At 68.3% G+C, this 111,132-nt stretch carries 107 protein-coding genes (2 of these 107 cut by a window edge); 59 read left to right on the plus strand and 48 right to left on the minus strand.

Going from position 1 to position 111,132, the window contains the following annotated elements; translation table 11 throughout:
* The 8 genes from ACSFBC_RS18885 to ACSFBC_RS18920 form a co-directional block, all read right to left on the minus strand.
* On the minus strand, positions 1-146 hold the start of the coding sequence (locus tag ACSFBC_RS18885; RefSeq protein WP_435511885.1) for a TetR family transcriptional regulator C-terminal domain-containing protein. It extends 541 nt beyond the left edge of the window; only the first 146 of its 687 coding nucleotides appear in the window; it begins with the start codon at positions 144-146; its stop codon lies off the left edge, out of view.
* Positions 147-195: 49 nt separating this feature from the next.
* Positions 196-1,158, minus strand: coding sequence for a PDR/VanB family oxidoreductase (locus ACSFBC_RS18890; protein WP_435511886.1), 963 nt, complete (start codon positions 1,156-1,158; stop codon positions 196-198).
* A 2-nt stretch (positions 1,159-1,160) separates the two neighbouring features.
* Positions 1,161-2,180 (minus strand): ABC transporter substrate-binding protein, encoded by a 1,020-nt coding sequence (locus ACSFBC_RS18895; RefSeq protein WP_435511887.1) that lies wholly within the window; start codon positions 2,178-2,180, stop codon positions 1,161-1,163.
* Positions 2,181-2,222: 42 nt separating this feature from the next.
* A complete protein-coding gene (locus ACSFBC_RS18900) occupies positions 2,223-3,593 on the minus strand; it encodes an FAD-binding oxidoreductase (protein WP_435511888.1) in 1,371 nt (456 codons plus the stop codon).
* The gene (locus ACSFBC_RS18905; protein WP_435511889.1) at positions 3,590-4,471 is read right to left on the minus strand and encodes an ABC transporter permease; all 882 of its coding nucleotides are present in this window, start codon (positions 4,469-4,471) and stop codon (positions 3,590-3,592) included. The genes ACSFBC_RS18900 and ACSFBC_RS18905 overlap by 4 nt, the downstream gene beginning before the upstream one ends.
* Entirely contained in the window at positions 4,449-5,264 is an 816-nt protein-coding gene (locus tag ACSFBC_RS18910) for an ABC transporter ATP-binding protein (protein WP_435511890.1), read from the minus strand. The genes ACSFBC_RS18905 and ACSFBC_RS18910 overlap by 23 nt, the downstream gene beginning before the upstream one ends.
* A 2-nt stretch (positions 5,265-5,266) precedes the next feature.
* On the minus strand, positions 5,267-6,085 hold the full coding sequence (locus tag ACSFBC_RS18915; RefSeq protein ID WP_435511891.1) for a creatininase family protein: 819 nt from the start codon (positions 6,083-6,085) through the stop codon (positions 5,267-5,269).
* Positions 6,086-6,421: 336 nt separating this feature from the next.
* A complete protein-coding gene (locus ACSFBC_RS18920; protein WP_435511892.1) occupies positions 6,422-8,044 on the minus strand; it encodes an MFS transporter in 1,623 nt (540 codons plus the stop codon).
* A gap of 74 nt (positions 8,045-8,118) precedes the next feature.
* Here ACSFBC_RS18920 and ACSFBC_RS18925 point away from each other — a divergent pair, with 74 nt between their 5' ends.
* The gene (locus tag ACSFBC_RS18925; protein ID WP_435511893.1) at positions 8,119-9,609 is read left to right on the plus strand and encodes an RNA-binding domain-containing protein; all 1,491 of its coding nucleotides are present in this window, start codon (positions 8,119-8,121) and stop codon (positions 9,607-9,609) included.
* Between the two features lie 112 nt (positions 9,610-9,721).
* Here the strand turns inward: ACSFBC_RS18925 and ACSFBC_RS18930 are convergent, their stop codons facing one another.
* A complete protein-coding gene (locus ACSFBC_RS18930) occupies positions 9,722-10,204 on the minus strand; it encodes an Lrp/AsnC family transcriptional regulator (RefSeq protein WP_435511894.1) in 483 nt (160 codons plus the stop codon).
* A 173-nt stretch (positions 10,205-10,377) separates the two neighbouring features.
* Here ACSFBC_RS18930 and ACSFBC_RS18935 point away from each other — a divergent pair, with 173 nt between their 5' ends.
* Positions 10,378-13,983: an indolepyruvate ferredoxin oxidoreductase family protein gene (locus ACSFBC_RS18935; protein ID WP_435511895.1), complete on the plus strand. Its 3,606-nt coding sequence runs from the start codon at positions 10,378-10,380 to the stop codon at positions 13,981-13,983.
* Positions 13,984-14,062: 79 nt separating this feature from the next.
* Here ACSFBC_RS18935 and ACSFBC_RS18940 read toward each other — a convergent pair whose 3' ends face one another.
* Positions 14,063-14,674, minus strand: coding sequence for a glutathione S-transferase N-terminal domain-containing protein (locus tag ACSFBC_RS18940; RefSeq protein WP_435511896.1), 612 nt, complete (start codon positions 14,672-14,674; stop codon positions 14,063-14,065).
* A 153-nt stretch (positions 14,675-14,827) separates the two neighbouring features.
* Here ACSFBC_RS18940 and ACSFBC_RS18945 point away from each other — a divergent pair, with 153 nt between their 5' ends.
* The 4 genes from ACSFBC_RS18945 to ACSFBC_RS18960 are packed head-to-tail and all read left to right on the plus strand — an operon-like array spanning position 14,828 to position 19,069.
* On the plus strand, positions 14,828-15,982 hold the full coding sequence (locus tag ACSFBC_RS18945) for a YjgN family protein (protein WP_435511897.1): 1,155 nt from the start codon (positions 14,828-14,830) through the stop codon (positions 15,980-15,982).
* Positions 15,983-15,987: 5 nt separating this feature from the next.
* Positions 15,988-17,046: a M48 family metallopeptidase gene (locus ACSFBC_RS18950; RefSeq protein WP_435511898.1), complete on the plus strand. Its 1,059-nt coding sequence runs from the start codon at positions 15,988-15,990 to the stop codon at positions 17,044-17,046.
* Positions 17,047-17,077: 31 nt separating this feature from the next.
* Complete coding sequence (gene purB, locus ACSFBC_RS18955) at positions 17,078-18,457, plus strand: adenylosuccinate lyase (RefSeq protein ID WP_435511899.1); 1,380 nt, start codon at positions 17,078-17,080, stop codon at positions 18,455-18,457.
* 51 nt (positions 18,458-18,508) lie between these two features.
* Entirely contained in the window at positions 18,509-19,069 is a 561-nt protein-coding gene (locus ACSFBC_RS18960; protein WP_435511900.1) for a YaeQ family protein, read from the plus strand.
* Positions 19,070-19,072: 3 nt separating this feature from the next.
* Here ACSFBC_RS18960 and ACSFBC_RS18965 read toward each other — a convergent pair whose 3' ends face one another.
* Genes ACSFBC_RS18965 through ACSFBC_RS18975 form a run of 3 tightly spaced genes read right to left on the minus strand, consistent with a single transcriptional unit; the run spans position 19,073 to position 20,578 of the window.
* Positions 19,073-19,807 carry a sulfite exporter TauE/SafE family protein gene (locus ACSFBC_RS18965; RefSeq protein WP_435511901.1) on the minus strand — a complete coding sequence of 245 codons (735 nt, stop codon included), beginning with the start codon at positions 19,805-19,807 and terminating at the stop codon, positions 19,073-19,075.
* Entirely contained in the window at positions 19,804-20,115 is a 312-nt protein-coding gene (locus tag ACSFBC_RS18970; protein ID WP_435511902.1) for a DUF2007 domain-containing protein, read from the minus strand. Before ACSFBC_RS18970 ends, ACSFBC_RS18965 begins: the two co-directional genes overlap by 4 nt.
* Positions 20,116-20,122: 7 nt before the next feature.
* Complete coding sequence (locus ACSFBC_RS18975) at positions 20,123-20,578, minus strand: DUF3717 domain-containing protein (RefSeq protein WP_435511903.1); 456 nt, start codon at positions 20,576-20,578, stop codon at positions 20,123-20,125.
* A gap of 417 nt (positions 20,579-20,995) precedes the next feature.
* On the opposite strand from ACSFBC_RS18975, the gene ACSFBC_RS18980 reads away from it, so the two are divergent.
* The 3 genes from ACSFBC_RS18980 (at position 20,996) to ACSFBC_RS18990 (ending at position 22,699) form a co-directional block, all read left to right on the plus strand.
* A complete protein-coding gene (locus tag ACSFBC_RS18980) occupies positions 20,996-21,733 on the plus strand; it encodes a TerC family protein (protein WP_435511904.1) in 738 nt (245 codons plus the stop codon).
* A gap of 48 nt (positions 21,734-21,781) precedes the next feature.
* On the plus strand, positions 21,782-22,246 hold the full coding sequence (locus ACSFBC_RS18985) for a hypothetical protein (RefSeq protein WP_435511905.1): 465 nt from the start codon (positions 21,782-21,784) through the stop codon (positions 22,244-22,246).
* A gap of 102 nt (positions 22,247-22,348) precedes the next feature.
* Entirely contained in the window at positions 22,349-22,699 is a 351-nt protein-coding gene (locus ACSFBC_RS18990; protein ID WP_435511906.1) for a phage holin family protein, read from the plus strand.
* On the opposite strand, the gene ACSFBC_RS18995 is transcribed toward ACSFBC_RS18990, so the two are convergent.
* Both ACSFBC_RS18995 and ACSFBC_RS19000 read right to left on the minus strand, forming a co-directional pair.
* Positions 22,686-27,884 carry an amino acid adenylation domain-containing protein gene (locus ACSFBC_RS18995; RefSeq protein ID WP_435511907.1) on the minus strand — a complete coding sequence of 1,733 codons (5,199 nt, stop codon included), beginning with the start codon at positions 27,882-27,884 and terminating at the stop codon, positions 22,686-22,688. The genes ACSFBC_RS18990 and ACSFBC_RS18995 overlap by 14 nt on opposite strands.
* Before the next feature lie 92 nt (positions 27,885-27,976).
* Positions 27,977-29,572, minus strand: coding sequence for a M48 family metalloprotease (locus ACSFBC_RS19000; RefSeq protein WP_435511908.1), 1,596 nt, complete (start codon positions 29,570-29,572; stop codon positions 27,977-27,979).
* Positions 29,573-29,628: 56 nt separating this feature from the next.
* On the opposite strand from ACSFBC_RS19000, the gene moaC reads away from it, so the two are divergent.
* Both moaC and ACSFBC_RS19010 read left to right on the plus strand, forming a co-directional pair.
* The gene (gene moaC, locus ACSFBC_RS19005; RefSeq protein WP_435511909.1) at positions 29,629-30,108 is read left to right on the plus strand and encodes a cyclic pyranopterin monophosphate synthase MoaC; all 480 of its coding nucleotides are present in this window, start codon (positions 29,629-29,631) and stop codon (positions 30,106-30,108) included.
* A gap of 100 nt (positions 30,109-30,208) precedes the next feature.
* Positions 30,209-31,024 (plus strand): hypothetical protein, encoded by an 816-nt coding sequence (locus ACSFBC_RS19010; RefSeq protein WP_435511910.1) that lies wholly within the window; start codon positions 30,209-30,211, stop codon positions 31,022-31,024.
* Here ACSFBC_RS19010 and asnB read toward each other — a convergent pair.
* The 4 genes from asnB to ACSFBC_RS19030 are packed head-to-tail and all read right to left on the minus strand — an operon-like array spanning position 31,021 to position 36,886.
* Positions 31,021-32,910 carry an asparagine synthase (glutamine-hydrolyzing) gene (gene asnB / locus ACSFBC_RS19015; RefSeq protein WP_435511911.1) on the minus strand — a complete coding sequence of 630 codons (1,890 nt, stop codon included), beginning with the start codon at positions 32,908-32,910 and terminating at the stop codon, positions 31,021-31,023. The genes ACSFBC_RS19010 and asnB overlap by 4 nt on opposite strands.
* 37 nt (positions 32,911-32,947) lie before the next feature.
* On the minus strand, positions 32,948-34,126 hold the full coding sequence (locus ACSFBC_RS19020) for a glycosyltransferase family 4 protein (protein WP_435511912.1): 1,179 nt from the start codon (positions 34,124-34,126) through the stop codon (positions 32,948-32,950).
* Positions 34,123-35,304 (minus strand): glycosyltransferase, encoded by a 1,182-nt coding sequence (locus ACSFBC_RS19025; RefSeq protein ID WP_435511913.1) that lies wholly within the window; start codon positions 35,302-35,304, stop codon positions 34,123-34,125. Before ACSFBC_RS19025 ends, ACSFBC_RS19020 begins: the two co-directional genes overlap by 4 nt.
* Positions 35,305-35,341: 37 nt before the next feature.
* Entirely contained in the window at positions 35,342-36,886 is a 1,545-nt protein-coding gene (locus ACSFBC_RS19030; RefSeq protein WP_435511914.1) for a PglL family O-oligosaccharyltransferase, read from the minus strand.
* A gap of 351 nt (positions 36,887-37,237) precedes the next feature.
* Between ACSFBC_RS19030 and ACSFBC_RS19035 the strand changes: the two genes are divergently transcribed.
* Genes ACSFBC_RS19035 through ACSFBC_RS19060 form a run of 6 tightly spaced genes read left to right on the plus strand, consistent with a single transcriptional unit; the run spans position 37,238 to position 43,631 of the window.
* Complete coding sequence (locus tag ACSFBC_RS19035; RefSeq protein WP_435511915.1) at positions 37,238-37,846, plus strand: GspH/FimT family pseudopilin; 609 nt, start codon at positions 37,238-37,240, stop codon at positions 37,844-37,846.
* Entirely contained in the window at positions 37,843-38,406 is a 564-nt protein-coding gene (gene pilV, locus ACSFBC_RS19040) for a type IV pilus modification protein PilV (RefSeq protein WP_435511916.1), read from the plus strand. The genes ACSFBC_RS19035 and pilV overlap by 4 nt, the downstream gene beginning before the upstream one ends.
* Positions 38,403-39,179 (plus strand): PilW family protein, encoded by a 777-nt coding sequence (locus ACSFBC_RS19045; protein WP_435511917.1) that lies wholly within the window; start codon positions 38,403-38,405, stop codon positions 39,177-39,179. The genes pilV and ACSFBC_RS19045 overlap by 4 nt, the downstream gene beginning before the upstream one ends.
* Positions 39,176-39,760, plus strand: a complete 585-nt coding sequence (locus tag ACSFBC_RS19050) for a pilus assembly PilX family protein (protein ID WP_435511918.1) — start codon at positions 39,176-39,178, stop codon at positions 39,758-39,760. The genes ACSFBC_RS19045 and ACSFBC_RS19050 overlap by 4 nt, the downstream gene beginning before the upstream one ends.
* The gene (locus tag ACSFBC_RS19055) at positions 39,760-43,116 is read left to right on the plus strand and encodes a pilus assembly protein (protein ID WP_435512242.1); all 3,357 of its coding nucleotides are present in this window, start codon (positions 39,760-39,762) and stop codon (positions 43,114-43,116) included. Before ACSFBC_RS19050 ends, ACSFBC_RS19055 begins: the two co-directional genes overlap by 1 nt.
* A 26-nt stretch (positions 43,117-43,142) precedes the next feature.
* Positions 43,143-43,631 (plus strand): type IV pilin protein, encoded by a 489-nt coding sequence (locus tag ACSFBC_RS19060; protein WP_435511919.1) that lies wholly within the window; start codon positions 43,143-43,145, stop codon positions 43,629-43,631.
* Positions 43,632-43,717: 86 nt separating this feature from the next.
* Here ACSFBC_RS19060 and ACSFBC_RS19065 read toward each other — a convergent pair whose 3' ends face one another.
* From ACSFBC_RS19065 to sucC, 9 genes are all read right to left on the minus strand, one after another.
* Positions 43,718-45,448, minus strand: coding sequence for a PglL family O-oligosaccharyltransferase (locus ACSFBC_RS19065; protein ID WP_435511920.1), 1,731 nt, complete (start codon positions 45,446-45,448; stop codon positions 43,718-43,720).
* A gap of 41 nt (positions 45,449-45,489) precedes the next feature.
* Positions 45,490-45,948, minus strand: a complete 459-nt coding sequence (locus tag ACSFBC_RS19070; RefSeq protein WP_435511921.1) for a pilin — start codon at positions 45,946-45,948, stop codon at positions 45,490-45,492.
* 221 nt (positions 45,949-46,169) lie between these two features.
* On the minus strand, positions 46,170-46,976 hold the full coding sequence (locus ACSFBC_RS19075; protein ID WP_435511922.1) for a 3',5'-cyclic-nucleotide phosphodiesterase: 807 nt from the start codon (positions 46,974-46,976) through the stop codon (positions 46,170-46,172).
* 12 nt (positions 46,977-46,988) lie between these two features.
* Complete coding sequence (locus ACSFBC_RS19080) at positions 46,989-49,259, minus strand: CHASE2 domain-containing protein (RefSeq protein ID WP_435511923.1); 2,271 nt, start codon at positions 49,257-49,259, stop codon at positions 46,989-46,991.
* Between the two features lie 36 nt (positions 49,260-49,295).
* Positions 49,296-49,952 (minus strand): FHA domain-containing protein, encoded by a 657-nt coding sequence (locus ACSFBC_RS19085; RefSeq protein ID WP_435511924.1) that lies wholly within the window; start codon positions 49,950-49,952, stop codon positions 49,296-49,298.
* A 68-nt stretch (positions 49,953-50,020) separates the two neighbouring features.
* Positions 50,021-50,827, minus strand: a complete 807-nt coding sequence (locus ACSFBC_RS19090) for a Stp1/IreP family PP2C-type Ser/Thr phosphatase (RefSeq protein ID WP_435511925.1) — start codon at positions 50,825-50,827, stop codon at positions 50,021-50,023.
* Between the two features lie 16 nt (positions 50,828-50,843).
* Positions 50,844-51,530 (minus strand): TerC family protein, encoded by a 687-nt coding sequence (locus tag ACSFBC_RS19095; protein WP_435511926.1) that lies wholly within the window; start codon positions 51,528-51,530, stop codon positions 50,844-50,846.
* A 90-nt stretch (positions 51,531-51,620) separates the two neighbouring features.
* Positions 51,621-52,514: a succinate--CoA ligase subunit alpha gene (gene sucD, locus ACSFBC_RS19100; protein WP_435511927.1), complete on the minus strand. Its 894-nt coding sequence runs from the start codon at positions 52,512-52,514 to the stop codon at positions 51,621-51,623.
* A 10-nt stretch (positions 52,515-52,524) separates the two neighbouring features.
* A complete protein-coding gene (gene sucC, locus ACSFBC_RS19105; protein ID WP_435511928.1) occupies positions 52,525-53,688 on the minus strand; it encodes an ADP-forming succinate--CoA ligase subunit beta in 1,164 nt (387 codons plus the stop codon).
* A gap of 176 nt (positions 53,689-53,864) precedes the next feature.
* Here sucC and argC point away from each other — a divergent pair, with 176 nt between their 5' ends.
* Positions 53,865-54,788 carry an N-acetyl-gamma-glutamyl-phosphate reductase gene (gene argC, locus ACSFBC_RS19110; protein WP_435511929.1) on the plus strand — a complete coding sequence of 308 codons (924 nt, stop codon included), beginning with the start codon at positions 53,865-53,867 and terminating at the stop codon, positions 54,786-54,788.
* A gap of 143 nt (positions 54,789-54,931) precedes the next feature.
* Positions 54,932-55,369 carry an inner membrane protein YiaA gene (gene yiaA / locus ACSFBC_RS19115; protein WP_435511930.1) on the plus strand — a complete coding sequence of 146 codons (438 nt, stop codon included), beginning with the start codon at positions 54,932-54,934 and terminating at the stop codon, positions 55,367-55,369.
* A gap of 167 nt (positions 55,370-55,536) precedes the next feature.
* Here yiaA and ACSFBC_RS19120 read toward each other — a convergent pair whose 3' ends face one another.
* The 3 genes from ACSFBC_RS19120 to recA all read right to left on the minus strand — a co-directional run bounded on the left by ACSFBC_RS19120 (position 55,537) and on the right by recA (position 57,957).
* Positions 55,537-56,265, minus strand: a complete 729-nt coding sequence (locus ACSFBC_RS19120) for a hypothetical protein (RefSeq protein ID WP_435511931.1) — start codon at positions 56,263-56,265, stop codon at positions 55,537-55,539.
* Positions 56,266-56,318: 53 nt separating this feature from the next.
* Positions 56,319-56,771 carry a recombination regulator RecX gene (gene recX, locus ACSFBC_RS19125; RefSeq protein ID WP_435511932.1) on the minus strand — a complete coding sequence of 151 codons (453 nt, stop codon included), beginning with the start codon at positions 56,769-56,771 and terminating at the stop codon, positions 56,319-56,321.
* A 61-nt stretch (positions 56,772-56,832) separates the two neighbouring features.
* Positions 56,833-57,957 (minus strand): recombinase RecA, encoded by a 1,125-nt coding sequence (gene recA, locus ACSFBC_RS19130; RefSeq protein ID WP_435511933.1) that lies wholly within the window; start codon positions 57,955-57,957, stop codon positions 56,833-56,835.
* Positions 57,958-58,100: 143 nt separating this feature from the next.
* Between recA and ACSFBC_RS19135 the strand changes: the two genes are divergently transcribed.
* Together ACSFBC_RS19135 and ACSFBC_RS19140 are read left to right on the plus strand one after the other, a co-directional pair.
* Positions 58,101-58,583: a MarR family winged helix-turn-helix transcriptional regulator gene (locus tag ACSFBC_RS19135; RefSeq protein WP_435511934.1), complete on the plus strand. Its 483-nt coding sequence runs from the start codon at positions 58,101-58,103 to the stop codon at positions 58,581-58,583.
* Positions 58,584-58,694: 111 nt separating this feature from the next.
* Positions 58,695-59,369, plus strand: a complete 675-nt coding sequence (locus ACSFBC_RS19140) for a response regulator (RefSeq protein ID WP_435511935.1) — start codon at positions 58,695-58,697, stop codon at positions 59,367-59,369.
* 3 nt (positions 59,370-59,372) lie between these two features.
* Here the strand turns inward: ACSFBC_RS19140 and ACSFBC_RS19145 are convergent, their stop codons facing one another.
* On the minus strand, positions 59,373-60,110 hold the full coding sequence (locus tag ACSFBC_RS19145) for a hypothetical protein (protein ID WP_435511936.1): 738 nt from the start codon (positions 60,108-60,110) through the stop codon (positions 59,373-59,375).
* A 372-nt stretch (positions 60,111-60,482) separates the two neighbouring features.
* On the opposite strand from ACSFBC_RS19145, the gene ACSFBC_RS19150 reads away from it, so the two are divergent.
* Together ACSFBC_RS19150 and ACSFBC_RS19155 are read left to right on the plus strand one after the other, a co-directional pair.
* Positions 60,483-61,922 (plus strand): sensor histidine kinase, encoded by a 1,440-nt coding sequence (locus ACSFBC_RS19150; RefSeq protein ID WP_435511937.1) that lies wholly within the window; start codon positions 60,483-60,485, stop codon positions 61,920-61,922.
* A complete protein-coding gene (locus ACSFBC_RS19155) occupies positions 61,919-62,668 on the plus strand; it encodes a HEAT repeat domain-containing protein (protein WP_435511938.1) in 750 nt (249 codons plus the stop codon). The genes ACSFBC_RS19150 and ACSFBC_RS19155 overlap by 4 nt, the downstream gene beginning before the upstream one ends.
* Before the next feature lie 5 nt (positions 62,669-62,673).
* On the opposite strand, the gene ACSFBC_RS19160 is transcribed toward ACSFBC_RS19155, so the two are convergent.
* From ACSFBC_RS19160 to ACSFBC_RS19170, 3 genes are read right to left on the minus strand one after another with little or no spacing between them, the layout of a single operon-like run.
* Positions 62,674-62,907: a sporulation protein gene (locus ACSFBC_RS19160; RefSeq protein WP_435511939.1), complete on the minus strand. Its 234-nt coding sequence runs from the start codon at positions 62,905-62,907 to the stop codon at positions 62,674-62,676.
* A gap of 5 nt (positions 62,908-62,912) precedes the next feature.
* Entirely contained in the window at positions 62,913-63,737 is an 825-nt protein-coding gene (locus tag ACSFBC_RS19165) for a biotin--[acetyl-CoA-carboxylase] ligase (protein WP_435511940.1), read from the minus strand.
* 2 nt (positions 63,738-63,739) lie between these two features.
* Entirely contained in the window at positions 63,740-64,348 is a 609-nt protein-coding gene (locus ACSFBC_RS19170; RefSeq protein ID WP_435511941.1) for an SET domain-containing protein, read from the minus strand.
* Between the two features lie 179 nt (positions 64,349-64,527).
* Between ACSFBC_RS19170 and ACSFBC_RS19175 the strand changes: the two genes are divergently transcribed.
* Positions 64,528-67,482, plus strand: a complete 2,955-nt coding sequence (locus ACSFBC_RS19175; protein WP_435511942.1) for a DNA topoisomerase III — start codon at positions 64,528-64,530, stop codon at positions 67,480-67,482.
* A 3-nt stretch (positions 67,483-67,485) separates the two neighbouring features.
* Positions 67,486-68,469: a tripartite tricarboxylate transporter substrate binding protein gene (locus tag ACSFBC_RS19180; protein ID WP_435511943.1), complete on the plus strand. Its 984-nt coding sequence runs from the start codon at positions 67,486-67,488 to the stop codon at positions 68,467-68,469.
* A 4-nt stretch (positions 68,470-68,473) separates the two neighbouring features.
* On the opposite strand, the gene ACSFBC_RS19185 is transcribed toward ACSFBC_RS19180, so the two are convergent.
* Positions 68,474-69,406, minus strand: a complete 933-nt coding sequence (locus ACSFBC_RS19185; protein WP_435511944.1) for a LysR substrate-binding domain-containing protein — start codon at positions 69,404-69,406, stop codon at positions 68,474-68,476.
* Between the two features lie 102 nt (positions 69,407-69,508).
* Between ACSFBC_RS19185 and ACSFBC_RS19190 the strand changes: the two genes are divergently transcribed.
* The 3 genes from ACSFBC_RS19190 (at position 69,509) to ACSFBC_RS19200 (ending at position 71,744) form a co-directional block, all read left to right on the plus strand.
* Complete coding sequence (locus tag ACSFBC_RS19190) at positions 69,509-70,471, plus strand: tripartite tricarboxylate transporter substrate binding protein BugE (RefSeq protein ID WP_435511945.1); 963 nt, start codon at positions 69,509-69,511, stop codon at positions 70,469-70,471.
* A gap of 102 nt (positions 70,472-70,573) precedes the next feature.
* Complete coding sequence (locus tag ACSFBC_RS19195; RefSeq protein WP_435511946.1) at positions 70,574-71,446, plus strand: N-formylglutamate amidohydrolase; 873 nt, start codon at positions 70,574-70,576, stop codon at positions 71,444-71,446.
* Between the two features lie 124 nt (positions 71,447-71,570).
* The gene (locus ACSFBC_RS19200; RefSeq protein ID WP_435511947.1) at positions 71,571-71,744 is read left to right on the plus strand and encodes a hypothetical protein; all 174 of its coding nucleotides are present in this window, start codon (positions 71,571-71,573) and stop codon (positions 71,742-71,744) included.
* Positions 71,745-71,748: 4 nt separating this feature from the next.
* Here the strand turns inward: ACSFBC_RS19200 and ACSFBC_RS19205 are convergent, their stop codons facing one another.
* Positions 71,749-71,949: a hypothetical protein gene (locus ACSFBC_RS19205; RefSeq protein WP_435511948.1), complete on the minus strand. Its 201-nt coding sequence runs from the start codon at positions 71,947-71,949 to the stop codon at positions 71,749-71,751.
* 167 nt (positions 71,950-72,116) lie between these two features.
* Here ACSFBC_RS19205 and ACSFBC_RS19210 point away from each other — a divergent pair, with 167 nt between their 5' ends.
* The gene (locus ACSFBC_RS19210) at positions 72,117-73,766 is read left to right on the plus strand and encodes an acyl-CoA dehydrogenase family protein (protein ID WP_435511949.1); all 1,650 of its coding nucleotides are present in this window, start codon (positions 72,117-72,119) and stop codon (positions 73,764-73,766) included.
* Between the two features lie 71 nt (positions 73,767-73,837).
* Here ACSFBC_RS19210 and ACSFBC_RS19215 read toward each other — a convergent pair whose 3' ends face one another.
* The gene (locus ACSFBC_RS19215; protein WP_219214996.1) at positions 73,838-74,725 is read right to left on the minus strand and encodes a gamma-glutamyl-gamma-aminobutyrate hydrolase family protein; all 888 of its coding nucleotides are present in this window, start codon (positions 74,723-74,725) and stop codon (positions 73,838-73,840) included.
* A gap of 145 nt (positions 74,726-74,870) precedes the next feature.
* Here ACSFBC_RS19215 and ACSFBC_RS19220 point away from each other — a divergent pair, with 145 nt between their 5' ends.
* Positions 74,871-75,926 (plus strand): sugar phosphate isomerase/epimerase family protein, encoded by a 1,056-nt coding sequence (locus tag ACSFBC_RS19220; protein WP_435511950.1) that lies wholly within the window; start codon positions 74,871-74,873, stop codon positions 75,924-75,926.
* A gap of 10 nt (positions 75,927-75,936) precedes the next feature.
* On the opposite strand, the gene ACSFBC_RS19225 is transcribed toward ACSFBC_RS19220, so the two are convergent.
* Entirely contained in the window at positions 75,937-76,791 is an 855-nt protein-coding gene (locus tag ACSFBC_RS19225; protein WP_435511951.1) for a helix-turn-helix transcriptional regulator, read from the minus strand.
* A 236-nt stretch (positions 76,792-77,027) separates the two neighbouring features.
* On the opposite strand from ACSFBC_RS19225, the gene ACSFBC_RS19230 reads away from it, so the two are divergent.
* The 19 genes from ACSFBC_RS19230 to ACSFBC_RS19320 all read left to right on the plus strand — a co-directional run bounded on the left by ACSFBC_RS19230 (position 77,028) and on the right by ACSFBC_RS19320 (position 95,073).
* A complete protein-coding gene (locus ACSFBC_RS19230; protein WP_435511952.1) occupies positions 77,028-78,248 on the plus strand; it encodes an ABC transporter substrate-binding protein in 1,221 nt (406 codons plus the stop codon).
* A 19-nt stretch (positions 78,249-78,267) separates the two neighbouring features.
* Positions 78,268-79,059, plus strand: coding sequence for an ABC transporter ATP-binding protein (locus ACSFBC_RS19235; RefSeq protein WP_435511953.1), 792 nt, complete (start codon positions 78,268-78,270; stop codon positions 79,057-79,059).
* Positions 79,052-79,756: an ABC transporter ATP-binding protein gene (locus tag ACSFBC_RS19240; RefSeq protein ID WP_435511954.1), complete on the plus strand. Its 705-nt coding sequence runs from the start codon at positions 79,052-79,054 to the stop codon at positions 79,754-79,756. Before ACSFBC_RS19235 ends, ACSFBC_RS19240 begins: the two co-directional genes overlap by 8 nt.
* 69 nt (positions 79,757-79,825) lie before the next feature.
* The gene (locus ACSFBC_RS19245) at positions 79,826-80,719 is read left to right on the plus strand and encodes a branched-chain amino acid ABC transporter permease (protein WP_435511955.1); all 894 of its coding nucleotides are present in this window, start codon (positions 79,826-79,828) and stop codon (positions 80,717-80,719) included.
* Positions 80,716-81,693, plus strand: a complete 978-nt coding sequence (locus ACSFBC_RS19250; RefSeq protein WP_435511956.1) for a branched-chain amino acid ABC transporter permease — start codon at positions 80,716-80,718, stop codon at positions 81,691-81,693. The genes ACSFBC_RS19245 and ACSFBC_RS19250 overlap by 4 nt, the downstream gene beginning before the upstream one ends.
* 17 nt (positions 81,694-81,710) lie before the next feature.
* Entirely contained in the window at positions 81,711-82,541 is an 831-nt protein-coding gene (locus ACSFBC_RS19255) for a phosphoenolpyruvate hydrolase family protein (RefSeq protein WP_435511957.1), read from the plus strand.
* A gap of 47 nt (positions 82,542-82,588) precedes the next feature.
* Complete coding sequence (locus ACSFBC_RS19260; RefSeq protein ID WP_435511958.1) at positions 82,589-83,032, plus strand: SRPBCC family protein; 444 nt, start codon at positions 82,589-82,591, stop codon at positions 83,030-83,032.
* On the plus strand, positions 83,029-84,246 hold the full coding sequence (locus ACSFBC_RS19265; protein WP_435511959.1) for a Tm-1-like ATP-binding domain-containing protein: 1,218 nt from the start codon (positions 83,029-83,031) through the stop codon (positions 84,244-84,246). Before ACSFBC_RS19260 ends, ACSFBC_RS19265 begins: the two co-directional genes overlap by 4 nt.
* Before the next feature lie 309 nt (positions 84,247-84,555).
* Positions 84,556-84,813 carry a hypothetical protein gene (locus ACSFBC_RS19270; protein ID WP_435511960.1) on the plus strand — a complete coding sequence of 86 codons (258 nt, stop codon included), beginning with the start codon at positions 84,556-84,558 and terminating at the stop codon, positions 84,811-84,813.
* A gap of 52 nt (positions 84,814-84,865) precedes the next feature.
* Positions 84,866-85,129 carry a translation initiation factor IF-1 gene (gene infA, locus ACSFBC_RS19275; protein WP_219214990.1) on the plus strand — a complete coding sequence of 88 codons (264 nt, stop codon included), beginning with the start codon at positions 84,866-84,868 and terminating at the stop codon, positions 85,127-85,129.
* 22 nt (positions 85,130-85,151) lie between these two features.
* A complete protein-coding gene (gene dbpA, locus ACSFBC_RS19280) occupies positions 85,152-86,549 on the plus strand; it encodes an ATP-dependent RNA helicase DbpA (RefSeq protein ID WP_435511961.1) in 1,398 nt (465 codons plus the stop codon).
* 34 nt (positions 86,550-86,583) lie between these two features.
* On the plus strand, positions 86,584-86,754 hold the full coding sequence (locus tag ACSFBC_RS19285; RefSeq protein WP_435511962.1) for a hypothetical protein: 171 nt from the start codon (positions 86,584-86,586) through the stop codon (positions 86,752-86,754).
* Positions 86,755-86,973: 219 nt separating this feature from the next.
* On the plus strand, positions 86,974-87,843 hold the full coding sequence (locus ACSFBC_RS19290) for a branched-chain amino acid ABC transporter permease (protein ID WP_435511963.1): 870 nt from the start codon (positions 86,974-86,976) through the stop codon (positions 87,841-87,843).
* Positions 87,840-88,847 carry a branched-chain amino acid ABC transporter permease gene (locus ACSFBC_RS19295; protein WP_435511964.1) on the plus strand — a complete coding sequence of 336 codons (1,008 nt, stop codon included), beginning with the start codon at positions 87,840-87,842 and terminating at the stop codon, positions 88,845-88,847. Before ACSFBC_RS19290 ends, ACSFBC_RS19295 begins: the two co-directional genes overlap by 4 nt.
* Positions 88,840-89,604, plus strand: coding sequence for an ABC transporter ATP-binding protein (locus tag ACSFBC_RS19300; RefSeq protein ID WP_435511965.1), 765 nt, complete (start codon positions 88,840-88,842; stop codon positions 89,602-89,604). Before ACSFBC_RS19295 ends, ACSFBC_RS19300 begins: the two co-directional genes overlap by 8 nt.
* On the plus strand, positions 89,591-90,298 hold the full coding sequence (locus tag ACSFBC_RS19305; RefSeq protein ID WP_435511966.1) for an ABC transporter ATP-binding protein: 708 nt from the start codon (positions 89,591-89,593) through the stop codon (positions 90,296-90,298). Before ACSFBC_RS19300 ends, ACSFBC_RS19305 begins: the two co-directional genes overlap by 14 nt.
* 40 nt (positions 90,299-90,338) lie before the next feature.
* Positions 90,339-91,535, plus strand: a complete 1,197-nt coding sequence (locus ACSFBC_RS19310; protein ID WP_435511967.1) for an ABC transporter substrate-binding protein — start codon at positions 90,339-90,341, stop codon at positions 91,533-91,535.
* A gap of 221 nt (positions 91,536-91,756) precedes the next feature.
* Positions 91,757-94,195 carry a catalase gene (locus ACSFBC_RS19315; RefSeq protein ID WP_435511968.1) on the plus strand — a complete coding sequence of 813 codons (2,439 nt, stop codon included), beginning with the start codon at positions 91,757-91,759 and terminating at the stop codon, positions 94,193-94,195.
* Between the two features lie 83 nt (positions 94,196-94,278).
* The gene (locus ACSFBC_RS19320) at positions 94,279-95,073 is read left to right on the plus strand and encodes a transglutaminase-like domain-containing protein (RefSeq protein WP_435511969.1); all 795 of its coding nucleotides are present in this window, start codon (positions 94,279-94,281) and stop codon (positions 95,071-95,073) included.
* A gap of 22 nt (positions 95,074-95,095) precedes the next feature.
* On the opposite strand, the gene ACSFBC_RS19325 is transcribed toward ACSFBC_RS19320, so the two are convergent.
* Together ACSFBC_RS19325 and ACSFBC_RS19330 are read right to left on the minus strand one after the other, a co-directional pair.
* Positions 95,096-96,256 carry a YihY/virulence factor BrkB family protein gene (locus tag ACSFBC_RS19325; RefSeq protein WP_435511970.1) on the minus strand — a complete coding sequence of 387 codons (1,161 nt, stop codon included), beginning with the start codon at positions 96,254-96,256 and terminating at the stop codon, positions 95,096-95,098.
* 149 nt (positions 96,257-96,405) lie between these two features.
* Complete coding sequence (locus tag ACSFBC_RS19330; RefSeq protein ID WP_435511971.1) at positions 96,406-97,956, minus strand: CYTH and CHAD domain-containing protein; 1,551 nt, start codon at positions 97,954-97,956, stop codon at positions 96,406-96,408.
* 50 nt (positions 97,957-98,006) lie between these two features.
* Here ACSFBC_RS19330 and ACSFBC_RS19335 point away from each other — a divergent pair, with 50 nt between their 5' ends.
* The 3 genes from ACSFBC_RS19335 (at position 98,007) to ACSFBC_RS19345 (ending at position 100,230) form a co-directional block, all read left to right on the plus strand.
* A complete protein-coding gene (locus ACSFBC_RS19335) occupies positions 98,007-98,312 on the plus strand; it encodes a hypothetical protein (RefSeq protein WP_435511972.1) in 306 nt (101 codons plus the stop codon).
* A gap of 186 nt (positions 98,313-98,498) precedes the next feature.
* On the plus strand, positions 98,499-99,002 hold the full coding sequence (locus ACSFBC_RS19340) for a P-loop nucleotide/nucleoside kinase family protein (RefSeq protein ID WP_435511973.1): 504 nt from the start codon (positions 98,499-98,501) through the stop codon (positions 99,000-99,002).
* A 154-nt stretch (positions 99,003-99,156) separates the two neighbouring features.
* Positions 99,157-100,230 (plus strand): MerR family transcriptional regulator, encoded by a 1,074-nt coding sequence (locus ACSFBC_RS19345; RefSeq protein ID WP_435511974.1) that lies wholly within the window; start codon positions 99,157-99,159, stop codon positions 100,228-100,230.
* Here the strand turns inward: ACSFBC_RS19345 and ACSFBC_RS19350 are convergent.
* From ACSFBC_RS19350 to ACSFBC_RS19360, 3 genes are all read right to left on the minus strand, one after another.
* On the minus strand, positions 100,182-100,637 hold the full coding sequence (locus ACSFBC_RS19350) for an HIT family protein (protein ID WP_435511975.1): 456 nt from the start codon (positions 100,635-100,637) through the stop codon (positions 100,182-100,184). The two genes, ACSFBC_RS19345 and ACSFBC_RS19350, sit on opposite strands and share 49 nt — an antisense overlap.
* 79 nt (positions 100,638-100,716) lie before the next feature.
* Positions 100,717-101,679, minus strand: coding sequence for a DMT family transporter (locus ACSFBC_RS19355; protein WP_435511976.1), 963 nt, complete (start codon positions 101,677-101,679; stop codon positions 100,717-100,719).
* A gap of 53 nt (positions 101,680-101,732) precedes the next feature.
* A complete protein-coding gene (locus tag ACSFBC_RS19360) occupies positions 101,733-102,482 on the minus strand; it encodes a helix-turn-helix domain-containing protein (protein ID WP_435511977.1) in 750 nt (249 codons plus the stop codon).
* Between the two features lie 89 nt (positions 102,483-102,571).
* Here ACSFBC_RS19360 and ACSFBC_RS19365 point away from each other — a divergent pair, with 89 nt between their 5' ends.
* From ACSFBC_RS19365 to ACSFBC_RS19375, 3 genes are all read left to right on the plus strand, one after another.
* A complete protein-coding gene (locus ACSFBC_RS19365) occupies positions 102,572-102,973 on the plus strand; it encodes a DUF2845 domain-containing protein (RefSeq protein ID WP_435511978.1) in 402 nt (133 codons plus the stop codon).
* Between the two features lie 125 nt (positions 102,974-103,098).
* A complete protein-coding gene (glgX, locus tag ACSFBC_RS19370; protein ID WP_435511979.1) occupies positions 103,099-105,237 on the plus strand; it encodes a glycogen debranching protein GlgX in 2,139 nt (712 codons plus the stop codon).
* Between the two features lie 20 nt (positions 105,238-105,257).
* Positions 105,258-106,016: a RodZ family helix-turn-helix domain-containing protein gene (locus ACSFBC_RS19375; RefSeq protein ID WP_435511980.1), complete on the plus strand. Its 759-nt coding sequence runs from the start codon at positions 105,258-105,260 to the stop codon at positions 106,014-106,016.
* 16 nt (positions 106,017-106,032) lie between these two features.
* Here the strand turns inward: ACSFBC_RS19375 and ACSFBC_RS19380 are convergent, their stop codons facing one another.
* From ACSFBC_RS19380 to ACSFBC_RS19390, 3 genes are all read right to left on the minus strand, one after another.
* Positions 106,033-106,254 carry a DUF3606 domain-containing protein gene (locus ACSFBC_RS19380; protein ID WP_435511981.1) on the minus strand — a complete coding sequence of 74 codons (222 nt, stop codon included), beginning with the start codon at positions 106,252-106,254 and terminating at the stop codon, positions 106,033-106,035.
* Between the two features lie 139 nt (positions 106,255-106,393).
* The gene (locus ACSFBC_RS19385) at positions 106,394-107,518 is read right to left on the minus strand and encodes a Fic family protein (RefSeq protein WP_435511982.1); all 1,125 of its coding nucleotides are present in this window, start codon (positions 107,516-107,518) and stop codon (positions 106,394-106,396) included.
* A gap of 54 nt (positions 107,519-107,572) precedes the next feature.
* On the minus strand, positions 107,573-108,058 hold the full coding sequence (locus tag ACSFBC_RS19390) for a metallophosphoesterase family protein (protein ID WP_435511983.1): 486 nt from the start codon (positions 108,056-108,058) through the stop codon (positions 107,573-107,575).
* 246 nt (positions 108,059-108,304) lie between these two features.
* Between ACSFBC_RS19390 and ACSFBC_RS19395 the strand changes: the two genes are divergently transcribed.
* From ACSFBC_RS19395 to ACSFBC_RS19410, 4 genes are all read left to right on the plus strand, one after another.
* Entirely contained in the window at positions 108,305-109,054 is a 750-nt protein-coding gene (locus tag ACSFBC_RS19395) for a hypothetical protein (RefSeq protein ID WP_435511984.1), read from the plus strand.
* A gap of 115 nt (positions 109,055-109,169) precedes the next feature.
* Positions 109,170-109,646 carry an FKBP-type peptidyl-prolyl cis-trans isomerase gene (locus tag ACSFBC_RS19400; protein ID WP_435511985.1) on the plus strand — a complete coding sequence of 159 codons (477 nt, stop codon included), beginning with the start codon at positions 109,170-109,172 and terminating at the stop codon, positions 109,644-109,646.
* A 25-nt stretch (positions 109,647-109,671) separates the two neighbouring features.
* Entirely contained in the window at positions 109,672-109,926 is a 255-nt protein-coding gene (locus ACSFBC_RS19405; RefSeq protein ID WP_435511986.1) for a hypothetical protein, read from the plus strand.
* A gap of 25 nt (positions 109,927-109,951) precedes the next feature.
* The gene (locus tag ACSFBC_RS19410) at positions 109,952-110,431 is read left to right on the plus strand and encodes a GNAT family N-acetyltransferase (RefSeq protein ID WP_435511987.1); all 480 of its coding nucleotides are present in this window, start codon (positions 109,952-109,954) and stop codon (positions 110,429-110,431) included.
* Positions 110,432-110,446: 15 nt separating this feature from the next.
* Here ACSFBC_RS19410 and ACSFBC_RS19415 read toward each other — a convergent pair whose 3' ends face one another.
* Positions 110,447-111,132: the 3' portion of an amidase family protein gene (locus ACSFBC_RS19415; protein ID WP_435511988.1), read on the minus strand. Its footprint extends 709 nt past the window's final position; 686 of the gene's 1,395 nt are visible here — the last part of the coding sequence; its start codon lies off the right edge, out of view; it ends in the stop codon at positions 110,447-110,449.

Below are 111,132 nucleotides of genomic sequence, written 5' to 3' on the forward strand. Positions count from 1 at the left end.
CTCGCGAACACCTCGATCGCCGCCTGGTAAATGGTGCCGAGCACCTGCGTGTACTTGCGCGAACGTCCGCGCGTGGCGGGCGCCTCGGGCGCGACCGGTTCGTCGGAGGCCGCGGAAGCGGGGGCGGTGTCGGTCGGCGGGGTCATGTTCGAAACGAATGGTGCCAGAGACGGGCGCGCTCGCGCCTGTCGCGCGTCAAATGTCGAGCACCAGCGCCTCGCCCACCGCACGCGCGCAGCACAGCGCGATCTTGTGGCTGCGTTCGCTGCGCGTGAGGCAGAAGTCGCGGTGCTCGGCGCCCGCGCCTTCGCCCGGCACCACGCAGGTGCCGCACAGCCCCTGCTGGCACGAGACCGGGATGTCGATGCCCACCCCGTGCAGCGCATCGACCGCGGTCTGGTCGGCCGCGACCGGCACCGTGATGCCGCGCTGCGCGAGCCTGAGCACGAAGGGCTTGCCCGTCGCACCACCGGCATCGACCGGCGCCGCGAAGTACTCGGCGTGCAACGCGTCCTCGGGCCAGTGGGCCGCGGCCTGGCGCACCGCGTCCATGAAGCCCGCCGGGCCGCAGACGTAGAGGTGCGTGTCGGCCGCGGGCTCGGCCAGCAGCGCGCGCAGGTCGATCTTCTGGCTCGCGCCTTCGCGGTCGAGGTGCAGGCGCAGGTGCGGCGCAAGCGCGGGGTCGCGCAGCGCCGCGGCGAAGGCCAGGTGCTCCTCGCTGCGTGCGAACAGGCACAGCGTGAAGTCGGCGCCGCTGCGCGCGAGCGACTGCGCCATCGCCAGCAGCGGCGTCATGCCGATGCCGCCGGCCAGCAGCAGGTGCCGCCGCGCGGCGGCCTGCACCGGGAAGGTATTGCGCGGCGCGCTGATGGGCACCAGGTCGCCCTCGCGCACGCGCTCGTGCATCGCGGCCGAGCCGCCGCGGCTCGCGCCTTCGCGCTTGACGCCGATCAGGTACGACAGCGGTGCCGCATCGCCGCCGTCCTGCGCCAGCGAGTACTGGCGCATGAAACCGCCCGGCGTGTGCACGTCGATGTGCGCGCCGGCCTGATAGGCCGGCAGTGCGCGGCCCAGCGGATGCGTGAACTCGAAGGACAGGATCTCCGGCGTCTGGCGTGCGATGCGCGCGACGCGCACCGTCAGGATGCGTTCGAGCATGGTTACTTGACCAGCGCCTTGCGGATGTCCAGCCCGGTGCCCTTGTTGACGAACTGGGTGGTGTAGGCGTCCTTGTAGTTGAAGTCGGTCGGCTTGTAGAGGCCGGCCTCGACGGTCTTGTCGTAGAAGTCCTTCATGCGCGCATCGCTGATGGCGCCGATGCCCTTGGTCGGCGCATCGCCCACGTCCATGTGCGCGCGCAGCACGGGGATCGACTTCTCGACGTAGTCGTCGCTGATGTCCGGGTTGATCTTCTGGATCATCGCGTCGGCCGCCTTGCGGTCGCCGTAGAGGTAGTTGTAGTGGCCGATGTTGGTCGCCTCCACGAAGCGGCGCACCAGGTCCGGCTTGTTCTTGACCAGGTCCTGGCGCGTCTCGATCACCATGCCGTAGGTCGACCAGCCGGCGTCGGCCAGCGACAGCACCACCGGCTTGAAGCCGGCCTGCTTCTCGACCGCGAAGGGCTCCGAGGTGGCATAGGCCTGCTGCACCGACTGCTTGTCGGCGAGGAACTGCGACAGGCTGTAGTTGTAGGGGCGCACCTGCTCGTCGCGCATGCCGTAGGCCTTCTTCATCCACTGCCAGTAGCTGATCTGGCCGTCCTTGGCGAGCAGCACGGTCTTGGCCTTGGCCAGGTCGGCGAACTTCTCGAAGCCCTGGCCAGGGTGCGCAATGATGGCCTGCGGGTCCTTCTGGAAGTAGGCGGCGACCACCACGGTCGGCACCTTCTGCTTGATGTTGTCGAAGGCCATCAGCAGGTTGCCGGTCATGAGGAAGTCGACCTTGCCGGCGGGCAGCATCGGCCGGTTGTTGACCTGCGGGCCACCCTGCTGGATCTCGACGTCGAGGCCGAACTTCTTGTAGGTGCCGTCGGCCAGCGCCTGGTAGAAGCCGCCGTGGCCGGGTTGTGCGCGCCAGTTGGTGGCGAGCACCACCTTGTCCTGCGCGAGGGCGGCGAAGGCGGTGCCGGCGAGCAGCGTCGACAGCAGTGCGCGCGCGATGAAGGGGGCTTGGAATCGCATGGGAATGCCTTTTGTGGGTTTGTTTGGGAATGAAGAAAAAGCTCAGGCGTCGCGCGCCATTTCCGGGGTCCAGCCGCGGGTCTTGCCGGGGTTCATCAGCCCCATCGGGTCGCTGCGTTTCTTGAATTCGATCTGCCGGTCGTCGATGGCCTTCATGCCGCCGTCCTCGATGGTGTAGACGTGCGGGTTGAAGATCAGGCAGCCGCCCTGCGACTCGATCTCGCGCATCACCGCGTACTGGTGCGCCTCGTCCTTCCAGCGCACCAGCAGGATGCCGAAGGTGCCGTAGGCGCCACCGGCGCGCGCGAAGTCGTGGTGCTGCAGCACCTCGTCACCGAAAAGCGCGAGATGCCGGTCGACCACAGCCGGATCGAAGGGCTGCGCATAGGCCACCTGCAGGTAGGTCCAGCTGCGGTCGACCTTGAGCGCCTGCAGCGTCGTGTGGTTGAACGCGCACTCGTAGGCCGGCGGCAGGCCCCGTGCCACCAGTTCGGCCTCGGTGCCGGCCAGCGAGACGGTGCCGCCGTGTGCCGCGACCAGGGCACGGAAGCGGTCCATCGATTCGGGCGCCACCATGGTGAAGGCCGCATGCCGGTCGGGCGGGAACAGCGCGCCCATCTGCACGTAGTACGGCGAGAAGCGCGCCTCGACGGTCGACAGCAGGAACAGGTCGATCTCGGGCGTGCTCGCGGCCACGCTGAAGTCGAGCGCACCGCGGTAGGTCTCGAACAGCGCGGTGCAGTGCACCCATTCGATGGCCGGGCTCAGCGCGACCTCGACATCGAGAATCACGCCGTTGGTGCCGAAGGCATGCTGCACCTGCTGGATCTCGTCGCCCTGCAGTTCGATGACGCGTGGCTCGCGCTCCACCGTCATCACGCGCGCGCGCAGCATGTTGCCCGGATCGCGCAGGATGCCGTGGCGCACCGAGCCGATGCCGCCGAAGCCGCCCGAGATGAAGCCGCCGATCGAGGCCACGTGCCAGGTCGAGGGCCACATGCGCAGCGCCTGGCCGGTCTCGGCCACGGCCTGCTCGATGTCGTGCATGCGCGCGCCGGCCTGCACCCGCACCCGACCGTCGTCGATCGCGAGCACGCGGCACATCTGCGTGACGTCGATCACCAGCCCGTTGTGCAGCGGCACGCACTGGCCGTAGTTGCCGGTGCCGCCGCCGCGCACGGTCAGCGGCAGCTTCCACTTGGCGGCCACCGCGCAGACCTGGCGCACGTCGTCCTCGGTGCTGACCTTGACCACCAGGTCGGCCAGGCAGTCGGCGAGCTGCGCCGTGAGGATCGGGCTGTACCAGTAGAAGTCGCGCGAGAGCTGCCGGCGCTGGCCCGGCGCGTCGATGAGGTTCAGGCCGTGCAGGTCCGCGCGCACCGCGGCCCAGTCGATGGATGCCGTCGTGTTCATCGTTCCCTCCGCATCTCGCTCTCGTGCCAATGGCCGAGCACCATGCGCGACAGCGCGGCGAACACCAGAAAGATCGCGATGCCCAGCAGCGACACCAGCAGCAGCGCGGCGAACATCATCGGGATCTCGGTGCGGAAGCTCGACTCGAGGATGCGCGAGGCCAGCCCGGTCTCGCGGCCCGCGGTGCCGGCGGTGAACTCCGCCACCACCGCGCCGATCAGGCTCAGGCCGCCCGCGATCTTCAGGCCCGCCATGAAGTAGGGCAGTGCGCTGGGCGCGAGCAAATAGCGGAAGGTCTGCCAGGGCGAGGCCTTGTAGAGCTGGAACAGGTCGCGCAGGTTGCTGTCGGCGCTCTTCAAACCGATGACGGTGTTCGACAGGATCGGGAAGAAGGCCACGATCCAGGCGCACAGCAGCAGGGCCGCGGTGGTGCTCGAGACATAGATCAGGATCAGCGGCGCGATGGCGATGACCGGCGTGACCTGCAGGATCACCGCGATCGGGAACAGGCCGATCTCGACCCACTTGAACAGCGCGAAGGCGATCGCCAGCAGCACGCCGCCCACGATGGCCGCGAGCAGCGCCAGCAACGTGAGCTTGACCGTGAACCACAGCGCGCTCGACAGCGAGCCCCAGTTCTCGAACAGCGTGTTGAGGATCAGCGAAGGCGCGGGAATGATGTAGTGCGGCACGTTGTTGATGCGCACCAGCGCTTCCCACACCCCCAGCAGCAGCGCGACGACGGCGATGGGCACCACGATGCGCAGCGCGCGGTCGCGCCGGCGCAGGCGTTCGTCGCGCGCGCGCAATGCATCGGCGGAGGTGGCGTCGCCGTCCTGGAGGGCCACGCCGGGCTCAATGATCGATGTCGATGCCATGGAGGGCTCCGTGCAGGGATTGCGACACTGCGGTGCAGTGGGCGTTGTAGCGGCTCGAGGTGCGGAAGGCTTCCCCGCGCGGATAGGGCTCGTCGATGCGGATCTCGTCGATCACGCGGCCCGGGCGCGCGGCCATCACGACGATGCGGTTCGACAGGTAGACCGACTCGTAGACGCTGTGCGTGACGAAGATCACCGAGAAGCGGTGCTCGCGCCAGATGGCCAGCAGGTCGTTGTTGAGCTTGATGCGCGTCATCTCGTCGAGCGCGGCGAAGGGCTCGTCCATCAGCAGCAGGCGCGGATGCGTGACCAGCGCACGCGCGATCGACACGCGCATCTTCATGCCGCCCGAGAGCTCGCGCGGGTAGACGTCGGCGAAGCGCGACAGGCCCACCATCTCCAGCACCTGCTCGACCACCGGTGCGGCCGCGTCGCGGCTCCGGCCGGCCAGCTTGAGCGGCAGCCAGACGTTGTCGAAGACCTTGGCCCAGGGCATGAGCGTGGGCTCCTGGAACACGAAGCCCAGCTCGCGGTCGCTCTTGCTGCCACCGGTGTTCTCGCGCGACCAGACGAGCTCGCCCGAGCTGGCGCGCGTCAGGCCGGCGATCAGCCGCAGGGCCGTGCTCTTGCCGCAGCCCGAGGGGCCGAGGAAGCTGATGAAGTCGTGCTCGCCGCAGTCGAGCGTCATGCCCTGCAGCGCGAGCGTGCCGTTGGCGAAGCGCTTGCCGACGTTGCGCAGGCTGACCAGCGGCGGCGTGGCGGCGGCCGTGACGGGTGTGGAGGCGGTGTCCATGCTCAGCGCCATGCGGGAACGTTGTCCAGGCGCGAGAGCGGAAAGCGGTCGACCTCCTGCAGCAGTTCCACGAAGCGCCGGCCCACGTGGTCGAGCACGGCCGCGCCCTTCTCGGCGGTGGCGCGCGTGGCGTCGCCGGCCGCGCCCGCGGGGTTGATGTCGTGCATCTGCCAGCCGAGCTTGCCGGTGGGCGTGATCGACAGGAATTTGTTCTCGCGGGCCAGGTCTTCCGTCATCGAGTGGAAGTTCTGGAATTTGTCGGACTGCACGTCGTCGGGCGTGAGGTGCAGCATCACCGAACTCTCGAGGTCGCCGGCATGCACGCCGTGCTTGCCTTCGTGCGCGGTGAACAGGCCATCGGGCAGGCCCAGCGTGTACCAGTTGGCGGACACGACCATCATGTCGTGCGCCTCGCGCAGGTCGCGCCCCACGATGTCCATCACGCCCATCTGGCCGCCATGGCTGTTGTAGAGCACCAGCTTGCGCACGCCGGCCTTGGCCACGCAGGCGCCGATGTCCTTCCACAGTGCGATCAACGTGGCGGCCGACACGGTCAGCGTGCCCGGGTAGCGCGAATGCTCGTTGCTCTTGCCGTAGGCCACGGTCGGCAGGAACAGCACCGGCAGGTCGTCGGGCAGGTGGGGAATCGTCGCCCGCACCATGCCGTCGATGGTGGCGGTGTCGGTCGACATCGGCAGGTGCGGCCCATGCTGCTCGGTCGCGCCCACGGGCAGCACGGCGATCAGCCGTTCGCGGTCGAGGCGGGAAAACTCTTCGCTGGTCAGGTCGGACCAGTAGCGCGTGCGCAAGCGTGTCGTCATGGGCAGGTCTTCCTCTTGTGGTGGGGAATCAAAATTATCCGAGTGGTCAATAGTAATGGGGCTAGCGACTAACCCTGAGCAAAGGCCGTGCCGGGAGTTCAGGATTCTCCCAGGAAAAATTGGGATGCAAGCCGGGTATAGCGCCCCGAAGCGGGGCGCCGCCTGAGTCAATACTTGTACGACTGGTCAATTTTTAGGATGCAACCGCGCGTTGAGAACGCGTGCAGGGGCCGTCGCGAGCGCCCCGAGCCTGCGTCGAGGACCGGAGCCGCACTCCGGTGCGGTGAGGACCGCAGGTGCGGGATCGGGGGGCGCAGCAGGCCCCCGCCCGCGTTCTCAGCGGCGGACGACGTAGCGCTTCACCACCGGCGGCCCGTCGCCCAGGTGGAAGGCCAGCCGGCGCTCGCGCAGCGCCAGGTCGGCCGCGGTCGCGCGATGGAAGCGGCGCAGGTGGCCGGTCCAGGACTCGTCGACGATCTCCTCGACGTAGCGGCCCGGCTCGGCGATGTCGTGCAGCAGCTCCCAGCCGATCGCACCCTCGCTCAGGCGCGTGCGGCGCGTCTGCTGCATCACTTCCTGGAAGGCCGCGGCGCGCGCCGGATCGATCAGGTACTCGACCATGATCACCAGCCGCCCCTCGCCCGGCGGCGCATGCGGCGGCACGTCGGCCCAGCCCGGTGCGGCCGGGCTCACGTCGTCGTCGACGCCGCCGTCGACCACGTAGCGCAGCGCCGCGCCCATCATCAGCACGCCGGTCACGGCCGCGATCAGCAGGCTGGCCTGCAGCGAGCTCACGGTGGCGATCTGGCCCCAGAGCGCGGCCCCGAAGGCGCTGGCGCCCATGATCGACATCTGGAACATCGACATGCCGCGCGCGCGCACCCAGTCGGGCAGCGCGAGCTGCGCCGACACCGACAGCGAATTGGCCACCGTGATCCAGGCCGCGCCGCCGACGAACATGGCCGGCACCGCCACCCAGGTGTTGGGCGCGACCGCCATCACCGCGGTCGCGGCCGACTGCAGCAGCGCGCCGCGCAGCACGAGCTGGTCGCGCACGTAGGCCTGGCGCAGCCGCGGCATCACCAGCACCGCGCTGATCGCGCCCGAGCCCATGGCCGCGAGCAGCAGCGTGAAGGTGCCGGCACCGCCGCCTTCGAGGCCGCGCGCCAGCAGCGGCAGCAGCGCCAGCAGCGCGGTCGAGTGCAGGAAGAAGATCGAGATCCGCACCAGCACCGCGCGCATGCGCAGCGACTGGCGCACGAACTGCACGCCCACGCGCATCGCGCTCACCAGCTTCTCGCGGCCCAGCGGATTGGGCGTGTGCTCGCGCCGCCAGCGCAGCACGATGAAGCCCGAGGCCACCGACATCACGGCGTTGAGCATGAAGACCCACAAGGTGCCTGCGCTGGCGATCAGCGCGCCGGCCACCAGCGGGCCGACGATGCGCGAAGCGTTCATCGCGATGCCGTTGAGCCCGAGCGCGGCCGGCAGCTGGGGCCGCGGCACCAGCTCCGGCACGATGGCCGAGAACACCGGCCAGCGCAGCGCCAGCCCGATGCCGTTGGCGAAGGTCAGCGCCAGCAGCAGCGGCGCGCTCATCATGTCGAGCGCCACCGCGATGCACAGCACCACCGCCACGCCGGCCAGCCAGAACTGCGTGGCCATCAGCCAGCGCCGCCGGTCGAGGATGTCGGCCAGCGCACCGCTGGGCAGCCCCAGCAGGAACACCGGCAGCGTGGAGGCCGACTGCACCAGCGCGACCCAGATCGGCGTGGTGGTCAGCGTGGTCATCATCCACGCGGCCGCCACGTCGTTCATCCACATGCAGACGTTGGCCAGCAGCCAGGTGCTCCACAGCATGCGGAAGACCGGCAGCTTCAGCGGCTCGAAAGGCCCGACGCGCGCGGGCTTGGCGCGCGGCGGGGAGAGGGGTGTTTCTTCGGGGGAGATGGGGGGCATCGGTTGGGCTATTGTGGCCGGACAATGAGGGTGACCGGCCCGACCAACGAACCGCCAGACGAAAGAGCCCCGTCATGCATGACATGGAAGCGCACCTCGCCAGGATCTTGCTGGCGAGGGTACTGAGCCGTACGGAGACACAACAATGGGAGACCAAACGCGTCTCCGGCAAGATGGTGGGCAAGGCACTGGAGACCGTGTGCGCATTCGCCAACACACAAGGCGGCTGGCTGATTCTTGGCGTCGAGGATGCAGCCAAGGCCACAGGAATCGATCGGATCTACGGCATTGCCGAGAATCCGGAAGCTGTCGACGAACTCGCGCGAAAGCTGCAGTCGCACCTCTTGCCTCAGGTGCAGGACGTTCAACTCTGGCGGGTGCCTTGCACGCTGCGCAGTGGCGAAGCCGGTTCGCTGATCGCCGTCCATGTGCCACCGAGCGAAAAAGTGCACTCGATCCTCGATGCAGGAACCTGGACGCGCGGAGAGGCGAGCAATCGCGAGATGTCGGCCAGCGAGATCACGGAGTTGTCGTACCGCCGCGGCGTGCGCAGCGCCGAGTCAGAAGCGGTGGATGTGGATTTCGAGCTGATGGACACCGACACCTGGCGCTTGTTTCTTCGCGGCCGCGCGTTGGCAGCCACCGGCATTGCCGATCAGCTCTACCGAATCGGCCTGGCCAAGAAGGTCGGCGGCGAGCTCCGGCCGTCGCGCGCCGCGGTCCTGCTGTTCGCAGACCATCCAGGTGCCCTGCTGGCAGCCATGGGCACTCGTGCCGACGTGCGCGTCTTTCACTACAAGGGCAACACCATAGAGTCGGGCGAGGTACCCAATCTGAAGAAGGCACCCAAGACGCTCTCCGGCCCGATCTACAGACTGATCGAACAGACGCACACCTACGTGCTGGACGAACTCGCCGAAGGATTGACGCTGGCCACGTCGGGCTTCAAGACGATTCATCGCTATCCGGAAAGAGTGATCAAGGAAGCCCTCACCAACGCACTCATTCACCGCGACTACCGGCTGAACCGTGATGTGCAGGTCCGGATCTTCGACACGCGCATCGAGGTTGCGAGCCCAGGGCTGTTCCCAGGTCGCATCACTGCGGCCACGGTTCATCGCCTGGGATCGTTCGCACGCAATCCACTGCTCGCCAGCAACCTGCGCGAATTTCCGGAGCCGCCCAATGTCGATGCAGGCGAAGGGGTCCGCATGATGTTCAGCCTCATGAGAGCGAACAGTCTTTACCCCCCTCAGTACCGAGAGCATCGTGACCAGGCCCAGGAAGCCATCGTCGTGACGCTGCTGAATGAAGAGCGCCCGCCGATCTGGGAGCAGGTCAGCGACTGGATGGATCGAGAGGGCCCGATCGCCAACAGCGATCTCTGTCAGATCGCTGGCCTCGATACCCTGAAAGCATCCAAGATGCTCAAGCGCTGGGTTGACCAAGGCTTGTTGGTCGCAGATCCAAGCCGAGGCAAGCGGAACATGGTCTACAGCAAACCGGGGCGTCTGGCCAGCGGCGATTTATTAGCTGGCGGCACAGATAACAAACCGGCGAGATAAAGAATATTGTTTCAAGACAACCACTTACGTGGGCCTTTATTATCTTTCTCAAGCGTCAATGCCGTGTATCTCAACCCGCCGTTCGATGCGCGCAGACGGCACCAGAAGTGACTCACTTCTTCACCCCCAGGTGCCCCAGCGGCAACGCATGGCTCGCCTTGACCTCCCCCAGCGAGAAGCTGGTGTGCAGGTCTTTCACGTTCGGCAGGTTCATCAACTGCTGGCGCGCGAAGGCCGAGAAACCGTTGAGGTCCTGCGCCACCACCTGCAGCTCGAAGGTGCCGGTGCCGCTGATGTAGTGGCAGGCCACCACCTCGGGCATCTTGCGGATCGCGTCCTCCAGCTTGCGCGTGGCCTCGTGGGTCACGCGCTCGGTGTCGACGCGCACGAAAGCGAGCACGCCGAGCCCTATCTTGTGGCGGTCGATCTCGGCCCGGTAGCCCTTGATGAAGCCGGATTCCTCCAACGCCCGCACGCGGCGCCAGCACGGTGCGGCCGACAGGCCCACGCGCTGGGCCAGTTCGGCATTGGTGAGGCGGCCGTCGGCCTGCAGTTCTTGCAGGATGGCGAGATCAAACTTGTCGAGGCTTTCCATTTAGCTCGATTCTAAGAAAGAATCTTCCCCAAATCGTTGTTTGAAGGGCCCAGAAAGCAAACACCTGTCGGTAACGCAGGCATACACTTTGCGTGCACCATGGGCCCCATGCCCTACCCGGGCACAGACCCCATAGCCAGGCCCACGAGGCCATGCCACCAGGAGACAAGACGATGAACGCCCCCCTGCCCGAGCACATCCGCAAGGCACTTGAGACGGTAACGCTCGACGACAAATACAGCCTCGACTACGGCCGCGCCTTCATGAGCGGTGTGCAGGCCCTCGTGAAGCTGCCGATGCTGCAGCGCCTGCGGGACCAGCAGAACGGCAAGAACACCGCCGGCTTCATCAGCGGCTACCGCGGCTCCCCGCTGGGCGGCTACGACCAGGCGCTGTGGAAGGCCAGCAAGTACCTCAAGGCGCAGAACATCGTGTTCCAGCCGGGCGTGAACGAGGAGCTCGCGGCCACCGCGCTATGGGGCACGCAGCAGCTCGGCTTCTCGCCGCAGGGCACCAACAAGTTCGACGGCGTGTTCGGCATCTGGTACGGCAAGGGTCCGGGCGTGGACCGCTGCTCCGACGTCTTCAAGCACGCCAACATGGCGGGCACCACCGAGTTTGGCGGCGTGATCGCCGTGGCCGGTGACGACCACATCTCGAAGAGCAGCACGGCCGCGCACCAGAGCGACCACATCTTCAAGGCCTGCGGCACGCCGGTATTCTTTCCGACCGACGTCCAGGAAATCCTGGACCTGGGCATCCACGCCTTCGCGATGAGCCGCTTCTCGGGCGTGTGGTCGGGCATGAAGACGATCCAGGAAATCGTCGAGTCCAGCGCCACCGCGATGATCGACCCCGAGCGCGTGCAGATCGTCATCCCGACCGACTTCGAGATGCCGCCCGGCGGCCTGCACATCCGCTGGCCGGACCATGCGCTCGAGCAGGAAGCGCGGCTGATGCACTACAAGTGGTATGCCGCGCTGGCCTACATCCGCGCCAACAAGCTCAATCACAACGTGATCGAAGGCCCGAACGACCGCTTCGGCATCATGGCCAGCGGCAAGGCCTTCAACGACACGCGCCAGGCGCTGATCGACCTGGGCCTAGACGACGCGGCCTGCCGCCAGCTCGGCATCCGGCTGCACAAGGTCGGCGTGGTGTGGCCGCTCGAGGCCCAGCTCACGCGCGACTTCGCCACCGGCCTGCAGGAAATCCTGGTGGTCGAGGAGAAGCGCCAGGTCATCGAGTACCAGCTCAAGGAAGAGCTCTACAACTGGCGCTCCGACGTGCGGCCCAACGTGGTCGGCAAGTTCGACGAAGGCCTGGGCGCGAGCGCCGACGGCTACTCCGGCGGCGAATGGTCGATGCCCAACCCGACCGCGCACACGCTGCTGCGCGCCAACGCCGACCTGAACCCCGCGCTGATCGCCAAGGCCATCGTGCAGCGCCTCAAGAAGACCGGCCTGTTCGACCAGGCCGGCGCCGACATGCGCGCGCGCATCGACGCCCAGCTGGCGATCCTCGAGGCCAAGGAGCGCTCGATGGACGTGCTCAAGCTCGGCGGCGTGCAGGGCGCCGACCGCCTGCCCTGGTTCTGCTCGGGCTGCCCGCACAACACCAGCACCGTGGTGCCCGAAGGCTCGCGCGCCCTGGGCGGCATCGGCTGCCACTACATGGCGACCTGGATGGACCGCAGCACCATCGGCTTCACGCAGATGGGCGGCGAGGGCGTGCCATGGATGGGCCAGCAGCCCTTCACCACCGACCAGCACATCTTCGCCAACCTGGGCGACGGCACCTACTTCCACAGCGGCCTGCTCGCGATCCGCCAGAGCATCGCGGCCGGCGTGAACATCACCTACAAGATCCTCTACAACGACGCGGTCGCCATGACCGGTGGCCAGACCGTCGGTGAACGCCCCGAGGGTCACTCGGTGCTGCAGATCGCGCAGAGCCTGCAGGCCGAAGGCACGGCGAAGATCGTGATCGTCACCGACGAGCCCGAGAAGTACGAGGGCGTGAAGGTCGCGGGCGATCCCGAGATCAAGCACCGCGACCTGCTCGACGAGATCCAGCGCGAATTCCGGGAGATCAAGGGCACGACCGCGATCATCTACGACCAGACCTGCGCGACCGAGAAGCGCCGCCGCCGCAAGCGGGGCACGGCCGTCGACCCGGCCAAGCGCGTGGTGATCAACGAGCTGGTGTGCGAAGGCTGCGGCGACTGCAGCGTGCAGAGCAACTGCCTGTCGGTGGAACCGCTCGAGACCGAGTTCGGCCGCAAGCGCACCATCAACCAGAGCAGCTGCAACAAGGACATGAGCTGCCTCAAGGGCTTCTGCCCGAGCTTCGTCACGGTCGAGGGCGGCGCCCTCAAGAAGAAGGCCAAGAACAAGGCCAACTCGCCGTTCGAGCTGGGCCCGCTGCCCGAGCCGGCCGTGCCGCAACTCGCACGCGACCAGGTCTGGGGCGTCGTGGTCGCAGGCGTCGGCGGCACCGGCGTGATCACCATCGGCCAGCTGCTGGGCATGGCCTCGCACATTGAAGGCAAGGGCATCGTCACGCAGGACGCGGCCGGCCTCGCGCAGAAAGGTGGCGCCACCTGGAGCCACGTGCTGATCGGCGACTCGCAGGGCGCAATCCGCACCACGCGCGTGGGCACCGCGGCGGCCGACCTGATTCTCGCGGCCGACCCGCTGGTGGCGGTCAACGCCGAGACCCTGGCTCGCATGCTCGAAGGCCGCACGCACGTGGCGCTCAACAGCCACAGCACGCCGACGGCCGCCTTCGTGCGCAACCCCAACTGGCAGAACCCGCAGGACGACTGCGCCAACCAGATCGCCCGCATCGTGGGCCTGGACGGCCTGGGCAGCTTCGACGCCGACGCCGCCGCCGTCTCGCTGATGGGCGACAGCCTGTACGCCAACCCGATGCTGCTGGGCTACGCCTGGCAGAAGGGCTGGCTGCCGCTCGAGTACGCGTCGCTGATGCGCGCGATCGAGCTCAACAACGTCGCGATCGACAACAACAAGACGGCCTTCGAGTGGGGCCGCCGCGCGGCGTACAACCTGGCCTCGGTGCAGAAGCTGGTGTCGCCCGGCCAGGTGATCGAGTTCAAGAAGCGCGAGACGGTCGACGGCCTGGTGAAGCGCCGCGTCGAGTTCCTCACGGCCTACCAGAACGCCGCCTATGCCGAACAGTACCGGGCCTTCGTTGCCAAGGTGCAGCAGGCCGAGACGGCGGCCGTGGGCAAGACCACGGTGAGCGAATCGGTGGCGCGCTACCTGTTCAAGCTGATGGCCTACAAGGACGAGTACGAAGTCGCGCGGCTGCACACCGACCGCAGCTTCCTCGACCGCGTCAACGGCATGTTCGAAGGCGACTTCAAGCTCAACTACCACCTGGCGCCGCCGATCATCGCCAAGAAGAACGCCAAGGGCGAGCTGCAGAAGCAGAAGTTCGGCCCCACCATGCTGACCGGCTTCAAGCTGCTGGCCAGGCTCAAGGGCCTGCGTGGCACGGCCCTCGACATCTTCGGCCGCACCGAGGAACGCAAGACCGAACGCGCGCTGATCGGCGAGTACCGGGCGAGCATCGAGGAAGTGATCGTCGGCCTGACGGCGGCCAACCACGACGTGGCGCTGGAGATCGCGAAGCTGCCCGAGCAGATCCGCGGCTACGGCCACGTGAAGGACCGCAACCTGGCCGCCGCGCGCGTGCGCTGGACCGCGCTACTGGCCAAGTGGCGCAACCCGCAGGGCGAGCGCGCCGCGGCCTGAGATCGCTCGCCCCACGGGGCGATCACCCATGAAAAAAGCGCCTTGCGGCGCTTTTTTCATTTCCGGATGAGCGAGGGGCTCAGGGTTTGGTGTCGGCGAAGCTGGGGCGCAGCATCAGCTTGTCCTGCAGCTTCGCCAGGTTGGCGTACGAACCGCGCCAGTCGATCTCGGGGAAGCGGAACTCGACCCAGCCCAGCGCGCAGCCGACCGAGATGTCCGACAGGCTCAGGTGGATGCCGCTGCAGAAGGGCTTGTCGCCCAGGCCCTTGGCCATGGCGGCGATGCCGGCGATGACCTTGCCGCGCTGGCGGTCCATCCAGGCCTGGCTGCGCTCGCCGTCGGCGCGGTGTGGCCAGGTGGCTTCGAGACGCAGCAGCACGCCGGCGTCCATCACGCCATCGGCCAGCGCCTCCCAGGTCTTGACCTCGGCACGCTCGCGGCTTTGCTGCGGGATCAACTTGCCGACCGGCGACAGCGTGTCCAGGTACTCGACGATCACGCGCGAATCGAACATGGCCTCGCCGCCTTCCATCACCAAGCAGGGCACCTTGCCCAGCGGATTGGAACTGGCGATGGCGGTGTCCGCCGACCACACGTCTTCGATGGCGAACTGATAATCGAGCCGCTTTTCGGCCATGACCACACGCACCTTGCGAACGTAAGGACTGGCGGCAGATCCGATCAGTTTCATTGGGTTTCTCTCTCTTTCCCCCTCGGGGCATCCTCGTTCTGTAGCGCTTTGATTCTAGTGTGAGGCCACGCCGCGCCACACACCTTGGCGACCTCGGCCGCCGGCGCATGCAGAATCGTGGCGCATCACCAACGAGGGAGAGAGAGAAAAGCCATGGACATCGACGCAGCGGCCGCCACGGCGCCCGAACGCCACCCCGTGCGCTTCACGGCCAGCGGCAGCGAATACTTCCGGATCTGGATCGTGAACCTGCTGCTGACCGTGGTCACGCTGGGGCTCTACCTGCCCTGGGCCAAGGTCCGCAAGCTCAAGTACTTCTATGCCAACACCTGGGTCGGCGGCGATGCGCTCGACTTCCACGGCGACCCGACGCGGATGCTGCGCGGCACGCTGATCGCCGGGGTCTTCCTGATCGCCTACCTGGTGGCCGGCGCCTTCTCGGGCTGGGCGGAGTTGCTGGCCGCCGTGGCCTTCGTGGGCCTGTGGCCGGCGCTGTTCCACGCCTCCCTGCGCTTCCGGCTGGCCAACACGAGCTGGCGCGGATTGCGCTTCCACTTCGCGGGCGACCTGGCCGGTGCCTATGGTGCGATGCTGCCGCCGCTGATGCTGGCGGTGCTGCCGCTGGCCGTCGCCGGCCTGACGGTGGACGCCGGCAGCACAGAGCCCTCGCCCCTGGCGTCCGGCCTGATCGGGGTGAGCATGCTGGCCTTCGCGGCCTGCGTTCCCTTCTTCCTCTGGAAGCTGCGCCGCTACCAGCACGACCACTTCACGCTCGGCGGGCTGCAGACCCGCCTCACGGCCAAGGCCGGCAGCGTCTACGGCGTCTTCCTCCGGATGCTCGGGCTGGGCATCGTCGCCTTCGTGGGCATGGCGCTGGTCTTCGGGCTCTTCGCTTCCCTCGGCCTGATCGGCCGCAAGAGCGGCGCGAGCGGCGCCGTCCTCACCCTGCTGGGGATGTTCGCGATCGGCGGCGTGCTGCTGTTCAACATCCTGCCCCAGTCCTATTTGCAGGTGCGCCTGCAGAACCTGTTCTGGTCGGCCACCGGCAACCCGGTGCTGCGCTTCGACAGCCAGCTGAAGCTGGGCCCCTACATCGGCCTGCAGCTGAAGAACTTCCTGCTGATCTTCCTCACGCTGGGCCTCTACTGGCCCTTCGCCGTGGTCCGCACGCGGCGCGCCCGCCTCGAGGCCGTGACGCTGGAGACGCGCGGCTCGCTCGACGCCCTCACGCGCACCGCCGGCCAGGAGAACCCGGCGGCGGTCGGCGACATGGCGGCCGACCTGTTCGGCATGGACATCGGACTCTGAACGCCATGACCGAGGCGCTGGACGCGCGCTATTTCGACGGCCGCAGCAGCCGGCCGCACCTCGCACGCCTGCAGATCGCCGATGCGCGGCTGCAGGTCACGCCGCTCGGGGACGGCGCCGCCGCACCCTTCGCCGTGCCGCTGGCCGACTTGCGCTGGCCCGAGCGCACGCGCCACGGCGGCCGCCTGCTGGCGCTGCCCGACGGCGCCAGCGTGCAGGCACAGGACGTGGCGCAATGGGACGCCTGGGTCGCGCGCCAGGCGGGCGTGACCGAGAGCCACGTGGTGCGCGCGCAGCAGAGCTGGCGCGGCGTGGCCGTCGGGCTGGTGCTGCTGCTCGCCGCGGTGGCCGCGATGTACCAGTGGGGCCTGCCCTGGGCGGCGCGCGGCGTGACGGCCCTGGTGCCGCGGCAGGTCGACGTGCTGATCGGCGCCAAGGCCCTGGCCCAGCTCGACGACACGATGCTGCGCCCGAGCGCACTGCCCGTCGCCGATCAGGAGCGCCTGCGCCGGGCCTTCACCCGCATGGTCGAGGCCGCGCACCCCGAGGGCGCGCCACCCTGGAACCTGCAGTTCCGCCAGGGCCGCGACAAGGCGCTGGGCCCGAATGCGCTGGCGCTGCCGGGCGGCACGCTCGTGCTGACCGATGCGCTGGTGCAGCTGCTGCCGGGCGACGACGACGCGGTGCTGGGCGTGCTGGGCCACGAGTTCGGCCACGTGCGGCTGCGCCATGCGATGCGCCAGCTGGTCCAGGCCTCGGCTGTCGGCTTCGCGGTGTCGGTGGCCTTCGGCGATTTCGGCACGCTGATCGGCACCGCACCGGTGCTGCTGGCCACGCTGGGCTACTCGCGCGACGCCGAACGCGAGGCCGACGAGGAATCGGTGCGGCTGATGCGCGCAGCCGGCATCTCGCCGCGCGCCATGGCGGGCTTCTTCGAGGCCATCGAGCGCTGGCGCGGTACGCAGCAGCGCGGCGACGCGCAGGCCACATCGATCGGCCTGGCGTTCGCCACCCATCCGGCGACGGCCGAGCGCATCGCCTTCTTCAAAGCCGCGGCCGAGTAGCCCCGGCGGCGGCCCGCCTAAAATTGGGCCCATGAGCTTCTCCACCGTTTCCGCCCTTTCCCCCCTCGACGGCCGCTACGCCGCCAAGCTGGCCGCGCTACGCCCCCTGATGAGCGAACAGGGCTACATGCACCGGCGCGTGCAGGTCGAGGTGGCCTGGTTCATCGCCCTGTCGGACTGCGGCTTCGCCGAGTTCAAGCCGCTCACGCCGGGTGCCCGCAAGTACCTGATGGGCCTGGTCGCCAATTTCTCCGAGGCCGATGCGCTGGCCATCAAGGAGATCGAGAAGACCACCAACCATGACGTGAAGGCGGTCGAGTACTGGATCAAGTCGCGCTTCGAGGCCCGGCCCGAGCTGCTGAGCGCGGCCGAGTTCGTGCACTTCGCCTGCACCAGCGAGGACATCAACAACACCAGCCATGCGCTGCAGATCCAGGCCGCGCGCGAAAAGGTGCTGCTGCCCGCGCTCGACGGCCTGGTCGCCAAGCTGCGCGAGATGGCGCACCAGTTCGCCGACGTGTCGATGCTGGCCCGCACCCACGGCCAGACCGCCAGCCCGACCACCGTCGGCAAGGAGATCGCCAACGTCGCGGTGCGCCTGGCCAAGGCGCGCGACCAGATCGCCGGCGTGCAGCTGCTGGGCAAGATGAACGGCGCGGTCGGCAACTACAACGCCCACCTGGCCGCCTGGCCCGAATTCGACTGGGAAAGCTTCAGCCGCAAGGTCATCGAGACGCCGGCGCCGCTGGGCCTGGGCCTGAGCTTCCAGCCCTACAGCATCCAGATCGAGCCGCACGACTACATGGCCGAGTTGTTCGACGCCGTGGCCCGCGCCGACACCATCCTGATCGACTTCTCGCGCGACATCTGGGGCTACGTGAGCCTGGGCTACTTCAAGCAGCGGCTCAAGAAGGGCGAGATCGGTTCGTCGACCATGCCGCACAAGGTCAACCCGATCGACTTCGAGAACGCCGAAGGCAACCTGGGCCTGGCCAACGCGGTGCTCCGCCACCTGAGCGAGAAGCTGCCGATCAGCCGCTGGCAGCGCGACCTGACCGACAGCACGGTGCTGCGCAACATCGGCGTGGCCTTCGGCTACGCGACGCTGGCCTATGCGAGCCTGGCCACCGGCCTGGGCAAGCTCGAACTCAACGAGGAAGCGCTGGCCGACGACCTCGACGCGTCGTGGGAAGTGCTGGCCGAGCCGATCCAGACCGTGATGCGCCGCTTCGGCGTGCAGGGCGCCTACGAGCAGCTGAAGGAAGTCACGCGCGGCAAGACCGTGACCGCCGAGGCACTGCACGGGCTGATCCGCTCGCTCGGAATTCCCGAGGCCGAGAAGGAACGCCTGCTGGCGATGACGCCGGCAAGCTACACCGGCAAGGCCGCCGAACTCGCCCGCCGGATCTGAGCCTTCGCACGGCGGGGGGGTACGCGCCAGCGCGCATACACTCGCGCACCCATGGCGCTCAAATCAACCATCTTCAAGGCGAACCTCGCGGTCGCCGACATCGACCACGGCTACTACGCCGACCACGCCCTCACGCTCGCACGCCATCCGAGCGAAAACGACGAACGCATGATGGTCCGGCTCATCGCGCTGGCCCTGAACGCGCACAAGCTGCAGAGCGTGTGCGACGGCGACGGCGTGCTGGGCTTCGGCGCCGGCCTGTCGAACCCCGACGACCCCGACGTGTCCCTGCGCGACTTCACCGGCCGCACGCGCGTCTGGATCGAGGTCGGCCAGCCCGAGGAAAAGCCGTTGCTCAAGGCCTGCGGCAAGGCCGACGAGGTGCTGCTCTACTGCTTCAGCCATGCGGCCGGCATCTGGTGGAAGGGCATCGAGAACAAGCTCACGCGGCCCGACAACCTGCAGGTCTGGCGCATTCCCAGCGAAACCTCGCAGGCCGTGGCCGCGCTGGCGCAGCGCAGCATGCAGCTGCAGGCGACCATTCAGGAAAACACGCTGATGCTGGGCGACGGCAAGAACAGCATCGACATCGAGCTGCAGCGGCTGAGGTAGCCTTCAGCCGGCGTGCCTGAACGCGGCCGCCAGCAGCGCGATCCCAGAGCACAGCAGCAGGCCGTCGATCAGGTACTGGAAGGTGCGCGGCCCGAGCCGCAGCACCGCCACCTTGCCGACGAAGGTGCCGGCCATCAGCGACGCGCCCACGAGCAGGCCCTGCAACAGCACGGGCAGGGGCAAGGCACCCATGCCACCGAAGGCCAGCACCTTGCTCACGTACAGCGCCAGCGACGAAGCCGCCTCGGTCGAGAGGAAGGCGCCCTGCACCAACCCGTAGGCCGCGAACACCGGCACGCTGAGCGGGCCGGTCGAGAGCACCAGCCCGGTGAGGTAGCCGATGACCGCGCCCGCCACCGCGAGCTGCCACAGCCGCACCCGGAAGTCGTGCGCGCGCAGCCAGTGGCGCAGCGGCACCATGGCGAGGAAGAACAGGCCCAGGCACACCTCGATCACCGTGGGCGACAGGGCCAGCAGCGTGCGCGCACCCAGCGCCGCGGCCGGTGCGCCTGGCACCGCATAGGCGGCGAAGGCGCGCCAGTCGACCTCGCGCCACCAGGCGAGCACGCGTGCCAGGTTGGCCATCACAGCCGCGACGGCCATGATCGGCACCGCCTGCTTGGGGCCGAAGGCCCAGACCAGCACCGGCAGCAGCATCAGGGAGGAGCCGGTGCCGATCACGCCGCTGACGGCGCCGGCCAGCAAGCCCACGGCGAGGACGAAGAAGTAGGCGGTCAAGGCAGGGAAGCGGGCATCATGGTGCCGCACTGCCAGCATTGCTCGAAGCCGCCTTCGACCAGTTCGCCGCAACTGCAATGCCAGCGCCGCTGCGGCCGGTTCTGCAGGTCGTGCAGCGCGCGCAGGGCGGTGTCGAACTGGTCGTCGTCCTCGATCCAGACCTCGGGCAGGCACTGGTCGGGCGGCAGTTGGCCGACGACCGCGCCCAGGTACTCGCGTTGCACCGACACGTCCAGGCCTTCTTCGCGCAGCGCATGCGCCCAGAGCGTCGCGATCGCGAGGTTGGGGGCCTGGGCCAGTCGGCGCATGGGCGGTTCAGTCCTTGCCGTTCGCGTCGGGCGGGTCGGCCGCTTCGTCGGCGGGCGCGTTTTCGCGCGCCCGCTCGGCGTAGGTGTTGAAACGCCAGGCCTTGTCTTCCATCGTGATGCGGCGCCAGGTCTGGCGTTTCTCGGCCGGCGTCATGGCGGGCCAGTACTGCACCTCGTCGAAGCTGCGGCCGCAGCCCTTGCATTCGTCGTCGCCCTGGCTGGTGGAGCAGATCGCGATGCAGGGCGTGTCGATGGTGCTGTCGTACCAGGCGAGCCAGGCGGCCCATGCCTCGGCAGGGAAGCCGACTTCGTCGACCTCGTCCTCGTGGTAATAGACCATCAGCGCGTAGACCTTGGCCAGCGCGCGCAACTCGGGCGCGAGCGTGATGCCGTCGGGCGACGGTTTCTTCTCGCGCCAGTGGTTGATGGCAGCCTCGATGTCGGTGATGTGAATGGCGGCCATGGAAAGGAAAAAATGCAGGGACGGCATCATAGTTCGGCAAAGTCCTGGGTCACCCAAAGGATATGGGCTGCTCTCATTTTCAGAGCAACAAAGCGAGAGACGCCAACGATTTCAGGATGCTTTTTCTACAACGCTCGCGGCCACCGGTTGCCACACCGGCGCCGCGGATGCTCTAATCCGCGCCACGAAGGGGAGTAGCTCCCGCCTGCGGCTTGCGCCGCGGGTATCGCCAGGTCGTCAATACGAAGCACAACAACTTCCGGCCTGTCGGGCCGCGCCATGCGCGGCTGAGCAAGACCTTCGATTTGAACCTGCAAGGGTTGGATCGAAGCGATTGTGCGTTCCGGAAGATTCCGGTCTCGTTCCGCCGCGTCGATCCGATCCCTGCCGGTGAATCGAAACGAAAAGAGGAATCCAATGGAACAATTCATGGCCCCGGAGTTCTGGGTCGCGGTCGGTCAGATCATCATGATCGACATCCTTCTGGGCGGCGACAACGCGGTGGTGATCGCGCTCGCCTGCCGCAAGCTTCCCCCTGCACAGCGCACCAAGGGCATCCTGTGGGGCACCGCCGGTGCCATCGTGCTGCGCGTGATCCTGATCTTCTTCGCGCTCACGCTGCTCGCCATTCCGTTCCTCAAGGTCGTCGGCGCGCTGCTGCTGGTCTGGATCGGCATCAAGCTGCTGGCACCCGACCATGACGACGCGCACGGCAACATCGCCGGCAGCGACAAGCTGTGGGCCGCCGTCAAGACCGTGATCATTGCCGACCTGGTGATGAGCGTGGACAACGTGATCGCCATCGCCGGCGCCGCACAGGGTGCAGGCGAAGGCCACCAGATGCCGCTCGTGATCTTCGGCCTGCTGGTCAGCATTCCGATCATCGTCTGGGGCAGCCAGCTGGTCATCAAGCTGATGGACCGCTTCCCGATGATCATCACGCTGGGCGGCATGCTGCTGGGCTGGATCGCCGGCACGATGCTGATCTCCGACCCGGCCGTCGTCCGCCTGGACGCCTGGACCTGGGTGCCGAAGATCCCGCAGACCGACACCATCAAGTACGCCGCCGGCATCGCGGGTGCGCTGGTCGTGCTGGCCATCGGCAAGTGGGTTGCCTCGCGCCGTCCGAAGGCGCACGATACGGCCACGGTCTGAATCTGCGTCCCGGGCCTCTCTCACTCTAACTATCCAAAGGAGCGCATCGTGGAAAAGATCATTCTCTATGTCGATGACGCGGCCTACGCCCGCGAGTTTCTCGCCAAGGCGCCCGCCGATACCGTGGGCGCCGGTGCCAAGCACTGGGTGCTGGTGGCCTGCGCGCCGCGCATGACGCATCGCATCAGCAAGTGGGTGAGTCACAGCGCGCGCGAGAACTGGCGCGGCAAGTGGTTCGCCAAGACGCAGGAGCAGGTGCTGCCGCTGCTGCGCCGTCCCGGCGACGAAGTGACGCCGGTGCTGGCCCAGGGCTCGCTGACCGACCTGACGCAGCGCCTCAAGCTCGAGCACGGCGCGGCCCGCGTGATCGATGCGCGCCGCCCGAAGCTGGGCGTGGACATGGAGCCGGTGACGCCGGGCCAGAAGCCGGCCGGCCACACCGGCTGGGCGCTGCCGGGCGCGACCCTGGGACTTGGGGCCCTGCTGGTGCTGGCGAACGAACTCGCCGAGTAACGCTGTTCTCGCGCTTTTCGCGCATCCAGCCCGCAACGGCCGCCTTCGGGTGGCCGTTGTGCTTTGTGCGTCCGCAGCCGCCGGTGGGGTATCCTGCCCCGCATGCGATTACTCATCCAATGGCTTCTGAGCGCGCTGGCCCTGCTGGCGGTGACCTACATCTACCCTGGCGTGCAGGTGAGCAGCTTCACCTCGGCGCTGATCGCCGCGGCCGTGATCGGCTTGCTCAACATGGTGGTGCGGCCGGTGCTGGTGGTGCTCACGCTGCCGGTCACGATCGTCACGCTCGGCCTGTTCCTGTTCGTCATCAACGCGTTGATGTTCTGGGCCGCCTCGGGCCTGCTGAGCGGCTTCGTCGTGAACGGCTTCGTGGCCGCGCTGATCGGCTCGCTGATCTATTCGCTGCTGCGCCTGCTGATCGAAGCCGCGCTGGGCGGGTTCACGAAGCGCTGAGGTTCTCTTCGCGGGCCAGTTGGCCCAGCGTCTCGTAGACCATGCGCGGCGGCTGGACCTGCCAGCCGAGCCGTTCGCGGATCGCGACCACCGCGCGCATCGCCAGCAGCGAGTGGCCACCGAGGTCGAAGAAGTTGTCGTCCAGCGCAACCGCATCGATCCCCAGCAATTCGCACCAGATGGCCGCGATGGCCCGTTCCGACGGCGTCGTCGGCAGCGCGCTGCGGACCTTCGCCTTCTGCCGGACTTCGGCCTGCGGCGCCGGCAATGCGTTGCGGTCGATCTTTCCGTTGGGCAGCAGGGGCAGCGCCTCGAGCCACACCAGCTGCTGCGGCAGCATGTACTCGGGCAAGCGCGTGCGCAGGAAGGCACGCAGCATGGCCGCATCGGGCGGCGTGCCGCGCGGCACAGCGTAGGCCACCAGCTGCACATCCTCTTCGCGCCGCGCCTGGGTGACGACCACGCCCTCCGCGACGTCCGGATGGTCGAGCAGCGCCACCTCGATTTCGCCGAGTTCGATGCGCCGGCCGCGCAGCTTGACCTGCCGGTCCAGGCGCCCCAGGTGTTCGAGCTGACCGTCGTGGCGCCAGCGGCCCAGGTCGCCGGTGCGGTAGCAGCGGGCCTCCGGCGCCACGCTCTCGGCGTCGGGCGGGAAGCGGTCGGCCGTCAGCTCCTCGCGCTGGTGGTAGCCCAGCGTCACGCCGAGGCCGCCGATGCAGAGTTCACCGGGCACGCCGATCGGGCACAGCTGGCCGTTGACATCGCGCACCTGCACGTCGGTGTTGGCGATGGGCCGGCCGATGGCGATGCCCGCGCGCGGCGCCACGACGCGCCAGACCGTGGACCACACGGTGGTCTCGGTGGGTCCGTACATGTTCCACAACGTCACACCGCCGGCCAGCAGACGCTCGGCCAGCGCCAACGGCAGGGCCTCGCCACCGATCAGCGCCTGGAAGCGCGCGCTGCCGGAAGAACGGCGCCAGCCCGCATCGAGCAGCATGCGCCACAGCGTGGGCGTGGCCTGCAGAACCGTGATCGCCTGGTGCTCGCTCAGCGCGCCCAGCGCATAGGGATCGCGCACCTGCTCGGCATCGGCAATCACCACCCGCGCGCCCACCGCCAGCGGCAGCATCAGTTCGAGCACCGCGATGTCGAAGGACAGCGTGGTCACGGCCAGCAGCCGATCGTCGGCCGTGAGGCCCGGCTCGCGCGCCATGCTGGCCAGGAAGTTGACCACCGCGCGGTGCGGCACCACGACGCCTTTCGGCCGGCCGGTCGAACCCGAGGTGTAGATCATGTAGGCCGCATCGAGCGGCCCCGCATCATGTCGTGCATCGGGCGCCAGGGCCTCCCGCGCGTGGCCGGCGAGCAGCGCATCGCCGTCGAGGCTCAGCCGCGGCACGCTGCTGTGGGCCAGTCCGTCGGGCGCCACGCCGCGCGTCAGCAGGGCCGACAGGCCCGCGTCCGTGGCCATGAACTGCAGGCGCTCGGCGGGGAAATCCGGGTCGAGCGGCACATAGGCCGCGCCCGACTTGAGCACGCCCAGCAGCGCCACCAGCATGGTGGTGTCGCGTGCCACGCTCAGGCCGACGCGCTGGCCGCGCCCGATGCCGCGCGCGCGCAGCGCACGGGCCAGCGCATTCGAGCGCTCGGCGAGTTCGCCGTAGGTCAGCTGGGAGCCGGCCGAATCGACGGCCGCGACCGTGTGGGCCGACGCTGCAGCAGCGCTCGCCAGGTAGCGATGCACCGTCTGCTCGGCAGGCAGCGCCGCCTGCGTGGCGTTCCAGCCCTCGCGCAGCAAGGCGCGCTGGGCCGGCGCGACGATGGCCATCGCCGACAGCGGTGCCGCGGGCTGCGCCAGCAGCCGCTCGAGCAGGGCCAGGTAGTTCTCCAGCATGCGCTCGGCGGTGGCCGGTGCGTACAGGTCGCTCGCGTACTCGAGGTGGATGCGGTGGGTGAACTCGGTGTCGATGTGCACCGACAGGTCGAACTGCGCCGTGGTCCGCTCGAAGGGGAACTCCTCCACCTCGAGGCCCGCATGGTCGAGCCGTCCGAGCGGCGCATTGAGCACGTTGAACAGCACGCGCACCAGGCCTTCGGGATGCAGCGAACGGTCGTGACCCAGCGACTCGACGAGTTCGTCGAACGGGGCCTCCTGGTGCGCATAGGCCTGCAGCGCGGTCTCGCGCACGCGCCGCACCAGCCCGTCGAAACTCGGGTCGCCGGAGAGATCGGTGCGCATCACCAGCGTGTTGACCAGCGTGCCGACCAGGTGCTCGGCGGCGAAGCGATGCCGGTTGGCCACCGGCGTGCCGACCGCGATGTCGGTGCTGCGCGCCTGGCGCGTCAGCATCAGCTTGAAGGCCGCGAGCAGCACCACGAAGGGCGTGACCGACGCGCGCGCGCAGTAGGCGCGCACGGCCGAGCGCAGCCGCACGGGCAGTGCCGCCGAAACCCGTGCGCCGCGGAAGCTGGGCCGCTGCGGCCGGGCGAAGTCGGTCGGCAGGTCGAGCGGCGCCAAATGAGCCAGCCGCGCGCGCCAGTACGCGAGTTGCGGCTGGCGCTGCGCCACCGCGGCGGGGCTGCGCTGCCAGGCGGCGTAGTCGGCGTACTCGACCGGGATCGGGTCGAGCTGCGGCGTGCGGCCCGCCTGCCAGGCAGCGTAGGCGGCCAGCGCCTCGCGCATCAGCACCGCGAAGGACCAGTTGTCGGCGATCGCATGGTGCATGACCCACAGCAGCACATGGTCGCGGGCATCGAAGCGCAGCAGGCTCGCACGGTGCAGCGGTGCCTGCGCGAGATCGAAGGGCGCGGCCAGGCGCTCGCCCAGCAGCATGCGGGCGTGTGCCACGCGATCGGGCCGTGCGGACAGGTCGATCTGCTCGATCTGGAACGACGCCGACGGCGCGATGCGCTGCACCGGGCCGACACCGTCGAGGGTCAGGCGCGTGCGCAGGCTCTCATGGCGCGCGACCATCAGGTCGAAGGCCCGCTGCAGCAGCGCGACATCGAGCGCACCGCGCACGCGCAGCGAGACCGCCACGTTGTAGGCCGAGGAGGCAGGATCGAACTGCTGGATCACCCACATGCGCCGCTGCGACAGCGACACCGGCAGCGGGCCGTCGCGCGGCATCCGCACCGGCGCAGCGACCGGCGCCGACGCGCTGCCGTCGGCGGCCGCGAGCAGCCGGGTCACATGGTCGGCCAGCGCCGCGACGCTGGTGTGCTCGAACAGGTCGGCCAGCGGCAGCTCGATGCCCATCTGCTGGCTCACGCGCGTGGCCACCTGCGTCATCAGCAGCGAGGTGCCGCCGAGTTCGAAAAAACTCTCGTGCACGCCGAAGGCGGTGGTGTCGAGCACCTCGCGCCAGATGTCCCACACCGCCTGCTCGGGCGCATCGCGCGGCATCAGGTGCAGCGCGCGCGCCGGGGCGTCGGCGTCGGCCTGCGCGGCCGGGTCGCCGCTGGCGTCGCGCGCCACGAGCGCCTGCACGTCGAGCCGGTGCGCGAGGTAGTGCTGGCGGGTGCGTCGGCGCTGGATCTTGCCGCTGGAGCTGCGCGGCAGCGAGCCCGAACGCACCAGCACCACCGCTTCCACGGGCAGGCCGTGCGCGTCGCCGATGGCACGCCGCACCGCGGTCGCGACCGCTTCGGCATCGAGCACCGACGCGCGGCGCTCGGTCTCCAGCGCCAGCACCAGCACTTCGCCGTCCGGCGTGTCGACCGAGAAGGCGGCGCCGTAGCCGGCACGCAGCGCGGGGTGCGCGTGCTCGGCGGTCCATTCGAGGTCCTGGGGGTAGTGGTTGCCGCCATGGACGATCACCAGGTCCTTGAGCCGGCCGGTGACGAAGAGTTCGCCCTGGTGCAGAAATCCGAGGTCACCGGTGCGCAGGAAGGGCCCGCGCCCATCGGGCAGCCGGCCGCCGAAGGTCGCTTCGGACAGCGACGGCTGCCGCCAGTAGCCGTCGCCCACGCTGGGCGAGCGCACCCAGATCTCGCCCACCGCATCGGCCGCCGCCGTGGCGCCGGTCACGGCATCGACGATCTCCACGTCGGTGTCCGCCAGCGGCGGCCCGCAGCCGACCAGCCGGGTGGCGGGTGCCGTGGCGGGTGCGCCGTCGGCCAGCGGCACGACGCGGTCCTGCAGCAGGGCGCCCGCGTCGACCGCCAGCAGAAGGGGCGGCCGATCGGGTGGCGAACTGCTCACGCCGAGCACGGTCTCGGCCAGGCCGTAGGCCGGCAGCAAGGCTTCGGGCCGCAGGCCGGCCCGGCCGAACTCGGCCAGCACGCGCTCGAGCGTCTCGACACGGATCGGTTCGGCACCGCAGCTCAGGGCGACCAGCGACGAGAGGTCGCCGGCCGGCGCCGCGCCGTCGAGCGCGCGCAGGCAGGCCAGGTAGGCCGACGGCGGTGCGCCCGAGTGGGTGATGCGCAGCGCGGTGATCGCCTCCAGCCAGCGCAGCGGCCGGCGCAGGAAGGCCAGCGGCGACATCAGCCAGCTCGTGACGCCGGCGCAAAGGGGCGCGATCACGCCGAAGATCAGGCCGTAGTCGTGGAAATGCGGCAACCAGGTAAGGGCCCGGCTGCGGTCATCGACCCAGGTGGCCGCATGGAGCGCGCGCACATTGGCCAGCACCTGGGCATGGCTCACCCGCACCCCGCGCGGTGCCAGGGTCGAGCCGGAGGTGTATTGCAGATAGGCCAGCGCATCCGGCGCCGCGGGCGCCGGGAGAGGGGCCACGCCGGTCAGATCGTCGGCGGCGATCCAGCGCGCGGCGGTGAACATCCCGGGCTCGAAGACCTGACGCGCCGCCTCGCGCAGCGAGGCAGAGGTCCACACCCAGGCGGCGGCGGTGTCGTCCAGAATGCCGCGCAGGCGCGGCGCGCTGCGCAGCAGCCGCACGGGATCGGGGGCCGGCACGGGCACCGCGACACAGCCCGCCAGCATGCAGGCCCAGAAGGCACGCACGAAATCCAGCCCCGGCGGCAGGGCCAGCAGCACCCGGTCGCCCGGCCGTGCGATGGCCGCCAGGCCGCGCGCCAGTGCGCGCACCTCCGCCGACAGCGCGCCATGGCTCAGTTGCTCGGCGACCGACAGGTCGTCGCGCAAGAAGACATAGGCCAGACGCTCCGGGTGTGCGCTGCACTGGGCGTCGAAGACGTCGGACAGGGTTTTTGAAAACACAATAGCTACATTGTGTTTCACGTTTGACGGTTTCGAGTCAATCCTGCCGCGTTCCAACGGGCATTGCTCTGCAATCGACGCCGACTTCGGCGTCAACGCAACGGCGGGTCGGCCTGCTGCGCCTGCAGCAGCACGTCCACCGCCCGTGCGCGGGTGTCGATGATCGAGGCTTCGTAGTGGTCGCCGCCGCCGCGCGCCAGGTCCTGGGCGGCTTTGAAGCGGTCGCGCGCGCCGGCGTAGTCGAGCACGGCGACGTTGGCCTCGGCATCGGCACGCACGGCGCGCAAGGCGTCGTTCTGCGCACCGTAGAGGGTGGACAGCGCGTGCCAGGCGCCAGCGTCGCGCGGATGCAGCGCGACCCAGTCGCGCACGGGCGCGACCATCGGGCCCGGCTGTCGCATGGCCACGGCCGCCTGCGCGGCCAGCAGCAGCTCGGCGCGGGTGCGGGGGGCGGCACCGGGCTCGAGCAGGGCCGCGGCCTGCGGTGCCGCGCCGGCCGCCAGGTACAGCTCGGCACTCAGCAGCCGCGCCAGCCGGGCCGCGGCCGGATCGGCCGCCACGTGGGCCGTGAGCCGGTCGGCCAGGCGGCGGGCCGTGCGGGGGTCGTGCAGTTCGCTCGCGCCCAGCGCCCCGGCGTAGAGCAGACCGGCCTGCTGCGCGGGCGCGCGGCGCGCGAAATCGGTGCCGCCGGACGCTTCCACCCCCTGGCGCAGCACGTCGGCGCCGGGCCGCGACATCACGCGGGCGCGCGCGGCCATCATGGCGTGGTCCATCTGCAGCACGGGCTTGGGCGCCGCGCCCGCCACGGCCCCTGCCGCGGGCACGGCCGAGCCCTCGCCGCGGAACTGGAAGCGCGCCTGCATGTCGGCGATGCGCTCGCTGTTCAGCGGATGGCTGCGCAGGTAGGGATAGGAGCCGTTGTCGTTGAGGCGCGAGGCGTACTGCAGCTTCTCGAACATCGAGGCCGCGCCCTGCGGCGCGAAGCCGGCCTGCGTCATCACGCCGAAGCCGACGCGGTCGGCCTCGCGCTCCATGTCACGCGAGAAGTCGAGCTGGCTCTGCATGGCCAGCGCCTGGCTGCCCATCAGCACCGCTTGGCCCGCGTCGCCGTTGCGGCTCTTGCCGGCGGCGATCATGCCCAGCACCATCGCCGCCAGCAGCAGCGGCATCTGCCGGCTCTGCTTGGCCATGATGCGGGCGATGTGCCGCTGCGTCACGTGCGAGAGCTCGTGGCCCAGCACGGTGGCGAGCTCGTCGCGGCTGTCGGTCACGGCGATCAGCCCGAGGTGCACGCCCAGATAGCCGCCGGGCAGTGCGAAGGCGTTGATGCTGCGGTCGCGGCCCAGCAGCACGGCCCAGGCGAAGCGCTCGTCGAGTTCGGGCGTGAGCTCGCCGCGCACGCGGGCCGCGGCCATCAGCGGCTGCCAGACCGACTGCACGTAGTCGACCAGCACCGGGTCGTCGATGAAATCGGGATCGCGGTAGAGCTCGCGTGCGATCTGGTCGCCGAGCCGGCGTTCGGCCGCGGCCGTCATTTCGCCGCCGTCGCCCATGCCGGGCAGCAACTGGGCGTGGGCCAGCGGCGGCAGCAGGCATTGGCCGGCGATCAGCACGGCCACGCAGGCCCGGCGCCAGGCAGGGCGTACAGAGGAGGAAACGGCGGTCCAGTGCGGCATGGGTCGCGGCATCGCGGGTGACGGAACGGACTCGTATGATGCACAACCTCAGCGAACGTTCACCTCCCATGAGCACCCTCACCCATTTCGACGCCCAAGGCCAGGCCCACATGGTGGACGTGGCGGCCAAGCCTGCGACCCACCGGGTGGCCGTGGCCACCGGCCGCATCGAGATGCAGGCCCACACGCTGGCGCTGATCGAATCGGGCACCGCGAAGAAGGGCGACGTGCTGGGCATCGCGCGCATCGCCGGCATCCAGGCCGCCAAGAAGACCAGCGACCTGATCCCGCTGTGCCACCCGCTGGCCCTGACGCGCGTGGCCGTGGCCTTCGTGCTGACCGAGGGCGGCGTGCCGCAGGTGGTGTGCACCGCCACGGTCGAGACCGTGGGCCCCACCGGCGTCGAGATGGAAGCGCTGACCGCGGTGCAGGTCGCGCTGCTCACCATCTACGACATGTGCAAGGCGGTCGACCGCGGCATGACGATCACCGACGTGCGCGTGCTGGAGAAGCACGGCGGCAAGTCGGGGAGCTATGTGGCGGACTGAGCGAGATTTTCGATCGTCTTCGCGTCGGTGCGGCGCGCCGAATGGCCATTCGGCGGATGATAATAATGGTGTAAATAATTTACACCATTCAATCGCATCCATGACCAACGACACCACCCCTCCTCTTGACGACGCCGCATCGCCCAGCGACAGCACGGACGCGACTGCGGCGGCACCCGCTGCCCCGGCAGCCGCACCGGAAGCACCGACCGCATCGGCACCGTCGCTGCCCGCGAGCGCGCCGGCCGTGACCACAGCGCCCCGCAAGAAGGCCGCAACGGCCAAGCGCCCGGCCCCCCAGGCCGTGACCGCGAAGACGCGCACCAGGACGCCGCCGAAGCCCGCCCCGGCCAAGAAGCAGCCAAGCGCATCGGCCACGCCCCCGAAGGTCGTGACGGCGAAACGCCCGGCACCCCAGAAGACCGCAGCGGTGAAGACCGGCGCACGCAAGGCCACGGTCCAGGCCGCCGCCAAGAAGGCCGCAGCTCGCAAGGTCGAAGCCTCGAAGCCCGTGGCCGTGAAGCCGATCCCACCGGCGACGCCGGTGAAAGCCTCGCCGCGCCAGGCCGCGGTCAAGCCCGTCAAGGCAGTGAAAGCCGTCAAGCCGACGCCACCCACCGGCAAGAAGGCCAAGGGTGCGAAGTCGACCTCGAAGGCCGTGCCGAAGCCGCTGGCCGTCCAGAACGACGGCGCCAAGGCCAAGCTGGTGCGCGACAGCTTCACCATGCCGCAACCCGACTTCGCGCTGATCGCGGTGCTCAAGGATCGGACGCTGGGCTTCCAGCGGGCGACCAAGAAGAGCGAACTGCTGCGCGCCGGTCTGCATGCGCTGGCGCGCCTCGCCGACGCCGAGCTGCGCGCCGCGCTCGACACGCTGGCGCCGCTCAAGGCGGGCCGTCCGAAGAAGAAGGCTTAAGCGGGCTCGGCCACGGCGGCCGGCACTTCGGCCGCGCGCGCCGCCATCCACGACTGCAGCATCACCAGCGACCAGACGTGCGTCCAGTTGACGCGCCGGTCGTTGGCCAGGAAGCGCTGCCACAGGGATGCCACTTCGGCGCGCTCGAACAGGTCGGTGCGGCCCAGCTGGTCGAGCGACGCGGCGCAGAAATCCTTGAGGTCGTTGCGCAGCCAGCGGTCCCACGGAAACGAGAAGCCCTTCTTCGGGCGATGCACGATCTCCGGCGGCAGCAGTGAGCCCATGGCGTCGACCAGCGCCTTCTTGGGCGTCTTGAAGTCGCTCTTCATCGCGTCGGGCATGCGCAGCACGTACTCGATCAGCCGGTAGTCGAAGAAGGGTTCGCGGATCTCCAGGCCCCAGGCCATGCTCATCTGATCGGTGTCGCGCAACAGCACGTCGAGCGTGTAGCCCGACAGTTCGGCGATCGAGTACTGGCCCAGCAGCGGAAACGCCGACGCTTCGCCGAAGTTGACGTGTTCCCAGCCGCGTGCGTGCGCGTCGGCCGGGAAGGTCAGCAGCTTGTCGAGGTCGCCGCGCACGAACACGCTGCGGCTCGCGCCGTAGAAGGACGACAGGTCCAGGTTGCCGCCGCTCGTGAGGTCGTTGAGCTTGGACAGCGCCCGCGACTTGAGCACCGCGCTGGCCGCGCCCACGCCCTGACGGAACAGCGGATGGCCGAACAGCTTCTTGTGGCGCGACACCGTGAGCCAGCGCTCGAAGCCCGGATAGCCCGCGAACAGCTCGTCGCCGCCCAGGCCCGAGAGCGCGACCTTGATGCCGGTCTGCGCCACCAGCTTGGAGACGATGAAGGTGTTGATGCCGTCCAGCGTCGGATGGTCGGTGCGGCGGATGTAGTCGGGCAGTATGCGCACCACCTCCTGCGGATCGAGCAGCAGCTCGGTGTGCCGCGTGCCGTACTTTTTCGCGACGATCTGCGCGTACTCGCGCTCGTCGAATTCCTTGTCGTCGAACACGATGGAGAAGGTGTCGACCGGCTGGTCGTGGTGCTGCGCCATGAGCGCGACCACGGCCGAGGAATCGATGCCGCCCGAGAGGAAGGCGCCCACCGGCACGTCGGCCACCATGCGCATCTGGATCGAGGCGTCGAGCAGCTGGCGCAGGGTCGCGGTCACGCGGCCGTAGTCGGCGTAGGCGTCGGCGGCGATCGGCTGCGTCGGGGCGCCCGTCAGGTGCCAGTAGATGCGGCGCTCGAAGGCGTTCTCGGTCAGCGTCGCGCATTCGCCGGGCAGCAGCTGCTCGACGCCCTCGAGGATGGTGTGCGGCGTCTTCACCGACACGCCGCCCAGGTACTCGCGCAGCGACTGGCGGTCGATGCGCCCGTCGCTCGCGCCGGCCGCGATCAGGCCGCGGACTTCCGAGCAGAAGGTGAAGCGGCCGGGCTGCTGCACGAAGTAGAAGGGCTTCACGCCCATGCGGTCGCGCGCGATGAAGAGTTCGCGCTTGTGCTTGTCCCAGATCGCGATCGCGAACATGCCGTTCAGGCGCGACAGGCAGTCGGCGCCCCAGCGGATGAAGGCGGCCAGGATGACCTCGGTGTCGGAGTGCGTCTTCCACGCGTAGTCGAGCTGTGCGCGCACTTCCTTGTAGTTGTAGATCTCGCCGTTGAAGACCATCACATAGCGGCCGGTCGCTTCGGTGAAGGGCTGGTTGGCAGCGTCGCTGACGTCGATGATCGACAGCCGGCGCTGGCCCATCAGCACGCCGTCGGCTTCGTAGCGGCCCTCGGCATCGGGGCCGCGGTGCTGCATCGCCGTGTTCATGCGGTCGATGGCCGATGGGTCCGCGCTGTGGTCGAAACTGATGATTCCTGCGATTCCGCACATGGTGGAGGGGGCCGGTGGGCGTTGAAGGTTGAGGGGCTCAGGCAGGCTGCGCGTGCGAGGCCAGCGTCTGCGCGTAGATCGCCACGATGCGGTCGAGCGCGGCGTCGGAGTCGAAGCGCCGCACCTGCGAAAGGCCGTGCTCGATGGCCGAGCGGCGCGCGTCGTCGTCCAGGTCGACCACCTGCGCGAGCACGGCGGCGGCGGCGGCGGTCCAGGTGTCGTCGGCCGGTGCCGAGGCATCGGCCGGCGGCACGTAGAAGGCCGCGTCGCCCGCGACCTCGTTCATCGGCGCGGCGTCGGTCGTGATGACGGGACAGCCCGAGGCCATGGCTTCGGCGATCGGCCAGCCGAAGCCTTCGGCGATCGACGGGAACAGGAAGGCCGTGGCCGTGCCGTACAGGCCGACCAGCACGTCGTCGGCCACGCTGGACAGGAAATGCACCTCGTCGGGCGCCTGCATGCGCAGGCGCTGGGCGACGAGCGCGTCGGTCGGCGGTGGCCCGACCATCAGCAGCGGCAGGCCCTGCGGTGTGCCGCGGCGCCAGCGGTCGACCATCGCCAGCACGCCGCCGCGGTTCTTGTACCAGACGTCCACGCCCACGTGCAGCAGGAAGCCGCGCGACAGGTCGATGCCCAGTTTGCTGCCGAGTGCGATGCGCCCGGCCGCCACATCGGGCGCCGGATGGAACTGCGGGTTCACGCCGTTGTAGACCACCTCGCACACCGGCTTCGGGCCGATGAAGCCGCGCAGATCCTGCTCGGTCTTCTTCGAGATCGCGATGAAGCGGCGCCCCTGCGTGAAGCCGTTGCGGATATAGCGCTGGTAGAGCCGGCCCGTGAGGCCCGGCCGGTTCAGCGGCACGCGGCCCAGCGCCGAATGCTGCGCCAGCAGGTCGTGGCAATGGATCACATGGGGCTGCGAGGCCACCAGCGGCACCCACGGGCCGAGCGCGTGATCGCTGAATACGTACAGCGTGTCGGCGGGCTGCCTGGCCTTCTCGCGCCGCACCCAGCGCGGAAAGACGATGAACTGGTCGAGGTAGCCCATCCACTTCTTGAAGCGCTGGGGCACCGGCCAGGCATGGAACAAGGGCTGCGGCGCCCAGATGCGCACCGTGTGGCCGCGGCGCAGCAGGCCGTCGGCCAGCCAACGGGTGTAGCGCGGCATGCTGGCCGAGCCCAGGAAATCCGGATGGGCGAACAGCACGACGTTCATGCTTCGGCCTGCATCGTCTTCAACGCCGCGAGCAGGCGCCGGGCCGCTTCGTCGGCCTCGAAGTTCTGGCGGTAGACCGCGTACGCCGCGGCACCGCGCGCCGCGCGCTCGGCCGGTGACAGCGCGCGCCAGCGCGTGAGCAGGCGCAGCACGCCGGCTTCGTCGTCGTCTTCGACCAGGCCGCCCGCCTCGCATTCGCGCCAGATGTTGACCTCGTTGCTGATCAGCACCGGCCGGCCGCAGGCCATGGCCTCGACCACGGAGATGCCGAAGTTTTCCTGATGGCTGGGCAGCACGAAGGCCTCGCAGCCGTAGAGCGCGCCCCATTTCTCGTCGCCGCGCAGCATGCCGGGAAAGTGCACGTCGGGCTGGCCCGCGGCCATCGCCTGCAGCGCGCGCCCGTGCTCGCTGTCCAGGCCCGGACCGGCGATGACCAGCGCGGGCAGGTCGGCGCCTTCGCGGCGCAGCGCGAGGTAGGCGCCCAGCAGCAGGTCGGTGCCCTTCTTCTCGTGCACGCGGCTCAGGAACAGCAGGTACGGCTTGGTCCCGAGCGTCGGGCAGCGGGCCGCGAAGGCGGCCGCCATGCCGTCGTGCCGCGGCGGCGGCGCCTGGATGCCGTAGCCCACGTCCAGCTCGCGGCGCGGCTGGTAGGGCGAGAAGGGCTCGCGCGCCAGCAGCAGCTCCTGGGCGCAGGTGAACAGGATCGCATCGGCGCCGTGGATGGCCGCGCCCTCGAACAGGCGCCAGGCGATGGTGTTGCGCAACGCCTTCCAGCGGCGCTCCGGCGCGCGCTGGAAGTAGGGGTCGAGCATGCCGTGCGGCATGACGCAGAAGCGCGGGCCGGTCTGGCCGGTCTGCCGGCGGTACTGCTTGAGCGCGCCCCAGGTGCCGGCGTTGTTGTGCAGCCAGAGACCGTGCGCGATCACCACGTCGAAGCGCTCGAGGTTCTGCAACAGCCAGGGGCGCAGGGCCGGGCAGTAGGCGTAGGGCGTGCGGGCCGGGCCGATGGCGTGGATCGGAAACGGGTCCTGGCCCAGGAAGGCCGCATCGGGCGCGTCGAAGCTCAACACCTCGTTGTGCACGCCCAGCGCGGTCAGCGCCGGCACGATGTTGCGGATTCCCTGGCAGGGGCCCCCATGCACCGGGTCCATGCTGGAAATGACGCGCAAGATTCTCATGGGCCTCTCATGAACCGACAAAAGTAAGTTCAAAGTTTTAACAAAGGTCTCGATTGTCGCGATGCTGTGACATTTCGCAACCTCCATCCGCTTCTTTTTCGACCGGTTCGCCCCGCATCCAGCGGGCATATTCCTCCGAATAGGCGATCTTGAAGCGTGCCGCCCACGCGAGCGCCTGGTCGTCGCGCCCGATGAGCGTGGCGCTTTCGATCAGCTTGGCGACCACGCGCGGCTCGGGCGAGAAGTGCAGCGTACGCTGCGCCAGCGCGTTCACCTCGGCCGCATTGGCCCGGGTCACGGGCAGCAATGACAGTTCGGCAAAGCGCACCTGGCCCGCAAACAGCCACGAGCCCTGCAGCCTGGCCAGCGTGTCGTCGCGCCAGGGCGGCAGGCGCTCGGCGCGGACGGCGTAGATCTGGCTGATGCGCAGGTAGTCCCAACCTGTGTAGCCGACCACCGCGATCGCCAGCGCGGCCACGACGCCGCCGATGCGTGGCCCGTCGACCACCGTAGTCGCCCTCGCCGACGCGGCCGGCCAGAGCAGGCCCAGGCACAGGCCGAAGACCAGCTGGAAGGGCCCGTACCAGAGCGGGTACTCGAGCAGGCTGTGCAGCACGATCGCCCCAAGCACGCCCCAGGCCAGCAGCCGCTGCGGGTCGCGCTCGCGCCAGGGCCGGGCGGCCAGCACCAGCGCGGCGAAGCCCGTGCACAGCAGCACCGCGGCCGGGACACCCAGTTCCACCGCCAGGTGCAGCGGCAGGTTGTGGGCGTTGTCCAGGATCTCGATGAAGCGCGGCCCGTCGTACAGATGGCTGAAGTGCGCATAGCTCAGCTCGCCCCACCCCCAGCCCCGCCAGGGATGCACGGCGATCAGCTCGATCACGTTGCGCCACAACAGCATCCGGGCATTGCCTTCGGGCGCGCCATCGCGCAGCCGCTGCAGCATGCCTTCGACCTCCGCCCCGGCCAGCATCGGCAAGGCCCAGGCGGCAATGAAATACGCGGGGATCAGTGCCAGCAATAGCCCGGGATGAGGCAGGCGCAGGCGTGTGCCCGATGCACTGCGGCGCTCGCCCCAGGCCAGCGCCGCCGCCAGGATGCTGATCGCCGCCCATTGCAGCAGCCCGGTGCGCGACGTGGCCGCGGCGGCGGCCAGGGTCAGCAGCACCAGTCCTGCCAGCCAGCCCAGGCGAGCACGGCCGCCGAGCCCGGCGTAGAGCCACAGGGCGGCCACAAGCGCCATGCTGATCAGCGTGGCGAACTGGTTGCGCTGGCGCAGGTTGCCGTAGGCCTGGCCGAGTTCGGGTGCGGTGGTGAAGGGCGCGAGCGCCGCGGCAGCGCCGTAGTACTGAAACAGGCCCAGCACCGCGCTGACCAGGCCCGCCGCCAGCAGGCCCAGCGCGAAGGCGCGCGTTCCCGGGGCGTCGGGCGTCCGCGCGAAGCCCGCCCCCACGCAGGCCGCCATCGCTGCGACCGCGATCGCGACACAGGCGCCCAGGAACTGGCCCGTGTCCTGGCCCCGGCCCCCCACGATCGCCAAGGCCAGCGCGCCCAGCCACAGCAGCACCCCGCGCGACGGCATCGCCCGTGGGCCGAGCCACCAGAGCAGCGCTGCGCACAACCAGCTGACGAGCAGTTGCCAGACGTTCGCGGAGGGGCCGGCGACGAGGGGGGAGAGGAAGGGGGAGGCGAGGAGGAGGGCGTATCCGAGGCCGTTCGACGGCCAACGGCTTGCCTGGACGTTGAGATGCATGGACCCCCTAGGAGTGAAAAATTCACGGATCGGATTGCCCGACCGCTCCACTCGGCGCCCACCCAGGTCCGTTCGTCGCCGGGGGACGCCGAAGTACGGCGCCCAACGGTACAAATTGCTACATTTGAAAACTGTTCGCCATTCACCTACTTTGGCGTTCGGATTACGCCCTACTCATTCATGAAAAAACTTCCACGTCTGGCCTGCATGACGACAAGCCTCTCGGACGTGTTCTTTTGCGGAACCGTGCGCTCCGCCATACGGGGTTTTACCCTACTCGAGCTCATGGTGGTGCTGGCGATAGCAGCCATCCTGATGGCCGTTGCCGTGCCCTCTTTCGGGCTGCTGATCCAGAAGAACCGGCTGGCGACCCAGACCAATGCCTTCGTCGGCGACCTCCAATTCGCGCGCGCGGAAGCGATCAAGCAGGGGCAGCCTGTCACGATCTGCGCATCATCGGACGGCTCCACCTGCCTGGGCACCACCACCTGGGGCACAGGCTGGATCGTGTTCGCCGACCCCGACAACACCAAGACACGCGACACGACGAAGCCGTCCGAAGCGGTACTCCGAACGCAAGCGCGCTGGACCTCCTCGGACACGTTCACGGCGAGCAACAGCATCGCTGCCATCTCCTACAGCCGCGACGGCTTTGCGCTGGGGCTCTCGGGCACGATCACGTTGACGATGCGCACCAATCCGTCGAATGCACAGACCACCCGTTGCGTGACGCTGAGCCTCGTCGGTCGCCCGCAGGTCGTGTCGCCCAACGGAAGCAATTGCACATGAAGCGCCTGGTCCTGCCGTCGTCCGAACGCGGCTTCACTCTCATCGAAGTTCTCGTGGCCATCCTGCTGGTCTCGATCGGCATCTTCGGCTTCGCCAAGATGCAGGCCTTGGCGCTGTCGAGCACTCAGGTCTCCAGCGCACGCTCCATCGTGTCGATGCAGGCCAGCAGCCTCGCTGCAGCCATGCAAGGCAACAGGACCTACTGGGCATCCGGCGCGGCTCCCGCCAGTTTCAGCACGGCGCAGTCCACCGTGACCGATGCCACCGGCGTGCTCTCGGCAACCGTGGGCTCCTGCACAGCGGCCGCTAAACCTGCCACCCCTGTGTGCACGTCCGCGCAACTGGCCGCATGGGACGTGCAGCAATGGGCTCTCAACCTCGCAAACCTGCTGCCGACATCGAGTTCTAACGTCAGGTGCAGCACGTCGACCAGTGTCCCGGTCAGTTGCGTGCTGACGATCAGCTGGAAGGAGCGCTACGTCGCCTCCACCCGGGCCACCGCATCGGACAGCGCCGCCACCGGCGGTTCGCGCTCGTTCACCCTGTACATCGAACCATGACCACCTCCATGACAACGCGGCAGCCGCGCCGGCGCATACGGCAGACCGGCTTCGGCCTGATCGAACTCATGGTGGCGCTAGCGATCTCGCTCTTCGTGCTGGGAGCGGTACTCAGCATCTATCTCAACATGAAGAACACCTTCAACACGCAGGGCCAGCTCACCGATCTGCAAGACAGCCAGCGTCTGGTCCTGACCATGATGACCACGACGATCCAGTCCGCCGGCTACTTCGTGAACCCGCGCACAGACACACAAAGCGCTGCGCTCCCGGCGGCGACCGTGACCGGTGCCGACGGCAGCACGTCGGTCTTTGCAGCCGGACAGGCCATCGTCGGCACCGGCAGCGGCAGCGGCAGGGCTGCCGCCAGCGATGCCGTGACGGTCCGCTACCAGACCGCCAACAACGACGGACTGATGAACTGTCAGGGCGCCACCAACACCTCCGGCGCGACGACCATCTACTCGAACCGATTCGCCATCAATGCCAGCAATGAATTCACCTGTACGGTGGGCAGCGGCAGTCCGGTGGCTCTGGCGAGCAACGTCGACAAGATGAGCATCCTGTACGGCGTCGATACCGATGGCGACGTCAACAACGCCATCGACACCTACCTGCCCGCGTCGGCGATCACCGATGCCGGCCTGTGGGCCAATGTGTACACGGCCCAGATCAAGCTCGTCTTCCTGGACACGACGGCATCCAAGCCCGGTGCGCCTGTGACCATGCCCCAGCCTCTCGTCCAGACCATCAACCTGATGAACCGCCGGTGAACCAACTCATGCTCCCCCGTTCGCATTCGAGAGGCAGAGCAGCGCAGCAGGGCATTGCCCTGATAACAAGCCTGCTGATCCTGGTTATCGTCACCCTGGTTGCCGTGAGCATGTACAGAAGCTTCGGGCTTCAGGAAAAGATCACCGGCAACACCCTCGAGAAACAGCGCTCGCTGCTCGCCGCCGACAGTGCGCTGCGCTACGCGGAATGGTGGATCAATCAGGGCAACACCGGTACCGGCTCAGCCTGCGCCGGTGTCCAGGCGAACATGAAGATCTGCTCGAATGCCCTGGGCACGCCCGCTGTGCTGCCATGGACCAGCCGCTACGAATACAAGCCGCCCTCGATGACCGTCCTGGCCGGCGGCGGCCTCAATACGGCGACGAGCGGCGTGGTTGGCGACGTCAACTACGCCACCACCCCCAGCCTGTACATCTCCTACCTCGGCATCGGCCCCGACGGAAAGTCCATGCTCTACCAGGTCACGGGCGTGGGATACGGCGGCAGCACCACCAGCGCGAGCGTTCTTCAGAGCACCTATGCGATGACCTATGCCACCAAAGACCTGAGCGGACCTTGATGAAAGCCCTTATGACGTCCACACCACTCCGATCCGCGTGCGCACTCGCCCTGCTGGGCTTGTCGGCCATCGGCGCGCATGCGCAGCTCGTCATCAGCGACACCCTCACAGGCGGGTCGTCCTCTTACCAATGGCAAAGCCTCAACGGCGCCTGCCTCACCGCCGGCGACGGTTCGGGGACGATTCCAAAGTGCGTCGGACTGCCCTACTACAACAACAAGATCCAGGTCGGCGGCGTGAATGCAACCGGCCGATTGGGAACAACCGGCGACCCTGTCGGGCAAGGCGCTTTGCGACTGACCAACGGCGCAGTCGACACCGGCGAAAACGGCAACAACCAGACCGGCGCGGTCTACTCGAAATTCGACTTCCCATCGAATCAAGGGCTCGAAGTCACCTTTCAGACAGCGACCTACGGCGGCAATGCATACACGAACCACCGCGATCAAAAGTCCGGTGCCGACGGCATTGCCTTCTTTCTGGTGAATGCCGATCAAGTAACCGCGGTCAATGCACAGACCACTACCGGTGCATTCGGCGGTAGTCTCGGCTACAGCTGCGCGAACACCAAAGGCACGAACGATGGATTGCTGGGCGCTTATATCGGTCTCGGCATCGATGAATTCGGTAACTTCTCGAACCCTGGAGACAACACGGCCAGCGGCCCCGGCCAGGGCGCTGGCCGTGTGACCCTGCGGGGCGCCGGCAACATCACATGGGCCTGGTTGAATCAAAACTACCCCAACTACTACCCGTCCAGCGTGAGCAACAAGCAGGCTGCGGTCGGAAACACGTGCCGCACAGGCACGTTGTGGAACTACAACCGAACGTCGCCAAGCAACACCGGCACGCAAATCCGCACCTATCCCTACATTGCCCACAGCGATCTGCCCTCCGGCTCGACGCTCTATAGCCAAGAGGCCGTAGCGAAGCCGACGCGCACTGCAGCGACACCTATTACCTACGGCCTCAAGATCACGCAGGATGGCCTGCTCAGCCTCTCGTACAGCATCAATGGCGGCACGACGACGCCGGTGATCACGAACCAGGCGATCACGGCCTCCAACGGAGCGCTGCCGTCCAAGTTCCGCTTCGGATTCAGTTCCGGCACCGGCGGCGGCAGCAACGTGCACGAGATCATGTGCTTCAAGGCGGCGCAGATCAACGCGTCGGCAAGCTCCGCCGGCATCAATATCCAGCAATCGGCCAAGGTGCAGGTCGGCACTCAGCTCTACCTGGCCTACTACCATCCCACCAACTGGTGGGGCCAGATGACAGCACAGAATCTGGTCGAGGACGCGACGACCAAGACCGTGTCCATCAATCCTGTGGCGAATTGGGACGCGAGCTGTGTTCTGACCGGAGGGACTTGTACCGCAACGGGCTCGTCCAATACCGTCCAAGCTTCTGCGCAGCGAAACATCCTGACCTGGAGCGGCAGCGCAGGGACGCCACTCGCCTGGGATTCGCTCACCGAGGCGCAAAAGACCGCGCTTGGCGCCACTTCGCGACTGTCGTATCTGCGAGGCGACCGCACCAACGAAGTGACAACCGCAGGAACTGGCACGTTCAGGGTGCGCAACAGTGTGCTGGGAGACATCGTCAACTCCAGCCCGACGTGGGTCGGCGCACCCACGCTGCCCTACAAGGGCGTGTGGACTGACGCGTTGTTCCCGACCGCGACCATGCCCGAAGGCGGGACGAGCTACGCGGCCTTCGCAACGACCAATGCAACGCGGACCAATGTGGTCTACGTGGGCGCAAACGATGGTCTGCTGCATGGCTTCCGCGCAGGGGCTTACACCGCGGGCGGCGCCTTCGACACGACGGCATCGAACGATGGACGCGAACTGCTGGCCTACATGCCGAATGCGGCACTGACCACGATCCGGTCCACGACGCCAGCGCTCGACTATTCGTCCCCGCAATACAGCCACAACGCCTTCGTCGATGCGACGCCCGGTACGGGAGACCTCTACTACGGCGGGGCATGGCACACGTGGCTCGTCGGCGGCCTGGGCGCGGGGGGCAATGCCACCGGCGTGGTCGGCGATGCCACCTCGATCGCTACAGGCACCCTCTACGCACTGGAGGTCACCGACCCTGGCAACTTCAGCGAAACGAATGCCAGCAGCCTGGTCCTGGGCGAATGGAACTCCAGCACGCTGAGCTGCACGGGAGACACGTCAGGGTCCCTGTGCAAGGACAGCCTGGGCAGCGTCTACGGCACACCGATCATCCGGCGCCTTCACGACGGCAATTGGGCCGTTCTCTTCGGCAACGGCTTGAACAGCAAGTCGGGCAAGGCAGGTCTGTTCGTCATGACGGTGAACCAGACAACCGGCGCCAAGACTTTCCGCTTTCTCGAAGCCGGCACGGGCTCCGGTCCGCAGACCACCAGCGGCACCATCACGGCGCGCAACGGCATCGCCTATGTCACGTCGGCGGATCTCGACGACGACCACGTGACGGATTACGTCTACGCAGGCGACGTGTTCGGGAACGTCTGGCGCTTCGATCTCACCAGCAACTCGGCTTCGAACTGGGCGGTCCGCGCCGCCCCGATCTTCGCGGCCGGCTCGCAGCCGATCACGACGCGGGTCACCGTGACTTCCTCCATTGCCGCGTCCATCGAGCCCCGGGTGCTGGTGAGCTTCGGAACCGGCCAGATCAGGCCGCAGACGCTGACCTCGTCGGCAACGCCCACCACCGGCGCACAGGCGATCTACGGCATCTGGGATTGGGATATGTCGGCCTGGAATGCCAAGAGCGGCAGCCAATACACCAGCTTGACCGGCACTCAGACCGTCAACACCACGACGCTTCAGACGCAGACGGCGACCACGCTGGCCTACAACAACGGCAACATCTCGGGCGTGCGGACCGTGACCCAGAACGCCGTGTGCTGGAAAGGCTCCACCACCTGCGGTGCCGCGGCGTCGAGCAATCTGCACTATGGCTGGCGGCTCGTGTTGCCGGGCACGAACGAACAGATCGTCTACAACCCCGTGATCTCGGACGGCCTGTTCCTGGTCAATACGACGCTCCCGGCCGTCACCCAGACGCTGACCTGCGACGTGCAACCCGCCTCGGGCTTCACCATGGCCATCGCCCCCGAGACCGGCGGTGCGCCTCGCTCTTCCTACTTCGGAGACGCCACCAACAATGTCATCACCACCAACGGGCTGGTGGTGGCGGGCATCGGGCTGAGCGGTGTAGGCTCACCTTCCATCGTCAGCACCGACACCAAGAAGTATTTGGCGACGCAGACCGTAAGCGGCGTCGGGTCGGTCACGCAGGTCAATCCAGGGGCGAATGGCAAGGGTGGGCGCATGACATGGATCAAACTGCGTTGATGCATCGCGGTTGTGAAAGAAATCAAATGAAAACTCGCTTGCTCGCCCCCCGCTTTTCGAGACCCCGTGCCCGCGGAGGATTCACGCTGATCGAGATGATGATCGTCGTTGCAGTGATCGGTATTCTTGCTGCCATCGCCCTGCCCTCTTACCTCGACTACATCAGGAAAGCCCGCCGGGTCGACGCGAAAAATGCGCTACTGGATATGGCTGGGCGACAGGAGCGGTTTTTCAGCATCAACAACGCCTACACCGATGATTTGTCCAAGCTGGGCTATACCGGCTCCTCCTCAAGCGCGGTAGCCGTAAATTCGAGCGGAACGAGTTACTACTCGCTGAATGTGACAGTCACGGCGGCCACGTCCACAGCATTGCCGACCTTCACCGCCACCGCAACGCCCACGGGCTCACAGACCGCAGATGCTCCCTGCTATGCATATCGATTGAATCAATTGGGCGCACAGACGAATGTCAACAGTGCAGGTACTGCCTTCACGGGGATCAACTGCTGGTGACCGGCAGGCAACGCTGGCTTCGAATCGAAGAGCGATGCTTGGTCGGCCGTGGTTCAAGAACCGCCCAACCATTCGCCGCCGCCATTTCATCCGGCCTCTTGCGCCGCTCCTGCCAGGAACTCATGCGCATTGAAAGATGAGGGGCCGTGGCCAGGGTGTTCCAGCAGGATGCGCGCCCACTGCTGCACAAACATTGATCGGCTCCTCTCCGGCGTGATGAAGTACCCGCGACGCAACCATTCATCGCTTTGTTCTGGTTGTCCGTTGAGCAGATAGACAAGCGCCAGTTTCAACACGTTGGGGCTAGATGGGTTGTCGAAGACCACGGCGCGCGCCCAAGCGATGTCCTTCAGGGACATTTCAGCGTGTGGCTCATAGCGGATGAAAGCCAGATTCTCCCGAAGATGGTTGAGAACCATGACATCTGGCAGTTCAGCAGGTGCACTCATCCGGATTCTGGCGTCCTCGAAGCGCATGTCCTGGACGGTCTGCTCGACCTTAAAGTAATCGACAACGACCAGTCCAAGAAGAACGGCCGAGAGCGACAGCGCTCCCCTGGTAACCACCACCTGCCAACGCCCCCAGTGGCCACGAACAAGCGGCAGTCGGGCCTCCTGGTTCAGAACGCCAAGCAGAACACCGGCTGGCAGAAGAAAGTAGGCATAGTGAAGCGGGTACTCGAGCAACGCGTGGATACCGATCGCCATCAGGGCCAGCACCAGAATGGCTGCCTTAGGGGTCGTCGCACGCTGGAACGCCAGCCAGCCCCAGAAGAGCACGACGCCGCTCAATACCACGCCCAATCCGACGCCGCCCCACAGGAAGAAATCGATGAACAGATTGTGCGATTGTGCAAAGACCGCATCGGACAGATCCGGATAACGAGGCGCCATCTGTACATGTGCATCCTTCACGCCACTCCACCCATACCCCCGCCATGGTTCTCGCAGAATGGCGTCGCCAAACATCTCCCAGCTCCTGAGGCGGATCCGAGACGATGCGGCGTCGGCGAATGCACGCCCCTCATCCAGAAGCAAAAATCTGCTAATGGGACGAAAAGCCGCCGAGACAAGAAAGTAGAACGCCAGAAAGGCCAACAGGCTTTTCCAGGAAACCAGCCCACGCAAGGGGGGCCATACCCAGAGCAGCAGACATCCGAGACAGAAACCAAGCAACCCGCTGCGAGACTGGGTCAACGCCAGGCCAAGAACGAAAAAAGCCGCAAGTACGGCTAAACCAAGGTTGCCGATCGCTCTGTTCCATCGGGCCCAGAGGCAACCCACGAGCGCCCAGAGGAGCAAGGTAGCGAGCTGGTTCGGCTGCCCCAGATTACCGTAAGGCCGGGTCGTGTCGCCCAAGCCAATGATCCATATCTGTGTGAGTTCCTGGCCTTTGTCGAGACCGGTCCACTGGCACAGTTGCAGCCATACGGAGAACAGGCCGCCGATGACGGCTGCTAGAAAAATGACATCCGCGGCGCGGAATCTCTGCGCCGCGGCACTTCGCTCGCCCGCGAGCATCGTCAGGGAGAAGCCGCCAAGGTAGAGGCTGCATACCAGCGCGCTTCCCGCAAAGGGAAGGACGCCAAAGAAGAACTGAAGCAGCGGGTATAACGAAAATGCCAATGTCACCCAGAACAGGGCACTGGCCCGGAACCGATCAACGCGAGAGAAGAAGGCAGGCAGACAGATGAAGAGCAGGGCGACGGCGCTCCATGCATCGGCATGGAAGGATGACCAGGGCATCGAGTGGTTTGGCAGCAGCCATGCAATTGCAAGCAGCGTCGCACCCAATGAGAAAAAGAGGGAGCCAGACATACACACTCGAAAAAAAAGCCCCTTGCGGGGCTTCTTAGGGATTAGCCCTTGCAACTGGAAGGCAGGTACTTGACGTCCATTCCGCCCGATGCAGCAGGCTTGCAGACCCATGTGACTTGACCGGTGGTTGCATCGTAGCTGCCGACCAGCTCGATCTTCTTGTTAACAATGTTGCTGTCGCCCTGACCGGTCACAGTCACAGTGCCGGTCGCCGAGGTGGTCGCAACGTATTCAACTTTGTTCACGAACTTGGACGACTGGGAAGCGATGCTGTACGCAGCAGTCAGAGGCATGCCGTTGTTGGTCGCCGCAAACTCGGACAGCGAAGTGCGTGCCGACGAGCCTGCCAAGATCATTTCCGAAACCTTCGCACGGACCGTGTAGTCCTGATACGCCGGCAACGCCACGGCAGCCAAGATACCGATGATCGCCACGACGATCATCAACTCGATCAGGGTGAAACCCTTTTGCACATTGCGTGCGATGGAACGACGGTTCATTTCACTACTCCAGGTTGTTTATGAGGCCCGGGACACATCCCGGTGCATTCTTACCGCAGCTACCGTGCCAGCCGCAAAACCGCCTCGCCCCCAATACTTCGCGCTAAATCGCTCACATTTGACTTACAAATTGCGACAAAAATGTTGTTCAGAGTGCATCCTCGGGGTGACATTTTTGTCACAAGCGACCAAACACGTCGGCGTACGGTCCTTCCTGAACCTCAGACTGTCAACACCCCCGCCCTCTGCAACCACCGAATGTCCCGCCCCTCCAGCCCGTTGGTGAGCCAGCCCGCCGCGAAGGTGTCGATCTGGCTCATGATCTCCGCCGTTTCGGCGGGCTTGGTGTGGGTGATGTAGATGGGGTAGCGCCGGCCCGGCGCGATGTGGGCCAGTTCGTCGGCCAGGGTGGCGGGCGACAGGTGCAGGCTGCGCTGGGCCAGGCCCTGCTCGCGGTTGCTGAAGGCGGTCTCGATCACCAGCATGGCCACGTCGAGCGTGTTCAGGCGCGCCCAGAACGGCGGATTGCGTTCGGTGTCGCCGCTGAAGACCCAGTAGGGGCCGCCCTCGGCCGCGCGCACGGCATAGCCGCAGGCGGGCACCGTGTGGACGGCCGGGAGCACTTCGATCGCCTTGGGCGTGCGGCTGCCGAGCCGAAGGGTCTGGCCGATCGCGATGTCGTGGAAGCTGACGAAAGGCGATTCACGGCTGGGGATGCTCGCGAAGTCGGGCCAGATGACGTTGTTGAAGACATGGGCGCGCAGCGCTTCGATGGTGGCACGCAGGGCATGCACCCGCAGCGGCCGGTTCCGGTTGGCCGCGACGGCGTCGATCATCAGGGGCAGGGCCGCGATGTGGTCGAGGTGCGAATGGGTGAGCAGCACGTCGTCGATGCCGGCCATTTCCTCGAGGGTGAGGTCGCCGACACCGGTGCCGGCATCGACGAGCACATCGTCGTCGACCAGGAAGGAGGTGGTGCGGCAGTCTTTGGCAATCGCGCCGGAGCAGCCCAGTACACGCACCTGCATAGCGGACCCTTGTTACTTGGTTTCGAAACGGATGGCGCCGTCCCAGTTCGGGTCTTGGGGCTGCCGCGCCATTGAGGCTAAACGCTTCTCGTAGACCTGGTAAAGGACTTTTTTGGCATCCACCGCGAGCAGGGGTGCGAGGAGTTGGCGGGCCTCTTCCCACTGCTGCGCCCGATAGGCCGCCAGTACCAGCAGCCAGCGTTCGAGCTGCGCGTGCTGGGCCGGCTCGGCCGCGTCGACGCGCGCAACGGGCGTGAAGACGGCGACGGCGCGGGCCTTGCCGCGCACATAGACCCAATCGAGTTCCTGCCAGAGGAAAAGCGAGCTGGCCTGGCGGGTGGCATCGGTGGCCATGATTTCCGTGCCGTAGTGGCCGTTCAGGCCTTCCAGCCGGGAGGCCAGGTTCACCGCATCGCCCACCACCGTGTAGCTGCGGCGCACGGCCGAGCCCATGTCACCGACGCTCATCACACCGGTGTTCAGTCCGATGCCCACGCTGATCTCGGGCCGCCCGCTGGCACGGTGCGCCAGGTTGATCTGCTGCACGGCCGCCGCCATCTCGATGGCGGCCTGCACGGCCAGCACGGCGTGGTCGGGCGCATCGACCGGCGCGCCCCAGAAGGCCATCACGCAGTCGCCCATGTACTTGTCGACCGTGCCGCGGTGCGCGTTGATGATCGCGGTGAGCCGGCTGAACACGGTGTTGAGGAACACCTGCAGCTCGGTCGGCGCCATGGTTTCCGAGAGCTGCGTGAAGCCGCGCATGTCGCAGAACATCACGGTGAGCTCCTTGCTCTCGGCGCGCATGCTGTAGCGCTCGGGGCGTTCGAGCATCTTGTCGACCAGCTCGGGCGGCACGTAGGTGCCGAACAGCCGCGCCAGGCCGCGGCGGGCCCGCGCTTCCACGAAGTAGCCCCAGCTCATGTTGAGCACGAAGACCATGCCGATCATCAGCACGGTGGCCGCCAGCGGCAGCACCACGCCGAAGCTGGCGAACAGCGCGGCGTTGAGCCCGACCACGACCACGCTGGCGCCCAGGCCCAGCAGCGCCGCGCGCGCCGCCGGCAGCAGCGACATGCCGAAGGCCAGCGTGAGCCCGACCAGCAGCAGCGCCAGCACCTCGTAGCCCGGGGCGTAGTCGGGCACGAAGGGCAGGCGCCGGTCGAGCAGGCCCGAGATGACGTTGGCATGCACTTCCACGCCCGGGAAGGCGGCGCCCACCGGCGTGGCCCGCAGGTCCTGCAAGCCGGGGGCGGTGGCACCGACCAGCACGATCTTGTTCTTCAATTCGCCCGGCGCCAGCTTTCCGCGCAGCACATCGACCGCCGAGATGTAGCGGAAGGATCCGCCGCGCACGCCGCCCGGCCCGCGATAGGGCACCAGCAGGCTGGCGCTCTGGTCGACGGGCACGCGCAGCCGGCGCCCGCCCGGCAAGTTGACCACCAGCGCCTCGAGCGGGGCGGCCCCGCCGGCCAGGCCCATGGGCGCGAGGGACGCGCTCACCGACGGCTGCCCGTAGGCCAGCCGGTAGACGGCGAGGCCCAGCGATTCGTAATAGCCCGGCACGGCCGCGTCGCCCTCGTAACGCGCCATCAGCGGCGCCGCGCGGATCACGCCGTCCTCGCTGGTTTCGATGAGCACGTTGGTGAAGCCGCTGGCCGGCGCGGCCCGGGCCAGCGGCTCGATGCTGCCGGCAAAGCCGTTCCAGCGGGCGGCGCGATCGTGGCCGGAGGGAAAGGCGTCGGCCGGCAGCAGGGGCGCGGGCAGCCGGCCCTTGGCATGCGGCCGGGCCGTCCGGGTGAAGTAGTAGCCGAGCGCGACGCGCCGGTCGCTCAGCGCGCGGGCGAAGGTCGCGTCGTGGTCCAGCAGGGGCGCCAGGCGATCGATCTCGGCGGCGAAGGCAGGGTCGCCTCGCATCGGGCCTTCGGCCAGTTGGCGCAGGCTGCCCAGGCCGGTGCTGCCGTCGGCTTCGACGAAGAGCACGTCGTAGCCGAGCACGGCCACCTGTTGCCGCTCCATGAGTTCCGAGGTGAGATCGGCCAGCTTGTCGCGGCTCCAGGGCCACTGGCCCAACTGCTGCAGGCTGGGGTCGTCGACGTCGACGATGACGATGCGCGGGTCCAGCGTGTGCGGCATGGTGAGCCGCAACCGCGCGTCATAGATGAAATTGTCGAAGGGTTCGACGAAGGGCGAGCGCCAGATGCCAACCGAGTGGCCCAGCGCCAGCAGCACCGGCACCAGGGTGATGGCGATTCGAAGCCAGTGCCGGCGCAGCGCGTTCATGGCACCATGCCACGCGGGGAGCAAAGCAAGGGCTGCTCAGGCGTGGACGAACTGCATGCGCGTGCCGCCGAGTTCCAGCACGTCGCCGTCCTGCAGGGCCACGGCCTCGTTGCCGAGCAGTTCGCCATTGAGGGTGGTGCCGCCGTCGATCGGCGCCACCACGTAGCCGTGCAGCCGGCGCGTGACCGCCGCCACCGCGACGCCGGGCTTGCCGATGGTGGTCACGACTTTTTCCAGGGACAACTCGCGCCCGGCCCCCGCGCCGGACAGCACGCGGATGGCGGCCTGGGCGACGCCGCCGCTCATCAGGGGCGCCGGGACGGTCGGGCTGGCCGACAGCGGGACCGAGGCGAAAGCTGGCGCGGCGCCGACGCGGGCCGCCACGCTGGAATAACTGCCAGGCTCGCTGCCCGACAGGTAACGGATCTTGTATTTTCCGACCTCGACCACGTCGTTGTTCTCCAGCGCCTGCTTCTTGATGGCGCGGGAATTGACGTAGGTGCCGTTGGTGCTGTTGAGGTCTTCGAGGTAGACGTCGCCGCCGATCATGTGCAGCACGGCATGTTCGCCACTGATGGCCAGGTTGTCGATAACGATGTCGTTGTAAGGCCGCCGTCCCAGCGTGGTCCGGTCCTTGGCAAGCGTCACTTCCTTGATGACGACTCCGTCGATCGAAACGATCATTTTCGGCATGGCCCGACTCCTGAAACTGCGAATATTTTTATCAGCGCGGCCGGGAGGAATGTCGACCTTCCCGGGCCTTACCCTGCAGTGCTTGCGAGGCCGGCGCTTGCCAGAACAACCGATATATTGTCCCGCCCGCCATTCTCGTTCGCTTTTGCAACCAAAAGTAGTACTTTCTCCGCCAACCCGCAATTTTGTAACAAAAGTGTGGAAAGCTGCGCGTCGGAGACCATCTCACTGAGGCCGTCGGAACATAACAGGTAAAGGTCGCCCGGCTGCACGCTGTGCTCGTGCATTTCGAGGTTCACCGAGCGCTCGATGCCCAGCGCCCGGGTCACCAGGTTGCGGTGCGGGGAAAGGGCAGCCTGTTGCGGCGTGATGACCCCGGCATCGAGCTGCTCCTGCAGCAGCGAATGGTCACGGGTGAGCAATTCGAGCTGGCCGCGGCGCAGCCGGTAGCAGCGCGAGTCACCGATGTGGCCGATCACCACGCGCTGCGGACCGAAGGCGGCCAGCACCAGCGTCGTGCCCATGCCCTGCAGTTGCAGGTTGGCCATGCCGGCCTCGAGGATCGCGCTGTTGGCCTCGTCGGTGCCGGCCTGCAGCGCACGCCGCACGGCGCGCGCCGGGGCCGACGGCCCGGCGTGGGCCAGCCATCGGCCGAAGCTCGCGTGCAGCAAGGCGAGCGCCATGCCGCTGGCCACTTCGCCGCCGTTGTAGCCGCCCATGCCGTCGGCGAGGATCGCCAGGCCGAGCGCCGGATCGAACGCGACCGCATCCTCGTTGTTCGCTCGCACCCGACCGGGATCGGTGAGCGCGGAGAACTCCCATGACCCGGCGCCGTCTTCCTGCATCGGGGAAGGAAATGAATCGGGACGGGTCATGGCGGAGGTTGGAGGGTCAGTGGGCGGGAGAGCGGCTGCCGCGCCGGTTGAGGGCGCGCCCGACGAACACCACGAAGGCGGCGCCAGCCGCCGCGCCCGCATAGTGCAGCCACGGATTGGCCGTCAGCACGTCGCGCAGGAACACGTCGCTGACGATGGTTTCACCGCCGACCCAGCCGATCAGTGCGGCGCCGAGCATGACGATGATGGGGAAGCGCTCCATGAGCTTGATCATGAGCGTGCTGCCGAAGATCACCAACGGAATGCTGATGGCCAGGCCGAGGATCAGCAGCGTGGTGTTGCCCTGGGCCGCGGCCGCCACGGCGATCACGTTGTCCAGGCTCATCACCAGGTCGGCGATCAGGATCGTGCGCACGGCGGCGAACAGGCTGCCGTACTCCTTGCTCTCGCCTTCGCCTTCGTCCTCGTCGCCGAGCAATTGCAGGCCGATCCACAGCAGCAGCAGGCCGCCGACGATCTGAAGGAAGGGCAGGCCCAGCAGCTTGGCGGCGACCACCGTCAGCACGATGCGCAGCACCACGGCGGCACCCGAGCCGAAAAGCACGGCCTTTTGTTGCTGCGCGGGCGGCAGCGAACGGGCGGCCATGGCGATCACCACCGCGTTGTCGCCCGAAAGAATGATGTTGATCCAGACGATCTTGACCAGACCGATCCAGAAGTCAGCGCTCTGCAGAATTTCCATGTCTCTTTTTCCACTGTTATGTATTGAAAAAGCGCTCGCAATATGGATTGCGAGCGCTTTTCGTTTGTGTGTGGCGGCAGGACGCGATGCTTACAGGCGGGCTTTCAGCAGCTTGGCCAGTTCCGAGAAGTTGCGCGTCACGGTGAAGCCAGACTCTTCCATGATGGCGAGCTTGGCATCGGCCGTGTCGGCACCGCCCGAGATCAGCGCGCCGGCGTGGCCCATGCGCTTGCCCGGAGGCGCGGTCACGCCAGCGATGAAGCCGACCACCGGCTTCTTCATGTTGAGCTTGCACCAGCGGGCTGCGTCAGCCTCGTCCGGGCCGCCGATTTCGCCGATCATGATCACCGCGTCGGTGTCCGGATCGTCGTTGAAGGCCTGCATCACGTCGATGTGCTTGAGACCGTTGATCGGGTCGCCGCCGATGCCGACTGCCGACGATTGGCCCAGGCCGATTTCCGTCAGTTGCGCCACGGCTTCGTACGTCAGCGTGCCCGAACGCGAGACCACGCCGATGCGTCCCTTGCGATGGATGTGGCCGGGCATGATGCCGATCTTGATTTCGTCGGGCGTGATCAGGCCGGGGCAGTTCGGGCCCAGCAGCAAGGTCCTCTTGCCGCCGGCCGCTTCCTTGGCCTTCATCTTGTTGCGCACTTCGAGCATGTCCTTGACCGGAATGCCTTCGGTGATGCAGATCGCCATGTCCAGGTCGGCTTCGACAGCTTCCCAGATCGCGGCGGCAGCGCCCGGAGGCGGCACGTAGATCACCGACACGGTGGCGCCGGTTTGCGAGGCCGCTTCCTTCACGGAACCGAAAATCGGGATGCCGAAGATCGACTCGCCGGCCTTCTTCGGGTTCACGCCCGCGACGAAGGCGTTCTTGCCGTTCGCGTATTCCTGGCACTTTTCCGTGTGGAATTGACCGGTCTTGCCGGTGATGCCTTGCGTGATGACCTTGGTGTCTTTGTTGATGTAGATCGACATGACTTGTTCCTTACTTGGCGACTGCCGCAACCACTTTTTGAGCCGCGTCGGCCATCGTGTCCGCGCTGATGATGGGCAGGCCCGAATCGGCCAGCAACTTCTTGCCTTCGACTTCGTTGGTGCCCTTCATGCGCACGACCAGCGGCACGGAGAGGTTCACGGCCTTGCAGGCTGCGATCACGCCGGTGGCGATGGTGTCGCACTTCATGATGCCGCCGAAGATGTTCACGAGGATGGCTTCCACGTTCTTGTTCTTCAGCATGATCTTGAAGGCTTCGGTGACCTTCTCGGGGGTGGCACCGCCGCCCACGTCCAGGAAGTTGGCCGGCTCGCCGCCGAACAGCTTGATGGTGTCCATGGTGGCCATGGCCAGGCCGGCACCGTTCACCAGGCAGCCGATGTTGCCGTCCAGCGAGATGTAGGCGAGGTCGAACTTCGAAGCCTCGACTTCGGCCGCGTCTTCCTCGTCGAGGTCGCGCAGGGCCACGAGTTCGGGGTGGCGGAACAGCGCGTTCGGGTCGAAGTTGAACTTCGCGTCGAGCGCCATCACGTTGCCCTTGCTGTCACGGTTGAGCGGGTTGATCTCGACCAGCGAGGCGTCCGTCTCCATGTAGCAGGTGTAGAGCTTCTTGAGGATGTCGACCGTTTGCGCGGTCGAATCGGCGGGCATGCCGATGCCGTCGGCGATTTCCTTGGCTTGCGCGTCGGTCAGGCCTTCCTTGGGGTCGGCGAAGACCGTGATGATCTTTTCCGGCGAGGAGTGGGCCACTTCCTCGATGTCCATGCCGCCTTCGCTCGAAGCGATGAACGCGACCTTCTGGGTCGCGCGGTCGGTCACGGCGGAAATGTAGTATTCCTTGTTGATGTCGGCGCCGTCTTCGATGTAGAGGCGGCGGACCTTCTGGCCTTCGGGGCCGGTCTGGTGCGTGACGAGCTGCATGCCGAGGATTTCGCCGGCCAGCTTCTTGACGTCCTCGATGGTCTTGGCGACCTTGACGCCACCGCCCTTGCCGCGGCCACCCGCGTGAATCTGGGCCTTGACCACCCACACGGGGCCGCCAAGTTTCTGGGCGGCCTCGACCGCCTCCTGGACCGTGTATGCCGCAATGCCGCGCGGCACGGGCACGCCGAACTTGGCAAGAATTTCCTTGCCTTGGTACTCGTGAATCTTCATGAGGTTTCTCTCGGACGGAGGTTTGAAAACGGGAGATGTGGATGCTGTTGCTCGTGGGCCACGGCGTCCTGCAGGGCGGGGGCGACGAACAATCAACGACTGTATCATGGTGCGCCGCACCAAAGGCGAGCGTCTGCCTGCGGACATCACGTACCCTCTTTCTCCGTACAAACACCATGGTCAAGGTCTTCATCGACGGCGAAGCCGGCACCACCGGCCTCCAGATTCGCGAGCGTCTCGCGAAGATGCCCCAGATCGACATCGTGAGCATCGCGCCCGCGCTGCGCAAGGACATCAACGCCAAGCGCGATCTGATGGCCGAAGTCGACCTGGTGATCCTGTGCCTGCACGACGATGCGGCCATCGAGTCGGTCGCGCTGATCGATCAGCTGCCGGGCAGGAAGCCCAAGATCGTCGACGCCTCGACCGCGCACCGCACGAACCCGGATTGGGTCTTCGGCTTCCCCGAGCTGACCGAAGGCCACTGGCAGGCGGTGGCCCAGGCCGAGCGCGTGGGCAACCCCGGCTGCTACGCCACGGGTGCCATCGCCATCGTGCGTCCGCTGATCGACGCCGGCCTGCTGCCCAAGGATTTCGCGATCGCGCTGCCTTCGGTCAGCGGCTACTCCGGCGGCGGCCGCAGCATGATCGAGGCCTACGAGGCGGGCAACGCCGCGCCCTTCGAGACCTACGCGCTGGGCCTGAAGCACAAGCACATCCCCGAGATCATGAAGTTCACCGGCCTGACCCGTCGGCCGGTGTTCATCCCGTCGGTCGGCAACTTCAAGCAGGGCATGCTGGTCCAGCTGCCGCTGCACCTCGACGACCTGCCGGGCGCCCCCAAGGCCGCCGACCTGCACGACGCGCTCGCAGCGCACTATGCGAAGAGCAACACGCCCGACGGTTTCGTCAAGGTGCTGCCGCCCACGGACGACGGCAAGCTCGAGCCGACCGCGCTCAACGACACCAACGAACTCGAGCTCCGCGTGTTCCCGAACGAGGACCACCGCCACGCCGTGGTGATCGCGCGCCTGGACAACCTGGGCAAGGGCGCCAGCGGCGCCGCGGTGCAGAACCTGAAGCTGATGCTGGGGCTCTGAGCCCGGGCCTCCTTTCGCTCCGGCCTCCCGGACACCGTCGCTTCGGGCACCGGGTCGGGCGGCCCCGCGCGCCCGAGCCGGGCCTTCATGACCGGGCGCGCATCGCACCATAATCGCGCTCCAATCACAACGAGGAGGCTCTCATGGCCGTCACTTTGCAGAAACCCACCGGCGCGTTCGTCGCCGCTTCCTGGGCCGCACTGGTCATCGGTTCCCTGGTCTATCTGATCGGGCTGTGGAACGCCTCCATGCAGCTCAACGAAAAGGGCTACTACTTCACCATCCTGATGTACGGCCTGTTCGCCGCCGTGTCGCTGCAAAAGAGCGTGCGTGACCGGCTCGAGGGCACCTCGGTCACCGCCATCTACTACAGCCTGTGCTGGATCTCGCTGCTGCTGTCGGTGGCGCTGCTGGCCGTCGGCCTGTTCAACGCCACGCTCGCCAACAGCGAAAAGGGCTTCTACGGCATGTCCTTCCTGCTCGCGCTGTTCGGTTCGGTGGCCGTGCAGAAGAACGTGCGCGACATCGCTTCGTACAAGAGCCAGCAGCCCCTGGCCGACGACGTGCCCGAGGTGGGCTGACCGAGGCGACTCGGAACATGTGAAGGAACCGTCGCGAGCGCGCCGAGTCTGCCAAAACCGGGTTCTGGCGCAGCCGCACCGTGCGGTGGTGAGCACCGCAAAGCGGGGTCGGCGGGCGCCGCAAGTTCGCGCCGCTGGTGGTGCGCGGCTGACGCCGGGCCTCGGCCTCAGGCGATGAGCCAGAGGCCGAAGCCCAGCAGCAGCGCGTGCGCGGCCAGCGCGATGTAGAGCGGCGTGCGCGATGGCGTCGCCATCTCCTGCAGTGTCTCGCCGATGCGCTGCTGCAGCAGCGCGCGCAGGGCCGGGTCTTCCGCGCCGGCCTCGGTCCCGCCGGGTTGTGCGGCGCGCTGTGCCTGCCAGTCGGCCAGCAGCGTCGACAGCGGCAGCCGGTTCAGCACGAAGCCGATCACGGCCCGCACCGCGCGACCTTCGCCCAGCACCGGCGCGAGCTGGCGGCTCAGCGCATCGACCGACAGCCATTCGGAGGTGCGCTGCAGGGCCCCGTGGGTGCGCGGCATCGCCTCGACGCGGCCCGCGATGGCGGCGCCCAGGCGCTGCGCGATCGTGTCGCCGTGCGCCAGCACCACCTGGCGCAGCGCGCGGCCCCGGCCCTGCGCGATGCCCACCATCAGGTACAGCGGAATGAAGGCCAGCAGCAGCAGCGCGACCAGCACCGAGGGCGAGAACAGCAGCGCGATCACCGCGCCCGCACCGCCGGCACGCGCCGCGGGCATGCCCGGGCCGCTCAGCTGGCTGATGTAGAAGAAGAACACGCCGCCCCCGAGCAGGATGGCCAGCAGCGCGCTCTTGAAGACGGCGCCGGCGAAGGCGGTGCCGGCGCGCAGGCCGGTGCGGCCGAGGGATGGGGAGGAAGAGGAGGGAGTGTTCGACGACATGGGCGGATCATGCCAGCCGTGCACGGCGAGATCGGTCGGCGCCGGCCTGAGGGTCACTCGTCGTCGCTGTCGCTTCGAATCACCTTGCCCACCACCGCTCCCGAGAAGCCGCGGGCCATCAGGAAGCGCGCCTGTTTGGCTCGCTCCTTCGCGTCCTGCGGCAGCGCATCGAAGCGACGCCGCCAGACCTCGCGCGCGCGCGCCTGTTCACTGTCCTTCAGCTGCGCCACGGCTTCGGTGATGGCCTCGGGCGCGATGCCCTTCTGCTGGAGCTCCTGCCGCACGCGCGCGGCGCCCATGCGCGAAGCGCGCTGGTTGATCACCGACTGCACCACGCGCGACTCGCTGATGAAGTCCTTGGCGGCCAGTTCGTCGAGCGCCTGCGCCAGCGTGCCGGGCACCTCTTCGTACTTCGCCAGCTTGCGTTCGAGTTCGGGCCGCGAATGCTCGCGCTGGCTCAGCAGGCGCAGCGCGCGGCCCTTGAGGGAGGGAGCGGCGAAACCCATGTAGGCATGCAGCGACCGGAAAGGAATGCCCGCCGCCAGGCGGCAGGCACGCCCGTCCCGATCAGGCCTGCGGCTGCTGCTTGGCTGCCTTGGCGTCGGCCTTGGCCTTCGCCTTGGCTTCGGCCTCGGCGGCGTCCGAACCCGCGTCGGCCGCGAGCAGCGGGATGCCCAGCGATTCGCGCACCTTGTTCTCGATCTCACGCGACAGCGTCGGGTTCTCGCGCAGGAATTCGCGTGCGTTGTCTCGGCCCTGGCCGATCTTCTCGCCGTTGTAGGCGTACCAGGCGCCCGACTTGTCGACGATCTTGGCGGTCACGCCCATGTCGATGATCTCGCCTTCGCGGCTGATGCCTTCGCCGAACAGGATGTCGAACTCGGCCGTCTTGAAGGGCGGGCTGACCTTGTTCTTGACCACCTTGACCTTGGTCTCGTTGCCGATCGCCTCTTCGCCCTTCTTGATGGTGCCGATGCGGCGGATGTCCAGCCGCACCGAGGCGTAGAACTTCAGCGCATTGCCGCCGGTGGTGGTTTCGGGCGAGCCGAACATGACGCCGATCTTCATGCGGATCTGGTTGATGAAGATGACCATGCAGTTGGTCTTCTTGATGCTGGCGGTCAGCTTGCGCAGCGCCTGGCTCATCAGCCGGGCCTGCAGGCCGGGCAGCGAATCGCCCATGTCGCCTTCGATTTCGGCGCGCGGCGTGAGCGCGGCAACCGAGTCGACCACGATCAGGTCGACGGCGCCCGAGCGCACCAGCGAGTCGACGATCTCGAGCGCCTGCTCGCCGGTGTCGGGCTGGCTGATCAGCAGGTCGGACAGGTTCACGCCCAGCTTCTGCGCGTACTGCACGTCGAGCGCATGCTCGGCGTCGACGAAAGCGCAGGTGCCGGCCTGCTTCTGCATCTGGGCGATGACCTGCAGCGTGAGCGTGGTCTTGCCCGAGGATTCGGGGCCGTAGATTTCGATCACGCGACCGCGCGGCAGGCCGCCGACGCCCAGCGCGATGTCCAGGCCCAGCGAACCGGTGGAGACCACCTGCACGTCTTCCAGCGCTTCGCCCTCGCCCAGCCGCATGATCGTGCCCTTGCCGAACTGCTTTTCAATTTGCGCGAGCGCGGCCTGCAGGGCCTTGGCCTTTTCGCTGCCGGCCACCGAGATGCTGCTGCCCTTGACGAGTGCGTCCATGAGAAATCTCCTTGAATATCAACGGGTTGTTGGGTTTTCATCCCGCTGCGTTTAATGACAGGCTGGATGCTTGAACAGTAGTGTAGCGGCCCGTACTTTCGTGGCAATCAGTTTTTTGGTCAGTTTGGCTTACCATTAAAGCCATGACCGACAGCCCCTTTCCCGCCGATCCCGACGCCTGGCGCCAGACCCACCTGGGCCGTCTGCTGGGTCATGCGATGCGCCGCTTCGACGAGCGCGTGCTGGCGCTGATGGCGCACGACGCCGACGTGCCGCTGGCCTTGTCGAACCTGGCGGCGCGTGCGCAAGTCAGCGCGGCGCACATCCACATCACGCGGCACCTGGCGCGCGGCGGTTCGCGCCTGACCGAGCTGGCCGAGCGTGCCGGCATGACCAAGCAGGCGATGGGCACGCTGGTCGACCAGTGCGAGGCCTGGGGCCTTGTCACGCGCGAAGCCGATCCGCTGGATGCACGCGCGCGACGCGTGCGCTTCACGGCCGACGGGCTGGCCTGGCTCGAAGCCTTCCGCCGGGCCGTGGCGCAGGCGGAAAGCGAATTCCGCGCGAGCGTCGGCGACGAGATCGCGACCGTGGTCACCATCGGCCTCGAGGCCTACGCGGGCTGAGGGGTCGGAAGTTGAGCCCACGCAAGCCTGGCGGGGACACGACGCCTAGAATCCGCCGCGGAGACGAGTAAAAAAAGCGCAACGACGCGCCCCACAAGCCGGAGGTGGCTCATGCGGATTCTGATTGCGGAAGACGACCAGGTGCTGGCCGACGCCCTGCTGCGCAGCCTGCGCACCTCGGGTGCCGCCGTGGACCGCGTGGCCACCGGCTCGCAGGCCGACGCCGCGCTGATGACCAACAGCGAGTTCGACCTGCTGATCCTCGACCTGGGCCTGCCCAACCTGCACGGCCTGGAAATCCTCAAGCGGCTGCGGGCGCGCGGCTCGCAACTGCCGGTGCTGGTGCTCACCGCGGCCGACAGCGTGGAAGAACGCGTCAAGGGCCTGGACCACGGCGCCGACGACTACATGGCCAAGCCCTTCTCGCTGCAGGAACTCGAGGCCCGCGTGCGCGCCCTCACGCGGCGCGGCATGGGCGGCACCAGCAACGCGATCAAGCACGGCCCGCTGCTCTACGACCAGGCCGGCCGCGTGGCCACCATCGACGGCAAGATGATCGAGCTCTCGGCCCGCGAACTCGGTCTGCTCGAAGTGCTGCTGCAGCGCGCCGGCCGGCTGGTCAGCAAGGACCAGTTGGTCGAGCGGCTCTGCGAGTGGGGCGAAGAAGTGAGCATCAACGCCATCGAGGTCTACATCCACCGGCTGCGCAAGAAGATCGAGAAGGGTCCGATCCGCATCGCGACGGTGCGCGGTTTGGGGTACTGCCTCGAGAAGATCCCGGCTTAGGGTTCACTGCTTGCGCAGGCTCGCCGACAGGGTGGCCTTGTTGGCGGTACGGACCACGAAGCCCAGGTTGCGGAAGTAGCCGTTGCCCGCGAAGCTTCCGGCCGGCGCGAAGATGATGGCGGCGGGACCGCCATAGGCGGCGGTATCGAGCTGGCAGGCTTTTTCACCGGCGGCCGCGGCATTCGTCGCGTTCAAGGACAGCGCGTAGAAGTTCTTGGCGCTGTTCGGCTGGGACAGCCCGACGGCGCCCGTCACCGCACACACACCGATCTCAGAGCCCGCCGTCCGGCCGCTGAAGTAGCCCGTCTCGTTGACCGTGATCGACAGGCCGATGTTCTTTTTCTCGCCGATGTTGCTCCAGGTGCCGGTGACGCTGTCCTGCGTCACCGCCAGCGCGTTGGCGCTGCTGTAGCGCAACGGCCCCCAGGCCTCGGGAGAACGGCCGTCGGTCGAATAGTTGCCGTCCATCGAGGCCTTGGCGCTGAAGGTGCCGGAACCGGTCACGGGCGAGGCCTTCAGATAGTAGAACTGGGTGTCGGGGTTGAAGCTCCAGTTGGGCCCCGTGACCGACACCGATCCCCACAGTGTGCCTAGCAGCATCGTGCGCGCGAGCTCACCCCTGGAACTGACGAAGGTGTAGCCGAACATCTCCTCGTAGAGGCCTTCGCTGCCGTTGCCCACATCCGCCGTGGAGCCGGGCTGCGGCGCCGTCAACAGGGGCAGCGGCTCCGAACCGGCCACCGGGGCATAGGGATCGACGCGAGGTCCCGCAGGTGCGGGGGCCGGGGATGGCGCGGGGGGCGGCGCAGGCGCTGGACGTGGGGCCGGCGCTGGCGCCGAGGGGAAACCCATCGCGCTGGGCGGCGCGCCGTCCCCGCCACCGCCCCCGCCACAGGCGCCGAGTCCTGCACTCAACAAGGCCACCGCCAAGGCTTTCGAAAACGGCGGCGCCAAGCCGCCCGCTGCTGCGTGCTTCATGATTCACTCCCTGAACTTTTTTGTAGTGTGCGAAATTCGCGAGCAAATGCTACCCACATTCGGCCCCCCGAACCCTCGCGCGAGCGGACCCATGTCACAAGGACGCGGGATTCCTCCGCAACGGAGTCGCAGACCATGAAGTTGTTCCAGCGCGCCCAGCGCTCGCTGTTCGGCGAGATCCTCGACTGGATGCTCACGCCGCTGCTGCTGCTGGTGCCGGTGAGCATCGGCGTGACCTGGTTGGTGGCGCAGGGCATCGCCAACGCGCCCTTCGACCGTGCGCTCGAGAACAACGTGCGCACGCTGGCCCGGCTGCTGGTGGTGCAGGACGGCCGCATCCAGTTTCCGCTGCCGCAGGCCGCGCGCGACATCCTGAGCGGCGACGACACCGACGTCGTCTACTACCAGGTGCTCGATGGCCGCGGCCAGCTGTTGAGCGGCGAGCGCGACGTGCCACCGCCGCACTCCGACGAACTGCCGACCACCGGCATGGTCTACCTGCACGACGCCACGATGCGCGGCAAGGCGGTGCGCATCGGCTCGCTGTGGGTGCCCGGCGGCACGCCCGATGCACCGCATGCGCTGGTGCAGGTGGCCGAGACGCGCGAGAAGCAGTCGGTGCTGGCCACCGAGATCATCAAGGGCGTGCTGCTGCCGCAGTTCGCCATCCTGCCGCTGGCGGTGCTGCTGATCTGGCTGGCGCTGGTGCGCGGCATCAAGCCGCTGTCGGTGGTGGAGGCGCGCATCCGCGAGCGTCGGCCCGACGACCTGAGCCCGCTGGACGAATCGGGCGTGCCGCTGGAGGTGATCCCGCTGGTGTCGTCGGTGAACGAGCTGCTCAACAAGCTGCACGATTCGATCGCCACGCAGAAACGCTTCCTGGCCGATGCCGCACACCAGCTCAAGACGCCGCTGGCCGGGCTGCGCATGCAGGCCGACCTGGCGCAGCGCGAAGGCGCCAATGCCGAGGAACTCAAACAGTCGCTCAAGCAGATCGGCCGCGCCAGCGTGCGCGCCACCCACACGGTCAACCAGCTGCTCTCGCTGGCGCGCGCCGAGGGCAGCAGCGCCACGCTGGGGCGCCAGTCCTGCGACCTGGCGCGCCTGACCATCGAGGTGGTGCGCGAAGCCGTGCCGCGGGCCATCGAGCGGCGCATCGACCTCGGCTACGACGGCGCCGAAGCCGGCACGCCCGGCGTGACGCTGCAGGGCAACCCGACGCTGCTCAAGGAGCTGGTGCGCAACCTGGTCGACAACGCGCTGAACTACACGCCCTCGCCGCCCGACCACGCAGGCATGATCACCGCGCGCGTGCTGGCCGACCCCTTCGGCCGCGTGGTGCTGCAGGTGGAAGACAACGGCCCCGGCATCGCGGAGGCCGACCGCGAGCTGGTGTTCGAGCCGTTCTACCGCGTGCTCGGCAACGAGGCCGACGGCTCGGGGCTGGGCCTGCCGATCGTGCGCGAGATTGCCAACCAGCACGGCGCGCAGGTGGAACTGGAAGACGCGCACCCGGGCGAGCATCCGCCGGGAGCGCGCTTCACCGTTCGTTTCAAAGGAGAGCATCTGGAATGAGTGCGTCCACCGAGGAGGGCGGGGAGAGCAAGGCCATCGAGGCCCTGCGCCGCCGCTTCAAGACGATCCGCACCGACACCGATGTGTCGGACATGTTCGATTTCGGCGCCGACCTGCTGGAACTGCAATCGGCCGAGGCGCTGGCCTTTCACTACGCGCTGCTGCGCGACACCGGCATGGACAGCGAGCTGTACGACTGGCTCTGCCGCAAGTTCAGCGAGCGCGGCGACGAAGCCGAAGACCATCTGCTCGCGTGCTTCGACCAAGAGCACGACCCGGTGATGCAGGCGACGGTGCTGCAGATGCTCGGCACCTTCAAGTACCGCAAGGGCCGGCGCCTGAAGGAAACGGCGGCACTGGCGCGCGCCGCGCTCGCGTCGCCGCACGAAGACCTGCGCTGCAAGGGCCTGTGGGTGATCGGCTGGCTCGGCGGCACGACCGACATCGCGAAGGTGGCGCCGCTGCTCGCCAACGACCCCGCCGTCGCGAACCGCCGATGGGCCGCCAGTGCGCTGATGCAGATCGTGTTCAACCGCCGCAGCGCGGCGCCCAAGGCGCTCGAATGCTTGCGCACGGCCCTCGAGGCCGAGACCGATCCGGTGGCACTTGGCGGCATCCTGGTCGCGGTGCAGGAAATCGCGGGCAAGAAGTTCGGCCTGAGTTCAAGTTCGCACGAGCCACCGTCCGAAGAAAAATTGCAGGCCGCGCTGGCCAAGGCGCGCCGCATGTTCGCGCGCGCCGCCTGACCCGATTACGGGGCTGGGGCTGGGGCCGGCGCCGATGCGGGCGGGGTCGCCGGCGTGCCGGCCGTGGCTTCCTTGCGGATCTGCAGCCACTCGGGCCGGACCTGCCGCGCCATGCGCTGCGGCTCGCGCTCGTTGAGCCCGGCCGGCGCCAGGCCGAAGCCGGCGAGATCGCCGCGCGCCCACAAGAAATAGCCGGCGTTGGCCAGCAACAAGACGACGAGGACCAGGCGCAGTTTCATCCGGCTCAGAACGACATGCCGCGAGGGCGCACGCTCACTTCGTCGCTGGTGATCCGCTGCAGGCCGGCGTCGGTGCGCACCTGCAGTTCACCGCCCCATGCCACGCCTTCGCACAAGCCGTGGGTGCCGTCGCTCAGCACCACCTCGCGCCCGCGCAGCACGTCGCGCGCGGCAAAACGCTCGGCAAAAGGCGCGAAGCCGCCGGCCTCGAAAGCCAGCACGGCGCGCACCAGCGGCTCGGCCAATTCGCGCAGCACCTCGGGCGCGCTCGCCTCGGGCCGCCACTGGCGCAGCCACGCGGGCGGCGTGCGCATGCCGTCGCCGTTGCGCGCACCGATGTTGATGCCGATGCCGATCACCAGGTAGCGCTGGCCGTCTTGCCGGCCGGCATGCGGCAGCGCGGTCTCGATCAGGATGCCGACCAGCTTGCTGTCGTTGACCCATAGGTCGTTGGGCCACTTGAGCCCGACCTTGTGCTCGCCCGTCGGGTCCAGGCTTTCGGCCACGCTGACACCCACGGCGAGCGACAGGCCCGACCAGTCGGCGGGCGCCAGCGGCAGGCCCAGCGAAAACAGGAGCGAAGCCGCGGGTTCGTTCTGTGGCGCGCTCTGCCAGGGGCGGCCGAGGCGGCCGCGTCCCGCAGTCTGGCGCTCGGCCACCAGCAACACCGGCTCGGTGCGGCCGGCGCGCGCACGGCGCATCAGCTCGGTGTTGGTGGAATCGATTTCGGCCACGGCCTCGACCGTGAAGCCCGGCAACAGCGGCGCGACCGCCGAGGCGATCCGGTCCTCGAACCAGGCGGCCGTGGTGCTGTTGTCGCTGCTGCTCATGGTCAGTCCTTGGGGTCGGACTTGTCTTTCTTGGCGGCATTCTTTTCCGCCTTCTTGTCCGCCTTTTCGGCTGCCTTTTTCTCGGCCTTCTTCTTTTCGGCCTTTTTCTTCGCCTTCTTCTTTTTCTTCTTCTCTTCGTCTTCGTCCTTGGGCGTCAGCAGCGTGCCGCGGCAGGCCTCCGTGCCGCACCAGCAAGGGAACTCGGCCAGCAGTTCCGGCGTGTATGGCAGGTCGATGATCAGGCCGTAGTCGTAGTTGAGCTCTTCGCCGGCCGAAATGTTGCGCAGCGCCTTGATGAAGATGCGGCCCTCGATCTCGTCGGCCTCGCAGTTCGGGTCGCAGGCATGGTTGATCCACTTGGCGGCGTTGCCGTCGACCTTGCCGTCGATCACGCGCTTGTCGTCGATGTGGAAGTAGAAGGTGTGGTTGGGCTGGGCCGGATCGTGCGGATGGCGGCGCAGGGCCTCCTTCCAGGAAATCACCTCGCCCTTGTATTCGATCAGCGTCTCGCCCTCGGCGACATCCTGCACGGCGAAGACGCCCTTGCCGTGGACACCGGAACGACGGGTCTGGATGCGGCGGCCTGGGATCGAAGGGATTTTTGAAGGCATCGCCGAAGTCTGATAGTTTGAATATGCACACACATGCGCGTGCGTGCGCACGCGAGAGCCGCCGATTGTATGTGGCCGCCGCGTTGCACACTGCACGCCATGGCTGCCGTCCGAGGGGACCGCGGGCCGCCGACCGGCAGCCCGCGCCAGCCTCGCCCCATTTTTTGAATGCTGGACTTATGAAGACACTGGTAATTGCAGAGAAACCGTCGGTGGCGCAGGACATCGTCCGCGCACTCACGCCCACGGCCGGCAAGTTCGAGCGTTACGACGAATACTTCGAGAGCGATCAGTACGTCGTGACCAGCGCCGTCGGCCACCTGGTCGAGATCCAGGCGCCCGAGGAATTCGACGTCAAGCGTGGCAAGTGGAGCTTTGCCAACCTGCCGGTGATTCCGCCCCACTTCGACCTGAAGCCGGTCGACAAGACCAAGACGCGCCTGAACGCCGTGGTCAAGCAGGCCAAGCGCAAGGACGTGACGCAACTCATCAACGCCTGCGACGCGGGCCGCGAGGGCGAACTGATCTTCCGCCTGATCGAGCAATACGCCGGCGGCAAGGCGCCGCTGGGCAAGCCGGTCAAGCGCCTGTGGCTGCAATCGATGACGCCGCAGGCCATTCGCGACGGCTTCGAATCGCTGCGCACCGAAAAGCAGATGCAGGGCCTGGCCGACGCCGCGCGTTCGCGCTCCGAGGCCGACTGGCTGGTGGGCATCAACGGCACGCGCGCCATGACCGCGTTCAACTCGCGCGACGGCGGCTTCTTCCTGACGACCGTGGGCCGCGTGCAGACGCCCACGCTGTCGGTGGTGGTGGAGCGCGAGGAGCAGATCCGCAAGTTCGTCTCGCGCAACTATTGGGAAGTGCACGGCAGCTTCGCGGCCGAGGCCGGCGAGTACCCGGGCAAGTGGTTCGACGCCAACTGGAAGAAGGCCAACGCGCCGCTCCTCGCGAATGGAGAACCGGACCCTGAACAACGGGCGGACCGCGTCTGGAACGAGCAGGAAGCGCTGGCCATCGCCAACGCCGCGCGCGGCAAGCCCGCCACCGTCACCGAAGAAAGCAAGCCCACCACGCAGGCCTCGCCCGCGCTGTTCGACCTGACCTCGCTGCAGCGCGAGGCCAACGGCCGTTTCGGCTTCAGCGCCAAGACCACGCTGGCCTTGGCCCAGAGCCTGTACGAACGCCACAAGGCCCTGACCTACCCGCGTACCGATTCGCGCGCACTGCCGGAAGACTATCTGCCGGTGGTCAAGGACACCATGGGCATGCTCGCCAACAGCGGCATGAAGCACCTGGCGCCGTTCGCCAAGCAGGCGGTCGACGGCAACTACGTGAAGCCCAACAAGCGCATCTTCGACAACGCCAAGGTGTCCGATCACTTCGCCATCATCCCGACGCTGCAAGCCCCGAGCGGCCTGAGCGAAGCCGAGCAGAAGCTGTACGACTTCGTGGTGCGGCGTTTCCTGTCGGTGTTCTTCCCGAGCGCCGAGCACCAGGTCACCACGCGCATCAGCACGGTCGAGCAGGGCGGCAAGAAGTACCCGTTCCGCACCGACGGCAAGGTGCTGGTGAAGCCGGGCTGGCTGGCGATCTACGGCAAGGAAGCGCAGGACGACGAGAAGGAAGACGACAAGGACGGCAAGCGCCTCGTGCCGGTGAAGCCGGGCGAGATCGTCAACACCGAGTCGGCCGACATCAAGGGCCTGAAGACGCGCCCGCCCGCGCGCTACTCCGAAGCCACGCTGCTCGGCGCCATGGAAGGCGCCGGCAAGACCATCGACGACGACGAGCTGCGCGAGGCCATGCAGGAAAAAGGCCTGGGCACGCCAGCCACGCGCGCGGCCACCATCGAAGGGCTGATCGCCGAGAAATACATGCTGCGCGAAGGCCGCGAGCTGATCCCGACCGCCAAGGCCTTCCAGCTCATGACGCTGTTGCGCGGCCTGGGCGTGGAGGAACTCTCCAAGGCCGAGCTGACCGGCGAGTGGGAATACAAGCTCGCGCAGATGGAGAAGGGCGCGCTGAGCCGCGATGCCTTCATGCGCGAGATTGCGGCCATGACCGAGCACATCGTCAAGAAGGCCAAGGAATACGACCGCGACACCGTGCCGGGCGACTACGCCACGCTCGAGACGCCGTGCCCCAACTGCAGCGGCATCGTGCGCGAAAACTACCGCCGCTACGCCTGCACCGGCAAGAGCGGCACCGGCGAAGACGCCTGCGGCTTCTCGTTCGGCAAGTCGCCGGCCGGCCGCACCTTCGAGGTGGCCGAGGCCGAGGCGCTGCTGCGCGACAAGCACATCGGCCCGATCGACGGCTTCCGCTCCAAGGCCGGCTGGCCCTTCACTGCCGAGATCGTCATCAAGTTCGACGAGGAGGCCAAGAACTGGAAGCTGGAGTTCGACTTCGGCGACGACAAGAACGCCGAGAGCGGCGAGATCGTCGACTTCAGCGCGCAGGACACCGTGGGCCCGTGCCCGGTGTGCGGCGCGCCGGTCTTCGACCACGGCAGCAACTACGTCTGCGAGAAGTCGGTGCCGACCACCGCGCAGCCCACGCCCAGCTGCACCTTCAAGACCGGCAAGATCATCCTGCAGCAACCGGTGGAACGCGACCAGATGGAAAAGCTGCTCGCCACCGGCAAGACCGACCTGCTCGACAAGTTCGTGAGCATGCGCACGCGCCGCGCCTTCAAGGCCTTCCTGACCTGGAACGCCGAAGAGGGCAAGGTGACCTTCGAGTTCGCACCGCGCGAAGGCGGCAGCAAATTCCCGCCGCGCAAGACCTTCGGCAAGCCGGCGGCCAAGACCGCGGCCGCCAAGAAGGTGGCGGCGAAGAAGACGCCCGCCGCCAAGAAGGCACCGGCCGCGAAGAAGGCGGCCACGCCGCGCAAGCCGGGCGCGGGCCTCAAGCCCAGCGACGCGCTGGCCGCGGTGATCGGCGCCGATCCGGTGGCGCGCACCGAGGTCATCAAGAAGCTGTGGGACTACATCAAGGCCAACAACCTGCAGGACGCGGCCAACAAGCGCGCCATCAATGCCGACGCCAAGCTGAAACCCGTGTTCGGCAAGGACCAGGTGACGATGTTCGAGCTCGCGGGCATCGTGGGCAAACACCTCTCGGCGCTTTAAGTCATGCAACGCCGTCACCTTGCCGCCGCGCTGGCAGCCGCAGTCACTCTGATCGGCAGCGCGGGCCTGGCCCATGCCGCCACGTGGCCCGAGCGACCCGTCAAACTGGTCGTGCCTTTCCCTCCGGGGCAGGCCTCCGACATCTTCGCCCGCGCGCTCGCCGAACAGCTCGGCAAGCGGCTGGGCCAGCCAGTGATCATCGACAACAAGGCCGGCGCCGGCAGCAACATCGGCACCGAGTTCGTGGTGCGCGCCCAGCCCGACGGCTACACGCTGGTGGTGGCCGGCAGCGCGATGGCGGTGAACCAGACGCTCTACGCCAAGCCGGGCTTCGACCCGCGCAAGGACCTGGTGGGCGTCTCGCTGATCGCGAAGGTGCCGCTGGTGTTCCTGGCCACGCCCGAGAGCGGCATCCGCACGCTGGCCGACCTCACGGCGCGCGCCAAGGCCGAGCCCGGCAAGCTCAGTTACGCGAGCGCCGGCATCGGCGGCACGCAGCACCTGTCGGGCGAGATGTACAAGTCGGCGGCGCATGTGTTCATGACGCACATTCCGTACCGCGGCAGCGGGCCGGCGCAGGCGGATTTCCTGGGCAACCAGGTCCCGCTGATGGTCGATTCGGTGACGGCCGCGCTGCCGCACATCAAGTCGGGCAAGGCGATTCCGCTGGCGGTGACTTCGGCCACGCGCTCGTCGCAGTTGCCCGACGTGCCCACCGTGCGCGAGTCCGGCGTGGCCGGCACCAAGGGCTTCGAGGCCGTGGGCTGGCTCGGCCTGATGGCACCGCGCGGCACGCCGCCCGAGATCGTGGCGCGGCTGAACCACGAGGTGACCGACATCCTGAAGAGCGAGCAGATGGCGCGCTTCATCCGCGACCGGGGCTCCGAGCCGGCGCCGACGAGCGGCCCCGAGTTCGACCGCTTCGTGGCGAGCGAGATCGGCCTCTGGGGTGCGGCGGTGAAGGCTTCGGGCGCCAAGCCCGAGTAGCCTCTCAGGCCAGCACGGCCGATGGCGGCGCAGCCTCCCCGCTGCGGTCGACTTCGGCCAGCAGCCAGTTGCGGAAATGATCGAGCGTGGCCAGCTGGCCACGCCCTTCGGGATAGCAGAACCAGTAGCCTTCGTTGCCGCGGTAGCCACCGCCGGGCAGCGGCTCGTCCACCAGTCCCGAGGCAATCTCGTCCTGCACCAGGCAGCGCGGCACCAGCGCCACGCCCATGCCCACCATCACCGCGCGGATCATGGTCTGGAACTGGTCGAACTGCGGGCCCGCCAGCGGATCGAGCCCGCGCACGCCGTGCGCCTCGCTCCATTGCACCCACGACTGCGGCACCGTCACGTGGCGCAGCAGCGTGCAGCGCGCCACGTCCTGCGGTGTCCTGATGACGGCCTCGGCCTGCGCCGCGCGCGGTGCGATCAGCGCGACGTCCTGCCCCGACAGGTAGTGCGAACGGGCACCGGGCCAATGGCCGTCGCCGAACAGGATGGCGCAGTCGAGCTCCGGCCGCTCGAAGTCGTAGCCATGCATGAAGGGGACGAAATGCAGCGTGATCTGCGGATGGCGGCGCTGGAAATCGGGCAGCCGTGGAATCAGCCACTTGGCGCCGAAAGTCGGCAGCGTCGACAGGTGCAGCGCGCCACCGCCGTCGCCGCTGGTGATGAGCTCCAGCGTGGCCGCCTCCAGTTGCGCGAGCAGGGCGCGCACCGCTTTCTCGTAGCGCTCCCCCGCGGGCGTGAGCGCCAGCCGCTTGCGGCTGCGCTCGAACAGCGGCGCGCCGATCCAGCGTTCGAGCTCCTGCACCTGCTTGCTGACCGCGCCCTGCGTGAGGTGCAGCGCCTCGGCCGCGCGCGAGACGCCGCCGAAGCGCACCACCGTCGAGAAGGCACGCAGCAGGTTCAGGGGCGGATTGAGGCGGCGCATTGACATGGCGAGATGCCCATTAAAACATTCCAAATCAGAATGTTAGCTGGTCTATCCTTTGCTTGAAGTGATGCCGTACATCACTCCCTACTTCATTGGAAGAACCCTATGCAACGTCGTCATTTCATTTCCACGCTGGCCGCCGCTTCCGTCGTTCCAGGAATATCCTTTGCCCAAGGCAAGCCGATCCGCCTGGTCGTGCCCTTCCCGCCCGGTGGCGCCACCGACATCACGGCCCGCGTGCTTTCCGAGCCCCTGGCCAAGATCCTCCAGCAGCCCGTGGTGATCGACAACCGCGCCGGCGCCGGCGGCTCCATCGGCATGGCCGAACTGGCCCGCGCCGCCCCGGACGGCCTGGCCTTCGGCGTGGCCACGCTGTCCACGCACGGCGTCAACCCGGCCGTCTATGCGAAGCTGCCCTACGACCCGATCAAGGGCTTCGTCGCGGTGACCGAGCTGGTGAAGGCGCCGGGCGTGGTGGTCATCAACCCGTCCGTGCTGCCGGTCGGCAGCTTCGCCGAACTGGTGAAGTACCTGAAGGCCAACCCGGGCAAGGTGTCGTACGCCTCGCCGGGCAACGGCACCATCGGCCACATGTGGGGCGAGCTGTTCAAGAGCAACACCGGAACCTCGATGGTGCACATCCCCTACCGTGGTGCGGGCCCGGCCATCAACGACGTGCTCGCGGGCCAGGTGCCGGTGTACTTCGACCAGGTGGCGTCGTCGCTGCCGCACGTGAAGGCCGGCAAGCTGAAGGCGCTGGCCGTGTCCTGGAGCAGCCGCCTCGACGTGCTGCCCGAAGTGCCGACCTACGGCGAACTGGGCTACCCGGCCAACAACGACCCGTCGTGGTTCGGCATGATCGCGCCGGCCGGCACGCCGGCCGAACTGGTGCTGCGCATGCAGCAGGCGGTGGCGACCGCGCTGAAGGACAGCTCGGTGCGCGAGCGGCTGTCGCTGCAGGGGCTGTACGCCTCGGGCACCACGCCGGCCGAGTTCACCCAGCAGATCGCGAGCGAGATCGAGAAGATGAAGAAGGTGGCCGCCTTCGCGCGCATCCGATTGGACTGACCCGACCTATGAACCCCCACGCTCATCACTTCGTGTATTCGCTGCCCCCCGAGGGGGCACAGGGCTCCCTTGGGGCGGCCCGGCGGGAGGCCTGAGTCGCCTATGCATCCGGTCCTGAAACTGATTCAAACCCGCGCCCAGGTGACGAGCGTCGCCGGGCACACCCCGCTGGTGCTGGACTCGCCGCACAGCGGCACCGTCTACCCCGACGACTTCCGGCCGGTGTGCGACCTCGCCACGCTGCGCCGGGCCGAGGACACCCACGTCGAGAAGCTCTATGCCTTCGCGAGCGCCATGGGCGCGGCCTGGGTCGAGGCGCACTTCCCGCGCAGCTACCTCGACGCCAACCGCGACATGACCGAGGTCGACATCACCATGCTCGACGGTCCGTGGACCGGGCCGGTGTCGACCGATCCGCGCGTGCTGTCGAAAGTGCGCCTGGGCAAGGGCCTGATCTGGAAGCTCACCGACGAGGGCCTGCCGATCTACGACCGGCCGCTCACGGTGGACGAGGTGCGCCAGCGCATCGACCAGTGCTGGCGGCCGTACCACGCGGCGGTGGCGCAGGCCATCGACGAGGCGCACGCGCGGCACGGCTACAGCATCCACATCAACTGCCATTCGATGCCGGCCATTGCGGGCAGCCACGCCACCGACTTCCCGGGCCTTGCGCACGCCGACTTCGTGATCGGGGACCGCGACGGCAGCACGGCCGCGCCGGCGCTGTCGCACAGGCTCTGCGAGCACCTGCGCGCGCGGGGCTACAGCGTGGACTACAACCACCCGTACAAGGGCGTGGAGCTGGTGCGCCGGCACGGCAACCCGGCAGCCCACCGGCACAGCATCCAGGTCGAGATCAACCGCCGGCTCTACATGGACGAGACCACGCTGGCGCTGGACGACACCGGCGCGGCGCGGCTGCAGGAACATCTGCGGTCGATGGTCGCGATGCTGCTGGCGACCGATCCGCGCTGATCGACCGCCTGCCGCAGCCGGGTTGCACAACAACCCTGCTGCCGGCAGGCGTGTCGTTGAGGGCGGCAAAGCGCGGCGGCCTATAGTGGGCCGACCGCAGTCGCGCCATTCCCTGGAGTTTTCCGTGAAGCCATTCATTGCAGCTGTTTTCGCCGTCGCGATGGGCGTGCTGGTCGCCGGCTGTGCCGGCACGGGCGGCAACCCGTCGTCTTCATCGGCCCCGTCGGGCAGCGGCGTCACGGTGTTCGGCACCATCGACGCCGGCGTCAGCGGTTACAACACCCGGTCGTCGCGCTGATCCTTCAGGCCATGCCGGCCAGGTAGCCGTGCTGCCGAGCCCCGTGCCCCGCCACAGCCGCGATCTTGCGGATGGTGATGGCCGCATCGCCCTTCACGACCAGAAACCGAACAAAGGCGTCCTGCAAGGCCTGCGAGGTGTGGCGCGCGCGGGATTGGCGTGGCTTTTTCCTCGGCGCGGGAACGGGCGCGCGGGCGCTTGTCATCGGCGCCGAACCCGAACACCTTGCGGCCCGGTTGTTCCTAGAATTTGGGGACCCATCGAACGGCATTCTGCAATGGCCCGCAGCAACGCCGTATTCGAGGATTCGCGCACGCCGCCTGCGCGCCACAAGGCAGCGCCCGGACTCTCACCGACCCGCGAGACACACGCATGACCACCACCGGCATCCACCCCGACAACCAGGTCCCCGAACTCAAGGACTACAACGTCTACACCAGCGACCCCGCGCTGCGCAGCGCGGTCGCACGCGGCGGTGCCGGCTGGCGCGACGACGAACTGGTGCGCCAGGGCGCCGAGTACGGTGCCGAGGCCACGCTGCGCGCCGCCGAGGACGCCAACCGCCACGAGCCCGAGCTGCACACCCACTCGCGCATCGGCGAGCGCATCGACCAGGTGCAGTTCCATCCGGCGTGGCACACGATGATGGCCATCGCGCGGCGCAACGGCATCGCCAACCTGCCCTTCTTCGACGAGCGGCCCTCGGCCTGGGTCGGGTACGGCGCCTCGCTCTACATGCACAGCCAGATCGAGTCGGGCTCGACCTGCCCGACCACCATGACCAAGGCCTGCATCCCGGTGATGCGCCGCAACGCCGCGCTGTACGCCGACCTGCGCGCCAAGCTGGCGTCGAACGAGCACGATGCGCGCGACATCCCGCTCGAGGGCAAGGCCTCGATGACCGTCGGCATGGGCATGACCGAGAAGCAGGGCGGCAGCGACGTGCGCAGCAACACCACGCGCGCCGTACCGACGGGGCGCATGGCAAGTGGCCCGTGGGGCGACGAGTTCCTGATCACCGGCCACAAGTGGTTCTTCTCGGCGCCGATGTGCGACGGCCACCTGGTGCTGGCCAAGACCGACGAACACGGCGCCTCGTGCTTCTTCGTGCCGCGCTGGCGGCCCGACGGCAGCAAGAACCCCATCCACATCCAGCGGCTCAAGGACAAGGTCGGCAACCGCTCCAATTCGAGCAGCGAGGTCGAGTTCAAGGAAGCCTGGGGCGTGCGCGTCGGCGACGAGGGCCGCGGCATCCCGACCCTCATCGAGATGGCGACCGTGACCCGGCTCGACTGCGCGCTGTCCAGCGCGGGCTTCATGCGGCAGGCCTTCGTGCAGGCCGCGCACTACGCGCGCAACCGCTACGCCTTCGGCAAGGCGCTGGTCGATCAGCCGGTGATGACCGAGCTGCTGGCCGACATGGCGCTCGAATCCGAGAGCGCCACGCTGCTGGCGATGGAACTGGCCTCGCGCTTCGGCTCGGCCGCGCCGCTGGACACGGCCTGGCGCCGGCTGCTCACGCCCGCCGCCAAGTTCTGGAACTGCAAGCGCGCGGTGGCGCTCACCGGCGAGGCGATGGAAGTCTTCGGCGGCAACGGCTATGTGGAGGACGGCCCGATGGGCCGGCTGTTCCGCGAAGCGCCGGTCAACTCGATCTGGGAAGGCTCGGGCAACGTGATGTGCCTGGACGTGCTGCGCGCCATCTCGCGCAACCCCGACGACGTGCACCTGGTGCTCGCGCAACTGCAGGGCATCTCGGCGGGCGAGCCGCGGCTGCTGGCCGAGATCGACGCGCTGCGCGGCATGGTGCAGCTGCCGCCGCAGGAACTGGAGCGCCAGGCGCGCCGCTTCACCCAGCGGCTGGTGCGCGCGACGCAGGCCTGCCTGATGCTGCAACACGCGAGCGCCGACGCCTCGGCCGCCTTCGTGTCGAGCCGCTTCGACCCCGACTGGGGCCCGGTCACCGGCATCAGCGCCGGCACCCGCGACCCCGGCGCGCTGGTGCGCGCTGCGTGGCATTGAAGGCGGCGCCCTCCTCGACCCGCACGCCCTCGTCCAGCCGGGCCGCGAAAGCCTGCGGCTGAACGGCCGATTCAGCGCCGCAGCAAGGCCTGGCGCAGCATGCGCGCCGCGCGGTCGCGGATCTTGCCGGGCGCGCTGCGGTGCGGACGGTGCGGCTGCACGCGGGCCGCGGTGCAGGCGCCGAGAAAGTCGTTGAGGATGGCGGTGTCGTCGACCGTGCTGATGGTGCCGCCGGCCTTGTGGAATTCGGGGTGCCACTGGGTGGCGGCGATGTAGCCGCGGCCGGCCCGGCCGTTCACGCGGCGGATGGCTTCGGGCACGCGGTCGGGATAGCTCCACGCCTCGACCTCGAATCCCGGCGCCAGGTCCTTGATGCCCTGGTGGTGGATGCTGTTGACCCGCGCGTGCTGCACGCCCGGGTACATGCGCGAGAGCTGCGTGCCCTCGACCATCACGATGTCGTGGAAGTTCTGGTCGTAGCTCTCCGGGTCGCGGTGGCGCAGCGCGTTGGGATGCTGCGTCTCGATGTCCTGGAACAGCGTGCCGCCGAAGGCCACGTTGATCAGCTGCAGACCGCGGCAGACGCCGAAGATCGGCTTGCCGGCCTGCTCGAAGGCCTCGACCAGCGCCAGGTCGTAAAGGTCGCGGATGCGGTCGCCGACCCAGGCATCGCGCATCGGCACCTCGCCGTAGCTGCCGGGCCAGACGTCGGCGCCGCCGTGCATCACCACGCCGTCGAGCCACTCGGCGTAGTGCGAGAGCATGGTGTCGCCGCGCGCGGTTTCGCCGGTCGGACAGGGCACCATGACCACCATCGCGCCGGCGGACATCAGCCAGTGCGCGATCGACTGCTCGACGTACTGCAGGGTCTTGTTGGTGAACAGGGAACGCGCCGGATCGGCGTGCTGGAAGCAGGCGGAAAGGCCGATCTTCAATCGACCGGCGACGTTCTGAGGCATGGCGGTGGCCGCGGGAGACGCGGCGGGCAGAGACGGAAAGCCATTGTGGCGCCGCCCGGCCGCGGAGGCCAGTCGGACGACATGCCTATATGCTTTCGTGTTGCGCAGACCGCAGACGGACTGCACACCCCATGAGGACATCGCGATGAAGACCATCCAAGGCCCGGGCATCTTCCTGGCCCAGTTCGCCGGCGACACGGCCCCGTTCAACTCGCTCGACGCGATCGCCGGCTGGGCCGCGGGGCTGGGCTACAAGGGCGTGCAGATCCCCAGCTGGGACGCGCGCCTGTTCGACCTTCGGCGCGCAGCCGAGAGCCAGACCTATTGCGACGAGGTGCTGGGCACGCTGGCACGGCACGGCCTGCAGATCACCGAGCTGTCGAGCCATCTGCAGGGCCAGCTGGTGGCCGTGCATCCGGCCTACGACGCCGGCTTCGACGGTTTCGCGGCGCCCGAGGTGCGCGGCAACCCGGTCGCGCGCCAGCAATGGGCGGTCGAGCAGCTGATGCTCGCGGCCAGGGCCTCGTCGCGGCTGGGCCTGAAGGCGCACGCCACCTTCTCGGGCGCGCTGGCCTGGCCCTACCTGTATTCCTGGCCGCCGCGCCCGCCGGGCCTGATCGACGAGGCCTTCGACGAGCTCGCGCGGCGCTGGCTGCCGATCCTCAATGCCTTCGACGACGCGGGCGTCGACGTCTGCTACGAGGTGCATCCCGGCGAGGACCTGCACGACGGCGTGAGCTACGAGATGTTCCTCGAGCGCGTGGGCCAGCATCCGCGCGCCTGCCTGCTGTACGACCCGAGCCATTTCCTGCTGCAGCAGCTCGACTACCTGGCCTACATCGACCACTACCACGAGCGCATCAAGGCCTTCCATGTGAAGGACGCCGAGTTCAACCCGAGCGGCAAGCAGGGCGTCTACGGCGGCTTCCAGTCCTGGGTGAACCGTGCCGGCCGCTTCCGCTCGCTGGGCGACGGCCAGGTCGATTTCGGTGCGATCTTCTCGAAGATGGCCACCTACGACTTCGACGGCTGGGCGGTGCTCGAGTGGGAGTGCTGCATCAAGCACCCCGAAGACGGCGCCCGCGAGGGTGCGCCCTTCATCGCCGGGCACATCATCCGCGTGGCCGACCGCGCCTTCGACGATTTCGCCGCGGGCGGGGTGGACCAGGCGGCCAATCGGAAGATGCTCGGCATCGGCTGAGGCCTCGCGTTCAGCCGTCGGTCGCGTCGCGCGGCCGGGCGCGGTAGTCCGTCGGCCTGAAGCCCGTGAGGCGCTTGAAGGTGTTGGAGAAGGCGAAGGGGTTCACGTAGCCCACGCTGCGCGCGATCGCCTCCACCTTCTCGGCCGAGGTGGCCAGCCGGTGCGCGGCCTGCGCGATGCGCATCGCGGCGAGTTGCTTGCCGGGGCTGCGGCCCAGACTCTTCTGGCACAGGCGGCGCAGATGCTCCTCGCTGGTGCTTGCGAGACGCGCCATCTCGGCCAGCGTCCAGTCGCGGCCCAGGTCCTGCTGCACGGCGTTCCAGAGGCCCACCAGGCGCGGCTCGCGTTGCCAGGGCTCGACGACGCGCGCGACGTAGCGTTCGATCACGTCGACCCAGATCGCGCAGCTGCCGGGGTCGGCCGCGCCCTGCATCTCGCTGGCCAGACCGAGGATCGCGTGCTCGAGCGCGCGTCCGTCGAACAGGGTCATGCCCGGCGCCATGGCGTTCTCCACCGAGCGCGGCGAGCTGGGCATGAAGCGCACCCAGCAGACCTGCCAGCGCTGCCCCGGGATGCAGTGGAAGGCGTGCAGCACGTGCGCCGGCGCGAAGCTCGTCATGCCCGACTTGTGCGCGTACCAGCGGCCATCGAGCAGGGTGCGGCCCTCGCCGCCCAGGCAGGTGTGCAGGTAGGCGCCGCTCAGGTTCGTGCGGACGATGGTGTAGGGCTCGGTCGCATCCATCACGGCCACGTGCGCGATGTGTCGCGCCGCCAGCGCCTCGCACTGCTCGGCGCGCACCACGGTCACGCGGCTGTCCTCGCCCCAGATGTGCGTTTCCTTCAGTTCGATGAGATCGGCAGGCATGGGTGCAGTGAGGGCTCCGGCGACGTTGACGGGATTCTGCTGTGGGATGCGCTCCTCATTTTCAGCGTGCAACGTGCCCCCGTCGTCGGCACGGCACTCGGGGTTTGTCCGCCCCTGAATGTGGGTTTTGAGTAGTTTCCTGTGCCGCTGCGGCATGGCCGGACGGGGTCGTGCTTCGTAGCATCCCTGCAACTCGGACACCTTGCCGAGCCTCACCCACAACGAAGGAGACAAGCATGCGAAATGTTCTGAAGCAGGTGGCCGCCGCCTCCCTGACCCTGATCGGTGCGCTCGGCTCGGCCGGCGCGCAAACAGCGCAGCTCTCGGGCGACGTGGTGCGCATCGGCGTGCTGACCGACATGTCGGGCATCTACGCCGACCTCTCCGGCAAGGGCGCGGTCGAGGCGGTGAAGATGGCGGTCGAGGACTTCGGCGGCAAGATGTTCGGCAAGCCGATCGAGGTGGTCTTCGCCGACCATCAGAACAAGGCCGACGTGGGTGCGGCCAAGGCGCGCGAATGGTTCGACGCGAACGGCGTCGACCTGATCGCCGACCTCTCCAACTCCGGCGTGGCGCTGGCCGTGGCCGCGGTGGCCAAGGAGAAGAAGCGCCACATCATCGTGAACGGCTCGTCCAACATGGGCCTGACCAACCAGGTGTGCTCGCCCTATACGGTGCACTACGCCTACGACGCCTACTCCCTGGCGCACGGCACCGGCCGCACGCTCGTCGAGCAGGGCGGCGACACCTGGTTCTTCCTGACCGTCGACTTCGCCTTCGGCATCGGCCTGGAACAGCAGGTCGGCGACGTGGTGCGCGGTGCCAAGGGCCGCGTGGTGGGCGCCGCGCGGCATCCGCTCAACACCACCGATTTCTCGTCGTACATGCTGCAGGCCCAGGCCTCCAAGGCCAAGATCATCGGCCTCGCGTCGACCGGCGGCGACACCATCAACGCGATCAAGGCGGCCAAGGAATTCGGCATCACGAAGAACCAGAAGCTGGCCGCGCTGCTGCTGTGGATCAACGACGTGCATGCGCTCGGCCTCGAGTCGGCACAGGGCCTGATGCTCACCAACGCCTGGTACTGGGACATGAACGACGAGGCGCGCAAGTTCGCACGCCGCTACGAGCAGCGCGTGAAGCTCATGCCCAACATGAGCCAGGCCGCCGACTACTCGTCGACGATGCACTACCTGAAGGCGGTGCAGGCCGCCGGCACCGACGAACCCGATGCGGTGTCGACCAAGATGCGCGAATTGCCCATCAACGACTTCTTCACCGGCAAGGGCCAGATCCGCGCCGACGGCCGCATGGTGCACGACATGTACCTGTGGGAAGTGAAGTCGCCGGCCGAATCGAAAGGCCCGTGGGACTATCTCAAGCCGATCAAGACCATTCCGGCCGACCAGGCCTTCCAGCCGCTGTCCGCCAGCAGCTGCTACCTGGTCAAGAAGTAAACGCCGCGGCGCCACCACGATGCAGCACACCGGTTATGCGCTGGAAGCGCAGGGGCTCGCGCGCGATTTCAACGGCTTTCGCGCCGTGGGCGGCGCGCAGGGCGTGGACCTGCGCGTGCAGACCGGCAGCATCCATGCGCTGATCGGCCCCAACGGTGCGGGCAAGACGACCTGCTTCAACCTGCTCACGCGCTTCATCGAGCCGAGCGCCGGACGCATCGCGTTCGAAGGCCGCGACATCACGCACCTGGCGGCCGATGCCGTCGCACGGCTCGGGCTGGTGCGCTCGTTCCAGATCTCGGCGGTGTTCGCGCAACTGAGCGTGTTCGAGAACGTCCGGCTCGCGCTGCAACGCCACCGCGGCCACTCCTTCGACTGGTGGCGCAGCGACAAGGTGCTTCGCGTGCACGACGAGCGCGCGCATGCGCTGCTGGCTGACGTCGGGCTCGACGGCTGGGCCCGCCACGCGGCGGGTGCGCTGCCCTACGGCCGCAAGCGCGCGCTCGAGCTGGCGACCACGCTGGCGCTCGAACCACGCATGCTGCTGCTCGACGAGCCGATGGCCGGCATGGGCGGAGAGGACATCGTGCAGGCCACCGAACTCATCCGCGTCGCCGCACGCGGGCGCACGGTGCTGATGGTGGAGCACAACCTGTCGGTGGTCGCCAACCTGTGCGACCGCATCACGGTATTGGCGCATGGCGAAGTGCTGGCCGAAGGCGACTACGCCAGCATCGCCGCCAACGCGCAGGTGGCCCGCGCCTATCTGGGCAAGGCGGCCAAGTCCCGCAGCGGAGGCGCTCATGGCTGAACCCCTGCTCGACATCCGCGACCTGCGGGCCTGGTACGGCCCGAGCCAGGCGCTGCACGGCATCGACCTGCAGGTGCATGCCGGCGAGATCGTCACGCTGCTCGGGCGCAACGGCGCGGGCAAGTCGACGCTGCTGAAGTCGGTGATGGGCATCGTGCCGCAGCGCACCGGTGCGATCCGCCTCGCAGGGCGCGAGTTGATCGACCTCGCGCCGCACGAGATCGGTCGCGCGGGCGTCGCCTTCTGCCCCGACGACCGCGGCATCTACGCCTCGCTGAGCGTGCGCGAGAACCTGCTGTTGCCGCCGGTGGTGGCGAGCGGCGGCATGAGCGAGGCCGAGCTGATGGCGCTGTTTCCCAACCTTGCGGCACGCGCGAAATCCGCGGGCACGCAACTGTCGGGCGGAGAGCAGCAGATGCTCGCCATCGCCCGCATCCTGCGCACCGGCGCGCGGCTGCTGCTGCTCGACGAGCCCACCGAAGGCCTTGCGCCGGTGATCGTCGAACGCATCGGCGCGCTGCTGATCGACCTGCGCCAGCGCGGCTACACCATCGTGCTGGTGGAGCAGAACGTGCACTTCGCGGCGGAGTTCGCCGACCGTCACTGCCTCGTCGAATCGGGCCGCGTGGTCGACTGCCTCGACAGCGCCGCGCTGGCGCGCGACTTCGAGCGCATCGCGGCGCGCCTGGGCGTCTGACCCTCGAGAAACAAGAGCTATGGACGACACGAACCGACACCCCCGCACCCTGCCTCCAGGGGCTGCGCCATGACCGAACTCTTCGGAATGCCCCTCGCCGTGATTGCCGGACAGACGATGCTCGGGCTGGTCAACGGCTGCTTCTATGCAGTGCTGAGCCTCGGCCTGGCCGTGATCTTCGGCCTGCTGCGCATCGTGAACTTCGCGCACGGCGCCTTCTTCATGACGGGCGCCTTCGGTGCCTGGATGCTGCAGCGCTACCTGGGCATCGGCTACTGGATCGCGTTGCTGGTGGTGCCGGTGCTGGTCGGTGTCGCGGGCGCGGTGTTCGAGCGCACGCTGCTGCGCAAGCTGCGCGGGCTCGATCCGATCTATGGCCTCTTGCTGACCTTCGGCCTGGTGCTGGTGCTCGAAGGCGGCTTCCGGCTGCTCTTCGGCTCCTCGGGCCATCCCTACCCGGTCCCCGAATCGCTGCGCGGCACGGTGCAGCTGGGCTTCATGGTCCTGCCGCTCTACCGCGGCTGGGTGATCGCCGCGGCACTGGCCTGCTGCCTGCTCAGCTGGTGGCTGATCGAGCGCACGCCGCTCGGTGCCAAGCTGCGCGCGGCGACCGAGAAGACCACGCTCACGCAATCCTTCGGCATCAACGTGCCGCTGCTGCTCACGCTCACCTATGGCGTGGGCATCGGACTGGCCGCCTTCGCGGGCGTGCTGGCCGCGCCGATCCTGCACGTGAACCCGGCCATGGGTTCGAACCTGGTGATCGTGGTCTTCGCGATCGTCGTCATCGGCGGCATGGGCTCGATGTTCGGCTCCATCGTCACCGCGCTGGTGATCGGCGTGGTCGAGGGCTGGACGCGCGTGTTCTATTCCGAGGCCTCGAGCACGGTGATCTTCGTCCTGATGGCGCTGGTGCTGCTGCTGCGGCCCAAGGGCCTGTTCGGTCGCGAGGGTTCGGCATGAACACCGCTCGTTTCGCCTTGCCGCCCGCGGCAGTGCGCACGCTGATCGCGGCTGCGGTGGCGGCACTGGTCGTGGTGCCCTGGCTGCCGCAGATCGTCTACCCGGTGTTCGTGATGAAGCTGCTGTGCCTGGCGCTGTTCGCCTGCGCCTACAACCTGCTGCTGGGCTTCGGCGGCATCATGTCCTTCGGCCATGCGGCCTTCTTCGGCACCGCGGCCTACCTGACCGGGCTGGTGGTGAAGCACGCCGGCCTCACGCCGGAGGTCGGCATCCTGGCCGGCACGCTGGGCGCGGCGCTGCTGGGCGCGGTGATCGGCTCGCTCGCGATCCGCCGCCAGGGCATCTACCTCGCGATGGTCACGCTCGCGCTGGCGCAGATGGTCTATTTCCTGTTCCTCCAGTTGCCCTTCACCGGCGCCGAGGACGGCATGCAGCAGATCCCGCGCGGGCAGCTGTTCGGCCTGATCGACCTGCGCGACGACCGCGCGATGTACTACCTGGTGCTGGTGCTCACCCTGGGCGGCCTGGCGCTGATCCATCGCGTGGTGCATTCGCCCTTCGGCCACGTGATCCTGGCCATCCGCGAGCACGAGCCGCGTGCCCGTTCGCTGGGCTATCCCGTCGATCGCTACAAGCTGGTGCTGTTCGTGCTCTCGGCCGCGCTGTCCGGCCTGGCCGGCTCGATGAAGGCACTGGTGTTCCAGCTGGCCGCGCTCACCGATGTGCACTGGCATCTGTCGGGCGACGTGGTGCTGATGGCCCTGCTCGGCGGCATGCAGTCGGTACTGGGCCCGGCCATCGGCGCGACGGTCGTGGTCGCGCTGCAGTACTACCTCGACGCCTTCGGAGGCTGGGTGACCCTGGTCACCGGCGTCATCTTCATGGTCTGCGTGATGACCTTCCGCAGCGGCATCGCGGGTGCGCTGACCCGCCCCGCCGACGACACGCAGGCCCCCGTTCAACGTCCAGACTGACCACCCAGGAGAAGACCATGCCCCGTTTCGAGCGCCAGGCGCTGATGCAGAAGTTCAACGAGATGGTGAAGCGGCGCGAGCCCATCATCGGCGGCGGCGCCGGCACGGGCATTTCCGCCAAGTGCGAAGAGGCCGCCGGCATCGACCTGATCGTGATCTACAACTCGGGCCGCTACCGCATGGCGGGCCGCGCGTCGTCGGCCGGACTGCTGGCCTACGGCAATGCCAACGACATCGTGGTCGACATGGCGGGCGAAGTGCTGCCGGTGTGCAAAAAGACGCCGGTGATCGCGGGCGTCAACGGCACCGACCCCTTCGTGATCATGCCGAGCTTCCTGCGCCGGCTGAAGGACCTCGGGTTTTCAGGCGTCCAGAACTTCCCGACCGTGGGCATCATCGACGGCGACTTCCGCCGCAGCCTCGAGGAGACCGGCATCAACTACGCGACCGAGGTCGACATGATCCGCCAGGCCCACGAGCTCGACCTGCTGACCACGCCCTACGTGTTCAGCGCCGAAGAGGCGGTGGCCATGACCGAGGCGGGCGCCGATTTCATCGTGCCGCACATGGGCGTGACCACCGGCGGCACCATCGGCGCGACCACGGCGAAGTCGCTGGCGCAGTCGGTGCAGCTCATCGACGAATGGGCGGAGGCCGCACGCAAGGTGCGCAAGGACGTGATCGTGATCGCGCACGGCGGCCCGATCTCCTCGCCCGAAGACGTGGCCTACGTGCTGCAGAACAGCACGCACTGCAACGGCTTCTACGGCGCCAGCAGCATGGAGCGGCTGCCCACGGAGATCGCCATCACGGCGCACGTCGAGCGCTACAAGAAGGTGCAGTTCTGAGCCGAGGCGGCGCTGCGAGGACGGACAGGAACACTGGAGACAAGGCAATGACAAGGGTCTATGTGAGCGCGGTGATGGACGCCACGCTGGAGCAGGCGTGGAGCCTGCTGCGCGACTTCGGCGATCTGGGCAACTACCACCCCTACTTCGAGCGTTCGTACATCGAGGGCGGCGAACCGGCCGATCGCATCGGCTGCGTGCGCAACTTCAAGGCGCGCGACGGCGGCATCATCCGGGAGCGATTGCTTGCGCTGTCCGATGCCGAGCACCGTTGCCGCTACGCGATCCTCGAGGTCGACGCCGACTGGCGCCACTACGTCGCCGAGATGCACCTGCTGCCGGTGACCGAGGGCAACCGCTGCTTCGGCGAGTGGTGGGCCGAATGGGAGGTGCCGCCCGAGCAGGAAGCCGCCGCGAAGGCGCGCGTCGAGGGCACCTTCCGCACCTTCTTCGACTGCGTGAACCAGCGCTTCGGGCGCGCCGGCCAATGAACGGCGCGGCCTGGGTCATCGGCACGTTCGACACCAAGGCCGACGAACTGCACTACATCGCCCAACGCTTGCGCGCGCAGGGCGTGGCGGTGGTGACGGCCGATGTCTCGACCACCGACCATGGCGCCGTGGATGGCGTGCAGGTGAGCGCACGCGAGATCGCCGCGCACCACCCCGGCGGTGCCGCCGCCGTGTTCACCGGCGACCGCGGCAGCGCCGTCGATGCGATGGCCCTGGCGCTCGAAACCTTCCTGCCGGCACGCGGCGACGTGGCCGGCGTGATCGCTGCGGGCGGCTCGGGCGCGGCCTCGCTGGTCGCGCCCGCGCTGCAGCGGCTGCCCGTGGGCCTGCCCAAGCTGCTGGTGACCACGCTGGCCTCGGGCGACGTGCGCGCCTACGTGGGCAGTTCGGACATCGCCACGCTCTACCCGGTGGTCGACGTGTCGGGCTTGAACCGCATCTCGCGCCAGGTGCTGGGCAACGCGGCACACGCCATGGCCGGCATGGTCCGCGCCTGGGAGCCGCCGGCGGCCGACACGCTGCCCGCACTCGGGCTGTCGATGTTCGGCGTGACCACCCCCTGCGTGCAAGGCCTGGCGCGCGAACTGCAGGCCGAGGGCGAATGCCTGATCTTCCATGCCACCGGCACCGGCGGGCAGAGCCTGGAGAAACTGGCCGTCGACGGGCATCTGGCGGCGATGGTCGACATCACGACCACCGAGATCGCCGACCTGCTGTTCGGCGGCGTGCTCAGTGCCGGGCCCGAGCGGCTGTCGGCGCCCGCGCGCCGGCCACTGCCCTACGTAGGCTCTTGCGGCGCGCTCGACATGGTCAATTTCTGGGGCCGCGAGACCGTGCCGGCCCATTTCGAGGATCGACTGTTCCATCTGCACAACAGCCACGTCACGCTGATGCGGACCACGCCCGACGAGAACCGTCAACTGGGCCGCTGGATCGCCGAGCGGCTCAACCGCATGCAGGGCCCGGTGCGCTTCCTGATCCCGGGGGGCGGCGTCTCGGCGCTCGATGCGCCGGGCCAGGCCTTCTGGTGGCCCGAGGCCGACACGGCGCTGTTCGAGGCCCTCGAGGCGCACACCCGACAGAACGGAATGCGCCGGCTGGTGCGCGTGGCGGCGCACATCAACGCGCCGGCCTTCATCGCAGCCGCAGCGCAACAAGTCAGGGAAGTGCTGGCAGAAATCAGGTCCGATTAGCAACACTTGTGCCAGATCGGGTAGAATGTGCGGTTCGTTTCGATACCACGACGAAGCACTTCGTCATCCTGCCGGCTGACCTGTCCGATCCCCGGATCGCCAGGCGCCTCACTTTCAAGCCGGCCCAATACAGTGTGTTGGAGCGCCAGACCGGGCGCCCATGATTGCCACCACTGCCTTCGTTCCTGTTGAAGCGAATTTCGCGCTGTCCGCGTTCCAGGATGCTTTTTTTAAGCGTCCATTGGCCGGCCCGCGCCCGTTTTCAATTATTTTCAGCGTATTGCGGTGTCGCAATGCGCGAAGGCTTTCATGGACATCATTCAACACAGCGTGGCGGTGGGCAAGTACCTCGTCTCGCCGCTCATCAAGAATCTGGACGACGGTCGCTTCGCAGCGTCCGTGTCGATCCGCTCCGGCCGCGGCAGCAACATGCACGACCGCGTCATGCGCTTCACACCCCATTTCTCGAGCCACGGTGCCGCGCTGCGCTACGCCGTCGACGAAGGCCTGGGCTGGGTGCGCGAGCGCACCGTGCCGCAGCAGGCTCCCATGCATTGCGCCGCCTGAGCGGCACACCGCTTTTCCCATCATCATCACGACAACTTTTCAGAGGTAATTCATGGCCAAGGAAGAACTGATCGAAATGAACGGCGCAGTGACGGAAGTCCTGCCCGACTCGCGCTACCGCGTGACGCTCGACAACGGTCACCAGCTCATCGCCTACAGCGGCGGCAAGATGCGCAAGCATCACATCCGCATCCTGGCGGGCGACAAGGTGTCGCTCGAGCTCTCGCCCTACGACCTGACCAAGGGACGGATCACCTTCCGCCACCTGGAACGCCGCGGCCCGCCGCCCACCAACAACGGCGCCCAACGCCGTTGATCGACTCCGAAGAAGTACGCCCGTGACAGGTTCCGCCACCGGTTTCGACACGCTGCCGCTCGCGCCGCAGACGCTCGCCAACCTCACGCAGCTCGGCTATCTGCAGATGACGCCCATCCAGGCGGCCAGCCTGCCGGTGGCGCTGCTCGGCAAGGACCTGATCGCCCAGGCCAAGACGGGCAGCGGCAAGACCGCGGCCTTCGCGCTGGCGCTGCTGGCCAACCTCAACCCGCGCCGCTTCGCGGTGCAGGCGATGGTGCTGTGCCCCACGCGCGAGCTGGCCGACCAGGTCACGACCGAGATCCGCCGGCTGGCGCGCGCCGAAGAGAACATCAAGGTCATCACGCTCTGCGGCGGCGTCGCCTTGCGCGGCCAGAACGCCAGCCTCGAGCACGGCGCCCACATCGTGGTCGGCACGCCCGGCCGGATCATGGACCACCTCGAACGCGGCAACCTGAGCCTCGAGGCGCTCAACACGCTGGTGCTCGACGAAGCCGACCGCATGCTGGACATGGGCTTCTTCGAAGACATCGTGACGGTGGCGCGCCAGTGCCCGCCCGAGCGCCAGACGCTGCTGTTCTCGGCCACCTACCCCGAAGGCATCGCCAAGCTGGCGGCGCAGTTCATGAAGGCGCCGCAGCAGATCACCGTCCAGGCCCAGCACGAGGAAGGCAAGATCGTCCAGCGCTGGTACGAGGTCAAGAACAACGACCGGCTGCATGCGGTGTCGCTGCTGCTCGACCACTTCCGCCCGCAGAGCACGCTGGCCTTCTGCAACACCAAGCAGCAATGCCGCGACCTGGTCGCGGTGCTGCAGGGGCAGGGCTTCAGTGCGATGGCGCTGTTCGGCGAACTCGAGCAGCGCGAGCGCGACCAGGTGCTGGTGCAGTTCTCGAACCGCAGCTGCTCGGTGCTGGTGGCGACCGACGTGGCCGCGCGCGGCCTCGACATCGCCCAGCTCGAAGCCGTGATCAACGTCGACGTGACGCCCGATTCGGAGATCCACATCCACCGCATCGGCCGCACCGGCCGCGCGGACGCCGAAGGCCTGGTGCTGAACCTGGCCTCGATGGACGAGATGGGCAGCGTCGGCAAGATCGAGCAGCTGCAGGGCCGTGAATCCGACTGGCATCCGCTGGCCGAACTCACGCCCGGTACCGGCGAACCGCTGCGTCCGCCGATGTCCACGCTGCAGATCGTCGGCGGCCGCAAGGAGAAGATCCGCGCCGGCGACGTGCTGGGCGCGCTCACCGGCGACGCCGGCTTCACCAAGGAGCAGGTGGGCAAGATCAACGTCAACGAGTTCTCCACGTATGTGGCTGTCGACCGTCGCATCGCGCGCGAAGCGGCCCACAAACTCTCCACCGGCCGCGTCAAGGGCAAGTCCGTCAAGGTACGGCTGCTCGACGATGTGGCTTAATTACGCCCTTCGACCATTTTTATCCCGAGCTACCATGCCCAAGAAAATTCGCACCGAGGCAGACCGCATTGCCACCCCTACCCCCACCCCGCCGGCCGGCTACGCCATCCCCAGGTCCGGTGGCGGCCAGAAGGTGAGCCTCGAACGCGGCACGGCGACGCGCAGCAAGAAGAACCCCGGCAAGCGTCCCAAGAAGGGCGGCTGATCCTCGGCCCCTTCGGATCGCTTCCGTGAACGACGCGCCTTCGGGCGCGTTTTTCATGGGCGAACGCATCGACCTACCGTGCGGTAGGAAGTCGCCGATGCGACGCCGACCGCGGGCAAACCTCAGTCGACCGGCCCGGACCCGGTCCCCACAATTCCTCGCTTGCCCCTGTGCCGCCGACGACGCGGCACCACCCGGGGTCTTTCGCGAGGGATCGACGTGGAACTGTTCTTTCAGCAACTTCTCAACGGCCTGACGGTCGGTGGTGTCTACAGCCTGGTCGCCCTGGGCCTGACGCTGGTCTACGGGATCCTGCACGTGCCGAACTTCGCCCACGGCGCGTTCTACATGTCGGGCGCCTTCGTCGGCTACTACCTGATGGTCAAGCTGGGCCTGAACTACTGGGTGGCGATGGCCGGCGCCGCGGTGATCGTCGCAGGCATCGCGATGCTGGCCGACCGGCTGGTGTTCCACCCGCTGCGCAACGCGCCCGAGCTGCACGACATGATCGCGGCCATCGGCATCCTGCTGTTCCTCGAGGCCGGGGCGCAGGCGATATTCGGCGCCGACTTCCACCGCATGCCCACGCCCTACGGCCAGATCGTCGAGATCTTCGGCCTGACCGCGCCGCTGCAGCGCCTGCTGATCATCGTCGGCGCGTTCAGTTTGGTGGCAGTGCTGCACCTGTTCCTGACGCGCACCGTGACCGGCTCGACCATCATCGCGATGGCGCAGAACCCGCAGGGCGCGGCGCTGGTCGGCATCGACGCCACGCGGGTCAAGCTGCTGGTGTTCGCGATCTCCGGCGCCCTGGCGGCCATCGCCGCAGTGCTGTACGCGCCGATCAACCTGGTCTACCCGGCGATGGGCCACCTGGTGATCACCAAGGCCTTCGTGATCATCATCCTCGGCGGCATGGGCAGCTTCCCCGGCGCGATCGTGGGCGGTCTGATCATCGGGCTGGCCGAGAGCTTCGGCGGCTTCTACTTCTCCACCGACTACAAGGACATCATCGCCTTCGTGCTGCTGGTGGTGATCCTGTCGTTCCGGCCGCAGGGCCTGTTCACGCCCAAGGGGGCGCGCGCATGAGCCGGCTGTTCGAAGGGCGCGCCGGCTGGGCCCTGCTGGCCCTGGCGGCGCTGGTGTTCCCGCTGTTCGCGCAGAACAACTACCTGATCTCGGTCGCGACGCAGGCCTTCATCATGGCCATCGCGGCGCTGGGCCTGAACCTGATCACCGGCTACACCGGGCAGTTCAACCTGGCGCACGGCGCCTTCATGGCGGTGGGCGCGTACACGGTCGGCATCCTGACGGTCGACCACCAGGTGCCGTTCTGGATCGCTTTCCTGCTCGCGGGCTGCGTCACCGCGGTGCTGGGCTTCTTCGTCGGCCTGCTGTCGCTGCGCCTGAAGGGTCACTACTTCTCGATCTTCACGCTCTGCGTGAGCTACATCATGTTCCTGCTGATCGAGAAGTGGGAAAGCCTCACGCACGGGCCGGTGGGCATCATGGGCATCCCCTCGCCGCCGGGCATCGGGCCGGTGCAGTTCGGCACGCCGCTGTCGCAGTACTACCTGGTGCTGGCCTTCCTGGTGCTGGGCATCTGGGTCATGGCGCGCATCGTGCGCTCGCTGCTGGGCCGCAGCTTCATGGCGGTGCGCAACAGCGACGAGCTGGCCGAGGCGCTGGGCATCGACCTGATGCGCACCAAGACGCTGTCCTTCGTGCTGTCGGTGGTCTACGCCGGCTTCGCGGGCGCGCTCTATGCAGGCCAGGTGCGCTTTCTCGGACCCGACCTGGCGAGCGAGGTCGTGACCTTCGACCTGGTGATGTTCGTGCTGGTGGGCGGCGTCGGCACGCTCCTCGGGCCGCTGGTCGGCACGCTGCTGGTCACCTACCTGACGCAGAGCCTGCAGTTTCTGCAGGACTACCGCATGGTGGTGTTCGGGCCGGTGCTGATCGCGCTGATCATCTTCCTGCCCGACGGCCTGGTCGGCACCTGGCTCAAGCGGCGCGCGCGGCGTACCGCCGCACTGACGGCCGCCCCCGCGGACCCCGCGGCTCCCGCCAAGGAGGGCCCGTCCCATGCTTGAGATCACCGGCCTCACCAAGCAGTTCTTCGGGCTGACCGCGGTCGACGACGTCACGACGCGCTTCGAGCGCGGCCAGGTCAGCGCCATCATCGGCCCCAACGGCGCGGGCAAGACGACCTTCTTCAACCTGGTGGCCGGCACGCACCCGCCGACCTCCGGGCGCATCGTGTTCAAGGAGCGCGACGTGACCGGGCTGCGGCCCGACCACGTGGCACGGCTGGGCATCGCGCGCACCTTCCAGAGCACGCACCTGTTCGACAACGCGACGGTGCTCGACAACCTGATCGTCGGCCACCGGCTGCGCACGCACTCGGGGCTGTGGGACGTGCTCGTCAACTCGCGCCGGCTGCAGGACGAAGAACGCCTGTGCCGCGAGAAGGCCCGCGAGGCGCTGGACTTCGTCGGGCTGTCGCATGTGGCGAACCGCATCGCGGCCGACATCACGCAGGAGGAGCGCAAGCGCGTGGCCTTTGCGCTGGCGCTCGCGACCGACCCCGAGCTGCTGCTGCTGGACGAGCCCGCGGGCGGCGTGAACCCCGAGGAAACCGTCGGCCTGGCGGCGCTGATCCGCAAGCTGGTCGACCACGGCAAGACCGTGTGCCTGATCGAACACAAGATGGACATGATCATGCGGCTCGCCGACAAGATCGTCGTGCTGAACAACGGCGCCAAGATCGCCGAAGGCACGCCCGCGGAGATCCGGCGCGATCCGCAGGTGATCGAGGCCTACCTGGGAGCCGACCATGCTGCGGTTTGAGAACGTCGACCTGCACTACGGCAGCTTCCGCGCGCTGCAGGGCCTCACGCTGCATGCCGAGGCGGGCGAACTGGTCGTTCTGCTGGGCGCCAACGGCGCGGGCAAGACCTCGATCTTCATGGCGGCCAGCGGCATCCACAAGCCCAGCGCCGGCAGCATCCGGCTCGCCGACCGCGAGATCGCGGGCATGCGCACCGCGCAGATCGTGCAGGCGGGCCTGGTGCAATGCCCCGAGGGCCGCAAGCTGTTCCCGATGATGACGGTGCGCAAGAACCTGGAACTCGGCGCCTACGTGCACCGCGGCGACAAGGCCGGCATCCGGCGCTCGATCGACGAGGTGTTCGGCCTGTTCCCGATCCTGGAGAAGAAGCAGGACGACCCCGCCGGCTCGCTGTCGGGCGGCCAGCAGCAGATGGTGGCCATCGGCCGCGCGATGCTGGGCCGGCCCAAGGTGCTGCTGCTCGACGAACCCTCGCTGGGCCTGGCGCCGCTGGTGGTCAAGCAGGTGTTCGAGGTCATCCAGCGCATCAACCGGGCCGGCACCACCGTGCTGCTGGCCGAGCAGAACGCCTTCTCGGCGCTGGCCATCGCGCACCGCGCCTACGTGATCGAGCGCGGGCGCATCACGCTCGAAGGCGACCGCGACTCGCTGCTCAACAACGAAGCCGTCCGGGCCGCCTACATCGGCGCCTGATTCCCTCTGCGTTCCATTTTTCACACCGGAGACAACACCCATGAACAACGCGAATACCCCCGCCCGTCTGCCTCGCCGTCGCCTGGCCGCATTGCCACTGGCCGTGGCCCTGCTCGCCACCCTCGGTGCCGGCGCTGCGTCGGCCCAGGACGTAGTGAAGATCGGCTTCACCGGCCCGCTGTCGGGCGGCGCCGCGCTCTACGGCAAGAACGTGGTCAACGGCATCGAGATGGCGCTCAAGGAAATCAACGCGGCCGGCCTCGAGGTGGCGGGCAAGAAGGTCAAGCTCGAGCTGGTCGCGCTCGACGACAAGTACGCACCGGCCGAAGCCGCGATCAACTCGCGCCGCCTGGTGCAGCAGTACCAGACGCCGGCCGTGTTCGTGCCGCACTCGGGCGGCATCTACGCGATGCAGGCCTTCAACGAGCAGGAGAAGTTCATCGTGCTGGCCTACTCCAGCACGCCGAAGATCACCGAGACCGGCAACAAGCTGACCATCCGCATCCCGCCGACCTTCGCCGGCTACATCGAGCCCTTCACGCGCTACGAGATGGCCAAGTTCGGCAAGAAGGTCGGCATGCTGCCGGGCGACCACGAGTACGCGAAGAACTGGAGCGCGCTGTTCGAGCCGGCCTGGAAGAAGGCCGGCGGCACCGTGGTGTCGAACAACCCCATGTCGTACAACCGCTCGGCCGATTTCTACAGCGGTGTGAGCCGCGTGCTGGCCGAGAAGCCCGACGTGCTGTTCATCGGCGGCCCGTCCGAGCCGTCGGCGCTGGTCGCCAAGCAGGCGCGCGAGCTCGGCTTCAAGGGCGGCTTCCTGGTGATGGACCAGGCCAAGTTCGACGAGATGGCCAAGGTCACGGGCGGCCTGGGTGCGCTCGAGGGTTCGATCGGCGTGCTGCCGGTGTCGGACGACGTGCGCGTCGGTCCGCAGACCTTCGCCGCGGCCTACCGCGCAGCCTACGGTGCCGACAAGGCGCCCACCACCGAGTCCTCGTACAACTACGCAATGACGCATGCACTGGCCGCCGCGATGAAGCTGGCCGGCAGCACGAGCGACGCCACCGCCATCCGCGCCAAGATCGGCGAGGCGATGAGCAAGCTGCCCAAGCAGGTCAATGCGGCCGACTTCCGCGGTGTCGATGCCACGGGCGGCACGCTGCTCGACCCGCTGGTGGCCACCGTCGAAGGCGGCAAGATCAAGCCGGTGAACCTCAGCGACCTGATGAAGTGAAGACCGCCGTGCTCAGGTCAGGACGGTGGCGACCAGCCACACGTTCGCGACGCTGATCACGGCGAACAGCGTGCGCGGGATGATCGGACGCGCTGCCAGAGCGGATGGGCTGCATGGGACAGCGCCCGTGGCAAACGGTGGTGGCGTCCTACAGGTCGGGCAGGGAGTCGTGCCTAGCGTGGCATTCCCCCCCCCTTTAACCACTCGGAAGTCCGACCGCCATGGCCAAATCCCGCGCCCCCGCAAACCTGCCCGTCGATCCCGCCACGGCCGTTGCGGCCAAGGCTGCAGCCCGCAACACCGACAGCGGACCGGCCCATCCGGCCCCGCCGAACGCCGCCCCCGGCGACCCGCCTGCGCAAAAGGCTGCCGACACGCAGGCGCTGGCCGCCGCGATGCCGGCCAACACCAACAAGCCGCTGGAATATGGTGAAGCCAATGCGCCGACACCTCCCCAAGGCCTGACCGCGACGCCACCGTCGCGCCTGCCCGGCGGCAGCACGCTGTCGGAAGCCAACCCCTCGGACAAGACCGGCACGGTCGCGGCCGAAGGCGTGAATGCGACCATCGACACGCTCGACCGCGTGCGCGTGGATTCGTCGGGCCAGCGCCTCACGACCAACCACGGCGTGCCGGTGGCCGACAACCAGAACTCGCTCAAGGCCGGCGTGCGCGGGCCGGCGCTGCTCGAGGACTTCATCCTGCGCGAGAAGATCACGCACTTCGACCACGAGCGCATCCCCGAACGCATCGTGCATGCGCGCGGATCGGCCGCGCACGGTTTCTTCGAAACCTACGCTCCGTTGACCGAATACACCAAGGCCTCGTTGTTCGCCGAGGCCGGCAAGATCACGCCGGTGTTCGTGCGCTTCTCGACGGTGGCCGGCGAACGCGGCTCCAAGGACACCGCACGCGACGTGCGCGGCTTCGCCGTCAAGTTCTACACCGACGAGGGCAACTGGGACCTGGTGGGCAACAACATGCCGGTGTTCTTCATCCAGGACGCGATCAAGTTCCCCGACCTGGTCCACGCGGTCAAGCCCGAGCCGCACCATGGCATGCCGCAGGCCGCTTCGGCGCACGACACCTTCTGGGACTTCGTCGGCCTGATGCCCGAATCCACCCACATGTTGATGTGGCAGATGAGCGACCGCGCGATCCCGCGCAGCTACCGGATGATGCAGGGCTTCGGCGTGCACACCTTCCGTCTGGTCAATGACGCGGGCGAGTCGGTGTTCGTCAAGTTCCACTGGCAACCCAAGCTGGGCACGCACTCGCTGGTGTGGGACGAGGCGGTGAAGATCTCGGGCGCGGACCCGGACTTCCATCGCCGCGACCTGTGGGAAGCGATCGATGCGGGCGAGTACCCCGAATGGGAACTGGGCCTGCAGATCTTCACCGAGGAACAGGCCGAAAGCTTCAGCTTCGACATCCTCGACGCGACCAAGATCGTGCCGGAAGAACTGGTGCCGGTGCAGATCGTCGGCCGCATGGTGCTCAACCGCAACCCCGACAACTTCTTCGCCGAGACCGAGCAGGTGGCCTTCTGCACCGCACACATCGTGCCGGGCCTGGACTTCACCAACGATCCGCTGCTGGCCGGGCGCATCCACTCCTACGTCGACACGCAGATCAGCCGGCTCGGCGGCCCGAACTTCCACGAGCTGCCGATCAACGCGCCCATCGCGCCGGTGCACAACAACCAGCGTGACGGCATGCACCGCCAGGCGATCCATCGCGGCCGCGTGGCCTACGAACCCAACTCGCTGGCCGGCGGCTGCCCCTTCCAGGCCGGTGCGGCGCAGGGTTTCACCAGCGTGGCCAAGCGCATCGATGCGCAGGAATCCAGCGACAAGGTGCGCGCCAAGCCCGAGAAGTTCGCCGACCACTACACGCAGGCCACGCTGTTCTTCAACAGCCAGACGCCGGTCGAGCAGGCGCACATCGCGGCGGCCTTCCGCTTCGAGCTGTCGAAGGTCACCGTGCCAGCGGTGCGCGAACGCGTGATCGCAGGCCTGGTCAATGCCTCGCCCGCACTGGCGGCACAGGTCGCGGCCGGTCTGGGCATGGAAGTGCCGCCGGCGTTGCCACGCGCGCTGGAGACGCCCGCCACGCCCGAGGTCGACCGCTCGCCCGCGCTCTCGCTCATGGCGCGCCCCGGCGACGGCGGCATCCGCTCGCGCAAGATCGCGCTGCTGGTGACCGACGGCGTCGACGGCCCGTCGCTCGCGGCGCTGCAGGTCGCGCTGTTCAATGCCGGCGCGGTGCCGCGCCTGGTCGGTCCGCGTCTGGGGCGCTTCACCGCGGCCACGGGCGAGACCTTCGAGGCCGACGCGTCGATGGAGAACAGCCCCGGCTTCCTGTTCGATGCGCTGGTGCTGCCCGACGGCGCGGATGCGGCCGAGGCGCTGGCCGCGGTCGCCCACACGCTGGACTTCGTCAAGGACCAGTACCGCCATTGCAAGACCATCCTCGCACTCGGCGCCTCGCAGGCACTGCTGAGCGAGGCGGGCGTGCCGCTGACCCTGCCCGACGGCGCCGCCGACCCGGGCCTGATCCTGGCCGACAGCGCCCACATCGAAGCAGCCACGGCAGACTTCATCGCCGCGGTCGGACTGCACCGGCACGCAGCGCGCGACACCGATCCACCGCGGGTCTGACCGCGTTCGTCGACTTTGGCGGTCACGCGGGTGCCATGCCTGCGTGGCACGCTGCGGCGCTTCCATCTTCCAAAGTTCGACGAATGAAGCTCCAAGCCAACTGCACCATGACCGTGAAGGCCGCGGTCGATTGCCCTGTGGTCGCCATGCTGCGCCCGCGCAGCGGTCTGGCGCAATGGATGATCAGCGAGCGTTACGAGCTCTCGCCCTGGGTACGCACCACCGAGTACGTCGACAGCTACGGCAACCTGTGCCAGCGCCTGACCATCCCCGAAGGCGAGATGCGCATCGAGGTCGAGATGGTGATGGAGACCGAGGAGCACATCCGCGTCACGCCCGGCGCGCCGCCGACACCCGTCGACCGGCTGCCCGACGACGCGCTGCTGTACCTGCTGCAAAGCCGCTACTGCCCGTCCGACAAGATGGAAGCACGTGCACTCGAGATCGTGGGCGACGCCCGGCCGGGCTACGACCAGGTGGAGGCGATCCGCGCGTGGATCCACGCGAACCTGGTCTACCAGTACGGCGTGAGCGATGCCACCACGGATGCGCTCGACACGCTGCAGCACGGCGCCGGGGTGTGCCGCGACTTTTCGCATGTGGGCGTGGGCCTCGCACGCGCGCTGAAGATCCCGGCCCGGATGGTGGTCGGCTATCTGCACAAGCTGGACCCGATGGACATGCACGCCTGGTTCGAGGCCTTCATCGACGGCCGCTGGTACACCTTCGACGCCACGCAAGACAAGCCGCTGGGTGGCCGCATCGTGGTGGCCTACGGACGCGACGCGGCCGACGTCGCCTTCGTTTCGAACTATGGGCCGCTGGAAATGGGCGAGATGCGCGTCACGGTGCAGCAGCTGGACACGCCGCCGTCCTGAGGGGGCCGGCGCGGTGGGCGCCTCAGCGCTGCCGGCTCAGCCGCGCGGCCTTCCGCTGGCGCTTCTGCCATTGCGCCACCATGCCGCTGGCCAGCGTCGCCAGCGCCAGCAGCGCGACCTGTCGCGTCAGCGCGGCAGTGCTCTTCTTCAGCCGCCGTTCGATCTCCTGCTGGGCCTCGGTCGTGCGTGCGAGCATCGCTTCGTCGGCCGGAGCGTTCGCTGTCGGCTCGCGGTGCGCAGGCGCCACGGCACCGGCCGCCACCGCCGCGGGCGCCGCATCGGTGCCGGCTTCGGCGGCCGCTGCCGTCGCACGGGTGCTGGCCAGCGCCTTGGCCCCCGCCACCGAGCCATGCTCGTGGGCATAGACCTTGGTGAACTCGGCGCCCAGCAGGAAGATCTGCGCCGCGTAGTAGACCCAGGCCAGCAACACCACCAACGAGCCGGCCGCGGCAAAGGATTCGGCCACGCCGCTCTTGCCGATGTACAGGCCGATCAGCATCTTGCCCACCTCGAACAGCACCGAGGTCACCATCGCGCCGACCCAGACATCGCGCCAGCGGATCGCGGCCGTCGGCATGAACTTGAAGATCATCGCGAACAGCACGGTGGTGATGGTGAGCGAGATCAGCACGTTCAGCCCCTGCAGCAGCAGCTCCCAGCCGGGCATCAACCCGCCGGCCCAGCCGCCGAAGGCCGCCACGCCGGCGCTCACCAGCAGCGACACCATCAGCAGGAACACCAGGCCGAGGATCAGGCCGAAGGACAGCACGCGGGCGCGCAGCACCGCCCACACGCCGCTCGGCTTCTCGGCCTCCGGCACATGCCAGATGCGGTCGAGCGCGCTCTGCAGTTCGGCGAACACCGTGGTCGCGCCGACCAGCAGCACCACGATGCTGATGCCGCCCGCCACCAGCCCGCGAGCGGGCGCATCGGCACTCTTGATCAAGCCCTGGACCGCCACGGCGCCGTCGCGCCCGATCAGGCCCTGCAGCTGCGCGACGATCTCGCCCTGCACCGCCTCGCGGCCGAACACCGCCCCGGCAATGGCGATCACGATCACCAGCAGCGGCGCCAGCGAGAACACGGTGTAGTAGGCGATCGACGCGCCCATGCTGGGCGCGAAGTCGTCGATCCAGGCCGTGACCGCCTTGCGGCACAGGACGAACAGGTAGGGAGGCTTCATGGCGGCGACGAGCGAGGGAGGGTGGGAGGGCGAGGTCCCACTGTGACCCGGCCGGATCGGCCGCCGGTGGCGTCAAGCGCGGATGCTGAAGTAGGCGAAAGACGATGCGCACGCAGCGCGGCGCCGATCCGCTGCAGCGCCGCCGCGGCTCAGCCCTTGGCCCGCTTGCGCCAGAAGGGCCGCGCCTTGTCGACCTGCCGCAAGGCCTTGCCGCTGCTGCGCACGCCCTCGGGCTGCCGGGCCGACAGCCAGCCGATGGCGAACCAGAGGGGCGGGGCGTCCTCGGGCGTGGCGCCCTCGGCCGCATCGAAGCAGGCCTCGAGCGCGACCTGTTCGTCCTGGAACCAGCCCAGCGCGTCCTGGGCCGGACCGAGCCGGCGCAGGTAGCGCGCGGCGCGCTTGTCGTCGAACAGCGGCGCCACGAACTCGGCCAGGTAGCGCAGCCGCTTGAGCCGCTTGCGCACTGCGTGCCGGGCCTCGGCATCGAGCGCGGCGAAGTGCTCGCCGTCGCGCACCACGCGCGCATGCAGTTTGCGCAGCATCGCCCGCAGCTGGCGGCGCGCCTCGGCCGGCTTGGCGCCTGGCGGCGGCGGCGCGTCGGCGCTGCGCGTGAGCGCCTGCGCCGTGAAGCCGATCAGCCCGACCAGCGCCGCCTGGAAGGCCGCCGCGCGCACCGCATCGCCGGGCGCCGGTGCATCGGCCTTGTCCGCCGGCCACGCGATCGGCGGCACGCCGGCTTCGTGCAACGGCAGCGCGAGCGACTGTTGCTGCAGCTCGGCATCGCGGCGCGCCCCCAGCGCCTGGAACACCTCGACCAGAGGCGGCGTCCAGGCCGGGTCGAAGCCCGGGCCCAGCGCCTCGAGCGTGCGCAACGCGGTGCGCAGGCGGCGGATGCCGATGCGCAGCTGGTGCACCTGCTCGGCATCCTCGCTGCCGGCCGCGATCTCGCTGGCGTTCGGCAGGATCTGCGCCAGACAGGACGCCAGCACCGCGCGCTGCAGCGCCGGGCCGTCGGGAAAGCCATCCTCCGCGTCGCCGAAGCGCGGCGGCGCGGCCTTGACCGCGCGCACCGAGGTCGTGCCCGCCAGCAGGCGCTCGCCGCACTCGGCCTTGGACACGGTGCTGAACCACAGCCGGTGCGTGTGGGACCAGCGCTGCGCCAGCGCCACCAGGCCGTCGACCGGCCCGCGCACCAGTTCCAGCTCGAGCTCGCACACGGCGGCCGTGCGCGCCGCGCCGCCGCCCGGCGGGTGCGCGGTGATGGTGCCGGTGTCCAGCGCCAGCTCGACCACGGTGCCTCCGCTGCGCAGCTGCCGCGTGAGCCGCCAGATGTCGGTACCGTAGGTCGGCTGCAGCGGCTGGTCGGCCTTGGCCAGCAAGGCCGCGAGGCGCTCGCCCACGGGCGTACCCGCGTGGCGCGCGACATCGGGCTCCGGCGCGACGCCGGCGCGCGCCAGGCCCAGGTCGACGTTGTGCTCGAGCCGGTGCAGCGGGCCGTCGCCCAGCGCCTTGGCCGTCTGCACCCAGCGGCGGCCTTCCTTGCGCAGCCGCAGCACCGCGCCGTGCGTCGCCAGCGTGCCGTCGGCGGTGTCGAAATAGCGCGCCTGCAGCCGCGTGCGCTGCACCGGGGCGCGGCGCACGGCCGACTCGACGGCCTTGAGCCGCTCGGCGGGGATGTGGAACTTGAATTCGATTTCCATGGCAGTCGAGCCCTCAAAAGTGCAGAACAGTGTCGGGCATGATCGCCTGCATGTCCGACGCGTACCAGATCGATATCCCGCCCTCCTTCTTCGCGCTCTATGCCGACCCGGCCCGCAAGCGCCTGCGCGAACCCATCGAACGCGTGCGCCAGCGCTACGAGGTGTGCGAGGACCTCGCGACCCACCTGACCGAGCACGCGCGCATCCTGGCGCACGTCGAGGTGCCGTCGGAGGACGAGGTGCTGCACCGCATCCACGACGGCCTCGCCACGCCCGAGTCGGGTTTCTCCGCCGACGAGGCCCGCTGGATCGTCACCCGGCTGGCCGAGCTGCTGGGCTGGCAGCGCCCGCTGTAAGGCGCGGCGGCACGCCCATCGGCTATGCTTTGCGCCATGGCCCGCTCGCACATCGCGTCGATCATCATTCGCACCATTCGAAAGATGGTGGGTTGACGCGCGGCCTCTGCAGCCATTCGAAACCCGCCCCCTGAGGCGGGTTTTTTTCTGCCTCCGGGGGTCCCGCCCACCACTGGAGATTGAAAGATGCACGAACCCCACATGCCTTCCACGCCCGCCGTGCTGCACCTGGTCTGCGGCAAGATCGGCGCCGGCAAATCGACGCTCACCCAGCGCCTCGCGGCGGCACCGAACACCGTGCGCATCAGCGAGGACGACTGGCTCGCGCGGCTGTACCCGGGCGAGATCCACGCGCTGGCCGACTACGTGCGCTGCGCCGGCCGGCTGCGCGAGGCCATGGCCGGGCATGTCGAGGCACTGCTCGCCGCCGGCACCTCGGTCGTGTTCGACTTTCCCTCGAACACCGTGGCGACCCGGCGCTGGGCCCGCGGCGTGTTCGAGAAGGCGGGCGCCGCGCATCGCCTGCACCACCTGGACGTGCCCGACGACGTGTGCAAGGCCCGGCTGCGCGCACGCAACCTCTCGGGCGAACATCCCTTCGAAACCACGGACGCGGAGTTCGACCTGATCAGCAGTCACTTCGTCGCCCCGACGGCGGACGAGGGCTTCCACGTCATCCGTCACCATTGAGCATGCACGCACGGTCCCGAGAAAACGCCGGGCCGACTGGCGGCAAGGCCGGCGCATGCGGCACCGGTGCCAGAATTGCGGGCACCGCTTGACCCGGCCCCTGCGGCCGCCTCTACAAACCCACCTTTCGATCCCAACCCGATGAGGTGATTTCTTGACGGCTTCCCTTCGATTCCTGAACCCCGGCCAGGCCGCCCGGCGGCTCGGCGTGTCCGCCAAGGCGCTGCGTGTCTATGAAGAGCGCGGCCTGGTGGCCCCGGAGCGCAATGCCGCCGGCTGGCGCACCTATGGCCCCGAACAGATGCAGCGGGCCGCGGACATCGTGGCGCTGCGTGCGCTGGGCCTCAGCCTCGCGCAGGTAGCGGGCGTGCTGCAGGGCGAGGCCGACGGCCTGGCGCCGGCCCTGGCGGCCCACCAGGCCATGCTCGAGGGGCGCGTGCGCCAACTGGCCGGCACGATCGACAAGGTCCGCGGTCTGCGCACCCAACTCGAACGGGGCCATCAGCCGACCCTCGACGAACTCACCTGCCTGCAGAACGCGCGGCCCGAACTCGGCGTCGAATTCGAACTGCCCTGGCCCTGGGGCGGCGAGCTGTTCACGCTGCGCGACATCCGGCCGCTCAATTACATCGTCGGCCCCTTGGGCAGCGGCAAGACGCGGCTGGCCCTGCGCCTCGCGGAAGCCCTGCCGGGCGCCGCCTTCCTGGGGCTGGAACGGGCCACCGACGGCCGCGCGCAGGCGAAACTGGACGCCGACCCGGCCCTGCGGTGGCGCGTCGGGCAGACGCTGGCCCGGCTGGTCGACGAAGGCGCCTGCGCGTCGGATGCGCTGATCGCCCTGCTCGCCGGCCTGGAAGACGAAGGCCCGGCCGTGTGGGTGGTCGACCTCGTCGAGCAGGGCCTGGACAGCGCGACGCAGCAGGCCCTGGCCGCCCTTCTGCGGGCCCGCGGGCCCGACGCCCGGCCGCTGTTCCTCATGACCCGTTCCTGCGTGATGCTGGACCTGGCCAGCGTGGGCGCCGACGCGTCCATCCTGCTGTGTCCCGCCAACCACAGCCCGCCCACGCGGGTCCTGCCTTTTCCGGGCGCGCCCGGCTACGAAGCCGTCGCGACCTGCCTGGCCGAACCCGAGGTCCGGGCCCGCACCGAAGGCGTCATCGCCTGGGGTCCGCCCGGCGCCTATGCGGAGGGCGCACCGGCCAGCGCATCGCGCAGCCGCTGCGCATAGCCCTGCAGCACCTCCGGCGCCGGCTCCTTGCGCGGCCAGCCGAAGCCGACGCCGTCGTCCGCATGGCGCGGCACCACGTGCAAGTGGAAATGGAACACCGTCTGGCCGCCCTCGGGGCCGTTGGCCTGCAGCAGCGTGAGGCCGGGCGGGTCGAAGGCGTCGCGCGCGGCCTGCGCCACCTTCTGCGCCGTCTGCATCACGGCCGCGGCTTCCTCGGGCGTGAGCTCGAACAGGTTGGCCGCGTGGCGCTTGGTGGCCACCAGCACATGGCCGGGATTGACCTGGCCGATGTCCATGAAGGCGAGGGTCAATGCGTCCTCGTACACGCGCGCCGCCGGAATCTCGCCCGCCACCAGGCGGCAGAAGATGCAATGTCCCGGGGGCGAGGTGTCGACGAACATGGGCATGGGCGGGGTCTCCAACGGTTGAGAGCGAGGCGCCGGTGGGCACGGCACGGTGCCCGCATGATAGGGAGCCCTGCGACACCTAAGCCGGCGTCACGACGAGGTCGCGCGGCCGGTGCGCCTGCACGCAGAACAGCACGCTCGCGGCCACGCAGACCATCGCCAGCCACTCCGGCCCGGTCGGCAGCCGCTGCGCCCACAGAAAGCCGTAGAGCAGCGCGAACAGCGTCTCGAACAGGATCATCTGCCCCACCATGGTCAGCGGCAGCAGCCGGCTCATGCGGTGCCACAGCGCATTGCCCGCGATGGAAGCGCCCAGCGCCACGCAGACCACCACGGCCGCCAGTCGCCCCCATTCGGACGCGCTGTGCGCGGTGGTGTCGAGCAGCAGCGCGAAGGGCAGCAGCAGCAGGGCCTGCGCACCTGTCACCACGCCCGTCGCGAGGTTCCAGTCCTGCACCGAGACCTGCGGCAGGCGTGCGAGGTGGCGGCTGTTGCGCACGGCATAGCTGGTCCAGCAGGCCAGCGCGCCGATCGCGCACAACAGGCCGACCAGCCCGCCGGCCGGCGCCTCGCCAGCCAGCGCTTGCCAGCCGATGCAGGCCACGCCCGCGAGCCCGCACAGCAGCGAGGCCGCGAGCCGGCGCAGCGGCACGGCCTGGTGCTCGCGGCTGCCGATGACCGTGACCAGCATCGGCAGGAAGCCGATCACCAGCGAGGTCATGGCGATGCCGCCGCGCTGCACCGCATTGGCCAGCAGCACGTAGTAGAGCGTGTTGCCCAGCAGGCTGAGCCACCACAACGCCCACCCGTCGCGCCGGTCCAGCTGTGCCGCCAGCCGCCGCCAGCGTGGCAGCAGCAGCGCGGCGGCGATCAGCCCATAGGCCAGGAAGCGCCCGACTGCCAGCTGCAGCGGCGTGAAGCCGCGCACCAGCTCGGGCGCGAGGAACACCAGGCCCCACAGCGCACCGGCGCCGATGCCGCAGGCGATGCCGGTCCCGATGTGGCGGTCGGGGGTTCGGGTGAAAAGGGCGCTGTTCGTCATCTCGCTACTGTGGCCGCCCGGCCCCGGGCCGTCTCGGCCCCGACTGCCGTGTTTTAGGCCCGCTCTCTTGCCTGGCGCCGCCACGCGGCCGGCGTGAGGCCGGTGGCGCGCCGCATCGCACGCGTGAGCGCGTTCTGGTCGGAATAGCCGGCCGCCAGCGCCAGCTCGGCGATGGGCCGGTCGGTGGTGGCCAGCCACTCGCGCACGCGTTGCAGCCGCAGCTGCGACAGCCAGGCGGCCGGCGTGGTGTCGAGTTCGGCGCGGAACAGCGCATGCAGCCGGCTCACGCTGAGGCAGGCTGCGCGCGCCATGGCATCGGTGCTCCAGGGCCGCCCCGGGTCGGCCTGCACCTGCGCCATGAGCGCCGCCAGCCGCGACAGCGGGCGCGGCGCCTCGCCGGCCAGCGCGTCCAGCATCAGCGGCACCCAGTGCCGGGCCTGCTCGGCCGCGCCCGATCCGCCCTGCAGCATCAGGCCCATGTAGTCGATCAGCCGGTAGGCTGCGGGCGACACCGTCAGAAAAGGCCGCGCTGCCATGCGCTCGACGAAGACGCCGTGGAGTTGCGCCTCGTCGAGGTCGAGCACCAGCGCACGGTTGGCTGGATGGCCGGCCTGCGTGTGGCGCGTGCCCGGCGCGATGAAGGCCGCGCGCCCCTCGTGGAGCAGGCCCTCGCGGCCGCCGATGTCCAGTTGCAGGCGCCCGGCCAGCGGCAGCACCAGCTGCGAAAAATCGTGCCGATGCGCTTCCCCCGGCGCGGCCGCGTAGCTGCGCAGATTCAAGGCGAAGGGCGGGCGGAGCACCATCGGCGCGGTATAGCACAGGGCTCGGGCGGGGTGCAGGGACGGCTTCGCGCCATGACGCAGAATGGCCTCATCCAGCCTTGCTCCCGGACATGACACTCCTCCCTTCCTGCGTTCTCTCCCGGGTCCGGCGCCACTGCACGGGCCGGGCCGCGCCCTGGCTGCTGGCGGCGGCCGCCGCCCTGCTCGCGCCCGCCGCCCAGGCCCAATCGCTGGGCTGCAACGGCTACCTCGTGAGCCGGGGCGACTCGCGCGTGTCGGTGCTGCAGAAGTGCGGCCAGCCGCTCGACCGCGAGAGCATCTGCGTGCCGACGTACCAGCTGGGCTGGATCGTCCCCTCGCAGCGGCGCAACGGCCCCGACGCGTTGCTGCTGCCGCAGTGCGTGCCGATGGAAGACTGGACCTACGACCGCGGCCCGGGCGCCTTCCTGGGCATCGTGCGGCTCTACAACGGCGCGGTCGAATCGGTGCGCGACGGCGACCGCCTGCGCTGAGGGCCGCACCGGGCGCCACAGGCCGTCGCAGGCATGGCGCCGGCCTACGTGAAGTCCAGCGGCCTTCCCGTGGCGCAGTGGGCCGCGTCGAAGGACAGTTCGGCTCTTTGCCTCCGGACCGCCCCATGCCCGCTACCCAGCCGCCCCTCGCCCTCGAAGAAGGCGCTCCCCATCCGCTCGGCGCCACCTACACGGGGCGCGGCGTCAATTTCGCCGTGTTCTCGGCCCAGGCCACCCGGGTGCAGGTCTGCCTGTACGACGAGGCCGGCACCACCGAGACGGCCTGCATCACGCTGCCCGAGTACACCGACGAGGTCTGGCATGGCTTCGTGCCCGGGCTCGAACCCGGCACACGCTACGGCCTGCGGGTGCACGGCCCCTACGAACCCGAGAAGGGCCATCGCTTCAACCACCACAAGCTGCTGCTCGACCCCTACGCCAAGGCGCACATGGGCGAGCTCAAGTGGGGGCCGGAGCTGTTCGGCTACACCGTCGGCCACCCCGACGGCGACCTGAGCTTCGACGAGCGCGACAGCGCGCCCTTCATGCCCAAGTGCGTGGTGGTCGATTCGCGCTTCGAATGGAAGCAGACCGACGCGGTGCGCGTGCCCTGGAACCAGACCGTGTTCTACGAGACCCACGTGCGCGGTTTCACGATGAAGCACCCGAAGGTGCCCGAGCTGTTCCGCGGCACCTTCGCCGGCCTGGCGATGGACGAAGTCATCGGCCCGATCAAGGCGCTGGGCGTGACCAGCGTCGAACTGCTGCCGGTGCAGATGTTCCTCAACCAGCCCTTCCTCACCGAGAAGGGCCTGACCAACTACTGGGGCTACGACACCATCGGCTTCTTCGCGCTCGATCAGCGCTACATGGACGGCCCGAACATCGACGAGTTCAAGCACATGGTCGACCGCTTCCATGCCCACGGACTGGAAGTGATCATGGACGTGGTCTACAACCACACGCCCGAAGGCAACGAGATGGGCCCGACGCTCTCGTTCAAGGGCATCGACAACGCGAGCTATTACCGCCTGATGCCCGAGGGCGAAGGCACCGGCCCGCGCTACTACATCAACGACACGGGCACCGGCAACACGGTCAACCTGAGCCACCCGCGCGTGCTGCAGATGGTGACCGACAGCCTGCGCTACTGGGTGACGGAGATGCACGTCGACGGCTTCCGCTTCGACCTGGCGACCATCCTGGCGCGCGAGGACCACGGCTTCGACGAAGGCGGCGGCTTCCTCGACAGCTGCCGTCAGGACCCGCTGCTGTCCAGCGTCAAGCTGATCGCCGAGCCCTGGGACATCGGCCCGGGCGGCTACCAGGTAGGCGGCTTCCCACCGGGCTGGGCCGAGTGGAACGACGGCTTCCGCGACACGGTGCGCGCCTTCTGGAAAGGCGACGAGTCCATGGCGCCCGCGCTGGCGCAATGCCTCACGGCCAGCGGCGACCGCTTCAACAAGCGCGGCCGCCGGCCCTGGGCCAGCGTCAACTTCATCACCGCGCACGACGGCTTCACGTTGGCAGACACGACCAGCTACAACGAGAAGCACAACGAGGCCAACAACGAAGGCAACCGCGACGGCCACGGCGACAACCGCAGCTGGAACTGTGGCGCCGAAGGCCCGACCGACGATGCCGAGGTGCTCGCGCTGCGCGCCCGCCAGCAGCGCAACATGCTGGCCACGCTGATGCTCTCGCAAGGCACGCCCATGCTGCTGGCCGGCGACGAGTTCGCGCGCACCCAGCAGGGCAACAACAATGCCTACTGCCAGGACAGCGACATCTCCTGGTTCGACTGGGAGGCCGCAGCAGCCGCGCCGGGCCGCAGCCTCACGGCCTTCACGCAGCACCTGACGCACTTGCGCCACACGCTGCCGGTGCTGCGCCGCAACCGCTTCCTGAGCGGCGAATGGAGCGAGGCCGCGCAGGTCAAGGACTCGACCTGGTTCGCGCCCGACGGCGCCGAGATGGACGAGGCGCACTGGACCGATCCGCAGACCCGCTGCTTCGGTCTGCTGCTCGAGGGCCATGCACCGTCGTCGTCGCTGCCGCGGCCCGCGGCCGACGACAGCGTGCTGCTGGTCTTCAATGCGTGGGAAGGCGCGATCGACTTCCAGCTGCCCGAGCGGCCCGGGGGCAAGGGCTGGACGCGCGTGGTCGACACCGCGCTCGACGCGCAGGAAGATGCGCCCTTCGCGCCCGGCCACGGCTACACCGTGACCGGACGCTCGCTGCTGGTGTTCACCTCGCCGGCCTGAGTCACACGTCGGGACCACGCATGACCGTCATCTGCCAGGCCTGCCAGGCCCACAACCGCGACAAGGCCATGTTCTGCCGCGGCTGCGCAGCCAAGCTGCCGGCCTTCGCGGCCACCGGGCCGTCGGCGCTCGAAATGCTCGCACCGGCAAGGCCGCGCGGCGCGGCAGCGGCGGTTGCGCCATCGCGACACGGGCCGGGGCTGATGGCCCTGTCCGGGGCCCGCGGCTGGTTCCCGGCCGTGGTGCTGATGGGCACGGTGCTGATCGCGCTGGTGGTGTGGATCACGCTGGCGCGGACGGGACCGGGGGCGGTCGTACCGACGATGGCGGAGGCAAAGACCGCGCCGAACTCGCCCCTTGTGGCGTCTGCCGTGGCCACCACGACGGCGTCGCCGACAGCGAGTCCGACACCTCCGGTAGCCGCGTCATCGACCCCTGCCCCGTTACCGACCCCTGCCCCGTCATCCGCCGTCGTCCCGTTCGAGTCCGCGCTGTCGCCCGGCGAAATGGCGGTCGACAAAGCACCGGCGGCCGAGACGCCATCGCCCGCTCGCCCGGCCCACACGGCACGTGTCGTCGGTGGTTCAGGCAGGCCGTCGGCCACGGCAGGGCGGGCCGACCCGCGTGTCGGCTGCGAGCAGCTGTTCTTCGCATTCGCCGCGCGCTGCGAAGCCAACCACTGCGCCGAGGCCGCCTACGCGCGCCATCCACGCTGCGATGCGGTGCGCGAACAGCGCCGGCGCGACGAGGCCCGGCGCAATCTCACGTCGGGCTACTGAGGCGCCCGCCTGTCGCTCAAGGCGCGTCGCCGACTTCGTCGACCCGCTCGGTGTTGGTGGTGCTGCGGCTGCCCTTGAGGTGCAGCTCGACATCGGTCGCGCGGTCGCCGACTTTCGACACCGCTTCCTTGAGTTGCATATCGGTCACGTCGAGCTTCTTGGCCCATTCGGCCAGCGAGGCGGGGGATTGCGTGTCGATGCGGTCGGGGGCGGCAGCTCGGCTGTCTGGCTTGGACATGGTCGGGCTTTCAATCGATGGGAGAAGCACTCCACCTTGATGCTGCACTCGACGCGGTCCGGTAGGCATTCCGACGCCGTCATCGTCGGCGCATGCCCACAGCGCGAAGGCGTTGCACGACAACGCCTTCGACCATCAATCACGCCAGCTCGTAGCTCGTACTGCGCCCGCTCGCCGCCGACTTCACCAACATGCCCTTGCCCAGCAGATCGTTGATGTCGCGCAAGGCCGTGTCCGCCGAGCACTTGGCAATGGCGGCCCACTTGGCATTGGTGAGCTTGCCGTCGAAGCCGTCGAGCAAGCGGTTGACCAGCTTGGTCTGCCGGGCATTCATGGGCATCTCGGCCCATCGTTGCCAGAACGCGGACTTCTTCAGCACTGCGCCCACGGTCGCATCGGCACCTTCGACGGCGCGCAGCAGGCAGCCCAGGAACCATGCCAGCCAGGCTGTGACGTCCAGGCTTCCCTTCTGCGCCGCTTCGAGCTGGTCGTAGTAATCGCTGCGCTCCCGCTGGATCTGGCCCGACAGGCTGTAGAAGCGTTGGCCCGACCGTTCGGCGCGCGCCAGCATCAGATCGCCGACCGCGCGCGAGATGCGCCCGTTGCCGTCGTCGAAGGGATGCAGCGTGACGAGCCACAGGTGCGCCAGCCCGGCATGGAGCACCGGGTCGCCCATGGTCTGCGCGTGCGCATCGCCGAGCCAATGCAGGAAGCGTGCGGTTTCGGCGTCGAGCTGCCCGGCGGGAGGCGCTTCGTAGTGCAGCTTGCGCCGGCCCACCGGACCCGACACCACCTGCATCGGCCCTGCCGCATCGTCACGCCAGGCACCGATCCGGATACGGCTCATGCCGCTGTACCCGGTGGGGAACAACGCGGCATGCCAGCCGAACAGGCGCTCGGCCGTCAACGGCTCCGCGTAGCGGCCCGTGGCATCGAGCACCATGTCGACCACCCCTTCGACATGCCGGTCGACCGGCGCGAGCGCGCCGATGTCCACACCGAGCCGGCGCGCGATGGACGAGCGAACCGTCTCCCGGTTCAGCGTATCGCCCTCGATCTCGCTGGTCTTGACCACGTCTTCGGTCAGCACCTGCAAGGTGGTCTGCGCACGTTGCGCCATGCCGAGCGCCGTCATGCGGCCCCGCAGGTGGCCCTGGGCCTGGTGCACCCGCGCCAGGGGCGCCGCCAGTGCCGACGCGTCGAAGCGCCAGGCCGGCCAATCGGGCAGTTGCCAGAGGTACAGGGGATCGAGAGGGGCGGACATGCGGTGATTGTCGCTCTAATCGCCGCATATTTTGCGGCGATTAAGTGCCAGCATTCATCTGTCGCGGGGGGTGGGCGCCACCGCCAACGTGACCAGGCGCGGCATAAGGCCCCCTCTCTCGTCGATCCGCAGTTCCCCCACCGAAATCGGCAAGCTGAAACGCCGCGGCCCCGCGCTGCCGGGATTGATGAACAGAATGCCGTCGCGCTCGGCCATCGACGGCTTGTGCGAATGGCCGGACACCACCACCCGCACGCCCGCGTCGGCGGGACCGAGGCGCAGATCGGCGAGGTCGTGCACCGCATGCACCGCGACGCCACCGAACGTGACGGTCAGCGAGGACGGAATGTCGTCGGCCCACGGCGCGCTGTCGTTGTTGCCGCGCACCACGCTCAGCGGCGCGATGGCCGACAACTGCGCCAGGATCGCCGGACCACCGATGTCGCCGCCGTGGACGATGTGGTCGCACCCGGCGAGGAAGGCCAAAGCCTCGGGGCGAAGCAAGCCGTGGGTGTCCGAGATGAGTCCGAGGCGGTACATGGGGGGATTCTGCAGAGGCCGACGGGCGAGGGCAGCACGGTGCGCGATCATCCCTCCATGCGAACCGCCCTCTGCACCCTCTTCGAAGGCCACTACCACCACGGCTTAGCAACGCTCGTGAATTCGTTGGTGGCGGCCGGATACGAAGGCACGGTGTGGGCCGGGCATCGCGGACCGCTGCCCACGTGGCTGACTCGACACCCAGGTTTCGACCGCCGCGCGGGCCGTTTGCAGGTCACCCCACAGATGGCCCTGCAAACCGTGGCACTCGATCCGCCGCGCAGCCTCAACTACCAGAAGCCGGCCTTCATGCGCGATGTGCTGCACCTGCACGACCCGACCGCCGAGGCGGTGGTCTACCTCGACCCCGACCTGGTCGTGAAGTGCGCGTGGGTGGAGATCGAGGCCTGGTTCGCGGGCGGCGAGGTCGCGCTGGTCGAGGACCTCGATGGCGCGCTGCCGTCGGACCATCCGCGGCGTGAAGGCTGGTGGCGCTTCTTTGCGGCTGCGCATGGCGACGTGCCGCAGCGCGCGCTGGCGCGCTACTACAACAGCGGCTTCGTCGGCGTGCCACGCGCGCACGACGCGCTGCTCGCCACGTGGCAGGGTCTCTGCGAGCGTATCGCCGCGGACCACGGCGGCGCGCTGCGCCAGCGCAAGCTCGGTGCGCCCGACCATCCCTTCCATTCGACCGACGAAGACGCGCTCAACTTCGCGCTGATGCTGGACGACGCCCCGCTGCGCACGCAGGGCCCGGAGGCGATGGATTTCGTGCCGGGCGGGCGGCACCTGTCGCATGCGGTGGGTCCGGCCAAGCCCTGGCAGGGCCGGCATTTCCGCGGCGCGCTGCGCGGGCGGCCGCCATCGGTCGCGAGCCAGTTCTTCTACCGGTTCACGCGCGGGCCGCTCGCGTCGCTGTCGCCCCTGACGCTGGCGCGGCGGCGGGTGTCGATGGCGCTCGCGACGGCGCTCGGACGCGTGTACCGGCAGCGCTGAGGACGGGCCGAACGTCGCGCGCGACCGGCATGCAGGGCGGAAAAAGCAGCGCCAGCGCGTGCGGCTGTCGGCGCCCAGGGTGCAGCCCGAGCCTCTCTGCGGGACAATGCCCCCCATGAAAATCGAAAAAGACACCGTCGTCACCCTCCGCTACAAGGTCAGCGATCTGCAGGGCAAGCTCATCGAGGAAGCCAAGGAGCCCATGGGCTACCTGCATGGCGGCTACGACAACACGCTGCCGAAGATCGAGGAAGCGCTGGACGGCAAGGAAGCCGGCTACGCCGTCACGCTGCAGCTCAAGCCCGAAGACGCCTTCGGCCTGCGTGACCCCGCGCTGGAACGCACCATCCCCAAGAGCGAGTTCCCGCCGGGCGTGAAGGTCGGCGGCCAGCTCGAAGGCCGCGACGACCAGGGCACGCCGCACGTGTTCCTCGTCAAGAAGATCAAGGGCGACAAGGTGCTGCTCGACGGCAACCATCCGCTCGCCGGCCTGGAGCTGCGCTTCGCGCTCAAGGTGCTGGAAGTGCGCGCTGCCGCCCCCGAGGAGCTGGAGCACCGCCACGTGCACGGCGCTGGCGGCCACCACCATTGACCTCTCCCACGAATCGAGCACCCTCATGAACATCGCAAGCGCCCGACAGGCCGATCAGAAGAAGATGGAGCTGTGCGAACCCTGCACCGGCATCCAGCGCAACTGGCGCCGCGCGCCAGGCCACGCCGAGCTGGTGCAAGGCAGCAACCGCAAGGAAGAGCGCGAGGACGGCCGCGCGGTGACAGTCACCAGCTACCGCTGCGACCGCTGCGGCACGCGCTGGGAATACGAGAACGACAAGGCCAACCTGCATGCGGGGTGGTCGGTGGCGGGGCGATAACGTCGCGAGCGGCAGCGCGCTTCACGTGCCCTTGCACATCCGCCCCTTCCACGAAGCCGACGCCCCCACCCTGCGCGCCGTCTTCGAATCCTCCGTCCACACCCTCGCCGCCCCGTACTACACGCCCGCCGAGCGCGCCGCCTGGGCGCCGCGTGCACACGATGCCGTGCAGTGGGCCGAGCGCATGCGCGCGCTGCAGCCCTTCGTCGCCGAACTCGACGGGCGCATCGCGGGCTTCGCCGACCTTCAACCTTCCGGGTACATCGACATGTTCTTCGTCGCGGGCGGCTGCGGCGGGCGCGGGGTGGCCCGGGCGCTGATGGCGTGGATCGAGGCGTCGGCGCATGAACGCGGGATCGGCATGCTGTTCGCCGACGTGAGCCTGGCCGCGGAGACCTTCTTCGAGCGCGCCGGTTTCGAGGTGGAACAGCGGCAGACCGTGGAGCGGGCCGGCGTGGCGCTGCGCAATGCGCGCATGACCCGCACGCTGGCACCGGCCGCCTGAGTCGCTGCGGCGGCGTCAGTCCACCGGCATCGGCGGCACGCCCCGCGCCTCGATCGCCTCGCCGGCCGCCAGGCACAGGTCTTCGCGAAAGCGCCCGGCCACGAGCTGCACGCCGACCGGGCTGGCGCCGGCCATGCCGGTCGAAACCACCAGCGAGGGCAGGCCGGTGAGCGGCAGGCCGATCATCGGTGTCTGCGCGGCCCAGACGCGGGCATAGGCCTCGGGGCCCTGCAGGTCGAGATCGGCCGGGAAAGGCAATTCGGCGCTGGCGGGCATCAGCAGCACCGCGTAGCGCGCGCCGAAAAACTGCTGCCAGGCGCGGGCCAGCGTGGCGCGCTGGACCAGGGCGGTCGAGAGCTGCGCCGCGGTGAGCGAGGCGGCCATGCCGGCCTGGCCCGCGAGCGCGGCGATGGCGCCGGGGTCGCCCTCCTGGCGCGCGGCCTCGACCATGGCCTCGTAGCCGTCGCCCATCCACAGCAGGGTCTGGACGCGGCAGGCTTCTTCGAGCGGCGGGAGGTCGTCGATCTCCTCCACGGTCCAGCCGGCGTCGCGCAGGCGTTCGGCCGCGTCGCGCAGCGCCGCGACGATCTCGGGTGCGGTGGCAAGCCCGTCGGGCCGCAGGCACAGCGCGGCGACGCGAGGCACAGCGGGGCCTTCCAGCGGAGCGGGCACCCACCACGGATCACGGTCGTCGGCGCCGG

The organism is Variovorax frigidus, from assembly GCF_051216515.1.
Taxonomy (GTDB): domain Bacteria; phylum Pseudomonadota; class Gammaproteobacteria; order Burkholderiales; family Burkholderiaceae_C; genus Variovorax.

Bases quoted from the DNA above. Each gene is read 5' to 3' on its own strand.
- ACSFBC_RS18890 (WP_435511886.1), bottom strand. From the start codon at position 1,158: ATGCTCGAACGCATCCTGACGGTGCGCGTCGCGCGCATCGCACGCCAG.
- ACSFBC_RS18895 (WP_435511887.1), bottom strand. From the start codon at position 2,180: ATGCGATTCCAAGCCCCCTTCATCGCGCGCGCACTGCTGTCGACGCTG.
- ACSFBC_RS18900 (WP_435511888.1), bottom strand. From the start codon at position 3,593: ATGAACACGACGGCATCCATCGACTGGGCCGCGGTGCGCGCGGACCTG.
- ACSFBC_RS18905 (WP_435511889.1), bottom strand. From the start codon at position 4,471: ATGGCATCGACATCGATCATTGAGCCCGGCGTGGCCCTCCAGGACGGC.
- ACSFBC_RS18910 (WP_435511890.1), bottom strand. From the start codon at position 5,264: ATGGACACCGCCTCCACACCCGTCACGGCCGCCGCCACGCCGCCGCTG.
- ACSFBC_RS18915 (WP_435511891.1), bottom strand. From the start codon at position 6,085: ATGACGACACGCTTGCGCACGCGCTACTGGTCCGACCTGACCAGCGAA.
- ACSFBC_RS18920 (WP_435511892.1), bottom strand. From the start codon at position 8,044: ATGCCCCCCATCTCCCCCGAAGAAACACCCCTCTCCCCGCCGCGCGCC.
- ACSFBC_RS18925 (WP_435511893.1), top strand. From the start codon at position 8,119: ATGCATGACATGGAAGCGCACCTCGCCAGGATCTTGCTGGCGAGGGTA.
- ACSFBC_RS18930 (WP_435511894.1), bottom strand. From the start codon at position 10,204: ATGGAAAGCCTCGACAAGTTTGATCTCGCCATCCTGCAAGAACTGCAG.
- ACSFBC_RS18935 (WP_435511895.1), top strand. From the start codon at position 10,378: ATGAACGCCCCCCTGCCCGAGCACATCCGCAAGGCACTTGAGACGGTA.
- ACSFBC_RS18940 (WP_435511896.1), bottom strand. From the start codon at position 14,674: ATGAAACTGATCGGATCTGCCGCCAGTCCTTACGTTCGCAAGGTGCGT.
- ACSFBC_RS18945 (WP_435511897.1), top strand. From the start codon at position 14,828: ATGGACATCGACGCAGCGGCCGCCACGGCGCCCGAACGCCACCCCGTG.
- ACSFBC_RS18950 (WP_435511898.1), top strand. From the start codon at position 15,988: ATGACCGAGGCGCTGGACGCGCGCTATTTCGACGGCCGCAGCAGCCGG.
- purB (WP_435511899.1), top strand. From the start codon at position 17,078: ATGAGCTTCTCCACCGTTTCCGCCCTTTCCCCCCTCGACGGCCGCTAC.
- ACSFBC_RS18960 (WP_435511900.1), top strand. From the start codon at position 18,509: ATGGCGCTCAAATCAACCATCTTCAAGGCGAACCTCGCGGTCGCCGAC.
- ACSFBC_RS18970 (WP_435511902.1), bottom strand. From the start codon at position 20,115: ATGCGCCGACTGGCCCAGGCCCCCAACCTCGCGATCGCGACGCTCTGG.
- ACSFBC_RS18975 (WP_435511903.1), bottom strand. From the start codon at position 20,578: ATGGCCGCCATTCACATCACCGACATCGAGGCTGCCATCAACCACTGG.
- ACSFBC_RS18980 (WP_435511904.1), top strand. From the start codon at position 20,996: ATGGAACAATTCATGGCCCCGGAGTTCTGGGTCGCGGTCGGTCAGATC.
- ACSFBC_RS18990 (WP_435511906.1), top strand. From the start codon at position 22,349: ATGCGATTACTCATCCAATGGCTTCTGAGCGCGCTGGCCCTGCTGGCG.
- ACSFBC_RS19000 (WP_435511908.1), bottom strand. From the start codon at position 29,572: ATGCCGCGACCCATGCCGCACTGGACCGCCGTTTCCTCCTCTGTACGC.
- moaC (WP_435511909.1), top strand. From the start codon at position 29,629: ATGAGCACCCTCACCCATTTCGACGCCCAAGGCCAGGCCCACATGGTG.
- ACSFBC_RS19010 (WP_435511910.1), top strand. From the start codon at position 30,209: ATGACCAACGACACCACCCCTCCTCTTGACGACGCCGCATCGCCCAGC.
- asnB (WP_435511911.1), bottom strand. From the start codon at position 32,910: ATGTGCGGAATCGCAGGAATCATCAGTTTCGACCACAGCGCGGACCCA.
- ACSFBC_RS19020 (WP_435511912.1), bottom strand. From the start codon at position 34,126: ATGAACGTCGTGCTGTTCGCCCATCCGGATTTCCTGGGCTCGGCCAGC.
- ACSFBC_RS19025 (WP_435511913.1), bottom strand. From the start codon at position 35,304: ATGAGAATCTTGCGCGTCATTTCCAGCATGGACCCGGTGCATGGGGGC.
- ACSFBC_RS19030 (WP_435511914.1), bottom strand. From the start codon at position 36,886: ATGCCGTCGCGCGGGGTGCTGCTGTGGCTGGGCGCGCTGGCCTTGGCG.
- ACSFBC_RS19035 (WP_435511915.1), top strand. From the start codon at position 37,238: ATGAAAAAACTTCCACGTCTGGCCTGCATGACGACAAGCCTCTCGGAC.
- pilV (WP_435511916.1), top strand. From the start codon at position 37,843: ATGAAGCGCCTGGTCCTGCCGTCGTCCGAACGCGGCTTCACTCTCATC.
- ACSFBC_RS19045 (WP_435511917.1), top strand. From the start codon at position 38,403: ATGACCACCTCCATGACAACGCGGCAGCCGCGCCGGCGCATACGGCAG.
- ACSFBC_RS19055 (WP_435512242.1), top strand. From the start codon at position 39,760: ATGAAAGCCCTTATGACGTCCACACCACTCCGATCCGCGTGCGCACTC.
- ACSFBC_RS19060 (WP_435511919.1), top strand. From the start codon at position 43,143: ATGAAAACTCGCTTGCTCGCCCCCCGCTTTTCGAGACCCCGTGCCCGC.
- ACSFBC_RS19065 (WP_435511920.1), bottom strand. From the start codon at position 45,448: ATGTCTGGCTCCCTCTTTTTCTCATTGGGTGCGACGCTGCTTGCAATT.
- ACSFBC_RS19070 (WP_435511921.1), bottom strand. From the start codon at position 45,948: ATGAACCGTCGTTCCATCGCACGCAATGTGCAAAAGGGTTTCACCCTG.
- ACSFBC_RS19075 (WP_435511922.1), bottom strand. From the start codon at position 46,976: ATGCAGGTGCGTGTACTGGGCTGCTCCGGCGCGATTGCCAAAGACTGC.
- ACSFBC_RS19080 (WP_435511923.1), bottom strand. From the start codon at position 49,259: ATGAACGCGCTGCGCCGGCACTGGCTTCGAATCGCCATCACCCTGGTG.
- ACSFBC_RS19085 (WP_435511924.1), bottom strand. From the start codon at position 49,952: ATGCCGAAAATGATCGTTTCGATCGACGGAGTCGTCATCAAGGAAGTG.
- ACSFBC_RS19090 (WP_435511925.1), bottom strand. From the start codon at position 50,827: ATGACCCGTCCCGATTCATTTCCTTCCCCGATGCAGGAAGACGGCGCC.
- ACSFBC_RS19095 (WP_435511926.1), bottom strand. From the start codon at position 51,530: ATGGAAATTCTGCAGAGCGCTGACTTCTGGATCGGTCTGGTCAAGATC.
- sucD (WP_435511927.1), bottom strand. From the start codon at position 52,514: ATGTCGATCTACATCAACAAAGACACCAAGGTCATCACGCAAGGCATC.
- sucC (WP_435511928.1), bottom strand. From the start codon at position 53,688: ATGAAGATTCACGAGTACCAAGGCAAGGAAATTCTTGCCAAGTTCGGC.
- argC (WP_435511929.1), top strand. From the start codon at position 53,865: ATGGTCAAGGTCTTCATCGACGGCGAAGCCGGCACCACCGGCCTCCAG.
- yiaA (WP_435511930.1), top strand. From the start codon at position 54,932: ATGGCCGTCACTTTGCAGAAACCCACCGGCGCGTTCGTCGCCGCTTCC.
- ACSFBC_RS19120 (WP_435511931.1), bottom strand. From the start codon at position 56,265: ATGTCGTCGAACACTCCCTCCTCTTCCTCCCCATCCCTCGGCCGCACC.
- recX (WP_435511932.1), bottom strand. From the start codon at position 56,771: ATGGGTTTCGCCGCTCCCTCCCTCAAGGGCCGCGCGCTGCGCCTGCTG.
- recA (WP_435511933.1), bottom strand. From the start codon at position 57,957: ATGGACGCACTCGTCAAGGGCAGCAGCATCTCGGTGGCCGGCAGCGAA.
- ACSFBC_RS19135 (WP_435511934.1), top strand. From the start codon at position 58,101: ATGACCGACAGCCCCTTTCCCGCCGATCCCGACGCCTGGCGCCAGACC.
- ACSFBC_RS19140 (WP_435511935.1), top strand. From the start codon at position 58,695: ATGCGGATTCTGATTGCGGAAGACGACCAGGTGCTGGCCGACGCCCTG.
- ACSFBC_RS19150 (WP_435511937.1), top strand. From the start codon at position 60,483: ATGAAGTTGTTCCAGCGCGCCCAGCGCTCGCTGTTCGGCGAGATCCTC.
- ACSFBC_RS19155 (WP_435511938.1), top strand. From the start codon at position 61,919: ATGAGTGCGTCCACCGAGGAGGGCGGGGAGAGCAAGGCCATCGAGGCC.
- ACSFBC_RS19160 (WP_435511939.1), bottom strand. From the start codon at position 62,907: ATGAAACTGCGCCTGGTCCTCGTCGTCTTGTTGCTGGCCAACGCCGGC.
- ACSFBC_RS19165 (WP_435511940.1), bottom strand. From the start codon at position 63,737: ATGAGCAGCAGCGACAACAGCACCACGGCCGCCTGGTTCGAGGACCGG.
- ACSFBC_RS19170 (WP_435511941.1), bottom strand. From the start codon at position 64,348: ATGCCTTCAAAAATCCCTTCGATCCCAGGCCGCCGCATCCAGACCCGT.
- ACSFBC_RS19175 (WP_435511942.1), top strand. From the start codon at position 64,528: ATGAAGACACTGGTAATTGCAGAGAAACCGTCGGTGGCGCAGGACATC.
- ACSFBC_RS19180 (WP_435511943.1), top strand. From the start codon at position 67,486: ATGCAACGCCGTCACCTTGCCGCCGCGCTGGCAGCCGCAGTCACTCTG.
- ACSFBC_RS19185 (WP_435511944.1), bottom strand. From the start codon at position 69,406: ATGTCAATGCGCCGCCTCAATCCGCCCCTGAACCTGCTGCGTGCCTTC.
- ACSFBC_RS19190 (WP_435511945.1), top strand. From the start codon at position 69,509: ATGCAACGTCGTCATTTCATTTCCACGCTGGCCGCCGCTTCCGTCGTT.
- ACSFBC_RS19195 (WP_435511946.1), top strand. From the start codon at position 70,574: ATGCATCCGGTCCTGAAACTGATTCAAACCCGCGCCCAGGTGACGAGC.
- ACSFBC_RS19205 (WP_435511948.1), bottom strand. From the start codon at position 71,949: ATGACAAGCGCCCGCGCGCCCGTTCCCGCGCCGAGGAAAAAGCCACGC.
- ACSFBC_RS19210 (WP_435511949.1), top strand. From the start codon at position 72,117: ATGACCACCACCGGCATCCACCCCGACAACCAGGTCCCCGAACTCAAG.
- ACSFBC_RS19215 (WP_219214996.1), bottom strand. From the start codon at position 74,725: ATGCCTCAGAACGTCGCCGGTCGATTGAAGATCGGCCTTTCCGCCTGC.
- ACSFBC_RS19220 (WP_435511950.1), top strand. From the start codon at position 74,871: ATGAAGACCATCCAAGGCCCGGGCATCTTCCTGGCCCAGTTCGCCGGC.
- ACSFBC_RS19225 (WP_435511951.1), bottom strand. From the start codon at position 76,791: ATGCCTGCCGATCTCATCGAACTGAAGGAAACGCACATCTGGGGCGAG.
- ACSFBC_RS19230 (WP_435511952.1), top strand. From the start codon at position 77,028: ATGCGAAATGTTCTGAAGCAGGTGGCCGCCGCCTCCCTGACCCTGATC.
- ACSFBC_RS19235 (WP_435511953.1), top strand. From the start codon at position 78,268: ATGCAGCACACCGGTTATGCGCTGGAAGCGCAGGGGCTCGCGCGCGAT.
- ACSFBC_RS19240 (WP_435511954.1), top strand. From the start codon at position 79,052: ATGGCTGAACCCCTGCTCGACATCCGCGACCTGCGGGCCTGGTACGGC.
- ACSFBC_RS19245 (WP_435511955.1), top strand. From the start codon at position 79,826: ATGACCGAACTCTTCGGAATGCCCCTCGCCGTGATTGCCGGACAGACG.
- ACSFBC_RS19250 (WP_435511956.1), top strand. From the start codon at position 80,716: ATGAACACCGCTCGTTTCGCCTTGCCGCCCGCGGCAGTGCGCACGCTG.
- ACSFBC_RS19255 (WP_435511957.1), top strand. From the start codon at position 81,711: ATGCCCCGTTTCGAGCGCCAGGCGCTGATGCAGAAGTTCAACGAGATG.
- ACSFBC_RS19260 (WP_435511958.1), top strand. From the start codon at position 82,589: ATGACAAGGGTCTATGTGAGCGCGGTGATGGACGCCACGCTGGAGCAG.
- ACSFBC_RS19265 (WP_435511959.1), top strand. From the start codon at position 83,029: ATGAACGGCGCGGCCTGGGTCATCGGCACGTTCGACACCAAGGCCGAC.
- ACSFBC_RS19270 (WP_435511960.1), top strand. From the start codon at position 84,556: ATGGACATCATTCAACACAGCGTGGCGGTGGGCAAGTACCTCGTCTCG.
- infA (WP_219214990.1), top strand. From the start codon at position 84,866: ATGGCCAAGGAAGAACTGATCGAAATGAACGGCGCAGTGACGGAAGTC.
- ACSFBC_RS19285 (WP_435511962.1), top strand. From the start codon at position 86,584: ATGCCCAAGAAAATTCGCACCGAGGCAGACCGCATTGCCACCCCTACC.
- ACSFBC_RS19295 (WP_435511964.1), top strand. From the start codon at position 87,840: ATGAGCCGGCTGTTCGAAGGGCGCGCCGGCTGGGCCCTGCTGGCCCTG.
- ACSFBC_RS19300 (WP_435511965.1), top strand. From the start codon at position 88,840: ATGCTTGAGATCACCGGCCTCACCAAGCAGTTCTTCGGGCTGACCGCG.
- ACSFBC_RS19305 (WP_435511966.1), top strand. From the start codon at position 89,591: ATGCTGCGGTTTGAGAACGTCGACCTGCACTACGGCAGCTTCCGCGCG.
- ACSFBC_RS19310 (WP_435511967.1), top strand. From the start codon at position 90,339: ATGAACAACGCGAATACCCCCGCCCGTCTGCCTCGCCGTCGCCTGGCC.
- ACSFBC_RS19315 (WP_435511968.1), top strand. From the start codon at position 91,757: ATGGCCAAATCCCGCGCCCCCGCAAACCTGCCCGTCGATCCCGCCACG.
- ACSFBC_RS19320 (WP_435511969.1), top strand. From the start codon at position 94,279: ATGAAGCTCCAAGCCAACTGCACCATGACCGTGAAGGCCGCGGTCGAT.
- ACSFBC_RS19325 (WP_435511970.1), bottom strand. From the start codon at position 96,256: ATGAAGCCTCCCTACCTGTTCGTCCTGTGCCGCAAGGCGGTCACGGCC.
- ACSFBC_RS19330 (WP_435511971.1), bottom strand. From the start codon at position 97,956: ATGGAAATCGAATTCAAGTTCCACATCCCCGCCGAGCGGCTCAAGGCC.
- ACSFBC_RS19335 (WP_435511972.1), top strand. From the start codon at position 98,007: ATGTCCGACGCGTACCAGATCGATATCCCGCCCTCCTTCTTCGCGCTC.
- ACSFBC_RS19340 (WP_435511973.1), top strand. From the start codon at position 98,499: ATGCACGAACCCCACATGCCTTCCACGCCCGCCGTGCTGCACCTGGTC.
- ACSFBC_RS19350 (WP_435511975.1), bottom strand. From the start codon at position 100,637: ATGCCCATGTTCGTCGACACCTCGCCCCCGGGACATTGCATCTTCTGC.
- ACSFBC_RS19355 (WP_435511976.1), bottom strand. From the start codon at position 101,679: ATGACGAACAGCGCCCTTTTCACCCGAACCCCCGACCGCCACATCGGG.
- ACSFBC_RS19360 (WP_435511977.1), bottom strand. From the start codon at position 102,482: ATGGTGCTCCGCCCGCCCTTCGCCTTGAATCTGCGCAGCTACGCGGCC.
- ACSFBC_RS19365 (WP_435511978.1), top strand. From the start codon at position 102,572: ATGACACTCCTCCCTTCCTGCGTTCTCTCCCGGGTCCGGCGCCACTGC.
- glgX (WP_435511979.1), top strand. From the start codon at position 103,099: ATGCCCGCTACCCAGCCGCCCCTCGCCCTCGAAGAAGGCGCTCCCCAT.
- ACSFBC_RS19375 (WP_435511980.1), top strand. From the start codon at position 105,258: ATGACCGTCATCTGCCAGGCCTGCCAGGCCCACAACCGCGACAAGGCC.
- ACSFBC_RS19380 (WP_435511981.1), bottom strand. From the start codon at position 106,254: ATGTCCAAGCCAGACAGCCGAGCTGCCGCCCCCGACCGCATCGACACG.
- ACSFBC_RS19385 (WP_435511982.1), bottom strand. From the start codon at position 107,518: ATGTCCGCCCCTCTCGATCCCCTGTACCTCTGGCAACTGCCCGATTGG.
- ACSFBC_RS19390 (WP_435511983.1), bottom strand. From the start codon at position 108,058: ATGTACCGCCTCGGACTCATCTCGGACACCCACGGCTTGCTTCGCCCC.
- ACSFBC_RS19395 (WP_435511984.1), top strand. From the start codon at position 108,305: ATGGCCCTGCAAACCGTGGCACTCGATCCGCCGCGCAGCCTCAACTAC.
- ACSFBC_RS19400 (WP_435511985.1), top strand. From the start codon at position 109,170: ATGAAAATCGAAAAAGACACCGTCGTCACCCTCCGCTACAAGGTCAGC.
- ACSFBC_RS19405 (WP_435511986.1), top strand. From the start codon at position 109,672: ATGAACATCGCAAGCGCCCGACAGGCCGATCAGAAGAAGATGGAGCTG.